The organism is Pseudogemmobacter bohemicus, from assembly GCF_003290025.1.
GTDB classification, from domain to species: Bacteria; Pseudomonadota; Alphaproteobacteria; order Rhodobacterales; family Rhodobacteraceae; genus Pseudogemmobacter; species Pseudogemmobacter bohemicus.
In genome coordinates, this window is the sequence record NZ_QNHG01000004.1 from 558,483 (window position 1) to 657,594 (window position 99,112).

The 99,112-nt window shown below is 64.5% G+C and carries 85 protein-coding genes and 2 pseudogenes (1 of these 87 running past the window's edge); 36 read left to right on the top strand and 51 right to left on the bottom strand.

Going from position 1 to position 99,112, the window contains the following annotated elements; all coding sequences use genetic code 11:
• The 5 genes from dhbA to DRF71_RS21790 form a co-directional block, all read right to left on the bottom strand.
• A protein-coding gene (gene dhbA, locus DRF71_RS21770; protein WP_112312607.1) for a 2,3-dihydro-2,3-dihydroxybenzoate dehydrogenase crosses the window boundary here: on the bottom strand, window positions 1-118 show its start. Its footprint begins 644 nt before the window's first position; only the first 118 of its 762 coding nucleotides appear in the window; its start codon is at window positions 116-118; its stop codon lies off the left edge, out of view.
• Window positions 119-121: 3 nt separating this feature from the next.
• Entirely contained in the window at window positions 122-763 is a 642-nt protein-coding gene (locus DRF71_RS21775) for an isochorismatase family protein (RefSeq protein WP_112312608.1), read from the bottom strand.
• A 2-nt stretch (window positions 764-765) separates the two neighbouring features.
• Window positions 766-1,968 carry an isochorismate synthase gene (locus DRF71_RS21780; RefSeq protein WP_112312748.1) on the bottom strand — a complete coding sequence of 401 codons (1,203 nt, stop codon included), beginning with the start codon at window positions 1,966-1,968 and terminating at the stop codon, window positions 766-768.
• A gap of 195 nt (window positions 1,969-2,163) precedes the next feature.
• Window positions 2,164-3,735, bottom strand: a complete 1,572-nt coding sequence (locus tag DRF71_RS21785; RefSeq protein ID WP_112312609.1) for a DHA2 family efflux MFS transporter permease subunit — start codon at window positions 3,733-3,735, stop codon at window positions 2,164-2,166.
• Window positions 3,735-4,880, bottom strand: a complete 1,146-nt coding sequence (locus tag DRF71_RS21790) for an HlyD family secretion protein (RefSeq protein WP_112312610.1) — start codon at window positions 4,878-4,880, stop codon at window positions 3,735-3,737. The genes DRF71_RS21785 and DRF71_RS21790 overlap by 1 nt, the downstream gene beginning before the upstream one ends.
• Window positions 4,881-4,996: 116 nt before the next feature.
• Between DRF71_RS21790 and DRF71_RS21795 the strand changes: the two genes are divergently transcribed.
• The 6 genes from DRF71_RS21795 (at window position 4,997) to DRF71_RS21820 (ending at window position 10,310) form a co-directional block, all read left to right on the top strand.
• On the top strand, window positions 4,997-5,716 hold the full coding sequence (locus DRF71_RS21795) for a TetR/AcrR family transcriptional regulator (protein WP_232831628.1): 720 nt from the start codon (window positions 4,997-4,999) through the stop codon (window positions 5,714-5,716).
• 173 nt (window positions 5,717-5,889) lie between these two features.
• Entirely contained in the window at window positions 5,890-6,726 is an 837-nt protein-coding gene (locus tag DRF71_RS21800; RefSeq protein ID WP_112312611.1) for an ABC transporter ATP-binding protein, read from the top strand.
• Window positions 6,723-7,709: a FecCD family ABC transporter permease gene (locus DRF71_RS21805; RefSeq protein WP_112312612.1), complete on the top strand. Its 987-nt coding sequence runs from the start codon at window positions 6,723-6,725 to the stop codon at window positions 7,707-7,709. The genes DRF71_RS21800 and DRF71_RS21805 overlap by 4 nt, the downstream gene beginning before the upstream one ends.
• Window positions 7,706-8,764, top strand: coding sequence for a FecCD family ABC transporter permease (locus DRF71_RS21810; RefSeq protein ID WP_112312613.1), 1,059 nt, complete (start codon window positions 7,706-7,708; stop codon window positions 8,762-8,764). The genes DRF71_RS21805 and DRF71_RS21810 overlap by 4 nt, the downstream gene beginning before the upstream one ends.
• Window positions 8,761-9,705, top strand: coding sequence for an ABC transporter substrate-binding protein (locus DRF71_RS21815; protein WP_112312614.1), 945 nt, complete (start codon window positions 8,761-8,763; stop codon window positions 9,703-9,705). Before DRF71_RS21810 ends, DRF71_RS21815 begins: the two co-directional genes overlap by 4 nt.
• Window positions 9,702-10,310 carry a hypothetical protein gene (locus DRF71_RS21820; protein ID WP_112312615.1) on the top strand — a complete coding sequence of 203 codons (609 nt, stop codon included), beginning with the start codon at window positions 9,702-9,704 and terminating at the stop codon, window positions 10,308-10,310. The genes DRF71_RS21815 and DRF71_RS21820 overlap by 4 nt, the downstream gene beginning before the upstream one ends.
• A 36-nt stretch (window positions 10,311-10,346) precedes the next feature.
• On the opposite strand, the gene DRF71_RS21825 is transcribed toward DRF71_RS21820, so the two are convergent.
• Together DRF71_RS21825 and DRF71_RS21830 are read right to left on the bottom strand one after the other, a co-directional pair.
• On the bottom strand, window positions 10,347-12,491 hold the full coding sequence (locus DRF71_RS21825) for a TonB-dependent siderophore receptor (protein ID WP_112312616.1): 2,145 nt from the start codon (window positions 12,489-12,491) through the stop codon (window positions 10,347-10,349).
• Window positions 12,492-12,638: 147 nt separating this feature from the next.
• Window positions 12,639-13,508 carry an AraC family transcriptional regulator gene (locus tag DRF71_RS21830; protein ID WP_157971238.1) on the bottom strand — a complete coding sequence of 290 codons (870 nt, stop codon included), beginning with the start codon at window positions 13,506-13,508 and terminating at the stop codon, window positions 12,639-12,641.
• 243 nt (window positions 13,509-13,751) lie between these two features.
• Here DRF71_RS21830 and DRF71_RS21835 point away from each other — a divergent pair, with 243 nt between their 5' ends.
• On the top strand, window positions 13,752-15,269 hold the full coding sequence (locus DRF71_RS21835) for an aldehyde dehydrogenase (NADP(+)) (RefSeq protein ID WP_112310709.1): 1,518 nt from the start codon (window positions 13,752-13,754) through the stop codon (window positions 15,267-15,269).
• Window positions 15,270-15,339: 70 nt separating this feature from the next.
• On the opposite strand, the gene DRF71_RS21840 is transcribed toward DRF71_RS21835, so the two are convergent.
• Together DRF71_RS21840 and DRF71_RS21845 are read right to left on the bottom strand one after the other, a co-directional pair.
• Entirely contained in the window at window positions 15,340-15,528 is a 189-nt protein-coding gene (locus DRF71_RS21840) for a hypothetical protein (protein WP_112312618.1), read from the bottom strand.
• Window positions 15,529-16,170: 642 nt separating this feature from the next.
• Window positions 16,171-17,277, bottom strand: a complete 1,107-nt coding sequence (locus tag DRF71_RS21845; protein ID WP_112312619.1) for an NADH:flavin oxidoreductase — start codon at window positions 17,275-17,277, stop codon at window positions 16,171-16,173.
• A 187-nt stretch (window positions 17,278-17,464) separates the two neighbouring features.
• Here DRF71_RS21845 and DRF71_RS21850 point away from each other — a divergent pair, with 187 nt between their 5' ends.
• The gene (locus tag DRF71_RS21850; protein WP_269814395.1) at window positions 17,465-18,001 is read left to right on the top strand and encodes a TetR/AcrR family transcriptional regulator; all 537 of its coding nucleotides are present in this window, start codon (window positions 17,465-17,467) and stop codon (window positions 17,999-18,001) included.
• Here the strand turns inward: DRF71_RS21850 and DRF71_RS21855 are convergent.
• Window positions 17,998-18,684, bottom strand: coding sequence for an alpha/beta fold hydrolase (locus tag DRF71_RS21855; RefSeq protein ID WP_112312621.1), 687 nt, complete (start codon window positions 18,682-18,684; stop codon window positions 17,998-18,000). The genes DRF71_RS21850 and DRF71_RS21855 overlap by 4 nt on opposite strands.
• Window positions 18,685-18,689: 5 nt before the next feature.
• Window positions 18,690-19,910, bottom strand: a complete 1,221-nt coding sequence (locus tag DRF71_RS21860) for an MFS transporter (protein WP_112312622.1) — start codon at window positions 19,908-19,910, stop codon at window positions 18,690-18,692.
• A gap of 98 nt (window positions 19,911-20,008) precedes the next feature.
• Between DRF71_RS21860 and DRF71_RS21865 the strand changes: the two genes are divergently transcribed.
• Window positions 20,009-20,908, top strand: a complete 900-nt coding sequence (locus tag DRF71_RS21865; RefSeq protein WP_112312623.1) for a LysR family transcriptional regulator — start codon at window positions 20,009-20,011, stop codon at window positions 20,906-20,908.
• Here DRF71_RS21865 and argE read toward each other — a convergent pair.
• The 17 genes from argE to DRF71_RS21950 all read right to left on the bottom strand — a co-directional run bounded on the left by argE (window position 20,901) and on the right by DRF71_RS21950 (window position 41,693).
• Window positions 20,901-22,118, bottom strand: a complete 1,218-nt coding sequence (gene argE, locus DRF71_RS21870) for an acetylornithine deacetylase (RefSeq protein ID WP_112312624.1) — start codon at window positions 22,116-22,118, stop codon at window positions 20,901-20,903. The two genes, DRF71_RS21865 and argE, sit on opposite strands and share 8 nt — an antisense overlap.
• Before the next feature lie 127 nt (window positions 22,119-22,245).
• Window positions 22,246-22,920 carry a DUF1028 domain-containing protein gene (locus tag DRF71_RS21875; RefSeq protein ID WP_112312625.1) on the bottom strand — a complete coding sequence of 225 codons (675 nt, stop codon included), beginning with the start codon at window positions 22,918-22,920 and terminating at the stop codon, window positions 22,246-22,248.
• Window positions 22,921-22,936: 16 nt separating this feature from the next.
• The gene (locus DRF71_RS21880; protein WP_112312626.1) at window positions 22,937-23,359 is read right to left on the bottom strand and encodes a RidA family protein; all 423 of its coding nucleotides are present in this window, start codon (window positions 23,357-23,359) and stop codon (window positions 22,937-22,939) included.
• Between the two features lie 175 nt (window positions 23,360-23,534).
• Window positions 23,535-25,133: a GMC family oxidoreductase gene (locus DRF71_RS21885; RefSeq protein ID WP_112312627.1), complete on the bottom strand. Its 1,599-nt coding sequence runs from the start codon at window positions 25,131-25,133 to the stop codon at window positions 23,535-23,537.
• Window positions 25,133-26,779 (bottom strand): amidohydrolase, encoded by a 1,647-nt coding sequence (locus DRF71_RS21890; protein WP_112312628.1) that lies wholly within the window; start codon window positions 26,777-26,779, stop codon window positions 25,133-25,135. The genes DRF71_RS21885 and DRF71_RS21890 overlap by 1 nt, the downstream gene beginning before the upstream one ends.
• Before the next feature lie 65 nt (window positions 26,780-26,844).
• Complete coding sequence (locus DRF71_RS21895) at window positions 26,845-27,873, bottom strand: extracellular solute-binding protein (RefSeq protein ID WP_112312629.1); 1,029 nt, start codon at window positions 27,871-27,873, stop codon at window positions 26,845-26,847.
• A 31-nt stretch (window positions 27,874-27,904) separates the two neighbouring features.
• The gene (locus tag DRF71_RS21900) at window positions 27,905-28,702 is read right to left on the bottom strand and encodes an ABC transporter permease (protein ID WP_112312630.1); all 798 of its coding nucleotides are present in this window, start codon (window positions 28,700-28,702) and stop codon (window positions 27,905-27,907) included.
• Window positions 28,699-29,592 (bottom strand): ABC transporter permease, encoded by an 894-nt coding sequence (locus tag DRF71_RS21905; RefSeq protein ID WP_112312631.1) that lies wholly within the window; start codon window positions 29,590-29,592, stop codon window positions 28,699-28,701. The genes DRF71_RS21900 and DRF71_RS21905 overlap by 4 nt, the downstream gene beginning before the upstream one ends.
• Entirely contained in the window at window positions 29,589-30,662 is a 1,074-nt protein-coding gene (locus DRF71_RS21910) for an ABC transporter ATP-binding protein (protein WP_112312751.1), read from the bottom strand. Before DRF71_RS21910 ends, DRF71_RS21905 begins: the two co-directional genes overlap by 4 nt.
• A gap of 8 nt (window positions 30,663-30,670) precedes the next feature.
• Window positions 30,671-32,752, bottom strand: coding sequence for an oxidoreductase (locus DRF71_RS21915; RefSeq protein ID WP_112312632.1), 2,082 nt, complete (start codon window positions 32,750-32,752; stop codon window positions 30,671-30,673).
• 321 nt (window positions 32,753-33,073) lie between these two features.
• Complete coding sequence (locus DRF71_RS21920; protein WP_112312633.1) at window positions 33,074-34,564, bottom strand: aldehyde dehydrogenase; 1,491 nt, start codon at window positions 34,562-34,564, stop codon at window positions 33,074-33,076.
• A 13-nt stretch (window positions 34,565-34,577) separates the two neighbouring features.
• Entirely contained in the window at window positions 34,578-35,537 is a 960-nt protein-coding gene (locus DRF71_RS21925; RefSeq protein WP_112312753.1) for a LysR family transcriptional regulator, read from the bottom strand.
• A 160-nt stretch (window positions 35,538-35,697) separates the two neighbouring features.
• Window positions 35,698-37,110 (bottom strand): aspartate ammonia-lyase, encoded by a 1,413-nt coding sequence (locus DRF71_RS21930; RefSeq protein WP_112312755.1) that lies wholly within the window; start codon window positions 37,108-37,110, stop codon window positions 35,698-35,700.
• A gap of 68 nt (window positions 37,111-37,178) precedes the next feature.
• Window positions 37,179-38,411 carry a flavin-containing monooxygenase gene (locus DRF71_RS21935; protein ID WP_112312634.1) on the bottom strand — a complete coding sequence of 411 codons (1,233 nt, stop codon included), beginning with the start codon at window positions 38,409-38,411 and terminating at the stop codon, window positions 37,179-37,181.
• Window positions 38,412-38,628: 217 nt separating this feature from the next.
• The gene (hemC, locus tag DRF71_RS21940) at window positions 38,629-39,579 is read right to left on the bottom strand and encodes a hydroxymethylbilane synthase (protein ID WP_112312635.1); all 951 of its coding nucleotides are present in this window, start codon (window positions 39,577-39,579) and stop codon (window positions 38,629-38,631) included.
• Window positions 39,580-39,695: 116 nt separating this feature from the next.
• Window positions 39,696-40,238 (bottom strand): hypothetical protein, encoded by a 543-nt coding sequence (locus tag DRF71_RS21945; protein WP_112312636.1) that lies wholly within the window; start codon window positions 40,236-40,238, stop codon window positions 39,696-39,698.
• 96 nt (window positions 40,239-40,334) lie between these two features.
• Entirely contained in the window at window positions 40,335-41,693 is a 1,359-nt protein-coding gene (locus DRF71_RS21950; RefSeq protein ID WP_112312637.1) for an NAD(P)-dependent oxidoreductase, read from the bottom strand.
• Between the two features lie 323 nt (window positions 41,694-42,016).
• On the opposite strand from DRF71_RS21950, the gene DRF71_RS21955 reads away from it, so the two are divergent.
• From DRF71_RS21955 to DRF71_RS21970, 4 genes are all read left to right on the top strand, one after another.
• A complete protein-coding gene (locus DRF71_RS21955) occupies window positions 42,017-42,577 on the top strand; it encodes an NAD(P)H-dependent oxidoreductase (RefSeq protein ID WP_112312757.1) in 561 nt (186 codons plus the stop codon).
• Window positions 42,578-42,595: 18 nt separating this feature from the next.
• Complete coding sequence (gene sfnG / locus DRF71_RS21960; protein WP_112312638.1) at window positions 42,596-43,687, top strand: dimethylsulfone monooxygenase SfnG; 1,092 nt, start codon at window positions 42,596-42,598, stop codon at window positions 43,685-43,687.
• 209 nt (window positions 43,688-43,896) lie between these two features.
• Window positions 43,897-44,340, top strand: a complete 444-nt coding sequence (locus DRF71_RS29545; RefSeq protein ID WP_198672310.1) for an ATP-binding cassette domain-containing protein — start codon at window positions 43,897-43,899, stop codon at window positions 44,338-44,340.
• The gene (locus tag DRF71_RS21970; RefSeq protein WP_198672321.1) at window positions 44,291-44,545 is read left to right on the top strand and encodes an ATP-binding cassette domain-containing protein; all 255 of its coding nucleotides are present in this window, start codon (window positions 44,291-44,293) and stop codon (window positions 44,543-44,545) included. The genes DRF71_RS29545 and DRF71_RS21970 overlap by 50 nt, the downstream gene beginning before the upstream one ends.
• A gap of 397 nt (window positions 44,546-44,942) precedes the next feature.
• Here DRF71_RS21970 and DRF71_RS21975 read toward each other — a convergent pair.
• The 14 genes and pseudogenes from DRF71_RS21975 to DRF71_RS22040 all read right to left on the bottom strand — a co-directional run.
• A pseudogene (locus DRF71_RS21975) lies at window positions 44,943-45,119 on the bottom strand (IS5/IS1182 family transposase); the annotation flags it as partial.
• 363 nt (window positions 45,120-45,482) lie between these two features.
• Window positions 45,483-46,139 (bottom strand): GntR family transcriptional regulator, encoded by a 657-nt coding sequence (locus DRF71_RS21980; RefSeq protein ID WP_198672311.1) that lies wholly within the window; start codon window positions 46,137-46,139, stop codon window positions 45,483-45,485.
• An 86-nt stretch (window positions 46,140-46,225) separates the two neighbouring features.
• Entirely contained in the window at window positions 46,226-47,554 is a 1,329-nt protein-coding gene (locus tag DRF71_RS21985; protein WP_112312642.1) for an aspartate aminotransferase family protein, read from the bottom strand.
• A gap of 6 nt (window positions 47,555-47,560) precedes the next feature.
• A complete protein-coding gene (locus DRF71_RS21990; RefSeq protein WP_157971239.1) occupies window positions 47,561-48,709 on the bottom strand; it encodes a phosphotransferase in 1,149 nt (382 codons plus the stop codon).
• 46 nt (window positions 48,710-48,755) lie between these two features.
• A complete protein-coding gene (locus DRF71_RS21995; RefSeq protein ID WP_332872074.1) occupies window positions 48,756-49,550 on the bottom strand; it encodes an SDR family NAD(P)-dependent oxidoreductase in 795 nt (264 codons plus the stop codon).
• Window positions 49,547-50,656: an ABC transporter ATP-binding protein gene (locus DRF71_RS22000; protein WP_112312644.1), complete on the bottom strand. Its 1,110-nt coding sequence runs from the start codon at window positions 50,654-50,656 to the stop codon at window positions 49,547-49,549. The genes DRF71_RS21995 and DRF71_RS22000 overlap by 4 nt, the downstream gene beginning before the upstream one ends.
• 13 nt (window positions 50,657-50,669) lie before the next feature.
• Window positions 50,670-51,092 carry a diol dehydratase small subunit gene (locus tag DRF71_RS22005; protein ID WP_112312645.1) on the bottom strand — a complete coding sequence of 141 codons (423 nt, stop codon included), beginning with the start codon at window positions 51,090-51,092 and terminating at the stop codon, window positions 50,670-50,672.
• Complete coding sequence (locus DRF71_RS22010) at window positions 51,089-53,362, bottom strand: propanediol/glycerol family dehydratase large subunit (protein WP_112312646.1); 2,274 nt, start codon at window positions 53,360-53,362, stop codon at window positions 51,089-51,091. The genes DRF71_RS22005 and DRF71_RS22010 overlap by 4 nt, the downstream gene beginning before the upstream one ends.
• Window positions 53,363-53,364: 2 nt before the next feature.
• Window positions 53,365-54,258: a carbohydrate ABC transporter permease gene (locus tag DRF71_RS22015; protein WP_157971240.1), complete on the bottom strand. Its 894-nt coding sequence runs from the start codon at window positions 54,256-54,258 to the stop codon at window positions 53,365-53,367.
• A gap of 70 nt (window positions 54,259-54,328) precedes the next feature.
• Window positions 54,329-55,630 (bottom strand): extracellular solute-binding protein, encoded by a 1,302-nt coding sequence (locus DRF71_RS22020; RefSeq protein WP_157971241.1) that lies wholly within the window; start codon window positions 55,628-55,630, stop codon window positions 54,329-54,331.
• Window positions 55,631-55,686: 56 nt separating this feature from the next.
• Window positions 55,687-56,508, bottom strand: coding sequence for a carbohydrate ABC transporter permease (locus DRF71_RS22025; protein ID WP_157971242.1), 822 nt, complete (start codon window positions 56,506-56,508; stop codon window positions 55,687-55,689).
• 225 nt (window positions 56,509-56,733) lie between these two features.
• Window positions 56,734-57,396: an HAD family hydrolase gene (locus tag DRF71_RS22030; protein WP_112312650.1), complete on the bottom strand. Its 663-nt coding sequence runs from the start codon at window positions 57,394-57,396 to the stop codon at window positions 56,734-56,736.
• Window positions 57,393-58,877, bottom strand: coding sequence for an FGGY-family carbohydrate kinase (locus tag DRF71_RS22035; RefSeq protein WP_112312651.1), 1,485 nt, complete (start codon window positions 58,875-58,877; stop codon window positions 57,393-57,395). Before DRF71_RS22035 ends, DRF71_RS22030 begins: the two co-directional genes overlap by 4 nt.
• A gap of 32 nt (window positions 58,878-58,909) precedes the next feature.
• Window positions 58,910-59,674 (bottom strand): DeoR/GlpR family DNA-binding transcription regulator, encoded by a 765-nt coding sequence (locus DRF71_RS22040; protein ID WP_232831629.1) that lies wholly within the window; start codon window positions 59,672-59,674, stop codon window positions 58,910-58,912.
• A 362-nt stretch (window positions 59,675-60,036) separates the two neighbouring features.
• Between DRF71_RS22040 and DRF71_RS22045 the strand changes: the two genes are divergently transcribed.
• The 6 genes from DRF71_RS22045 (at window position 60,037) to DRF71_RS22070 (ending at window position 66,006) form a co-directional block, all read left to right on the top strand.
• A complete protein-coding gene (locus DRF71_RS22045) occupies window positions 60,037-60,837 on the top strand; it encodes an SDR family NAD(P)-dependent oxidoreductase (RefSeq protein ID WP_112312652.1) in 801 nt (266 codons plus the stop codon).
• Between the two features lie 76 nt (window positions 60,838-60,913).
• Window positions 60,914-62,017, top strand: coding sequence for an ABC transporter ATP-binding protein (locus tag DRF71_RS22050; RefSeq protein ID WP_112312653.1), 1,104 nt, complete (start codon window positions 60,914-60,916; stop codon window positions 62,015-62,017).
• Between the two features lie 3 nt (window positions 62,018-62,020).
• Complete coding sequence (locus DRF71_RS22055; RefSeq protein WP_112312654.1) at window positions 62,021-62,821, top strand: carbohydrate ABC transporter permease; 801 nt, start codon at window positions 62,021-62,023, stop codon at window positions 62,819-62,821.
• A gap of 43 nt (window positions 62,822-62,864) precedes the next feature.
• A complete protein-coding gene (locus tag DRF71_RS22060; RefSeq protein ID WP_112312655.1) occupies window positions 62,865-64,136 on the top strand; it encodes an extracellular solute-binding protein in 1,272 nt (423 codons plus the stop codon).
• Between the two features lie 107 nt (window positions 64,137-64,243).
• Window positions 64,244-65,119 carry a carbohydrate ABC transporter permease gene (locus tag DRF71_RS22065; RefSeq protein ID WP_112312656.1) on the top strand — a complete coding sequence of 292 codons (876 nt, stop codon included), beginning with the start codon at window positions 64,244-64,246 and terminating at the stop codon, window positions 65,117-65,119.
• A gap of 80 nt (window positions 65,120-65,199) precedes the next feature.
• Window positions 65,200-66,006 carry a BtpA/SgcQ family protein gene (locus DRF71_RS22070; protein ID WP_112312657.1) on the top strand — a complete coding sequence of 269 codons (807 nt, stop codon included), beginning with the start codon at window positions 65,200-65,202 and terminating at the stop codon, window positions 66,004-66,006.
• A 762-nt stretch (window positions 66,007-66,768) separates the two neighbouring features.
• Here the strand turns inward: DRF71_RS22070 and DRF71_RS22080 are convergent.
• From DRF71_RS22080 to DRF71_RS22095, 4 genes are all read right to left on the bottom strand, one after another.
• Complete coding sequence (locus DRF71_RS22080; protein ID WP_157971243.1) at window positions 66,769-66,975, bottom strand: hypothetical protein; 207 nt, start codon at window positions 66,973-66,975, stop codon at window positions 66,769-66,771.
• A 290-nt stretch (window positions 66,976-67,265) separates the two neighbouring features.
• Window positions 67,266-67,847: a hypothetical protein gene (locus DRF71_RS22085; protein ID WP_112312660.1), complete on the bottom strand. Its 582-nt coding sequence runs from the start codon at window positions 67,845-67,847 to the stop codon at window positions 67,266-67,268.
• Window positions 67,848-68,010: 163 nt separating this feature from the next.
• A complete protein-coding gene (locus DRF71_RS22090) occupies window positions 68,011-68,382 on the bottom strand; it encodes a hypothetical protein (protein WP_112312661.1) in 372 nt (123 codons plus the stop codon).
• Between the two features lie 46 nt (window positions 68,383-68,428).
• Window positions 68,429-68,698, bottom strand: coding sequence for a hypothetical protein (locus DRF71_RS22095; RefSeq protein WP_112312662.1), 270 nt, complete (start codon window positions 68,696-68,698; stop codon window positions 68,429-68,431).
• A gap of 293 nt (window positions 68,699-68,991) precedes the next feature.
• Here DRF71_RS22095 and DRF71_RS27695 point away from each other — a divergent pair, with 293 nt between their 5' ends.
• The 6 genes from DRF71_RS27695 to DRF71_RS22125 all read left to right on the top strand — a co-directional run bounded on the left by DRF71_RS27695 (window position 68,992) and on the right by DRF71_RS22125 (window position 77,657).
• A complete protein-coding gene (locus DRF71_RS27695; RefSeq protein WP_157971244.1) occupies window positions 68,992-69,462 on the top strand; it encodes a hypothetical protein in 471 nt (156 codons plus the stop codon).
• A gap of 276 nt (window positions 69,463-69,738) precedes the next feature.
• Window positions 69,739-74,103 carry an ATP-binding protein gene (locus tag DRF71_RS22105; protein WP_157971245.1) on the top strand — a complete coding sequence of 1,455 codons (4,365 nt, stop codon included), beginning with the start codon at window positions 69,739-69,741 and terminating at the stop codon, window positions 74,101-74,103.
• Window positions 74,104-74,319: 216 nt separating this feature from the next.
• The gene (locus DRF71_RS22110; protein WP_112312665.1) at window positions 74,320-74,691 is read left to right on the top strand and encodes a hypothetical protein; all 372 of its coding nucleotides are present in this window, start codon (window positions 74,320-74,322) and stop codon (window positions 74,689-74,691) included.
• A gap of 23 nt (window positions 74,692-74,714) precedes the next feature.
• Window positions 74,715-75,095 (top strand): hypothetical protein, encoded by a 381-nt coding sequence (locus tag DRF71_RS22115; RefSeq protein ID WP_112312666.1) that lies wholly within the window; start codon window positions 74,715-74,717, stop codon window positions 75,093-75,095.
• 202 nt (window positions 75,096-75,297) lie between these two features.
• Window positions 75,298-75,714, top strand: a complete 417-nt coding sequence (locus DRF71_RS22120) for a hypothetical protein (RefSeq protein ID WP_112312667.1) — start codon at window positions 75,298-75,300, stop codon at window positions 75,712-75,714.
• A 173-nt stretch (window positions 75,715-75,887) separates the two neighbouring features.
• The gene (locus DRF71_RS22125) at window positions 75,888-77,657 is read left to right on the top strand and encodes a hypothetical protein (RefSeq protein ID WP_112312668.1); all 1,770 of its coding nucleotides are present in this window, start codon (window positions 75,888-75,890) and stop codon (window positions 77,655-77,657) included.
• A gap of 22 nt (window positions 77,658-77,679) precedes the next feature.
• On the opposite strand, the gene DRF71_RS22130 is transcribed toward DRF71_RS22125, so the two are convergent.
• The 4 genes from DRF71_RS22130 to DRF71_RS22145 all read right to left on the bottom strand — a co-directional run bounded on the left by DRF71_RS22130 (window position 77,680) and on the right by DRF71_RS22145 (window position 82,772).
• Window positions 77,680-78,006 (bottom strand): hypothetical protein, encoded by a 327-nt coding sequence (locus tag DRF71_RS22130; protein WP_157971246.1) that lies wholly within the window; start codon window positions 78,004-78,006, stop codon window positions 77,680-77,682.
• 668 nt (window positions 78,007-78,674) lie between these two features.
• The gene (locus DRF71_RS22135) at window positions 78,675-80,975 is read right to left on the bottom strand and encodes a molybdopterin-dependent oxidoreductase (RefSeq protein WP_112312670.1); all 2,301 of its coding nucleotides are present in this window, start codon (window positions 80,973-80,975) and stop codon (window positions 78,675-78,677) included.
• A 51-nt stretch (window positions 80,976-81,026) separates the two neighbouring features.
• Window positions 81,027-81,917, bottom strand: coding sequence for a PCC domain-containing protein (locus DRF71_RS22140; protein WP_112312762.1), 891 nt, complete (start codon window positions 81,915-81,917; stop codon window positions 81,027-81,029).
• A gap of 54 nt (window positions 81,918-81,971) precedes the next feature.
• Complete coding sequence (locus tag DRF71_RS22145) at window positions 81,972-82,772, bottom strand: IclR family transcriptional regulator (protein ID WP_112312671.1); 801 nt, start codon at window positions 82,770-82,772, stop codon at window positions 81,972-81,974.
• 224 nt (window positions 82,773-82,996) lie between these two features.
• Between DRF71_RS22145 and DRF71_RS22150 the strand changes: the two genes are divergently transcribed.
• The 8 genes from DRF71_RS22150 (at window position 82,997) to DRF71_RS22185 (ending at window position 92,290) form a co-directional block, all read left to right on the top strand.
• Window positions 82,997-84,013 carry a TRAP transporter substrate-binding protein gene (locus DRF71_RS22150; protein ID WP_112312672.1) on the top strand — a complete coding sequence of 339 codons (1,017 nt, stop codon included), beginning with the start codon at window positions 82,997-82,999 and terminating at the stop codon, window positions 84,011-84,013.
• A gap of 115 nt (window positions 84,014-84,128) precedes the next feature.
• A complete protein-coding gene (locus DRF71_RS22155; RefSeq protein ID WP_112312673.1) occupies window positions 84,129-85,994 on the top strand; it encodes a TRAP transporter large permease in 1,866 nt (621 codons plus the stop codon).
• Window positions 85,994-86,818: an SDR family NAD(P)-dependent oxidoreductase gene (locus DRF71_RS22160; RefSeq protein ID WP_112312674.1), complete on the top strand. Its 825-nt coding sequence runs from the start codon at window positions 85,994-85,996 to the stop codon at window positions 86,816-86,818. The genes DRF71_RS22155 and DRF71_RS22160 overlap by 1 nt, the downstream gene beginning before the upstream one ends.
• 67 nt (window positions 86,819-86,885) lie before the next feature.
• A complete protein-coding gene (locus tag DRF71_RS22165; protein WP_112312675.1) occupies window positions 86,886-87,731 on the top strand; it encodes a transketolase in 846 nt (281 codons plus the stop codon).
• Window positions 87,728-88,726 carry a transketolase family protein gene (locus DRF71_RS22170; RefSeq protein ID WP_112312676.1) on the top strand — a complete coding sequence of 333 codons (999 nt, stop codon included), beginning with the start codon at window positions 87,728-87,730 and terminating at the stop codon, window positions 88,724-88,726. The genes DRF71_RS22165 and DRF71_RS22170 overlap by 4 nt, the downstream gene beginning before the upstream one ends.
• A 74-nt stretch (window positions 88,727-88,800) precedes the next feature.
• The gene (locus DRF71_RS22175) at window positions 88,801-89,967 is read left to right on the top strand and encodes an acetyl-CoA acetyltransferase (protein ID WP_112312677.1); all 1,167 of its coding nucleotides are present in this window, start codon (window positions 88,801-88,803) and stop codon (window positions 89,965-89,967) included.
• Entirely contained in the window at window positions 89,964-91,535 is a 1,572-nt protein-coding gene (locus tag DRF71_RS22180) for an AMP-binding protein (protein ID WP_232831630.1), read from the top strand. The genes DRF71_RS22175 and DRF71_RS22180 overlap by 4 nt, the downstream gene beginning before the upstream one ends.
• An 11-nt stretch (window positions 91,536-91,546) precedes the next feature.
• Window positions 91,547-92,290 carry an SDR family NAD(P)-dependent oxidoreductase gene (locus DRF71_RS22185; protein WP_198672312.1) on the top strand — a complete coding sequence of 248 codons (744 nt, stop codon included), beginning with the start codon at window positions 91,547-91,549 and terminating at the stop codon, window positions 92,288-92,290.
• Between the two features lie 489 nt (window positions 92,291-92,779).
• Here the strand turns inward: DRF71_RS22185 and DRF71_RS22195 are convergent.
• Window positions 92,780-93,303 (bottom strand): annotated as a pseudogene (locus DRF71_RS22195) (DUF3016 domain-containing protein).
• Between the two features lie 1,112 nt (window positions 93,304-94,415).
• On the opposite strand from DRF71_RS22195, the gene cas9 reads away from it, so the two are divergent.
• The 3 genes from cas9 to cas2 are packed head-to-tail and all read left to right on the top strand — an operon-like array spanning window position 94,416 to window position 98,935.
• Window positions 94,416-97,646, top strand: coding sequence for a type II CRISPR RNA-guided endonuclease Cas9 (gene cas9, locus DRF71_RS22200; RefSeq protein WP_157971247.1), 3,231 nt, complete (start codon window positions 94,416-94,418; stop codon window positions 97,644-97,646).
• A gap of 12 nt (window positions 97,647-97,658) precedes the next feature.
• Window positions 97,659-98,591, top strand: coding sequence for a type II CRISPR-associated endonuclease Cas1 (gene cas1 / locus DRF71_RS22205; protein ID WP_112312681.1), 933 nt, complete (start codon window positions 97,659-97,661; stop codon window positions 98,589-98,591).
• Window positions 98,588-98,935, top strand: coding sequence for a CRISPR-associated endonuclease Cas2 (gene cas2 / locus DRF71_RS22210; protein ID WP_232831632.1), 348 nt, complete (start codon window positions 98,588-98,590; stop codon window positions 98,933-98,935). The genes cas1 and cas2 overlap by 4 nt, the downstream gene beginning before the upstream one ends.
• Window positions 98,936-99,112: the final 177 nt, after the last annotated feature.

The following is a 99,112-nucleotide window of genomic DNA, read 5'->3' on the forward strand; positions in this document are numbered from 1 at the left end:
GATCGGTCGCCACCACCCGCGCGCCCGCCTCCAGGAGCGCCGCCACCACCGCGCGACCGATACCACCGCCGGCCCCGGTCACCAGAGCCAGCCGGTTCTCAAACCCCGTCAGCCGCATCTCTTACCCCTCCAGCGCCGACAGCAGCGCATCGGTCAGTTGCACCACACCGCAGCGCCCGGCCACCCATTCCAGCGCCATATCATGCTCGGCCCGGCTGAAATCCGCGAGCGCATCGGCGGCCATGAAGGGTTCGATATCACGCTGGAAGGCCTCGCCTGCGGTCATCAGACAGCCGATATGGGCATAGACGCCGCAGATGATCAGCTGATCGCGCCCCCGGACCCGCATCAGGTGTTCCAGATTCGAGCGCTGAAAGGCGGAATAGCGGTGCTTGACCAGCACGAAATCGGAAGGCTCCGGCGCGAGTTCCGGAATGATCGCCTGGTGGTCGGGGTCTGCCGACATGCCCGGCCCCCAGAGATCGGCCTGGAGGCCCCGGTCGCGGCGGTCCTGGTCGCCCTCTTGCGCGGTGTAGAAGACCGGCAGGCCAGCGGCGCGGGCGGCTGCGGCCAGCGTTGCAATATTGGCGATGGCGGGCGCGATGGGGCTGGTCCCTGCCGCATAGGGGCGCAGGAAATAGCGCTGCATATCATGGATCAACAGCGCCGCGCGGGCGGGCTGCAAGCGCCACGGCCCGCGCGAGGGCGGGATTTCCGCAAGTATGGGCAGTGGATAGGGCTGGATCTGCGGCAGGCCGGCCATGGTTATTCCCCGATTTTCCCATCGCTGTCCTGCCCGAAAGCGGCCAGCATTGCCAGGAATTTGGCACCCGTCTCGGCCTCTTCCGCTTCGGGGTCGGACCCCAGGACGATCCCGGCCCCGGCATAAAGCCGCGCCTCGGTCCCCTCGATCTCGGCGCAGCGCAGCGCCAGATACCAGCAACCATCGCCATTGGCCTCAAGCCAGCCGACAGCGCCGGCATAAAAGTCGCGGGCATAGCCTTCAAGTTCGGGCAGCGCCGCCTCGGCCGCCGCGCGCGGCAGGCCGCAAACGGCAGGTGTCGGATGCAAGGCCGCGAGGAGATCCGCACAGGGCGTGGCAGGGTCGCGCAGCACGCCCTCGATCCGTGTCCCCAGATGCCACATCCGCGCGGTTGCGCTGAGCGTCACCCCATCGGGTGCGGCCAGCGTCGCGCAGAAGGGCACCAGCGTGTCCAGCACCATCTCGGCCGCCATCGCATGTTCGCGCCGGTCTTTGTCCGAGCGCAAAAGCGCCTCGCCCGCCGCACGATCAGACTGCGGGTCTGTTGCGCGCCGCGCCGATCCGGCCAGCGGATGCGAGGCAACCAGCGATCCGCGTTTCTCGACCAGCAGCTCCGGTGTGGCGCCGATCAGGCGGCGCGGCCGGCCCGGGGCGCGTGGCCTGAGTGGCACCGAGAACAGCGTCGCCAGCCCGTCACGCCGCATCATCGAGAACAGCGCCTCGGGATCATGCGGCGTATCGGCGCTGAGAACCAGGCTGCGCGACAGCACGATCTTGGAAAATTCCCCCGCAGCGATGCGGGCGACGGCAGCGGATACCGCATCACGATAATGGCGGGCGGGAGGCTCTGCCCGGATCCTGAGGGCGGCGCGCGGGGCGGCGGGGATAGCGCCGGAGCCGGGGGGCATCGCGACAAGGGTGCCGGGCTGGAACAGGCAATCCGCCGCCTCGCGGTGATAGGGGACCGCACCGGCCAGCAATTGCGGCCCGTCATGCCCGGCCGCAAAGAAAGCCGCCGCCCGGGCGGCAAGCCCGTCCAACGGGCCGGCAGGCAAATGCCGCCGCGCCGGGCCAAGCGCCAGCGCATGATGCGGGCCGCTGATCAGGAAGTCCGGCGCTTTCGCAGCCAGCGCCGCGTCAGAGGGCATCAGCGCCGCCGCAACAGTTGTGATACCAAGGGCGGTGGCACAGGCAGGGATGGTCATCAGGCGATCTCGCATCAGCATAGCCGCGTGGGCGCGGCGCTCCGGATCGCTTGGGCAGAGTTTCCACGCGGAAAGACTGCACCTGGCTGACGGCTACAACGTGCCCCGGCCCGCCTTCCGTCGCGCTAAAGTCACAAATTGTCAAGATTTTGCGCGCGACTGAGGGCGGGGGCCCCGCAAAGGTGACGGCGGCGGTCAGTGCCCGCCCCCTCCACCACTGGCACCCCTTCCGGCCCGGGCCGGCGGTCGCATTGCCAGCGCCATCACCGCAAGCCCCATGAAAAGAACGGTCAGCAGCGTGAAGATGTCGATGAAGGACATGATCGCCGCCTGCCCCGCCACTTTCCCCGCCATCTGCGCCAGCGCCGCATCCGGGTTCAGCCCGTTGGCCGCCAGGTTCTGGCGCATCATCTCAAGCTGCCGCAGCGCCTCGGGATTGGCCCAGTTCACCGCCTCATCCAGCCGGGCCGTGTGCAGCGCGCGGCGGTCGGTCAGGATGGTGTTGATCATTGCCAGCCCCACCGCGCCGCCCAGGTTGCGCATCAGGTTGTAAAGCCCCGAGGCCGATTTCATCTTTGCCGGCGGCAATGTGCCAAGCGCCAGGTTGTTGATCGGCACCATGCAGATCATCAGCGAGATGCCGCGCAGCACCTGGGGCCAGAACAGCTCGTTGAAATCCCAGTCAGCGGTCATATGGGTCAGCATCCAGGACGAGCTGCCAAAGCCGATAAAGCCAGCCAGCAGCATGACGCGCAGGTCGATCTTTGACGCCAGCATCCCCGCGAAAGGCGCAGTGAAGAACATGGCAAGGCCCGAGACAAACACCGTCTCGCCGATCATCAGGCTGTCATAGCCGCGCACCGCCGAGAGATAGAGCGGGTAGAGATATGTCATGCCGTAAAGGCCGATCCCCATCACGAAGGAGAACACCGATCCGACCGCAAAATTGGTGTTGGAGAAGGCCGAGAAATCCACCACCGGCTCTTCGCGGGTGAAAGCGCGCCAGAAGGTGAGGATGCCGCCCGCGACCATCACGACGAAAAGGGTCGCGACCACCTCATCCTGGAACCAGTCATTATTGGGGCCTTCCTCCAGCACATATTCCATCGCGCCGAGGAAAGCGGCCAGGGCGACAAGGCCGGTCCAGTCGAATTTCTGAAAGAGCGACCAGTCGGGCTCGTCGAAATCGACCAGAGCGAGGACGCCGATGGTCACCGCAATGCCGGCGGGGACGTTCACCAGAAACAGCCAGTGCCAGGACAGCGCATGGCTCAGATAGCCGCCGACCGTTGGCCCGACCGTCGGAGCCAGCGTCGCCACCAGCCCGATCATCGGCGAGACCACATTGCGCTTTGATGGCGGGAAGATGGTGAAGGCCGCCGCAAAGACCGAGGGGATCATGCCGCCGCCGAGGAACCCCTGGACGCCGCGCCACAGGATCATCTCATTGATCGAGGTCGAGGTGGCGCAAAGGAAGGAGGCCGCCGTAAACCCCGCCGCCGACAGCGCAAACAGGTATTTTGTCGACATCATCCGGCCCAGGAGGCCCGAAAGCGGGATCATCACCACTTCGGCGATCAGATAGGAAGTCTGCACCCATGAGATTTCATCCGACGAGGCCCCCAGCCCCGCCTGGATTTCCGGCAATGAGGCCGAGACGATCTGGATGTCGAGGATCGCCATGAACATCCCGAACACCATGACCAGAAACGCCGCGACCCGGCGCGGCGACATCTCCGGCTCTGCCAGGCTTGCGGCGACGGACATTACTCGGCTCCGCTTGCTGCGGCCTCTGGCCCGCCGGTGCGGGTGTCGATGGAAACCTCTACCGAGAGCCCGGCACGCAGGCCCTTTGTCGCTTCCGGCAGTTCGATCCTGACCGGCACCCGCTGCACGATCTTGGTGAAATTGCCGGTGGCATTCTCGGCCGGCAGCAGGGAAAACACGGCGCCCGTGGCGGGTGCCAGCGAGACGACGCGGCCCTTGACCTCATGCCCGTCCAGCGCGTCGATCCCCACGAGGGCGGTCTGGCCAACGCGGATTTCGGCGAGCTGGGTCTCTTTCAGATTGGCCTCGACATAAAGCCCATGGTCGGGGACCACCGCCGCCAGACGCGCGCCGGCGCTGACCAGTTCGCCCTGTTTTATGGCGATATTGGCGACCGTGCCGTCAAAGGGCGCCCGCATCACGGTGAATTCCAGATCGCGCTGCACCTGGGCGACGGCCAGCTCCAGTTCGCGCCGGGTCGCGGCGGTCTCGACCCGCTGCGCCTTCAGCACCTCGACCTGGGCCTTCGCGCCGGTAATCGCCGCCAGGGCTGCGGTGCGATTCGCCTCAGCGGTCGCCAGCGCTTCATTGGCGTTGTCGAGATCGGCCTGACTAGACACCCGCCGCTCGGCAAGGCCCCTCACCCGCCCGGCATTGCTTTTCGCCGCCGTCAGCACCGCATCCGAGGCCGCCAGCTGCGCCTCTGCCTGGGTGACGGCGCTTTCGGCCGCATCGACCTGGGCGTCGATCCGGGCAAGCGTTGCGGTCAGTTCGGTCAGTTTGACCTCGGACTGTTCCAGCGAGATGCGGTAATCGCCATCATCAATGCGAAAGAGCACATCGCCCATTGTCACATGCTGGTTGGCAGTGACAGCGATTTCAGAGACATAGCCGGTGATCTTGGACGAGATCAGCGACAGATCCGCCTGGACATAGGCATCATCGGTCGAGACCAGAAACCGCCCATTGGTCCACCAGGACCAGCCCTGATAGCCCCCCGCCAGCAAGACGGCCAAAGCAAGGCCACCCAGCACATATTTCCGGCGCCCCGATTTCGCGGGCGCGGCAGGCGGCACTGCGGCGGTGACGACGGGGCCGGTGGCAGTATCCGGCTGGCTGTTTTCGGGGCGTTCGTGACGGGACATGAGAGACTCACCCGGCTGAAAATAACTGAACCCAACGGTTCGATACCCCCAGATAATCCTGTATTTCGGGAGATTCAATATTCCATCGAACCACTCGGTTCGATTATATTGCCCCCATGACAAAGCCGCTGCCCAACCCCGTTCTGCCCAGCCCCGTTCTGCCCAGCCCTGCCATGCGCGCGAAACGCCATGCTGCCGGCACCGATCCGCGCAAGCGCGACCAGATCCTTGCCGGCGCCTGGGCAGAGTTCCGCGCGCATGGCTTTGACGCGACGACGATGAACGGCATCTGCCGCGCAGCCCTGGTGTCGAAAGGCACGCTCTATGTCTATTTCCAGGGCAAGGAGGACCTTTTCGTCGCCCTGGTCGAGCAGCAGCGCGACCGGCTGACCGGCCAGCTGGGCTTTGCGCTTTCCGGCCCGGGCGATGTGGCCGCAAAGCTGACCGCCTATGCGGTGGCCCTGGTGACCGTGCTGACTTCGGACGAGATGCTGCGCGCCCAGCGGATCGTCGTCGCCGTGGCCGAGCGGATGCCCGATCTCGCGCAGCGCTTTTACGATGCGGGCGGGCGCCATGTGCTGGGCCGGCTGGCGCGCTGGCTCGCCGAGGCGACCGAAGCCGGCGTTCTCGCAACCCCCGAGCCCATCCGCGCCGCGCAACAATTCACCGAACTCGCCATGGCCGGGGTCTGGCGCCAGCGCCTGTTCGGCGTGCTGCGCGAGCCGCCCGATGAGGCCGCCATTACCGCCCTCGCCGCCGATGCGGTGCGGATCTTCCTCGCCGCCTATGCCGGCAAGGCGCCGCCCGACAGCTGGCAAAGCACCGCAGGCTTCTGACCGCCCCTCTGGCCCGGCGCAGGCGGTTTTTGAACAGAACTGCTGTAAAACGCAGCAACCGGCGGCAACGCTTTCCCGGCCCGGCTTGCCACATCGGGGAAACTCTGACAGATCGACCCTATACCTGACAAACTTAGTTGGAAATCGGGCAAGTGGTGCAGAACGGAACAGCGATGCACAGCGGAACGAGTGCCGCATCCAACCCCGGATACGAAACCGGATCCGGGGCCGGTCTTATCGCGGTCCGCTCCCTCTCGGTTCTGCGTGGCGGGCGCCAGGTGCTGCATGATCTGACGCTTGAGATCCGGCCGGCGGCGCTGACCGTGCTGATCGGCCCCAATGGCTGCGGGAAATCGACGCTTCTGAAAACCATCGCCCGCCTGTTGCCACCGTCATCGGGCGGGGTCAGCATTGGCGGGCGGCCGCTGGACCGGCTGGGCGGGCGCGAGGCGGCGCGCGCCATGGCGTTGTTGCCGCAAAGCCCGGTCCTGCCCGAAGGGCTGCGGGTGCGCGACCTGATCGCGCTTGGCCGCCACCCCTGGCGCGGACTGTTGCGCAGCTGGTCGCCCGAGGATGACGCCGCGATCGCCCGCGCCATGGCGGAGACGGGCGTGACAACGCTGGCCGACCGCCCGGTCGAGGCGCTGTCGGGCGGCCAGCGCCAGCGCTGCTGGATCGCGATGGTGCTGGCGCAGGAGACCGGCATCCTGATGCTTGACGAGCCGACGACCTGGCTCGACCTCTCGGTGCAGATGGAGATCATGGCGATCCTTGCGCGGCGGGCAAAGGCCGGCGCGACGGTGCTGGTGGTGCTGCATGAGCTGAACCTGGCGGCGGCTTTCGCCGACCGGATGGTGATGATGAAGGACGGCCGCATCCTTGCGGATGGACCGCCGGACGCGGTGATGACGGCGGAGACCCTGGCGGCGATCTTCGGGCTGAGCGCCGATATCCTGCAAGATCCGCTGACCGGCCGCCCGGTCTGCCTGCCGCGCGGCACAAGGGTATGACGACAGGCCGGGCGAGACTGCCGCTGCTCCTTGCCGCCGCGCTGATCGCCGCACTGGCGCTGCATCTGACATTCGGCGCGGTTTCCATGCCGCTGTCGCAGGTCTGGCAGGGGTTGAGCGGCGGTGATGACCTCAGTTTCGAGGCGGCGGTGGTGCGTGAGCTGCGCCTGCCCCGCGCCATTGCTGCCGCACTGGCCGGGGCGGGGCTGGCAGCGGCAGGTGTGCTGATGCAGGCGGTGACCCGAAACCCGCTGGCCGAGCCGGGGCTGTTCGGTCTTTTGGCCGGGGCGGCGCTGGCGGTGCTTTTGGGCCGCACCATCCCCGCGCTCGCCTCGCCCGACTGGCTGGCGCCGCTGGCCGCACTTGGCAGCCTTGCGGGCGCCGGCCTCGTCTGGGCGCTGGTGCGCGCCGCAGGCGACGGGGGCGGGCTGTTGCTGCCCGCCCTGGCCGGTTCGGCGGTGACGGCCTTCCTCGTGGCGCTGACGACACTGATCTCGCTGATGGATGCACGGGCTTTCGAGGATATGCGGATCTGGCTTTCCGGATCACTCGCCGGGCTGCGGCTGCCGGTGCTGGCCTGGATCGCCCCCTGGGCGCTGGCGGGCCTCGCACTGGCGGCACTGGTGGGGCCACGTCTCACCATCCTCACCATGGGGGATGAGGCCGCAACCGGGCTGGGCCTGAACCCGGGGCGGCTGCGCGCGATGGCGCTGGCCTCGGTGGTGGTGATGACGGCGGCGGCGGTGGCGATGGCCGGCCCCCTTGGCTTTGTCGGGCTGACCGTGCCGCATCTTCTGCGCCTGACCGGGCCGATGGATCAAAGCCGCCTCCTGCGGCTTTCGATGCTGGCTGGCGCCGCCTATCTGGTGCTGGCCGATACGCTCGCGCGGGTGCTGATCGCCCCGGTCGAGGTCTCTGCCGGCATCCTGACCGCGCTGATCGGCGCGCCGGTTCTGGTGGCACTGGTGAGGATGCGGGCATGAGGCAGGTGCGGCTTTCGGCCTTTGGCGGGCGCCTCGCGCTGGAACCTTCGTGCCCCGGGCTGATCGCGCTGGCGCTGATGATCCTGGCGCTGGCGGCGCTGCTGGTGGCGAGTGTGGTGCTGGGATCGGACGGGCCTTCGCCCCGCGCGGCGCTGGCGGCGCTGTTCGGATCGGGCGACGCCCAGGCGCTGCTGGTGACGGGCGAGTTCCGCCTGCCCCGCGCGCTGGTCGCGTTGCTGGCCGGCGGGCTGTTGGGCCTTGCCGGAGCGCTGACCCAGGGTGCCACCCGCAACCCGCTGGCCGATCCGGCGCTGCTGGGGATCAGCCAGGGCGCTGCACTGACGGTGATCGCACTGGCGGTGCTGGCGCCGGGCCTTGGAGGCAACTGGGGCGACAGCTGGCGACCGGCGGCGGCCTTTGCGGGCGGGCTGGGCATTGCCGGGCTGATCCTCGCGCTGTCCATTGAGCGCGACGGCGCCGGGCCGGTGCGGCTTTTGCTGATCGGGATCGGGGTCGCGGCCTTCCTTGGCGCTATGACCACGGCGCTTTTGACCTATGGCGGCGTGAATGAGGCGCATTCGGCGCTGGCCTGGATCGCGGGCTCGGTGCGCAATGCCGGCTGGAGCGCGGTCTGGCTGCTGGCCTGGCTGACGCCGCTTGCCGGCCTGATCGCGCTGCTGGCGGTCCGGCCCCTGGCGGTGCTGCGGCTGGGGGATGAGCTGGCCACCACGCTGGGGCACCGCGCCGGGCAAAGCCGCATGGCCCTGATGGCGGGGGCGGCGGCACTGGCGGCGGCCTCGGTCTCGGTGGTGGGGCCGATTGCCTTTACCGGTCTTGTCGCGCCGCATCTGGCCGCAAGGCTGGCACCGGCCGGCCCCGGCCTGCATCTGGCGCTGTCCTGGGCGGCGGGCGCCGGGCTGACCGGGCTGGCCGATCTGGCGGGGCGCACCCTCTTTGCACCCGCGCAGGTGCCGGCGGGCCTTGTGACCGCGCTGGCCGGCGCGCCGCTGATGGCCTTCCTGATGATCCGCAGCTTTGGGAGAAAGCCGGAATGAAAGCCCTCGCTTTGCTTTTGTCCCTGACCGCCGCCCCGGCCCTGGCACAGGATTTCCCGCTGACCATCGCGCATAAATTCGGCGAGACCACCATCCCCGAACGGCCCGCAAGGGTGGCTTCCGTCGATTTCACCGGCGCCGATGACCTGCTGGCCCTTGGGGTGCAGCCGGTGGTGATCCGCGACTGGTATGGTGATTTTCCGGGCGCGCTCTGGCCCTGGGCTTCGGCCCTGTCGACCAGGGTGCCCTCGATCCTGCGCGGCGAGATCAATTACGAACAGATCGCGGCGCAGGATCCCGATGTGATCATCGCGCTCTGGTCGGGGATCGGCTCGGCCGATTACGCCCAGCTCAGCCGCATCGCGCCGGTGGTGGCGGTGCCGGCGGGCATGGGTGATTTCTCGCTGCCCTGGGAGGAGCGCGCTGTGATCGCCGGCCGCGCCATCGGGCGCGAGACCGAGGCGAAAGCCCAGGTCGCCGCGATCAATGCGCGGATCACGGCCCTGCGCAACGCCCATCCCGACTGGCAGCGGCGCAGCGCCAGCGTCGTGTGGTTCCTTGGGGGCGGTCTCGGCGCCTATACCGCCTCGGATGTGCGGGTGCAGATCATGGCGCGGCTGGGCTTTTCGATGCCCGAACGGCTGGCGGAGCAGCAGGGCGGCGACGGCTTTTCGCTGCCTTTGTCGGAAGAGGCCATCGGCATTCTTGAGGCCGATCTGATCCTCTGGACCATGGCCGATGGCGATATGTCGGCACCGGACCGTGTCGTCACCCGCCCCTTTTTGCGCACCGCCAAAGCCGGGCGCGAGATCTTTGCCGGCAAGCTGCTGACGGGCGCGATGTCGCATGCCTCGCTCTTGAGCCTGCCCTATGCGCTGGACCGGCTGGAGCCGGCAATCGGGGCCGCGCTTGAGGGCCAGGGGCCGGTCCGGATCGAATGAGACGCGCAATCGCCTTTGACCTCCAGGACAGCACCGCCGTGGCGGCGGCGCTTTTTGCGATGAATGCCGGGGTCAGGCCCGAGATGGGGCCGCGCGACCATGCGGCCTGGGTGATGAATGTGCTGGCGCATGTGCTGGGGCCATGGATTGCCGCGCGCGATTGCAGCGGCGCGGGGCTGCCGCCCGATACCGGGATGCGGCTTCTGGCCCGGGTGGCAGAGGGCGGCTGTCTGACCTTTGACCTGCCCGGGGAACCGCCCGGCGCGGCGCGGCTGGCCATGCTGCCCCCCGAGGCCGCCGCCGGGGCGGTCGCGAGGCTTTTCGCGCCGGCGGTCGGCGCTTTTGCCTTCACCGGCAATCTGGCGCCCTCGGCGCTGTGGCGGATCGTCGGGGACGGGCTGGCCTGGGGCTGGGTGGAGGCCGGCGCGCATCAGCGCGGCCAGGCGGTGTTGACCACCCCCGGCGCGCCCTTTGCCAATCGCCAGCTGCGGCTGGAACGCGGTGCGGTGCGCCGTCGCGGCGGCTGCTGCCGCTGGCTTTCGGTGAATGGCGAAACCTGCGCCAATTGCCCTTTGCGCAAGACCCCAAACAAAACGGGCGGCTGATTTCTCAGCCGCCCGCCCGGGATTATCGAGAGACAGTCAGAAGCGGCTGGTCACGCCCAGGCTCACCACCCGGCCCTCGCCCTGCCAGCAGGACGAGACCCCCCAGGAGGTCTGGCAGCTGGAGACATATTTCTCATCCGCGAGATTGGTGACGTTGAAATCCGCCGACCACTGATCGTTGATCGCCCAGCTGGCGCCGATATCAAGCAGCCAGGCATCGCCCACTTTCAGCGTATTGGCATTATCCGCCCAACTCGAGCCCAGGTAGCGGGTGCCGGCGCGCAGTTCCAGCCCCTCGACCGCAGCCGGGGTCCACAGGAGTTGCAGATTGCCAAAGCTCTCGGCCACCGATTGCGGCACCTTGCCGATGATGGAGGGATCGGCGCCGAATTCCTCGATCTCGACCGACATTTTCGTCGCCGCGAGCTTCATCCGCCATTCGTCGTTCAGCGCGTAATTCGCCTCGATCTCGATGCCTTTCGAGCGCAGCTTGCCCAGCGTACGCGAGTCGAAGACACCGCCATTCACATAGCTTTGCGACACATCCTTGCGGGTGATATCAAAGGCCGAGACGGTGATCAGCGAGCTTTCATTCGGCTGCCATTTCAGCCCGATCTCGGCCTGGTAGCCGGTCTCGGGGTCTGCCAGCAGCGAGCTGACCGACAGGGTCTGCGGGTTGAAATAGGTGCCGAAGGTGACATAGGGCGTCACATCACCCATCTTCTTCGCAAGCGCTACGCGGCCGGTAAAGGCAGTGTCGCGGCGCGACAGGTCGGTGCCGCCGGTGACCCGGTCCCCGACATCCGACCAGACGATGTCATAGCGCCCGTTCAGCGTCGCGATCCAGCCATCGCCCCATTCGATCTGGTCCTGCGCGTAAAGACCCAGCTGCTTTTGCGTGCTGATATTGTCGATATAGGGCGCGAAGAGGCCCGGGGGCTGCACCACCGAATAATCAGGATTGACCGGATCCAGCGGGATGCTCGATCCGACGGCCTGCCACTGATCCAGCCGGTACTGGCGCATATCCAGCCCGAACAGAAGCTTATGCCGCACCGCGCCATTGTCGAATTCGCGGGTGAAGCGCAGATCGTTTTGCAGGATCGTCGCTTTGCTTTGATGGGCAAAGTTGACCAGGTTCAGATCTGCGGTCGGGGTCGGGATCTGGCCCGTGGTATAGCCCCAGGGATAGAGGAAATGCTCTTTCAGATCGGAATAGCCGACGCGGAACGTATCGACCATCGCCCAGCCCGCCACATCGCGGCGATAGATGCCGGTCGCGATCAGCTGGTCACGCTTGTATTCATCAAGACCCGGGCTGCCGGCGTTGAAATAATCGGCCAGATAGCCGAAGGGGGCCGCTTCGACCGTGCCATAATAGGGCAGGAACTGACCGCCGACATGGTCCTCGTCCATTTTGGTATAAGAGAGGTGGAAGGTCAGCCGGCTGCCATCGTCAAAGCTCTTGGTGACGGCACCGTAAGCCACGCCCTCGAACCCGGCATCGAACATGCCATGGCCGTCCTGGCGGGTGGCCTGGATGCCATAGGTCCAGGCAAGGGTATCGCCATCGCTGCCCGAACCTTCGACCGAGGCGCGGGCCTGGCCCTCGCTGTCAACGCTGAACGAAAGCGCGGTTCCCGTCGATCCGTCGGGCAGCCGCGAGACGTAATTCACCACGCCGCCGGGGCTTGATGCGCCATAAAGCATCGAGGCCGGGCCTTTCAGCACCTCGACCCGCTCCAGCAGGAAAGGGTCGATATAGAAGGTGCCGAAGCTGTAAGAGAAGAGCGACAGCCCGTCCATGAAGGCGCCGGTGTCGAAAGAGTTGAAGCCGCGGATATAGAACCAGTTGGTATCGCTGTCATAACCGTAAAGCTGCGACTGTACCCCGGCGATGCCGTTCAGGATCTGGTCCACCTTGCGCGGCTGTTCTTTCGCGAAGAAATCACGCCCGACAACGCTGACCGATTGCGGCACCTCGGTCAGGCTGGTTGCGGTCTTCATCCCCGACAGCGTGTTCGGGTTGACCGCATTGCCCACCGCTTCGGCGCCCTCATATTCCAGCGTGATGGTGCCCAGTTCGACCGGCTCTTCCTGGGCCATGGCCGGCAAAGCAAAGGCGCAGCTCAGCGCGGTGGTGCCCGCCAGAAGCCGAAGGAAAGATGGTCTTGTTGTCATATGCCTGATCCCTGCGTGACAGTCCCGGGGCAGCGCCGGCGGCTCTGCCCTTTGCCTCGCGTCTAGAGCATGGCGGCGGCCCGGTATTGACTAAAACTGTCGGGAATTTTGCACCAGGTCGGCCGCCATTCCCGGGCAGCGGAAGGGTCAGGAGCGCCTGGCCCCCGTCTGGTCGCGCCGCCAATGGCCTGGCGTGGCCCCGGTCTGCTTGCGGAACGAGCGGGTGAAATGCGCCTGATCGGCAAAACCCGAATCCTGAGCGACCGAGGCGAGGCTCTGATCGCTTTGCACGAGCAGCTCTTTGGCGCGCTCGATCCTCAGGCGCTGCAGGGCGCGATGCGGAGGCTCTCCCCGGCTCTGGCTCCAGGCATGGTCGAACCAGCTTTCCGAGAGATCTACCGCCGCCGCCATTTCCGCAACCGTCACCGGGCGGTGCAGCTCCTCGCGCATCAGCCGGTCAACCCGCGCCAGCTGCCCGGGCGTCAACCCGCCCCGGTAGAGTGGCGCCTGCGGCAGGCGGGCCTCTCCGAACAGCGCCATAAGCAATTTATCCAGAATACCGTCCAGGGCTGCGGCGCTGAAACTCGCGGCCCGGATCTCCTCGGCCATCGCCGCCGCCAGCGCCTCGGCCGGCGCCAGCGCGGCCAGCATCAAGGGCGTATGGATCAGCGCCGCCGGGTCGATACCGGCCGAAACCAGCCGCCCGGCAAGTGTCGCCTCATGCAGATGGATATCGAGATGCGCCAGCAGCCCTGGCCTGCGAAAACTGGATCGCATCGCCAGCCCGGCAGGGACAAAACCGATCCGCACCGGCTGCGCCCGCCGCCCGCGCCCATTGGCCAGCCGCATCTCGCTGTCACCCTCTCCCAGCACCGCGACGATCCTCGGATCCGGCGCCAGGTAGCTGCCCTGACCATTGCGGCCCACCGCCACCTGCCAGACATCGGTGACCACCCCCGGCAATTCGCGCCAGGTCAAAGGCGCAAGCAGGTCGATGCCGGTCGTCTCACTGGTCATTGCGGGGCGAAAATTCATGCCTCCAATATACCTTAATATTTTTGTCAGGAAACAGGGCAATCACTTCCCAGGCAGGATTCCGGCCAGGTGTTCCATTTGTGCCCTGACAGAGAAGCGCAAGGCCCGGGCAAGGCTGCTTGTCATTGCGCCCCGCAGTTCTGTATACATACTGTCGGCAACTACCGGCAAATGCTGCCCCGGCCCGATCCGGCCGCAGCCGCCGCGACCAGGAAAGAGGCTGACATGATATTCACCCCGCATGGCAAACATCTGATCGCAGGCGCCTGGGTTTCGGGCGCGGGCAGGTTCCGCTCGGAGCCTGCGCAGGGCGCGGGGTTTGAGTTTTCGACCGGCACGGTTGCGCAGGTTGACCTTGCGGCGCAGGCAGCCGAGGAGGCCTTCTGGTCCTTCGGCTGGTCGACCCGCGACGAGCGCGCCGTCTTTCTTGAGACCATCGCCGATGAGATCGAGGCCCGCGCAGAGGCGATCACCGAAATCGGGTCCTCGGAAACCGGCCTGCCCGCCGCGCGCCTCCAGGGCGAGCGCGGCCGCACCACCGGCCAGCTGCGCCTTTTCGCGAGCCATATCCGCAAGGGCGATTATCTCGACCGCCGCCATGACGCGGCGCTGCCCGAGCGCCAGCCGCTGCCGCGCCCCGATCTGAAACTGGTCGAGCGGCCGATCGGCCCGGTTGCGGTGTTCGGGGCCTCGAACTTCCCGCTGGCCTTCTCGACCGCCGGCGGCGACACCGCTGCCGCGCTGGCTGCGGGCTGCCCGGTCGTCGTCAAGGGCCACTCTGCCCATCCCGGCACCGGCGAGATCATCGCCGAGGCGGTCCATGCAGCAATCACCAGATGTGGTATCCATCCGGGCGTCTTCAGCCTGATCCAGGGCGGCAATCGCGAGGTCGGCGCCGCCCTTGTGCAGCATCCGCTGATCAAGGCGGTCGGCTTCACCGGCTCGCTGGCCGGCGGCCGCGCGCTTTTTGACCTCTGCGCGGCGCGCCCCGAACCGATCCCCTTCTTCGGCGAGCTGGGCTCGGTCAACCCGATGTTCATCCTGCCCGAGGCCGCCCGCGCCCGCGCCGAGGCGCTTGGCACCGGCTGGGCCGCCTCGCTGACCATGGGCGCCGGCCAGTTCTGCACCAATCCGGGCATCGCCGTGGTGGTGGACGGGGCTGATGCCGACCGGCTGGTTGGCGCGATGAAAGAGGCGCTGGCGAAAACCGGGCCGCAGACCATGCTGACCGATGGCATCGCAAAGGCCTACCGCGACGGCCAGGCCCGTTTTCAGGTGCGCAACAGCGTGAAACCGCTTTACGAGACAGAGTCCGGCGGCCGCCAGGCCTCGCCCAACCTTTACGAGACCACGGGCGATCAGTTCCTCGCCGATCACACGCTGTCGGAAGAGGTGTTCGGCCCGCTGGCGCTGGTGGTGCGGGTGGAGTCGCTGGCCGCGATGCAGCGCCTCGCGCGCGGCTTCGAGGGCCAGCTGACCGCGACGATCCATATGGACGAAGGCGATACCGAAGCGGCGAAAGCCCTCTTGCCGGTGCTGGAGCGCAAGGCCGGCCGGGTGCTGGTCAACGGCTTCCCGACCGGCGTGGAAGTCGCCGATGCCATGGTCCATGGCGGCCCTTACCCCGCCAGTACCAATTTCGGCGCAACATCGGTCGGAACCCTCTCCATCCGCCGCTTCCTGCGACCCGTTTCCTACCAGAACCTCCCCGATGCCCTCATACCAGCCGATTTCAAAGCCTGAGGGAAGGAGAAACAAGAAAAGGCGCCTCCGGTCGGGGGCGCCTTTTCCTTTGCGGGAGTGTGGCAAAGGTTCAGAACATCTGGGTCTTGCGGACCTGGCTCAGGTAGCGCTTCATCCGCAGCAGGCGCTGGCTTTCCACCCGGTCATGCCGTCGCGCCACCAGGGTCGAGAGGATATCCACCGCCACCAGCGCCGCGATGCGCGAGGTGGTCGGCGTGAAGAGATCGGTGTTCTCCAGCGTCTCGACATTGATCAGCACATCGGAATAATTCGCCAGCGCCGTATTCGAGGCGCCGGTGATCGAGATGACTTTCGCCCCCGGGCCGCAGCCCGCCTGCCCTGCCCGCCGCCCCGTTCCGCGATCCGGGGCTCGTCCGGTCCTGTGCCGACCTCATACCGGGCCGGGTGCCGGGCTTTAACGACCTGCACCGGATCGCGCAGATACTCCTGCCGGAAGCCGCGCCGGATTCTGCGAGAATGCCGGTCCCCGGCGCCGGTGGCGGGCTGGAGTTGCGGGCCTTTCCCACGGCCCGCCCAGCCCGGACCGTCCTCGGGATCGCCCCGTCCGGGCCGATGCCGGACGAGGCCGCCCGGCTTCCTGGCAGGCTTGCGGCGCGGGTTACGGTGCGGCAGGGGCTGATCGGGGATGCAGAACCTGGCCCCTTTGACGGCGCCACCTGCTTTCCGGGGCTGCAGTTCCTGGGCGGCGCCGGGTGTCTCGCGACGCTGACCGCGCGAGTCGTGGCCGAAAACCGATGCGGCCTTCCCAGGTCGAAGAGGAAATGCAGTTGCGCGAGGCCGGCTTTGCCGATCCCGCGCTGTTTTATACCGTTCTGTCCTGCCGGGGCCGGGTTGCCCGCGCGCGCCCCGGCCCCCCCCGGAACAGCCTCCAGGATCAGGCTCAGACCAGAGCGGCCAGCGCCTCGGGGGTAAAGCCCTTCAGATCATCAAGCCGCCCCGCCTCGACCTTGGCCGCCCAGTCCGGATCGGCCAACAACACCCGCCCGACCGCGATCAGGTCGAACTCGTCGCGTGCCATCCGCTCCAGCAGATTGCCGATCGGCGCCGCGCCGGAGCCCTGCCCTTTGAACGCGCCGAAAAACTCGCTGTCCAGCCCGACCGAGCCGACCGAGATCGTTGCTGCCCCGGTCAGCTTCTTGGCCCAGCCGGCGAAATTCAGCCCGTTCTCGCCGTCGAGCTCGGGGAATTCCGGCACCCAGACCCGGCGTTGCGAGCAATGGAGGATATCCACCCCTGCCTCGACCAGCGGCGCGAGCCAGGCGGTCATCTCGTCAGGCGTCGCGGCAAGACGCGCATCGTAATTCTGCTGTTTCCACTGGCTCACGCGCAGGATCAGCGGGAAATCCGGGCCGACGGCCGCGCGCACAGCCCGGACCGCCTCGGCCGCGAAACGGGCGCGTTCGGCGATGGTGGCGCCCCCATAGACATCGGTGCGGGTATTCGAGCCTTCCCAGAAGAACTGGTCGATCAGATAGCCATGGGCGCCATGCAGCTCGACCGTGTCAAAGCCCAGCCGTTTCGCATCCGCCGCAGCGCGGGCAAAAGCCGCAACCGTATCGGCAATATCCTCTTCGGTCATGGCGACGCCCCGCGGCTGATCCGGCCCGATCACGCCCGAGGGGCTTTCGACCGGCGCCTCCGGCTCCCATTTGCCGGCGCGGGTCGAGCCGGTATGCCAGAGCTGCGGCCCGATCCTGCCGCCCGCCGCATGCACGGCATCGGCAACACCCTTCCAGCCCGCAAGCGCCGCCTCGCCATGGAAAAACGGGATCCCCGGCAGATTGCGCGAGGCCGGACGGTCGATCACCGTGCCCTCGGTCAGGATCAGCCCGACATCACCAGCGGCACGTTTGCGGTAATATTCGGCATTGGCGGCGCCCGGAATGCCATCCGGCGCCATGCCCCGCGTCATCGGCGCCATGACGATGCGGTTCTTCAGCGCAAGGGTTTTCAGCGTAAAGGGGCGAAACAGGGTCTCGGTCGACATCTGGGGCAATCCGGTTCTGAGGCGCCGGCCCCGGGAGGGAGGTGACCGGCGGAGGAGGTTGTTTTGCCCGCGGGCGCGGGCTATAAACATGACAGCCATCACGTTTGCCGCATTCATTACGGCTGTCATGTTAAATGTCAACAAAGGAAACGGGCAAGGTCAGGCGATGAAGGTCTCTCGCGCACAAATGGCTGAAAACAGGGAGAAAATCCTGGAGGAAGCCTGCCATATGTTTCAGCAGAAGGGCTTTGACGGCGTGACCGTGGCCGAGGTGATGCGCGCCGCAGGCCTGACTCATGGCGCGTTTTACGGCCATTTCCGCTCGAAAGAGGATCTGATCGCGCAGATTCTCCGCCATCGCTGCGAGAAGATGCGCGAGGCGAAACCCGATCTGGAAAGCTTCCTCGACGCCTATCTCTCGCCCGGGCTTTGCGATGATCCCTCGAAGGGCTGCCATATCCCGGCGCTGGCCCCGGCGCTTGGCCCCGATATGGTGCATCACTCGCCCGAGGCCCGCGCGGCGCTGACTGAAAGCATCCGCGTCCAGATCGACCGGCTGGGGGTGCTGGCGCCCGGGGCCGCGTCTGACGAGCAGCGCCGCATCGCGATCCGGACCTGGGCCGCGATGGTGGGGGCGGTGGTGCTGGCGAAAGCCTGCGACGATCCGGCGCTGGCCGGGGAAATCCTCGCCGAGGTGCGCGCGGGGATCACGGTCGGGCCTTAGCGCAGGATCAGCCGCTTCAGCGCCTCGCTTACCAGAAGCGGCGCCTCAAGCGGCAGCATATGGCCGGCATGGTTTGCGATGGCGATCCGTGCCCCAGGGATCAGGCGGGCCATTTCGCGGCTGATTTCAGGGGGCGTGATCTGGTCATGCGCGCCGCACAAAACCAGGGACGGCACCGTGATCCGGGGCAAGAGATCGCGGCTATCGGGTCGCTGGATCAGGCTTTGGCGGATAAAGACCCCGGGCCCCAGCCGGCGGGTCATCTCACGGATCCGGGCCGCAATCGCCGCATTGCCGAGGTTTTCCGGCGCCAGATAGCGCGCCAGCAGCTTTTCACCAAAGCCGTGGAATGTGCCGGGATCGGCGGCCAGCGCCATCAGACAGCGCCGTTCTGCCGCGCGGTCTGCGCCATCGGGCAGCATGGTGGTGTCGATCAGTGCGAGATGGCTGACGCGCTCCGGCGCGCGGCGCATCACCTCTTGCGCGACGATACCGCCCAGCGAGAACCCCGCCAGCGCGAAACGCGGGCCGCCCGCCGTAAGCACTGCCCGTGCAAGCTCCTCCAGGGTCTCGCCTTGCGTGATATCGGCCACCACCGGCTCGCAGACCGCAGCCAGCGGGGCAAGCTGGTCATGCCACAGCGCCGCATCGTTCAGAAGACCAGGCACCAGGACCAGCCGCATCGCCCTCACCCCCTGTAGCTGCCGACCCGGGCGCCGAAGGCGGCAAGAAGCCCGCCCGCCACCGTCATCACCAGCGCCAGCCCGACCACTGCCGGCCAGCCGCCCTGCTGCCACAGCCAGCCCGCCGCCGAGCCGGTCACGCTGACCCCGGCATAATAGAATAAAAGATACAGCGAAGCCGCATGCCCCTTTGCCCCAATCGCCGCCTGGCCTACCGCGCTGCTTGCCACCGAATGGGCGATGAAAAAGCCGATGGTTGTCAAAGCGATACCGGTGATGATCACCCAGAGATCGCCTGACAGCGTCACCAGCGCGCCCGCCCCCGACAACAGGAAGGCGAGGATCAGCAAAGGCCTTCGCCCCAGCCGGTCCAGCAGATTGCCCGCCACCTGGGAGGAGATCATGCCGAAACCGAAAGTCAGGAAGATCAGGCTCACCTGCAGCTGCGACAGGCCGAATTCCGGCGCGCGCAGGCGGAAGGTGGCATAGTTGAACAGGGTGACAAAGATGCTCGTCAGGCAAAAGCCGATGCCGTAAAGCCGGCGCAAAGCGGGGTTCCTCAGATGCCCGGCCCAGGCGGCAAGGTGGAAGCGCAGCCCCGCCCCGCGCGCGGCCTGGAAATTCCGCGAGGGCGGCAGCAGCCAGGCGAAGCCAAGGGCGGAAACCAGGCACAGCCCGCCCAGCACCGCCATGGCAAGCCGCCAGTCGCCCAGATCCGCGAGTATCCCCATGCCCACCCGGCCACACATGGCGCCAAAACCGGTGCCGGCGATATAGATCCCCATGGCGCGGCCCAGATCCTCGGGCGCGATCTCTTCGGCAAGCCAGGCCATCGCCACCGCCGGCACGCCGCCCAGCAAAAGCCCCTCTGCCGCCCGCGCGACCAGCAACAGATGCCAGCCCTCCAGCGCCCCGATGCCCAGGTTGATCAGCGCCGCCCCCAGCATCGAGACCACCATGACCCCTTTGCGGCCAAGGCTTTGCGACCAGGCGCCCATCACCATGATAGACAGCGCGAGGCAGCCGGTGGTCAGCGACAGCGCCAGCGAGCTGACCGCAGGCGAGACATCGAAAGCAGTGGCAAAGGCCGGCAACAGCGGCTGCACGCTATAGATCAGCGCGAAACTGGCAAAACCGGCCAGAAACAGCGCCAGCCGCACCCGCGTGAATTCCGGGCTGCCACGATGGATATGGCTGTCTCCGGCGGGATTGGGATTCTGGCTCATGGCGCTTTCGGGGCTTTGACTTTGCCCAGAGCTATTGCCCGCCAGCCCATTCGTCCAATATATAATTCAGCGCAGTCCGATATGAAAAAGGTATTGCAATGGAGCTGCGCCATATCCGCTATTTCCTCGCCATCGCCGCCGAGGGAAACTTCACCCGCGCGGCGCAGCGGCTGGGGATCGCGCAGCCGCCGCTGAGCCAGCAGATCCGCGATCTTGAGGCCGAGATCGGCACCGCTTTGTTTCGCCGGGTGCCGCATGGGGCCGAGCTGACCGAGGCCGGCCGCGCCTTTCGCGACCGGGTTCAGGCGCTGCCCGATGCTGCCGCCGGGGCTGCCGCTGCCGCGCGTCTTGCGGCCGAGGGGCGCACCGGGCTTTTGCGTCTGGGGATCACCGGCACGGCGGCGCTGAACCCGCTGGTGCCGCAATTGATCCGCGAATTCCGCACCGAGCGGCCTGGCATCGCGCTGATGCTGACGGAATCAAATTCGGTGCGGTTGCGCGAAGATGTGCTGGAGGGACGGCTTGATGCCGCGATCCTGCGGCCCTCGCGCTCGGATCCACCGGGGCTCGAATGCCTGACTTTCGCTTCTGAACGGCTGGTGCTGGCGCGGTCCGGGGCCAGCGACCCCTTTCCCCGCGAACCCGCCGCCCGGCTGCAGGACATGGCGGAAGAGCCGTTGATCCTGACCCCGCGCGAGGTGGGCATCAGTCTGCATGACGCCGCCATCCTCGCCTGTCGCGAGGCCGGGTTCGAGCCGCGCATGGGCCAGCTCGCGCCGCAGATCGTCACAGTCCTGTCGCTGATTTCTGCGGGCCTGGGCTTTTCACTGATGCCGGCGGCGATGCGGCGGCTGAGGCTGGAGGGCGTGGTCTATAAGGAGCTCGCCGGTCCCTCGCCTCAGGTCTCGATCGCATTGGCGACGCGGCGCCCCGCGCCCCATGCCGCGCGCGCTTTGCCGGTCCAGGCCTTCATGGCAAAGGTGCAGGCGCTCAGCTGAGCCCGCCCAAGCCCGGGTTCCCGGATCTGAGCCGTTCCACCAGCGAGGCCAGCATCGTGTCACAGGCGGCCAGCTGCGCAAGGCTGACATATTCGTCCGGCTTATGCCCCTGATCCATCGAGCCCGGGCCGCAGATCAGCACCGGCAGGCCAAGCGTCTGGTCGAAAAGCCCGCCCTCGGTGCCAAAAGCGACCTTGATCAGCCCGGCATCGGGGCCCAGGAGGCTACGCAGCCAGGCCACCGCCGCGCTGTCCTTCGGCGTGTCGAGACCGGGATAGCCCGAGACCTCCTCCACCCCGATCCGCGCCGTGGGAAAGCGGTTCCCGTGCCGCGCGGTGATCCCGGCCGCCGCGCCCCGGATATCCGCAAGGATCCGCGCCGGATCATCGGCCGCGACATTGCGGATCTCGAAGTCGATTTCGCACAGGTTGGGCACGATGTTCAGCGCGGTGCCGCCCTGCATCACGCCGGCATGGATGGTGGAATAGGGAATATCGTAATCCGGATCCTGCGCGCCGCTCTCGCGCAGACGCGCCTGTTCGGCCTCCAGCGCCAGGATGAATTCGGCACCCAGATGCAGCGCGTTCAGCGCTTTTGGCGCCAGCGCGGAATGGCCCTCGACCCCGTGGCAGCAGGCTTTCAGCGCGCGCTTGCCCTTATGGCCGGTGGCGATCTGCATCGCGGTCGGCTCGCCGATGATACACAGAGCCGGGCGGTCCACCCGCCCCGCCAGCGCCCCGATCAGCGCGCGCACGCCGATACAGCCGATTTCCTCGTCATAGGACAGCGCGAGATGCAGCGGCACCGCGAGCCCCCCTTGCGCAGCCAGCAGCGCGGCGCGGATGGCGCTTGCGACGAAGCCCTTCATATCCGCCGTGCCGCGCCCATAAAGCCGCCCGTCCTTTTCCGTCAGCGTGAACGGATCAGAGCTCCAGGCCTGGCCCGTCACCGGCACCACGTCACTATGGCCCGACAGGATGACGCCGCCGGGGCCATCGGGCCCGATTGTGGCCCAAAGATTGGCACGGCTGCCATCGGGAGCGGCAAAACGCTCGATCCTGGCGCCGGCGGGGACCAGCAGCCCCTCGACATAATCCAGCAGCGCGAGGTTCGGCTGGCGCGACAGCGTCGGCTCGGCGATCAGCCGGGCGAGAATCTCGGTCGTCCCGGGGATCTCGGTGGCCTCGGGGATCTCGGTCGTCTCAGGCATCGCGTCAGGCCTCTGGCAGGGTCCGGCAGAGTGGAAATTGGCGGCCGGGGAAGCGGGAGCCATTGCCCCCGACCGCCCTCAGGGGAGGCAGGTAACCACCCCGAAAGCAAGCATTGCGGATCGCGCTTCAGGGATCTCCGGGCACGCCGTAACCCGGCGCCTGAGACGGGTTCAGGGCGCGGGTGACATAGGCCGCCATCTCGGGCTGCCAGCGGGTCCAGAGTGCGGCGCATTCCGCAATCGGATCGCCCTCGGTCCAGTCGATGCGCAGATCGGCGACATTCCACGAGACCTTGTCAACCATCACAAGACCCATCGAATGGACCGGGCCTTCCTCGCCGCCCGCCCCGATCGCGGCACGCATCGCCGTCAGCAGACGGTCGCCGAGATGGCCCGGTGCCGCCTGAAAGGCCGCGACCATGGTGGCGGGGATGGTGTCGGAGGACAGCATATTCCCCGCCGCCACCACACCCGTGCCTTGCGCCGAAGCGTGACGGCCCAGTGTCCGGGCGCCGGAATGGCTGGCCGTGCCGCCATTGCGGTCCACCAGCGCCAGCTGGCGGTATTCGATATGCGGCGCCCCGGCCACCAGCCGCGCCAGCGCCGCCCCGGCCGACAGACCCGATGCCATCAGATCAAGCCCTTTCGGCCCCAGCGACGGGTCGGTGATATTTTGCGTCGAGACCGCGCCCACCCCGGCCCTGACATGCGCACAGCGCGCCGCGACCGCAGGCGAGGACGAACTGACCGCGATCCCGAACATGCCGGTATCGGCACAACGGGCCGAGATGGAGAAGGTCATCGCTTATGCTCCCCGATCAGACCGTATCCGGGATGACGGCGGTGGCCTCGATCTCGACCAGCCATTCGGGGCGGGCAAGCGCGGAGACAACAAGGCCGGTCGAGACCGGGAACACGCCCTTCAGATATTCTCCCATCACATTATAGACCGCCTCGCGGTAGCGGATGTCGATCAGATAGATCACCACGCGGCAGATATGGGTCAGGTCGGAACCCGATTCCTCCAGCAGCATTTTGATGTTTTCCATCGCCTTGCGCGCCTGGCCCGCCACATCGCCGATCGCGACGCTTTCGCGGGTGTCGAGATCCTGGCCGATCTGGCCGCGCACGAATACGGTCGCCCCACGCGCCACAACGGCCTGGCAGAGGTCATTGTTCAGCTTTTGCTCGGGATAGGTTTCTTTGGTGTTGAAGGGGCGGATCCGCTTGTGGACGGGCATGTCATGCTCCTGAAGGGTATAAAGGCCTCGGGGGATTTGTAACCGCTTCGCCCGGGGCTTGGGATGAGTATTTGTTGAGCCTGTGTTTCAGCGAAACCTATGCCGCGAGGATGGCCCGCCGCGTCATGCGGCAGGGACTGGGCACCGCGCCATGCGGCGGGGACTGGGCAGCGCCTCACGCGGCAAGGATCGCCCTTGCCGCCTTTTCGCCGATCATCTGGCTCGGCGCATTGGTGTTGCCGCCGATCAGCGTCGGCATCACCGAGGCATCGGCCACGCGCAACCCGTCGATGCCATGCACCTTCATCGTCACCGGATCGACCACTGCCATCGCGTCAGTACCCATCTTCGCGGTGCCCACCGGGTGATAGACGGTCAGCGCCTCGGCCCTAAGGTAAGCGAGGATCTCGTCATCGGTCTGAACCGCAGGCCCGGGCAGGACCTCGCGCCCCCTGAGGCCGGCCATCGGTGCTGCGGCAAAGATGCGGCGGGAGAGTTTGATCCCCTCGACCAGCACATGCGCATCGCGGGGGTCGCTGAAAAAGCGGTGGTCGATCTCATGGGTGACGCCCGCGCCGTCGCGCCGCAGCCGGATCTCGCCGACCGAGCGCGGCCGCAAGACGCAGGTATGCACCGCGAAACCATGGCCCCATTCGACCAGCCTGCCGCGATGGCTGCGATAGCCGGGGACGAAATGGAACTGCACATCCGGCAAATCGTTTTCCGCCAGGGCTGTGCGGGCAAACCCACCGGCGACGACGTAATTCGTCGACAGCATCCCCTTTCGGCTTGCGGCGAAGCGGAAGGGCGCGGCCAGCAGGCTTGCCGCATTGCGGACCGAAAAGCCGAGCGTCCGGGTCGAATCCGACCTGACCGTGATCATGCCGTCGACATGGTCGCGCAGGTTCTGGCCGACGCCGGGCAGGTCATGGACCACCTGGAGCCCCTGCCCCGCAAGCGCCGCCCCCGGCCCGATCCCCGACGCCATCAGCGCCATGGGCGTGCCGATTGCGCCCGTCGAAAGCACCACCTCGCCCCGGCACCGGATGGTCTGTACCACACCACCCCGCAAAACCTCGACCCCGGTGACGCGGCGCCCCTGCAGGATCAGCCGCCTGAGGTCAGTGCCGGTCATAATGGTAAGGTTCGCCCGGCCCTGCACCGGCTCCAGATACGCATTATAGGCGGAAAAGCGGATGCCGTTCTTCTGCGTCACATCATAGACGCCAAGGCCCAGCTGGCTGTCGCCGTTGAAATCGGTGTTCCTTGGCAGGCCGAGCGTCTCGCCCGCGCGGATGTAATCCTCGCAAACCGGGTTCGGGTCTTTCGGACGCGCCACGATCAGCTCGCCCTTGGCGCCATGGAGCCGCGGGTCCTGGCCGACCTGGTTCTGCTCGAGGTCTTTGAACAATGGCAGCACATCCGACCAGGCCCAGCCCTGACAGCCAAGCGCCGCCCATTCGTCGTAATCCGCCGCTGCGCCGCGAATATAAAGCATCGAGTTCAGCGAGGACGAGCCCCCGAGCATCCGCCCCCGATTGACCGGGATCTCACGGTTGTTCAGTTCGGGCTGTTTCACCCCGGTATAGCCGTAATCAAAGCGTTTGCGGCCATACATAGCCAGAATTCCCGCCGGCACTTTCACACGGATATCGCGATCCGAGCCGCCGGATTCGATCACCAGCACACGCGATTTCGGATTGGCGGAAAGCCGGTTCGCCAGCACGCAGCCCGCCGCCCCGGCGCCGATGATGATATAGTCAAAGCTGTCCATCAGAATGTTCCATATGTGATTTTGCCGGCGCAGATGGTCAGCGCGACTGTGGCCGCGCGCGCATCTGTCGCAAGGTTTTCGAGGCTGCCATCAATCAACACCAGATCGGCGTCATAGCCCGGGGCCAGGCGCCCGGCCCGGGTCTCATTGAAATCGGCAAAGGCGCCGCCGGTCGTATAGGCGGCCAGGCATTCATCAAGACTGATGCGCTGGTCGGGCATGTCATCCGCCCAAAGGCGGCGCGTCAGGGCGCAATGGATCGCGTAGAGCGGCGACAGCGGCGAGACCGGCCAGTCGGTGCCGAAAGCCAGCGGCACATCGCGGGCCAGGATCATCGCCCAGGGGAAGGCGGTGGGCCAGCGGGCGCGGCCCATGATGGTGGTCGTCGGCTCCAGTGGCAGCCCGGCGGACCCCGGCGGATGCACCGGCTGCATCGAGGCGGTGATGCCAAGGGGTTTCAGCCGGTCAAGGTCATCGGGCGTGATGGTGTCGATATGTTCGATCCGGTGGCGGGCATCGCGCTTACCATTGGCAAGGGCCGCCGCCTCATAGCCGTCGATCACCGCGCGCACCGCGCCATCCCCCACCGCATGGGTGGTGATCTGAAGGCCCCTGCGGTCGGCCTCGACACAGATCCGGTTGAACAGATCCGGCGGGATCAGGGGGTCCGATCGGAAACCGGGCCGGTCGGGATAATCGGTGACGGTCAGCGCGGTCCAGGTGTCGAATACCCCGTCCATGAACAGTTTGATGCGGCCAAAGGACAGCCAGCCGGGCACTTCCGCGCCGAAATCACCGATCCGGGCAACGCCTTCGACGCCGTCTTTCGCCTCAAGCATCAAAGGCAGGCTGACCCTGACCGGCATCTCACCCGCGAGCGCCAGATCGCGCATCAGCCCGGCCTGCCAGGCATTGCCGTCCATATTCACCGCGCGGGTGATGCCAAGGCTCGCGCAATAATCGCCCGCAGCCCGGATCACTGCGCGGTCATGGTCGCGCGCGCCGGCGGTCTCCTGCCCGGTCATGCGGTAATCCATCGCGTCACGGCCCTGCAGGGGCGAGAGCATCTTAACCCTGTTCATCGCCGCAAACTCGCGCAATTCACCACTGGCGAGACCATCCGCCCCCATCACCACCTCAGACCCGGGGCCAGGATCGGCGCCATGGAGGATCCCGGCCAGTTCCAGCGCGCTTGTATTGGCCCAGGCACAATGGAGATCGGTCGCGATCAGGCAAAGCGGGCGATCCGGGATGATGCGGTCAAGGATGTGGCGGTCGGGGCGCGTCCCCTCGCCAAAGATCACATAATTCACCGCATAGCCGAACAGGATGCCGTCGCCGGGTTGCGTGGCGGCGAAATCCGTCAGCGCCGCACGGACCGGATCAAAGCCGAACAGCGCGCCCATATTCAGCATCGAAAGTGCTGCGCCGCCCATCATCAGATGCAGATGACTCTCGATAAAGCCGGGCATCAGCGCGCGCCCTCCGGCGTCGATCACCCGGGTCTCCGCCCCGATATGGGTGCGGATCGCCGCATCATCGCCGGTTGCAAGGATGCGCCCCGCCGCCACCGCAATCGCAGTGGAGCCGGGGGCGGCGAAAAGCGGGCGCATATGTGCGTTCAGGATCACCAGATCGGCGGACATCTTCCCCTCCGGCCAAAACGGGAAAGGGGCCGGGATCGCTCCCGGCCCCGGTCAGGCAAGGCGGCTTATTGCAGCAGCTGGGTCCAGACCCGGTTCACCAGATCCTGAGCCGCAGGCGAGCAGGTGCGCGAGAATTCAATCGGCACTTCGATGAACAGCTCCGGCGCGTTTTCCGGCGTGTAGATGATATCCTCGGCATTGACCTTCATCGGCGAGGAATAGGCGTAGTAATTCATCTGCGCGGTGGCATTTTCCGGACGCGACATGAACTCGATGAACTTCACCGCATTCTCCTGGTTTGGCGCGCCTTTCGGGATCACCATGGAATCGATCCAGCCCACCAGCCCCTCTTTCGGGAAGGCAAAGGCAAAGGGCGCCCCGCCCTTGCGGGCTTTCAGAACCTCACCCTGCCACCAGAAATGCGACAGCACCTCACCCGAGCCCAGACGGCTGGCGATATTGTCCGAGGAATAGGCGGCAACTGCGGGCTTTTGCGCCATCAGAAGATCCAGCACGCGCTTCATCTCATCGGGGTCTTCCGAACAGAAAGGCACGCCAAGATAAAGCTGCGCCGCGCCGACCACCTCATCGGGATAAGACAGCATGGCGATCTTGCCAAAGAGCTCTCCCTCGGGCTCGAAGAACACTTTCATCGAGTCGGTCGGGCCTTTGTAGAGATCGGAATTGATCGCGAAACCGGCCGTGCCATAGGCGATCGGGATCGAATATTCCTGGGTCTCATCCCACCACTGATTGCGCCATTTTTCTTCGATATTGTTGAAGGCCTCGAGCTTGTTTGCCCCGTAATTCTCGATCAGCCCCTCATCGATCATCACACGCAGGAAATGCTGCGAGGGGGTCGAGAGGTCATAGCCCGAAGACCCCGCCTGCAGCTTGGTCAACAGATCCTCGTTCGAGGTATAGCTGTCGACATTGACCTTGACATCGTACTCTTTCGAAAACGTCGCGATCAGTTCGGGATTGATGGAATCCGCCCAGACATAAAGGTTCAGATTGCCCTCAGCCTGAGCGGCGGTGCCAGTGGCGGTGGCGGTGATCAGCGCAAGGGCCGATGCGGAAAGCAGGGTTTTCATAGTCACATCCTCTGTTGGTTTCTTTGGTTTTTCAGGGTTTTGTGCCGCGCCGCGCGACCAGAAGTGCTGCGGTGGCAAGGATCAGCGAGGCCAGGATCATCAGCGTGCCGATGGCGTTCAGCTCGGGCGTGGTGCCGGACCGGATCAGCGAGAAGATATAGACCGGCAATGTGGTGGTGCCGCCCGAGGCCAGCATGTTCGAGGTGATGAAGTCATCCATCGAGATCAGGAAGGCGAGCATCGCGCCGGAGAACACGCCCGGGAAGATCAGCGGCAGCGTCACCCGGCGGAAGGTGGTCCAGCGGCCGGCATAGAGATCGGCGCTGGCCTCTTCGAAATCGAGGCTCATGCCCTGCAGCCGCGCCCGGATCGGCAGGAAGGCAAAGGGCGTGCAAAAGGCGGAATGGGCAAGGATCAGCTTCAGGAGCCCGTTTTGCAGCCCGACCAGCGAGAAGAGGATCAGGCTCGCCACTGCCAGCACGATCTCGGGCAGTAAAAGCGGCAGGTTCACAACCGTCTCGGACAGGCGCCGAAACCGCACATTCTTGCCCCGGATGATCGCCAGCGCCGCCATCAGCGCCACGCTCGTCGCCACCGCCGTCGCGATCAGCGCCACCGTGACCGAAGTTTTCAGCGCATTCATCAGCGCCTGGTTCTTCAGCGCCGAAGCATACCAGTCGAGGGAAAATCCGGTCCAGACCCCGGCGATGCGGTTCGCGTTGAAGGAATAGACCACCACCACCATCAGCGGCAGATAGAGCCAGACGAAGAATACCAGCGTCAGCCAGCCAAAGCCCGGATAACGTTTCACATCATGGCTACGGCTCATGCGCGTGCCTCCATCCCGGCGGTCCGGCGTGCGGCACGCAGCGCGGTGACGATCAGGAACAGCATCACCAGCCCCATCAGCACCATGGCAATCGCGGCACCAAACGGCCAGTTGCGCCCGCCGCCGAATTGCAGCTGAATGAGCGAGCCCATCATCATCTGCTTGCCGCCGCCCATCAGCACAGGCTCCAGCACCGCGCCCAAAGCGGGAACGAAGACGAGAATGGCGCCCGAGACGATCCCCGGCGCGGTCAGCGGCAGGATCACCCGGCGGAAGGTGGTGAAACGGTTTCCATGCAGGTCATGCGAGGCCTCGATCAGCGTCAGATCCAGCTTTTCGATCGAGGCATAGATCGGCAGCACCATCAGCGGCATGCAGGTATAGACCATTGCCACCAGTGTCGCGCCATCGTTGAACATAAAGCTCGTCCCCGGCGCGAGGCCGAAAGTCTCCAGAAACCGTGGCAGGGGGCCGTCTTTGCCGAGGATGATCATCCAGGCATAGACCCTGAGGATCATCGAGACCCAGAAGGGCAGCGTCACCAGATAGACCAGGATCGCGCGCATCCCCGGCGTCTGGCGCGAGATATACCAGGCCACCGGCAGCGCGAAAATCAGGCAAAGCGCCGTCGTGGCACCCGCCAGCAGGAAGGTGCGGCCAATGATGATCAGATATTGCGGGGTGAATTCCAGTTCCCCCGACCAGCCCTCGTTGAAGAGGATCTGGGCATAGCCCGCCGGGTTGAAATCCCAGGTGAAACCACCATGCGAGCCGCGCGTCGCGACCGAAACGGCGGCGATGATCAGGATCGGCAGGATCAGCGCGAACCCCATCAGCGCCCAGGCCGGCAACAGTCCCCAGAAGGGCAGATTGTTCGCAAGCCGCCTCATGATGCCAGCACCCGCGCGGATCCCGGCAGGAAACCGATGGTGACATCCGCCCCCGTCGCCACCAGATCGCCCTGGCGCGACGCATTGCGGCGCGAGGCGCGTAAGGTCACCCCTCCGGTCTCCAGCGTATAATGGGTGAAGCCGCCCATGTAATTCTGGTTCACGACACGCGCGGCCAGCGTGATGCCTCCGGCGGCCTGATCACCGAGATTGATCTTTTCCGGCCGGATCGACAGCGTCGCGCGGCCCTTTTGCGCCGCGCCGGTCGCGGGCACCCCGAAGGTGCCAAGGGGCGTGCGGATCGTGGCCTGACCCTCACGCGAGTCCAGCACCTCGACATCGAGGAAATTGGTCTCGCCCACGAAATCCGCGACGAAACGGTTCACGGGTTCTTCGTAGATCTGCGCCGGGGTGCCGATCTGCTGCACCTCACCCGCGCCCAGGACCGCGATGCGGTCCGACATGTCGAGCGCCTCTTCCTGGTCATGGGTGACGAAGACAAAAGTGATGCCGGTATCGCGCTGCAGATTGCGCAATTCATCGCGCATCGCCTGGCGCAGCTTCAGATCCAGCGCCGAAAGCGGCTCATCCAGCAGCAGGATCTCCGGCTCGGGCGCCAGCGCGCGGGCCAGCGCCACCCGCTGCCGCTGCCCGCCCGAAAGCTGGCCGGGCTTGCGGGTGGCCATTGCCGACATATGCACGCGCTCCAGCATCTCGCCGGTGCGGGCGCGGATCTTTGCCCGCTCCCAGCCAAGGTTTTCAAGGCCGTAAGCGACATTCTGTTCCAGCGTCATATGCGGAAACAGCGCGTAGGACTGGAAGACCGTATTCACGCGGCGCTTATGCGGCGGGATCTGCGTCACCTCGCGCCCATGCAAGAGGATCGAGCCCTGATCGGGGGACTCGAACCCCGCCAGCATCCGCAAAAGCGTGGTCTTGCCGCAGCCCGAAGGCCCCAGCATGGTGAAAAACTCATTCTCGCCAATGTCGAAGCTGACCGATTTCAGCGCCTGATAGGTGCCGAAATGTTTGGAAACGCTTTTGACCTCGACGGCCTTATCCCTGTCCATGGCCATCCTCACAGCGGTTCAAGTTCGGTGACTTCGCGGCGGAACGGCAGCGCGTCGCCGATATCGGGCATGTCCAGTTCGCGCGCATAGCGGTGCCCGGCATAGGTGGCCCAGGCGATGGGCGCAGGGGCTGCGGCATCACCGATCAGTTTGACGGAACGGATACCGGCATCGGCCCAGTCTGCCTCTCTCGCGACCAGATCATTGTAAAGTGCATCATCGCCAAGGCGCGAGGCGACCATCACCACGGCATCCGCCTCGATCTGCTGGCGGCGGTCGGTATAGGTGCAATTCACCTCAACCGACGCGCCACGCACCGCCGTCATGCCGGTGTTCAGACGGATATCGACGCCCAGCTCCGCCAGCCGCAGATGGATCGCGCCCTGCTCCAGCGTGTTTCTGGTCCAGTCCGAGACATAGGCCGAGGGCGTCACCAGGGTCACCGTCGCGCCCGCCTTCGCCATCACCTCGGCCATGACGCCGCCCATGTAATAATGGTCATCATCATAGACCACGACGGTCTTGCCGCTCAGGTCCTGGCGGTGTTTCCCGGCCATCACATCATCGGGCGTCCAGAGGGCCATGGCACCGTCGATCTCCATCGGCACCACATGCTGACGCGCCACGCCATCGCGGCGCCAATGCGCACCCGTGGCGATACAGACATTCTGGAAGCCGAATTCCAGGATCTCTTCGGCGCCAAGGCGGCTGTCGAAATAGGTCTCGACATTGGGGCGCTGGCTGATCTGGTATTGCCGGTAATCAACGACGCGCCCCCAGGCGCTCAGCCCCGGCAGCAGGCGTTCACGCGCCACGCGGCCACCGAGAATCGTCGTCGCCTCGGCCAGCGCGACGTCATAGCCGCGCAAGGACAGCGCGCGCGCGGCCTCAAGGCCCGCAGGGCCGGAGCCGACGATCAGCACATTCTGGCTGTCGCCTTTGGCGTTCATCTTCTCGGGATGCCAGCCCTTCCTCCACTCCTCCATAAAGGTCGGGTTCTGGGTACAGCGGCTGATCGACATCGTCATATCGCCGGTGATGCAGATATTGCAGCCAATGCATTCGCGGATGTCTTCCACCCGCCCCTCGTCAATCTTTTTCGGAATGAACGGGTCGGCGATCGAGGGCCGCGCGCAGCCGATGAAATCGAGCACCCCCTGACGGATCATCCGCGCCATCACATCGGGGGAGGTGAAACGGCCCACGCCGACAACCGGCTTCGACGACAGCTCGCGAATGCCGGAAACCAGCACCTCCTGCGCGGCTTCCTCTTTGAACCGCGACGGGCCCGAGCAATCCTCCCAGGCGCCCTGGGCCAGATCCCAGAGATCGGGCAGATCGGCATTCATCTCGACAAACTCACGCACCTCGGCATTGGAAAAGCCGAGATTGCCGATATTCTCGTCAAGGCTGACCCGCATGGTGATCGCCATCGTATCGCCCACCGCATCGCGGATATCGGCGACGACCTCGCGGGCAAACCGCGAGCGGTTCTCCAGGCTGCCGCCATATTCGTCGGTCCGGTGATTGGTGGCGCGCGACAGGAAATGCTGGAAGATCCCGAAACCATGCGCGCCGTACAGGCAGATCAGGTCAAACCCGGCGATTTTCGAGCGTTTCGCGGCATTGACGAACCAGCGCCGCAGGTCGGTGATATCGGATTTCGTCATTGCCCGCGCCGAGACCGGGTCATTGGTGAAGGTCCGGATCGGCAGCGCCGAGGGTGCCAGCGGCACCTCTTTCGTGTAGAAATTCGGGCCGTTGATGCCGGAATAGGCCAGCTGGATACCGGCCAGCGCGCCATGGGTCTTCATCGCATCCGACATGCGGCGCAGCCCCGGAATATCCTTGTCCTCCCAGAGCCTCAGCTCGATGAAAGGGGTGATTTCCGAGGTATGGTGCATCTCGGTCTGCTCGGTGAAGATGACACCCCAGCCGCCTTCCGACTTGATCCCGCGCATCGCGGCGGCGGCCGAGGGATCGCGGTAGCCGCCCCCGTTGCAATGCGGCACCTGGTAGAAACGGTTCTTCGCCACCAGCGGGCCAATGGCCAGCGGCTCGAACAGGATGTCATATTTCGGGTCGCGCATCTGGGGACGTCCTTGATGCCTGAAGGGGATAAAAGCGGGATCTGTCCCATAGGATTGCCCGCGCAGGGTCTGGTAAATGATGGGTTTCGGAAGCCTTGGTTAGACTGTGCCTAATCAATGTCGCGAAGACGCCAGGCCGAGACGCGGACCGGAGGACCGGACCGCGAACAAAGTGTAAAACATTGTAATAACTAACATTTCAACCGGGCGCCATTAAAGGCATCGCCCGGCACCCGCTACCCCGCCGCAAGGCAGGGCAATCACCGGTTTCTGGCCGGGGCAGACCGCCCCGGCCTGTGCCTCAGGAAGAGGCGGATTTGCTCAGTATTTGATCCAGATTGTTTTCAGCGCCGAGTATTTGTCAAAGCTGTGCAGCGACAGATCGCGGCCGAATCCCGATTGTTTCATCCCGCCAAAGGGCGTCATCGCCGACAGCGCATCCACCGTATTCACCGATACCGTGCCGGCATGAAGGCGGTCGGATACCGACAGAGCCCGGCTCAGATCCCGCGTCCAGACCGAAGCGGCAAGGCCGTATTCGCTGGCATTGGCGATCTGCAGCGCCTCCTCCTCGCTGTCGAAAGGCGTCACCGCCAGCACCGGGCCAAAGACCTCCTCGCGGGCAATCCGCGCCGTGGGCGCCACATCGGCAAAGATGGTGGCACCGATATAACAGTCTGATCCGTCGCGGGTCTCGCGCGTGCCTCCATGAACCAGCCGCGCCTCGGCTTTGCCGATCCCGATATACTGCGCCACCTTGTCGGCATGCGCCTTTTCGACCAGCGGCCCCATGCGGGTGGCCAGATCCATCGGGTCTCCCAAAGGCCAGGCGGCGGTAGCCGCGATCAGCTTTTCGGTGAACTCCTCCTGCACCGCGCGCGCGATGAGGATGCGGGAATTGGCGGAGCAGACCTCGCCCGAGTTGAAGAGGATGCCGAAAGCCGCCATCTGCGCCGCCTGGTCAAGATCGGCATCGGCGAAGATCAGGTTCGGCGATTTGCCTCCGGTCTCAAGCCAGACCTGCTTCATATTGCTTTGGGCAGCATAATTCATAAACCGCTTGCCGGTCGCAGTCGAGCCGGTGAAGACCAGCGCATCGACATCCGGGTGCAGCCCAAGCGCCTGGCCCGCCTCGGCCCCGTAACCCGGCACCACGTTCAACACGCCATCGGGCAGCCCGGCCCGGGAGGCCAGCTCCGCCAGAAACAAGGCCGACAGGGGCGATTGCTCGGCCGGTTTCAGCACCACCGAATTCCCCATCGCCAGCGCCGGCGCCAGTTTCCAGGTCGCCATGTCGAGCGGGAAGTTCCACGGCACCACCGCGCCCACCACCCCCAGAGGGGCGCGCCGGATCAGCGCCAGGTCGCGGCCCCCGGTCGGCGCAACCTCGTCATAAAGCTTGTCGATGGCCTCGGCATGCCACTGAAAGAAATGCGCCGAGCCCGGCGCGTCGATGGTCGAGCTGTCGCCGATGGGTTTCCCCATATCCAGCGTCTCCAGCAGCGCAAGCTCAGCGATATTCTCGCGGATAAGGCCCGCCAGTTTCAGCAGCACCTCTTTGCGGGCCGAGGGCGTCTGGCGCGACCAGCGCCCGTCCTCAAAGGCCCGCCGCGCCGCCGCGACTGCCAGGTCGATATCCGCCGCCATGCCGCGCGACACTTCGGTCAGAACCGCGCCATTCGCCGGGTTCACCGTGGCAAAACACCCGCCCCCCACCGCATCGCGAAACGCCCCGTCGATATAAAGCTGGTTGCGAAAGCGCAGGCTGCCTGCGCGGGCGCGCCATTCGGCGGAGGTGGCGGGAAGGGTCATGGTCTTGCTCCTGTCAGGTCTCGGGTGGCGTCTCGGGAGGCATCGAGAGGCGGCGGATCCCGGGATGCACCCCGTCCTTCAGCTTCTCGCTGCAAAATTCGATGAAGCGGCGCACGGTCAGCGATTTCGCAGCCTCGCGCATGGTGATGATCCCCAGCCGCATCGGGCGCAGATCGCCGCTGATCGGGATGTCGATCAGCCGGCTGCCATCCAGCGCCAGTTCAATCGCGGGGCGGATATTGGCGATGGAATAGCCGAAGCGATTGGCAACCAGCGCGCGCATCACCCAGATATCGCGGGTGCGTTCGACGATATTCGGGCTGCATCCGGCATCGCGGAACAGTGAGATGAAATAGCTGGCGCTATAGGGCAGATCGAGGAGGATCATCGGGTGGCTGGCCAGATCCGCCATGCTGACACTGTCATTGCCCGCCAGCGGATGACCCTCGTGCAAGACGGCATGGGGCGGCAGGGCGCCCAGCTCATGGAATTCCATATCCGATGGAATATCAAGATCATAACTGAGCGCGAGATCGAAACGTGCCAGCCGCAGCCCCTCGATAATACCCGCGTGATCCAGCTCGTTTTGCGCGAACTCCACTTCCGGGTAGCTTTCACAGAAGGTGCGGCGCAGCGCCGGGATCACAACCTGGGCAAAGGTCATCAGGCAGGCGACATGCAAAGGGCCGCGCACCTGACCCGTCACCTCATTCGAAAGCGCATTCAGCTGCGCGGCCTCGGTCAGGATGCGTCGCGCCTGCTCGACAAAGCTGCGCCCGGCCTGGGTCAGCGACAACCCATGCGCGTGGCGGCGCACAAACAGCGTGATGCGGAATTCGCGCTCCAGCTGCGAGATCGCCGCCGAAACCGAAGGGGCCGAGACATTCACCCGCTCGGCTGCTTCGGTGACCGAGCCGAAATCCCCCACCGCCACCAGATATTCCAGCTGCCTGAGCGTGAACCTGAGCGCCATGCCTGCCCCTTTCCGATCCCCTGTTGCCGCCCGATCATAGACCAGACCGCCCGCCGGCTGCGAGACTTGCGCGGGGCCGGCGACAGAATTCTGGGCAGGTACAGCGGCGGTGATCATCGCGCTGGCCTCTTGCGGCAGGAAATGGGCATCGGGGCACCCCTCACAGCGACGGCACGCGGGCCAGGGGGCGGGTCAGGTTTTCGGGGCTGAGAATAGTGCGCAACAACGCCTCGGGCAAAAGCCCGCGCTCCAGCGCCAGGTCGCAGATGCCACGGCCAGAGGCAAAGGCCTCGCGGGCGAGATCGGTCGCGTTCTGGTAGCCGATATAGGGGTTCAGCGCGGTGACAATGCCGATCGACTGCGCGAAAACGCGGTCCAGCACCGCGCGATTGGCGGTGATGCCGGTGACGCAATTGGCCCGCAAAGTCTCGCATCCCGCCGTCAGATGCCGGATCGAGCGCGAGACCGACCAGGCGATCACCGGTTCAAACGCATTCAGCTGCAACTGCCCCGCCTCGGCGGCCATGGTGATGGTGATGTCATTGCCGATCACCTCGAAAGCGATCTGGTTCACCACTTCGGGGATCACCGGATTGACCTTGCCCGGCATGATCGAAGACCCCGCCTGGCGGGCAGGCAGGGTGATCTCGTTGAACCCGGCGCGCGGGCCGGAGGACAAGAGCCGCAGATCGTTGCAGATCTTCGAGAGCTTGACCGCAACCCGTTTCAACACACCCGAGACCTGGACAAAGACGCCGCAATCCTGGGTGGCTTCGATCAGATCCGGCGCGGTGATCAGCGGGATGCCGGTCAGTGCCTCCAGATGCGCGCGGGCGCGGGCGGCATAGTCGGGATGGGCGGTGATGCCGGTGCCGATGGCGGTGGCGCCGAGATTGATCTCGCATAGCAGCGCCCGCGCCTCGGTCAGCCGCGCCACATCCTCGCCCAGCATGGTGGCAAAGGCGCCGAATTCCTGGCCGAGCGTCATCGGCACCGCCTCTTGCAGCTGGGTGCGCCCGATCTTGAGGATATCCGCGAAGTCCAGCGCTTTGGCGGCGAAGGCGCCTTGCAGCGTCGCCAAAGCCGGGATCAGCCGGCCGATCCCCATCCAGGTCGCCAGCCGCAACGCGGTCGGGTAGACGTCATTGGTGCTCTGGCCGAGATTGACATGTTCATTCGGATGCAGCGTTGCGTAATCGCCTTTGGCGCGCCCCATGATCTCCAGCGCGCGATTGGCGATCACCTCATTGGCGTTCATATTGGTCGAGGTGCCGGCGCCGCCCTGGATCTGATCGACGACGAACTGGTCATGCAGCGCACCGGCCATGATCTCACGGGCAGCGGCGATGATCGCCCCGGCCCGTACCGTATCCAGCAGGCCAAGGTCGCGATTGGCCTCTGCCGCAGCCAGCTTGATCGCCGCCAGCGCCCGGATCAGATCGCCCTCTTCGCCGATCACCCGGCCGGAAATCGGGAAATTCTCCTGTGCGCGCAGGGTATGGATGCCCCAATAGGCAGCCCCGGGCACCTCGCGCGGGCCAAGAAGGTCATGCTCGATTCGAATGTCGGACATCATGGCTCCGGCCGGCAGAGGGATCCCCCCGGGGGGCTGCCCCCGGGTGGCGGTTCGCGAAATGGGGGTCAGGCCGGCGTCACCCGGGCCGCAGCGATATGGCCGGCAAGGCTGTCGGCATCATGCCAGACCCCCCAGATGAAGGAGGACCCGCGCCGGGACAGCCAGGGCAGGCCGAGGAAATACAGCCCCGGCACCGGCGAGACACCGTTTTTATGCTGCGGGCGGCCGCGCTCGTCGAAGATATCGGCCTTGATCCAGCTGAAATCCAGCGCATAGCCGGTGGCCCAGAGGATGGTGGTGATCCCCTCTTTCGCCAGATCCAGCGCCAGCACCGGATCGGTCAGGCAGCCAGGGTCCGCCCCGATCAGATGGGCACCGGGTTCAGGCGGCAGGTCGAGGCCATGCTTTGCCACATGGGCATCGGCCTGTTGCAGAAGGCCCAGGTAATTCGCATCGCCCATGGCGACATTTTTCGCCAGATCGGCGGCGAAATGCATCACGCCATTCTCAAAGCGCGCGGTCATGCCGACCAGCCCCATCCCCGCGCCCGCGAGGCGGCGGAAATCGACGGTCTGGCCGCCATGGGCACCGCTGACCGCGATGGTCACATGTTCGGTGCCGGGCGCCGGGGTGGTGGTGTCCCAGATGCCAAGCGCACCCAGCCACCAGACGAAATCCTTGCCGCGGTAGCGCCTCGGCGGGCGGTCATGCGGCCCGACCGAAAGCCAGACCTTGCGGCCGGCGCGGCGCAGCTCATCCGCGATCTGCACGCCGGAAGATCCCGCGCCCACCACCAGAACGCCGCCTTCGGGCAGCTGGCCGGGGGTCTTGTAGCCATGCGAATGCAGCTGATGAATGCCGGAGGAGGCCGGCACCACCGGCGGGATGATCGGCTTCTGAAAGGGGCCGGTGGCGGCGACGACGTTCTTCGCCTCGATCACGCCCTGCGAGGTCTCGACCCGGAAGCCGCCCGGCTGCGGCGTAAGCGACGTCACCGTCACGCCGCAGCGCACCGGGGATTTGTTCTGCGCCACGCAATCCTCAAAATATTGCGCCACCCGGTCGTGATGGGCAAAGGCATCCGGGTCCAGATCGTCGAAATTCAGCGAGGGAAAACGGTCATGCCAGGCCGGGCCATTCGCCACCAGGGAATCCCACCGTGCCGTGCGCCAGCTTTCCGCGATGCGGTTCTTTTCCACCACCAGATGCGACAGGCCGCGCCGGCCCAGATGCTCGCTCATCGCGACACCGGCCTGGCCGGCCCCGATGACGAGAGTATCGACTTTTTCGACGGACATTACGGCTTCCTCAAGCGGATTGGGTTCAGTGTGACCGCCGGAACGGCCGGTCGCCTGAGGAAATGATGCCGCTGAAAAACCTGATTTGCCTATGAGCCTTTCTTGCAGCCCTGATTAGGGAGGGTCTAAGCCGCAGCCCGGCGCCGAAGCAGCAAACGCGCTGCCCGCAGAACGGGCAATGCTTACGGCGAAGGCCGGCAGCCTTGCCATCACCCCCTCAGCCGCAGGGACGTTTCCAGTCGAAAAAGTCAGGGCCGGCGCGGCCCAGCAGATCGCGCGCAAGGCTTGCGCCAAGCGCGGCTGCGTCCGGGGCGGGGCATGTCCCCCCGACCGTCAGACGCCCGGCCCCATTGGTGCGCAGGATCTCGCCCCGGAAATGGATCACGCCATCGGTCAGCCGCGCAAGGCCGGCAATCGGCGTCTGGCAATTCCCTTCCAGCGTGGCAAGAAAGGTCCTCTCGCAGGCCATTTCCCGCTCGCAAACCGGGTCATGCAGCGGCATCAGCAGATCGCGCACCCAGAGGTCGCCCTTGCGGCGCTGGATCGCCAGCGCGGCCTGACCGACAGCGGGCAGCATCTCTTCGGTCTCGATGATCTTCCAGCCGTGATCCTTCATCCCCAGCCGGTTCAGCCCGGCCAGCGCAAGGAAGGTGCAATCGGCCAGCCCCTGTTCCAGTTTCGCCAGCCGCGACTGCACATTGCCACGGAAATTCACGATGCGCAGATCGGGGCGGGCGAACAGCGTCTGCGCGCCGCGCCGCATGCTCGACGTGCCGACCGTCGCGCCCGGAGGCAGATCGTCAAGGCTGCGATATTTATGGGAAACCAGCACGTCGCGCGGGTCTTCGCGGGGCAGGAAAATATCCGAGACGAGGCCATCGGGCTCGGCCACGGCCATATCCTTGACGCAATGCACGGCAAGGTCGATGCGACCATCCAGCAGCGCCTCTTCCAGCTCTTTGGTGAACAGCCCCTTGCCACCGATCTCTTTCAGAAGCTTGTCAAGCACCCGGTCGGCCGTGGTCTTGATCACCACGATCTCGAAAGCCTCGACCGGCAGATTATGCCTTGCGCGAAGCCAGTCGCGGGTCTGGAACGCCTGCACCAGCGCCAGCGGCGATCCGCGCGTACCGATACGAAGAGGAGTGCTGGCGTCAGGCTGTCTCATGGCGCTTCCGATAGGCTGGCAAAGCTGCGCTGGCAACTGGAATCATTCTCAAACGGACGGATTGCCGCGACGCGATTTGTCGCAGCGAAGGGTCCGTCAGGCCCCGGCTGTCGGGATCAGCCGCCGGCAGCCGCCCGCATCCGGCCAGCCTCGCTGTCATGGTCGATCAGATTGCGCATCAGCATGACGCCGCCCATGAATTCGACGCCGCCGGCCATGGAATCCATGATCACCTTCACCGTCTCATCGGCGCCGATCGCATTGCCATCCAGCGCGATTTCCGACGGCAGCTCCACCACGCCAAGCGTCGTCATGGTCTTATAGGCCTGGCTCAGATGCGGGCAGGACCATTCCATATGCATGGTCAGCGGGCATTTGATGAAGAGCCCGGGTTTTGTGTGCCAGAGCTTCAGCTCATTGCGGTCCTCCAGCGCGAAGGACAGCTCCACCGCGCTGTTGAGACGGAATTCCTGCTGGAAGATGCGGCGCGCCACCTGTTCGCAGCCCTGAAGCAGCGTGTCGAAATCGGTCGATGCCAGCGGCACCACCACCTCGCCGCTGCCATTGCCACTGTAGCGGACGCGGAGTTCACGCGCCCCTTCCGGAGTCGTCCCGATCTTCGCCGAAGCAATCGAAAGGCTGTAAGTCTGCACTGACATGACGGGATTCCTGATATACGCCCGATATACGCGCGCCCAATATAGGCCGCGCAGCGCCCGGTCACAACGGTTTCCCCAGGGATTTCCCGCCGCGGTTCAGCCTTTCCAGGGACCGGCCAGCCCCGCCTCGCGCATCAGCGTCGAAAGCCGGTTCGCGGCCAGAACCAGCGCCTCGCCCTGCGAGACATTCCCTGCCTCAAGCCGTGCCATCCCCGCCGCGAAATCGGCGGCGGCGGCCCCTAGCCCGCTGCCGGCGACACGCGCCAGATCCGGCTTTGCGACGCCGCCAAGGCCTGCCGGCGTCAACGGGCCGCCATCGCTATAGCCCTCGGGCAGGTCGCCTTTCAGATTGCGCACCACCCGGTTCCGGATCGCCTCCAGCAGCTGATCCGCCGCCTGGATCGCGCCGGCCACCCGGGTCGGGTGATCGGTATCGGCCGCCGCATGCGGCAACAGCGAAAGCCGCGCGCCATGGCGCGCGACCAGGGCCAGATAAGGTTGCATCGGCCCGGACAGCGCGCCCGCCGCGTCGCTGAACAGATCCGCATCAATCGCCGCGAAACCAACCTGGCCCGCGCTCAGCGCCCGGTCCAGCGCCGGGATATCCACCAGCTCGCCCCGGTCATAGTTCAGCAGCACCGCGCCCGGCGCGAGCGCGGCCAGCACCGCCTCATTGATCAGCCCGGCATTGGCAAAACCCTCGGGCCCCTTCGGCCCCAGCCCCAGATGGACCGAGAGTGCATCCGCCCCGATTGCTGCCTCCTCGGGGCTGGCGGCCCAGCGAAACCCCTCGCTCTGGATCCAGAGCCGGTGACGCGGGCGGGCATGGATCACCACCTCCATCCCGAAGGCGCGGGCCAACAGCGCCACCTCGCGCCCGATATTGCCGTAACCGATCACCGCGAGCCGCTGCCCCTCCAGCTTGCGCGTCGGATATTGCGCCAGGTCGCGGCCGGTATCGAAGCGCCCCGCCACCACCAGCGCATGCAGCGCCTCGACCGGCAGATCGGGCCGCTGCCGGATCAGCGCCTTCATCACCATCTGCGCCGTTGCCCGCGCATTGATCCCGGGCGTGTTCATCAAAGGCGCTGCGCCCCCCAGCCCGTCACCGCCGCCCCAGCTGGCCGATCCCATATTGCCGGTGCCGGTGCCGATCCGCACCCCGCCCAGATCGAACCGCGTCCCGGCGGGCAGAAAGGTCGCCGCCGCGATCACCGCGTCGTAAAGCCCATCCCCCGCCTCGGCGATCAGCGCGTCGCTGGTCGAGAGATGCGGCATATAGAAGAAACCCGCCCTGCCTTCTTCCGCCCGCACCGCCCTGGCCGAGCCGATATGGAACCGCCCTCCGCCGCTTTCGACATGGGCGCGAAAGCCCGAGCAATCCGGCTCTCCCGCCGCATCAAAGGCAAGGCCAACAAGGTCGGCCACCAGAATCTTCGGGCTGTTGCGGGTCATCCGGCGCTCCTTTTCGGGCAGTCTCCATCACAGAGCCGGGCCAGGGATCCTCTGCAAGCGATTTTCACCGCCCATCCGAGGATGACACGAAAAAATTCCCCTTCTGCGATGCAGCATTTCCCCCCTTCGATGCGACGACAGCGCAGATCCTTCCCCCGGTACGGCCAGATCCGGTTGATCGAGGCGCCGGATCCGCTGCCCCTGACGGGCGCATTTTTGTATATTGCGGAAGAAACTGTCTGCGTTTTGGTTGAATTTGGAATGGCTTGTTCCGGGCATCGGGTTTTATCACGACGGGACTGGTCGGGATTGAGGAAAGCCGGATGTCTGAACTTCATATCGTGGGCCTTGCCGGCAATATCACCGCGCCGTCGAAGACGCGGGCGCTTGTCGGGCAGGCGCTTGGGCTGGCGGGGGATGCGCTTCATGCCCGCACCACCCTCTTTGACATCGCCGATTTCGGCGAGGATCTTGGCCGGGCGCGCCGGGCCGGCGATCTGGCTCCGGGGGCGCAGCGCAATCTCGAGACGCTTTTGCGCGCCGATGCGCTGATTGTGGCGACGCCGGTTTACAAGGGCTCTTACCCCGGGCTTTTCAAACATCTGATCGACCTGATCGACCCTGCTGCGCTGATCCGCAAACCGGTGCTGATCGCGGCCACCGGCGGCGGTGAGAAACACGCGCTGGCGGTCGAACACCAGCTGCGCCCGCTCTTCGCCTTTTTCGAGGCCCGGCTCCTGTCGACCGCCGTGCATGTCTCGGATCGCGACTTCTCGGAAGGGCGGCTGGGCGACGGCCCCGCGCTCGACCGGCTGGCCCGCGCCATCGAGGAATTCACCACGATTTTCCCCGGCGCCGCCCGCATCCGCGCCGCCGCCGAATAGATATTCAGGAGCCCCCCCATGACCGCCGATCCCGTCAGATTCGCCTATTGGGTGCCCAATGTTTCGGGCGGCCTCGTGATCTCGACTGTCGAACAGCGCACCAGCTGGACCCCCGAATACAACCGCAAACTGGCGCAGATCGCCGAGGCCGCCGGCTTTGACTACGCGCTGAGCCAGATCCGCTTTACCGCCGGCTATGGTGCTGACAATCAACATGAATCCGTCTCGTTCAGCCAGGATCTTCTGGCCCATACCCAGCGTCTGAAGGTGATTGCGGCGCTGCTGCCAGGCCCCTGGAACCCGGCGCTGGCGGCCAAGCAGATCGCCACCATCAACCATCTTTCCGGCGGGCGGATCGCGGTCAATGTGGTCTCGGGCTGGTTTCGGGGCGAGTTCGCCGCGATCGGCGAGCACTGGCTGGACCATGATGAGCGCTACCGCAGATCCGAGGAATTCATCCGGGCGCTGCGCGGCATCTGGGCCGAGGAAAGCTTTACCTTCCGCGGCGATTTCTACCGCTTCAACGACTATAGCCTCAAGCCCAAACCTCTTGATCCGCAACCGGAAATCTTCCAGGGTGGCTCGTCGCGCGCGGCGCGGGACATGGCGGCGCGCGTCTCGGACTGGTATTTCACCAACGGCAATACCCCCGAGGGGCTCCGTGCCCAGGTCGATGACATCCGCGAGAAAGCCGCCGCAAACGGGCACAAGGTGAAGGTCGGCATCAACGCCTTCGCCATCATCCGCGAGACCGAGGCCGAGGCCCGGGCGGTCTTGCAAGAGATCATCGCGAAGGCGAACCCCGAAGCCGTGGCCGGCTTTGCCGGCCAGGTGAAAAACGCCGGAAAGGCCAGCCCCGAAGGCGAGGGAAACTGGGCGAAATCCTCCTTCGAGGACCTGGTGCAGTATAATGACGGCTTCCGGTCAAACCTGATCGGAACCCCCCGCCAGGTGGCCGAACGCATCGTCGGCCTCAAACAGGCAGGCGCCGATCTCGTGCTGCTGGGCTTCCTCCATTTCCAGGAAGAGGTCGAATATTTCGGGAAACACGTCATCCCAATCGTCCGCGAAATCGAAACAAAACAAAAACAAAACATCGCCGCCGAATAAACGCGATACCCAAACCCCATGGTCGGCCCGATATGCCGGCGGCCCGCTGCCGCCGCGCGCCAAGGGTTGCCCGCTGCCGGAGCGGCGCCCTTTTGCATCCCGGACCGACGCCGCGGGGCCGCTGACGGCCAGCGTCGCGCCGGCCTTGCAGCTCGGTGGCCTCTCGCTGGGTTTTGGCGGCAGCCGGGCGCTGAAAGATGGGTCTTTCGATGTCCGCCCCGGCGAGATGGGCGGTGATCGGGCCGAATGGCGCCCGGAAATCCTCGCTGATCAATGGGATCAGCGGGCTTTGTCGCACCGATCAGGGCCAGAGCGCTCTTGGCGGCCATAGCTTTGCCCATGTGCCGCCCGGCCGGCTGCCCGGGCCTCGCGTGGCGCGGACCTTCCAGAATCTCGCCCGGTTTCCCGGGCTGACGATCGCCGAAAACATCGCCTGTGGCCTCGTCTTCCGCCACCGCGCCTTTGCCAGGCCCCCGTCCTGCCCGCCACCCGGCGCGAGGCGCGCGGAACCGATGCAAGGCTGCGCGAGATCGCCGACCTTCCCGGCCTTGGCCCGCATCTGCCGCGCCTTGTCCCGACCCAGCCTTTCGGCTGCAACAACAGGTGGGCTGGCGCGCCCTGATCGCGGATCCACGCCTTCTCTTGCCGGATGAGCCGATGGCCGGGCTGACCGGCACCGAAAAAGCCGCCATGGCCAGCCATATCCGCATCATCCGCGACCGGCTGGGCCTGCCGGTGATCCTGATCGAGCATGATATCGGCGTTGTGATGGGGCTTTCAGACCGCATCGTCGTGCTCAACCATGGCGAGATGATCGCCGATGGCAGCCCCACCGGCACCGCCGCGACCCCGAGGTGACCGCCCCTGCCGAATTTTCGGGCAACTGCCGCGCTACAGTGATCAGGTTGACAGCTTCAAGCTCTCTATGCCGGATCAGGCTACATTGACCTGTCGGTACGGGATGAGCAAAATATCCGGATCCAAGCCGCCAGGCATCGGAGCCGTGCCACCTTCGATTACAGCAAGGATCTGCCGCTGACATCGGTGCCCATGACCGCCAGCGATGCCGATCTGGGGGCTGCCGTTCTGAAGGCACTGACAAGCTGTCAGGCTGCCATCTGAAACAGTCTTCATGCAGAACAGGCACGGCGGGCTTTCTTCCCTTTGCTGGTGACCCAAGAGGGTGCAGAGCCTCTGGCCCATGGCAATTAGCGTAGCGGCCAGAAGGCGCAGCCGGAAAGAATTGCCCAGGATGTGTTGACAAATGGCGAAGCGAGAGCCTGATGCAGGCGATGTCGATGAAGCCGAGGAAACTGTCTGCGGTTTTGTCGTAGCGGGTTGCCAAGCGGCGACTGTTCTTGAGTTTGTTGAAGCACCGCCCGACCATGTTGCGCAGGGTATAGATCGTCATGTCGACCACCTTGCGCACCCTGCCGCAGAATTCGGAAGCACCGGACAGCGATTTCACATAGTCGCGGAGAGTTGAGTGGCGGCAGATCGTCGGGTTGCTGGCATCGAACCCGGGAGAGGATTTCGGGGGTTTTTGCCGGGATCTCTCGGGGCTTTGCGCATTTTCACCGCCGGCGGTCGTCCTTCGCTTCGGTGCGGTGGGCGTTGGGGTGATCCGGTCGGGGAAAGCACCGGCGCTGGCAGGGCCTTGGCGGCCGCGAGAAGATCCTCGGGCTGCGATCCCTGGACTGCTCAGGGCCGCCGTCACGCCGCCTCTCGGACCAGGCGGAGGCCCGGGGCTGGTGCCCCCCCGGTTACAGATATCCCGGGGGAAGAAGGCAGACCCTCAGCTCTCCAGATGGATTGCCAGCACCTCTGCAGCGTCGCGTATGTCTTTCGCCAGCGCCACCGAGACCGCCCCACGGTCCCGATTGCGCAACGCCTGGATCATCTGGCCATGCTCTTCATTCGCGATCACATGAAAGCGCCCCTCATCGGCGAGCCGGTTCAGCCAGGGGCCGGTCCGCAGCCAGCAAAGCCCGATCATTTGCTGCAAAAAGGGCTGGTTCGCGCTTTCATAGATCAGGAAATGGAAGCTCTGATTGTCGGCAAGGTAATCTGAAAATCTGCCCTCGGCCATCGAGGCAAACATGCGATTATTCAGTTCTTCGAGCCTTGCACAAAGGGCGGCATCGGCATTGGGCAGCGCCTCTTCTCCCGCAAACGGCTCCAGCCGCAGGCGGATGGCGGTGATCTCGGCAAAGCGGGCACGCGTCATGATCGGCACCTGCACCGTCCGGTTGGCGGCCAGCTCAAGCGCCCCTTCGGCGATCAGACGCTGCAAGGCCTCGCGGACGGGCGTGGCGGAAATGCCGAGACTTGCCCCCAGACCGCGAATGGTCACGGATTGCCCCGGGGCGAACCGCCCCATGAGAAGCGCCTTGCGCAAAGAAGAATAGGCCTTCTCATGCAAGGGTTCGGCGGTCAGCGGAGCAAAATCCATCATACTATCTTTCCAGCACTTTGACCGAAGCTATCAGCTTCCCCGGTAAGGCGCGAGCCTGCACCTGACCGCAACACCGCTGCAGCTCAGGCGGATGCGATCGCCGCGTTTATTGCCTCAAGGAGGCGGGTGGCTTCGGGCTTTTGCAAAACGAGCGGCGGGCGGATCTTGAGGATATTGGCCCCGGGCCCGGTGGCGCTGATCAGGACGCCATTGCGCCGCAGATGATTGACGATATGGCCCGCAAGCCGCGCATTCGGCGCATTCGTGCTGCGGCTTTCCACACATTCCACCGCGAGAAACAGCCCCGCGCCCCTGACATCGCCGATACCGTCGCGCCGGGCTGTGATCCCTCGCAACCCTTCTTTCAGGAAAACGCCGATCTCGCGGGCATTTTGTTGCAGGCCTTCTTCCCTGATCACATCCAGCACCGTCATCCCTGCGGCTGCGGCCACCGGATTGCCGCCGAATGTGTTGAAATATCTTGCCTTTGCCCCGAACTCGCTGACCAGTTCCGGGCGGAGCGCCGCACCCGCCACCGGAAAGCCATTGCCCATCGGCTTACCCATGGTGACAATATCGGGGATGATGCCATGCCGCTGGAAGCCCCAGAACGTATCGCCGGTGCGGGCAAAGCCGGGTTGCACCTCATCGGCGATGAACAGCCCGCCTTCGGCGCGGATCAGATCAGCGGCCGGTTTGAGAAACCCCGCAGGATCGGGACAGAGCCCGTCGCTTGAAAAGATCGTGTCGACGATGAAAGCGGCCGGCTCGATCCCGTCGGCACGCATTTCCGCGATGGCGGCGGCAAGATCGGCGGCCAGTTTCGCGCCCTGACCGGCGGGCGGCACGAAAAGCGCGTTCGGGGCATCAATCAACCGCACCCGGGCGCCTCTTTGCACGAAATCGCCCAGCGAGGGCGAAATCTCGGACACGGCCTCGGTCAGCCCGTGATAGGCAAGGCGGGTGACGATGACCCCCTGGCGTCCGGTGAAGGACCGCGCGATCCGCAACGCAAGATCATTTGCCTCGGACCCGGTGCAGGTGAACATCATATGGCCGAGTGCGCCGGGCAATGTCGCCAGCAGTCTCTCGGCATAGGTGACCACGCCATCATGGAGATAGCGGGTATGGGTGTTCAGGGTCGCAAGCTGGCGGCTGACGGCCTCGACCACTTTCGGATGGCAATGCCCAAGCGAGGCCACATTGTTATAGGCGTCAAGCCAGGCGCGCCCATGGGCATCGTAAAGCCAGACGCCCTCCCCGCGCACCAGATGCAGGGGTTCCTCATAAAACAGGCGGTAAGCCGGGCCAAGCGCCTTGCCGCGCCGTTCGATCAGGGCGAGATCCCCGGCATCAAGCCCGGCGGTCCGGCCGGGATCGAAAGCGTTAACCATGGTCGCATCGCGTGTCATGGCTGTTTACTCCGTTGCTTTGAGGGGCAAAGCCGCGCGCAGGACACACGCGGTCGCTTCGGGGCCGATCCGGTCGATCACATCAAGGCCTCGCAGCGAGGCTGCGGCATTCCTGAGGATATAAGGCGCATTTTCGGGATAGCGGGCGGCACGCCAGGAGGTGACGGCCAGCGTGGTGATATGGCGAAGACGGATCAGATCGGGCAAGAGCGCGACCTCCTCCTCTTCCGGCATCAGAACCGAGGCATAGCCCGCAACCATATCGGCGATCCGTGCCAGCGGCGCGGGCCCGTCGGTGATGTGGTATGAACAGGCCACTGCAAGATCACAGGCAAGCGCGGTATGCACCATATCGCCGAAATCAATGATCCCGGTCGGAATATTGGCCACTGCCCCCTCGACCACCAGGTTGTGCGGATTGAAGTCGTTATGGACCACCCAGGCCCGCAGATGCGGCAGACGCGGCGCGATTTCCGCCTCGAACCGGTCGAGATGCGCCGTCAGCCGGTCGTGCAAAGCCCGGTCGCTGACAGAATCCAGCATCGGGCGCAGGCTGGAGGCCTGCTTGATGTCCCATTGCAGCACATGACCCGCAGCCGGGTGGAAGAAACCACGCATCCCTTTGGTCAGCCGCCCCAGCAGAACGCCGATCCGGCGATGCAGATCCGGGCCGGGCGTTGCGGCATGAAGCATGGTGCCCTCAAGCCAGGTCAGAAGCCGCACCACATGCTGTTGCCCCGAAGGTCCGGTGATGATGTCCCAGGGCGCGCCTGCCAGCGTCTGGCAGATCCGTTGCACCGGCAGCTCCGGGTCAACCACCGCCAGATGCATCAGCGCCGACGTCTGCATCGCGGTGACACCCCGATCCTCGCCGGCATTGGTGATCTTCAAAAGCGCCTGGGAACCGCAAGGCAGGGTGACATGATAGTTCGAATCCCGTTCCGACGACAGGGCGCGAAACCGGCCGGAGATGCCGAAAACCCGCATGGCGATGTCTTCTGCTCCGGCGGGGCAGATGCCGGGCGGTTCCTTTGACAGCACCATATTGGCATCCCCCGGGCGGGCATCGGGCGCCAGGGCGGGGTCGGTGGTCATCCTGAAGGGCGGCAAGCCGCCATGCGCCGTGGCGGCGCCGGGGTCAGGCGGGGTCTGCACGTCTTTATCCTTGTTCCTGTCTTCGGTGGCAGTCCGCAATGGCGGCTCAGACCGAGGAATTGCTGCCACCGGCAAGGCATTCTCCGCCATCGACCACAAGGGCATGGCCGGTGATGAAGGAAGAGCGGTCCGAACACAGGAAGAGGATCGCTTCGGCGATTTCTTCGGGACGCCCGAAACGGCCCATCGGCACCAGCGAACCGACCACCTTCTCAAGTGCGGCACGCCCGCCAAGCTGCGCCTCATAGGGGCCGTTGAAGGGGGTATCGACCCAGCCCGGGCAAAGCGCATTCACCCGGATCCCGTCTTTGGCGTAATCCAGCGCGATCTGCTTCGTCATCGTGATGACGGCGGATTTGGTGGTGATATAGGCCAGCATCCCCTTGTCGAGAAACACCCCCGCATTCGAGGCCGTGTTGAGGATCACACCGCCACCCTGCGCCCGCATATGCGGCAGCGCCGCCTTGCAGGCCGCGAATTGTGCGACGACATTGATTTCATAGCTTTTGCGCATCTCGTCAGAGCCGATCTCTTCCATCGCACCGGCAATCTGAATCCCGGCATGGTTGTGGAGGATGTTCAGCGCGCCACGCTCTGCAACCAGCGCGGCAAACACCGCGATGACGGCGCTTTCATCCGCCACATCAAGCGCGGCAGAGCCCGCCTCATCCCCGGCGGCCCGGATCCGTGCGGCGGTCTCGGCTGCCGCCGTCGCGTCGCGGTCGGTCACCATGACAAAGGCACCGTTTGCCGCAAGGATTTCAGCCGAGGCACGCCCGATTCCCGATCCCGCAGCGGTCACAAGCGCGGTCTTGCCGCGCAGAAGCGTCTGCATGGTCATGGCTTTTGTCCTTGATTGTCGTCGTCATCGCGCAGGCTGCGTTCGGTCACCGCATCGAACAGATGGAGTGCCGCAGTATCGGCAAAGAAACTGCGGCTTTCGCCCCGGGCGGGGGCGGTGCCGGGGGCAAGGCGCAGGGTCACTTCCTGACCCGCCAGATCGCCGATCACATAGACCTCGGCCCCGCAGGGCTCGATAAGCGAGGCGGTGACTTCGAAAGCGGGCCAGCCCGCCTGGGCAGGCGACAGATGGAAGGCTTCGGGGCGGATCCCCAGCAGGACCTTGCGGCCGGTCTCTGCGCGCAGATGAGCGAAGGCCGGGGGAAGCGCGAAAACCGGCCCATCGGTGACGCGGATCTCGCCGCCCGCCAGTTCAGCGGGCAGCAGGTTCATCGCCGGAGAGCCGATGAATTTCGCAACAAAGGTGCTGGCCGGGCGGTTGTAAAGGTCGTCGGGTGAGCCGATCTGCTCGATCTTGCCCGCCCGCATCGCGACGATGCGGTCGGCAAGCGTCATCGCCTCGATCTGGTCATGGGTGACGTAAATAACCGTTTGCTTCTCTTCGAGATGCATCCGCTTGATCTCGGCCCGCATCGATGTGCGCAGCTGCGCATCCAGATTGGAAAGCGGCTCGTCGAAGAGATAGACCGCCGGTTCGCGCACCATGGCGCGACCCATCGCCACGCGCTGTCGCTGCCCCCCCGACAGCTCTCGCGGCTTGCGGCTCAACAGATGGTCGATATGCAAAAGCTTTGCCGCACGCGCCACCTGATCGGCGATCTTCGCCGCCGGGATCTTTGCCAGTTTCAGGCTGAATCCCATATTTTCTGCTGCGGTCATATGCGGGTAAAGCGCATAAGACTGGAAGACCATCGCGATATCCCGGTTCTTCGGCGAAAGATGCGTCACATCCCGCGCACCGATATGGATCTCGCCCGCCGTTGTCGGCTCCAGCCCCGCAATCATGCGCAAAAGCGTGGTCTTGCCGCAGCCTGACGGGCCGACAAGGACAACGAATTCCCCGTCTTCGATCTTCAGATCGAGATCGCGGATGATGTCATGGGTGCCGAAACTCTTGGCAAGCCGGATGACTTCTACCTCTGCCATTATCCTGTCCTTCCTAGAATCTCTTCGTGAAAAGGCCGCGCTTCTCACCGATTTCGGCGGCCTCCTCGATCAGCGCCGCAATCAGCGGAGCGTTGAAACGCGCGCGCATCAGTTGCGCACGGGCGCGCAATTCGGCAGCCGCACCGGCCCTGCCCGGGCGCAACAGCTCATAGGTATCAAGCAGCATCTCCTGCGGCACGGCCGTCAGCTCGGCTGCGCGTTCGAAATTCGCGGCCAGCGTGTCGCGTCCGGCGGCACGGGCGATATCGGCCTGAAGCCGCAGCACCTCGGGGGTGATGGCAAGGTCCTGCGGGCCGATCCGCCCTTCCAGCGCGGCATCGACGGTGAAATCCTCAAGTCCAAGCCCGCCTGGCGTGCGCACAAGCGCGGAGGCCTTTTCGGAGAGCGGATAGAGGTCAAGCGGGGACCGGCTCATGCATTGCGCTCCGCACTGGCGAAAAACATCTCTTCGGGGGTGGCGGCGGGGTCAGTCATCTCGGTCTCGATGGCGTAAAGCAGTGCCACCCGCGGGTGGAAGCGCGCGCCAAGCGCCTGGCCGTCATTCGTCACGATGATCGGCTCGGGCAGTTCGCCCCAGGTCATGCGGCCGGCATTGCGCCCCATGGCGCGATACTGGTCGAGACTTACCAGCGGCGCGTTCGAGAAGAGCTCAAGGTTCATATGCGGCAACCGGTCTTTCTGGTGAATGATCGCGGTGCCCTTGGCCTGGATGCCGATCCCGAAGCCCGACCCCGCCAGCCGCGCCGCCGTCAGCCCCAGAAAGGATGTATCGGCGGTATGGCGGATGCGGACGACACGCGGCAATGCACCGCCTTCGAGAATGCCCTTCGTCAGCGCATCCAGCACATCGGTGACGGCATGGCCCGCCGTGGTCCGATGCAGCCTTTCGCCAAATGCCGGAGAGATGCCGATCACCACCTCATGCGGGTCGCGACCCGGGCCGGCCTCGCCGATCGGATAGAACTGTGCCGCGCCCGCCGGCGCCTGGTGATTGCCCTCGCCCGCAAGAATGTGGTTGCGGCTGATCGTGCCACGCACCGCTTTTACACGCGCCCAGCGGTCCTCGTCCATCTGGTAGCCGGTGCCGGGTCCGCTGTAGCGGTTCGGATCATTCACCGCTGAAACCACACGCCCGTCGCGCAAAATGGCCGAGGTTTGCAGATAGTCGCCGCTGACCCGCTGGCGCAGCATCGCCATCACATTCCCGGCCATGTCACGATGCCCGCGCCGGGCAAGCGCCCGCACAACATCCAGCGCGGTCAGCCCGCGCGCGGCAATGTCCTGGCTGATCTGCAGCGTCCTGAGCGGCGAGAAGGTCTCGGTCTCATTCGAGCCGGAGGCGTGGATCACGCTTTCGATCATTCCGGCTTCTGTATCCGCCAGACCCAGTTCTTCAAGCACATCGGCCAAAGCCGTGACCGCCTGGCGGCGCAGCGCAAGCGCCGCGCTCTCGCCCACCGGGGCAAGCCCGCCATCGGCCTGAAAGTCGCGTTGCAGCACCAGGTAATCCTCCATCTCTTCGGCATTGAACAAAGAGGGATTGAAGGAATTGTCATAGGCGCGGATCGAGCCGAAACCCGAGGTGATGAGGTCAGATCCCGCCAGCAGATAGGGCGTGATCTTCGCCCCGATCCTGACCTCGGATTCCGACGTCCTGGTGTCATTCCCCGAGGCACATTCCAGCCCGAGCCAGACCGCGATCAGGTTCTCGGCCATCAGCTCGCGCACGCCACCCGGCATGGAAGCAGTCAGGGGCGCGCCATCGACACCGCCATTTTGCGTGCCCTGTACCCCCATGCCGCGTTGCAGGCAAAGGCAGCGCGCCTCAAGGTAAAGGACCGAGCATTTCTCATGGAACCCCATCAGCAGCTCGGACCCCGCACCCGAGGTACAGCGCGCCTTGATGCCCCTTGAGGCATAGGCGGCGGTCAGGAAGGTCTTGGACCAGGGCGTGTCATCGCCATCGACAAAGCTGCGCTCTGACCCGTAGACCGAAACCGTCTCGGCATAGGTGGCAAGGCCCGCCAACCCGATCTTCAGCTCTTCGGCCTCTTCGATGGAACATTGAAACAAGGTAGAGCCGCGCCCGGCTGCCGCCCCCACCGTGCAGGCCAGCGCATTGGCCCAGGCATTGCCCGCGACCCGCATCGTGGTCTCGATCTCGTCAAAGCCAAGACCGACGGCAATCGCGCTGTCTGCCGCAAGCTGCAACGGATCGTCCTTGGCATTGGTCACATGCGCCTGATTGCCCGGGCTGTGACGCTGGCGCATCTTGGAATAGGCGAAGGTCGCCTCAAGCATCGAAAGCCGCCCGACCACCTCGGCCAGTTTCGCAGGCGTCATGCCCCGCGCCAGCCGCTCCAGCTCTTCGCGCGGCACGTTCACATCGACCAGCATCCGCGCGACCAGGGTGCTGTCGAGCGCCATCGCCTCGGGGGCAACAGCCACATCCAGGTGATGCGCCGCGATGAAAGCGTCGAGAATGTCGAAATCCGCCGCCTTGCGGCCATCCATCTCAACGATCTCCCCCCCGGAACCCAGAACAAGCCCGGGGGCCGGATCCCAGGGAGAGTGGAAGACGGCAAAGCCATGTTCGGGATTCTCTTCCGAGAAGCTGTCAAGCCGCAGGGGCCGCAGGTCCCATTCCTCGACACGCTTCCAGCGCGGGGTCGGATCGGCCGCCATTTTCAGTTCTCTTTCATAATGCGCAAAAGCAGCACGGTCAGCGCCACCACTGCCGCCAGCAGGATAAAGGACACCGCCGCCGCCTGGCCGATATCAAGGAAACGAAAACCGAGGCGGTAGGCGTAGAAGCTGATCGTCTCGGTCACCTTGCCGGGACCGCCCTGGGTCAGCATATAGATCAGGTCATAGCTTTTCAGTGCAGTGATCATGCGGATCAGCAGGGTGACAAGGATCACCGGCTTCAGCATCGGAAGCGTCACGTGCCACAGGATTTGCCATGAGCTGGCACCGTCGATCCTGGCCGCCTCGACCGGGTCCTGGGGCAGGGATTTCAGCCCGGCATAAAGCATGATCAGCATGAGCGAGGTCTCGTTCCAGATATCGACGAAGACCACCGTCGCCAGCGCCAGATCGGGATCGCCGAACCAGCCCTGTTCAGGGATGCCGACCTGCGCCAGCACCCAGTTGATGATGCCCAGATTGGGGTTGAACATCAGCCGGAACATCAGCGCCACCGCAACGGGCGTCATCAGGATCGGCAGCATGAGCACGACAAGATAGAAATTGCGCATCTTCAGCCAGGGCTGGTTCAGCAAAAGCGCAAGGCCAAAGGCGATCAGGAATTCCAGCACGACAACGATCACGGTGAGTTTCATCGTCACCCAGGAGACGCCGGCGAATTCATCGCTCATCATCAGGGTGTAATTCTCGAACCAGATCAGATCACCCATGCCATAGGTGATGATATATTCATGCAGGCTGAGCCAGAGCGAGTAGAGCAACGGCCCCGCCACCACCAGCGCCAGCACGAGGATCGTGGGGGCCATGAAGAGCAGCTTGTAAAAGCCGACAGAAAAGCCGTCGCGGCGGGAACTGGGCGGGGTGGCGCGTGTCATGTCTTCGGGCATCCGTCACTGGGATCGGGTGCCACGGCCCTGCGGGGGCCGTGGCAGATCGGATTTGCGCTTATTTCAGCAGCGGATCGCCACGGGTCAGACGCGCGAGCTTGTCCTCGGCATTGGCGATAGCGGTGGCCGGATCGGTGCCATTTGCCAGCACATCTCCCATCACCTCGGCAAAGACCTCGACAAGCTGGGTGGCGCGCGACATTACCGGCAGGCCTTTTGCATGGGCCAGCGCGCCACCGACAGCCGACATGGCCGGCCAGCGCTCCAGATAGGCGGCATCCTCATAGATCCAGGCCTGGGTCGGCTGACCGCCTGCCATCGCGCGCTTCATCGCGACATCCTTCGATTCCGCCCATTTGATGAACTCCCACGAGCAGTCGGGATTCGCCGCATTGGTCGGGATAGCCCAGCCCCAGGCACCAAGCAGGCTGTCCTGGCCCGGCATCCGGGCAAAGGCCATCTTGTCGACGACCTGGCTTTCCTTGGGGTCCTGAAGCGTCGGCATCAGGAACAGGAACTGGATCGCCATGACGGCCTTGTCCTGTTTCAGCGCATTGGCCACATCGTCGAAATTGGCGCCAAGCGCGCCCGGCTGGGCAGCGTTCTTCATCAGATCGGCATAGATCGTGATAGCCTCGATGGCCTCGGGCGTATTCAGTGAGGGCTCCCAGGTTTCGCGGTTGTAGAAATCACCGCCCAGCGAGAAGAGGTAATTGGTCGCCTCCATCACCACCGGATCGGCGCGCTGCCCCGACATGGCAACGCCCGCCTTGCCGGTGAATTCGCCCGCCCATTTCGCCAGTTCCGCATATTCCTGCAGCGTTTCCGGCAGGCGCCAGTCGCGGCCGAACTTCTCTTTATAAGCGGCCTGGAATTCGGCGCTGTCGGTGATGTCCTTGCGGTAAAGCATCCCCATCGCATATTGCCAGAAGGGCAACATATAGGTCGTGCCCTTGACCTTGCCGTTCACGTCCATCAGCGCCGGATAATAGACCGAGGTATCGACCCCATCCGCCGCGATCCGCTCATCAAGCGGCAGGATCCAGTTCGCGGTGACGAATTCGCCCGCCCAGTAGCTGTCGACCACCAGCACGTCATAAGAGCCGGACGAGGCGGTAAGGCTCGGCACCAGCTTTTCATGCATCAGCGAATAGTTCACCGCCTCCATGTTCAGCTTTGCGCCGGAAAGCGCCTCGAATTCGGGGGCAACCTCGAAAAGCGCGGTGCTGTCGGGCACTGTCTCCAGCAAAAGGTTCAGCGTCTTGCCCTGGCAGACGGCTGCGGCATCGGCCAGCGCCCCCGAGGCGGTCATAAGAAGCGCGGCAGTCACGCCGAGCCCGGTTTTCTTCAGGCGGGTCATTCCTATCTCCTTGTTGGTTGGGTGCAGGGCTTTGCCCCTGTTCTTCATTTGGATCTTCAGCCCTTCACCGCGCCCATATTGAGCCCCGAGACGAGGAAACGGCGCATGGCGAAATAGAGAACGGCCATCGGCAGCATGGCGAGGATCGTGGCCGCGCTGACCGCGCCGATCGCCGTACCCTGCTGGGTCACAAGGCTGGAAATGGCGACGGGAAGGGTTTTCGATTCATTGCCCGAGAGCATCAGCGCGAAGAGGAACTCGTTCCAGCTGAGCACGAAGCTCAGGATGGTTGCAGCCCCGATCCCGGGCAGAAGCGCAGGCACGATGATACGGATAAAGGCGGAGAAGGGTGTGCAGCCATCAATCAGCGCAGCCTCGTCCAGCTCGCGAGGGACACGCTTCATAAAGCTCATCAAGAGCCAGACCACATAGGGCAGGTTGAAGGCCAGATAGGTGATGATCAGCCCGAGATGGGAATCGGTCAGGCCGATATCCTTGAAGATCAGGAAGAAGGGGATCACCAGCACGATGGGCGGCATCATCTGGGTCGCAAGGATGATGACGGGCATCGCCTTGCCACCAGCCTGATAGCGGTCGATCGCATAGGCGGCCAGCGCGCCGATCACCACTGCGAGCAGCGTCGAGACCAGCGAGATCACCAGGCTGTTGAGGAAGAAGGTGCCGAAATTCATCTCGGACAGGATCACCCGGTAATTTTCCAGCGTGGGCGTGAAGAAAATCTCGGGAGGCAGCTGATAGGCCACCACCTTATCGGCAAAGGACGTCCTGAGCACCCAAAGCAGCGGCAAAAGCACCACCAGACTGCAAAACCCGAGGATGAAATGGGTCAGAAGACGCAGGGCGAGGGAGGGTTGCATCCTGGATGCCTGTAATTTGTTATAACAGATAACAAGCATGCGAAAATGGCAAAGCCGTTGTCAACAAATTTTCGCAACAGGCCCGCAGGCTCAGGAGGCATGCCTGAAAATGTCGCAATCTGCGGCACAGAACGGCAAACGCCCCCCGCTCCTGCGGGGGGCGCGCGGATCTGATCGGAGCAGGGCTTTTCGCTCAGAGATGCGCCCGTTTCCCCCCTGCCCGGATCAGCGTGTCAGGGCGGGGATCTGTTCCAGGGCAGTGATGCGGTAATCCGGGCGCACTTCTCCCACAGGCTCCGGCTGATCGGGCGAAACCAGCAGCGCCACGCGCATCCCGGCCGCCAGCGCGGCTTTCGTGCCCGTCAGACTGTCCTCGACCACGAGGACATCGGAGGGTGCAACGCCGGCCAGCACGGCCGCGCGCAGATAGGGTTCGGGGGCCGGCTTTCCCTCGCGCACATCGTCAAGCGAAACGCTGCCCCGCATGATGCCCGCGATCCCCAGCACTGCGAGATTGGTGTCCACCACCTCACGATCAGAGTTTGAGGCACAGACCTGGATCACGCCCAGCGCCTCCAGCGCATGCACCACGCGCCGCGCGCCGGCAATCTCGGCCAGGCTGTCCGCCCCTGCCGCATAGTGCCGGTTGATCTGCCGGTAAAAGGCGGCCTCACTCCGTTCTGCATCCGGATTGCTGCCCAGATCGGCCCGCAGGGCCGTCCAGACATCGCGCAGATGGGTGCCGACAAATGTGCTCTCCGGCAAAGCGGAAAGGTCCAGCCCCCAGGCGGCACAGGTTGCCAGCAGCGCCCGGTGATGCAGCGGTTCACTGTCGATCAGGGTGCCGTCAATATCCCAGGCGACCGCTTTCCAGGGAAAGCCCGTCACGCCCCTGCCCCCTCAAGACGGCGATAGAGATCACGGAAGACGGCATAGCCTTTGTCATAGACCGCGCGATTGGCCGGGTCCGGAGTGAAAAGCCGGTCCTGGCTGGTAAAGGCGGTGATGCCGCCCCATTCCGCCGCCCCCAGCCCCACCGCCGCCGTCCAGGCCGCGCCCAGGCAGGAGCCGGGATGCCCGCTGAGCCTTTGCAGCGGCTCTCCCAGCACATCGGCGACAATACCCATCCAGACCGAGGATTTCGCCCCACCATCCGAGACCATGAAGCGTCGCGTCGGATGCCCGATCTCCTGAAAGGTCTCGATATGGTGGCGGATCGCATAGGCATAGGATTCAAGTACGGCCCGCCAGATATGGCCCAGATCATGCGACAGCGTCAGCCCGTTCAGCGCCCCGCGCGCCGCAGGATCATGCAGCGGTGTCTTTTCCCCCAGCAGATAGGGCAGGAAGGTCAGCCCCATTGCCCCGGCAGGGCGCTCTGCCGCCAGTGCATCCAGCGCGGCATGGCGCGAGCCGTCCAGCGGCGCGATCCCCGAAGCAAAGGTCTCGACGAACCAGTTCAGCACCGAGCCGCCGGTCGACATGCAGCCATTGGGCATCCAGAGACCGGGGATCAGATGGTAATCAAGGAACAGGCGGGGATCGGGGTTCAGCACTTCAGTTGCTGTCAGGATATCAACCGCGCCGCCGAATTTCAAAAGCACGTCGCCGCCCCTGACCACCCCTGCCCCGAGACAGGAGGCGATCATATCCGCAGCACCGCCGATCACGGGGGTGCCTTCGGCAAGGCCGGTGGCAGAGGCTGCCGCGGCCGTGACATGCCCCAGTATCGCCGAAGACGCGATCAGCGGCGGCAGCAGACCTGCCGGTATGCCGGTCAGCTCAGCCTGGGCGAGGTCGATCCTGCCCGAGGCGACATTGACGATCCCGGCCTCCAGCGCCCAGTTCTGTTCAACCGCAACCACGCCCGTAAGACGGTAATTGATATAGTCATATGAGCCGAGCAAGGTCTTTGCCCGCGCCAGGATCCCGGGCTCATGCCGGGCCAGCCAGCGGATCTTGGCACCGACAAGCTGCTGGTTCACCCCGCATCCGGCGGCTTTCAGGAAAGCGGGCTCATCAATCTCGCGCCTCATCGCCTCGACCTCTGCGCCGGCGCGGCCATCGCTTTGCTGGATCGAGCGCCGCAGCACCCCGCCCGCCTCGTCCAGCAGCACCGTCGCCGGCAGCATCCCGGCCACACCGATCCCGGCAATATCCGTGGCGGCAATGCCCGAAAGGCGCAGCAGTTCGGGGATCAGATCGCAGCAATTCCTCCACCACTCCGCCGGATCCTCCTCGGCCCAGCCCGGATGTTCGGCATAAAGCGTGACCGGGCGCGAGGCGAGCGCCAGCACTTTGCCCGCAGTATCCGTAAGGATGCCGATGGTCGAGGTTGTACCGATATCAAGGCCAAGGAAGACAGTCATTCGGGAGGGTCCGTTGCAGGAGGAGGATGAGGTCAGGCGATGATCACCCGCACCCCCGCCCCTTCCAGCACAGTGGCCAGATCCGGAGGGGGAGCCGCATCGGTGATCAGGGTGGAAATCTCTGCCAGCGAGGCGATCAGGACGGTCGAGACGCGGCGGAACTTGGTGCTGTCCATAAGCAGCACGCGCTCGGCCGAGCGTTGCAGGAAGACCGTCTTCACGGCGACTTCTTCCGGGGAATAGTCAAAGACCCCCTCGGAGGTCATCCCCGAGGCGCCAAGCAAGGCAACATCGAAGTAATAGCGCGAAAAGCCGTCAACGGCGTCCTGGCCGGTCAGGGACATTTCCTCGGCACGGATCAGCCCGCCGCTCATATAGACCGGGATCCCTGCCCTCGCCATCACCTGGCCCGCCCGCAGGCTGTTGGTGAAGGCCCTCATCTGCGGCTGCACCCCAGCGGCAACGATCGACCGCGCCGTGGCAAGAACCGTGGTGCCGAGATCGAAGGCAATCGCATTGCGCCCGGCAACATGGCGGGCGGCGGCGGCGGCGATCCGCTCCTTGCGGTCGGCATTCTGTCGCGATCGGGCCTCGAAAATCGGCTCGATATCGTCGATCACCGTCAGGGGCCCGCGGCTCAGGCCGACAGCCCCTCCATGAACGCGCTCCAGCAGCCCGTCCCGTTCCAGCTCCGCAAGGTCGCGGCGCACCGTCATATCCGAGACACCGAATTCACGGGCCAGATCGGTGACGGTGACCGAGCCCCCCTCGTTCAGCCTTTCAAGGATACGGGTCATGCGCGCCTGTGCGGGGGCGCGGGCGCTTGCGTGCGACGCCGGCGACACTCCGGCAGTTGCGGTCCTGGCGGGTCCCGTTTCGGGAGGTTCGGTCGCGATCATCTGTTCGGGCTGTATCATATCCTGGCCTGATCCTGTTCCGGAGGGTGGGAAACATAGCTCTCCGGCCCGTATCACATCGCGCCGGGGATCTCCCGGCCTTTCTGTCCATTCGCCTGCGCAAAACCGTCCGGCCGACGGCCTGCAAGCTGCAATATCGATCAGATCAAACATATAATCCGCAAATATCAAACATATCCAAACATTATTCTTGTGCAACTCCGAAAATTTTGTTTGGTTTCTTTCAGCAAGGGGGAATCCATATGCGCGCAGATCAACTGGCCGAACAGCAACATCCGGGCCTCACAGGCAAGCGGGCCTTCGTCACCGGGGCCGCAACCGGGATCGGCTTTGCCATCGCGAGGGCACTGGCAGCACAGGGAATATCGGTGGTGATCGCCGATCTGAACCCTGACGCCGCCGAAGCTGCGGCGGCCTCGCTCGGGGCGGGACATCACGCGGTCAGGATTGATGTGCGCGAGCGCGAATCGGTGCAAACCGCCTTCGATCAGGCCATTGCACTGACCGGCGGGATCGAGATCTGCATCGCCAATGCCGGGGTTTCGACCATGCGCGCGGCCACCGATCTCAGCGATGAGGACTGGGATTTCAACATGGATGTGAACGCCCGCGGCGTCTTCCTGACAAACCAGATCGCCGCTCGATATTTTATTCAGGAAAACAAAGGTGTAATCGTCAACACCGCCTCGCTGGCCGCCAAGATCGGCGCCCCCCTTCTGGCGCATTACTCGGCCTCGAAATTCGCGGTGGTCGGCTGGACCCAGGGCCTTGCCCGCGAACTGGCCCCGAAAGGCATCCGCGTGAATGCCGTCTGCCCGGGCTTTGTCCGCACCTCGATGCAGGAGCGCGAGATCCTCTGGGAGGCCGAACTGCGCGGCATGACGCCCGATGAGGTGCAGCAGGACTACATCCGCCAGACCCCGCTGGGCCGAATCGAAACGCCGGAGGATGTCGCCGGAGTCGTCGTCTTCCTTTGCTCTGATGCGGCGCGCTTTATGACCGGACAGGCGATCAACGTCACCGGCGGGGTCTATACGACCTGACCCCCGAGTATCCGATCATGTTCGATTATGTTCGAACACGCCATATCTTATATCAACGCCTGCGCATGAGGCTCCTTTGACCGCGATCACACTCGACAGTATCAGCCGCGATTATGGCAGTGGCCTGTACGGGGTCAGGGATGTCTCCCTCACCATTGACGAGGGCGAGTTCATGGTGCTCCTCGGCCCCTCCGGATGCGGCAAATCCACCACGCTCAGGATGATCGCAGGGCTGGAGGAAATCACCGCAGGCCGCATCCGGATCGGCGCGCGGGACGTAACCGAACTGCCACCAAGGGACCGCAATGTCGCGGTTGTTTTCCAAAGCTACGCCCTCTATCCGCATATGTCCGTGCGCGAGAATATGCGCTTTGGCATGAAGATGCGCGGCACGCCGGTCGCCGAGCAGGACAGGCGGATCGCAGAGGCGGCATCCATCCTCGGCCTCGAGCCCTATCTTGACCGCAAGCCGGGCGCTTTGTCGGGCGGACAACGGCAGCGCGTGGCGCTTGGGCGGGCGATGGTGCGCGAACCGGATGTCTTCCTTATGGATGAGCCGCTGTCCAATCTTGACGCGAAGCTTCGCGGCGAAATGCGTCAGGAGCTGGTCAAGCTGCATCGCCGCCTTGGCAAGACCATGGTTTTCGTCACCCATGACCATGTCGAGGCCATGACCATGGGCGACCGCATCTGCATCATGCGGGACGGCCATATCGAACAGGTCGGCCCACCTCTTGAGGTCTATGCCAACCCCGCCAATACTTTTGTGGCACAGTTCCTCGCGTCGCCCGCGATGAACCTGATCCCTGCCAGTCTGGCAGGGGATGCCACACGGCTGACGCTGAAAGCCGGGCCGATCAGCGGGGATCTGCCACCGGCACAGGCCGCGCTTTACACAAAAGCCGCACAAGAACCCGCCATTCTGGGCCTGCGGGCCGAAGATGTATTGTCGGAGCCCACGGCCAGCACCCTGCCGGTTGCCGGCAAGGTGATCGTGCGCGAAGCGCTCGGGGCAGAAAACCTGATCGGGATCGAGACGGCAGAAGGCATCGCGCTCTCTGCCCGCACCGGGCGCGATTTCCTGCCCGCCTTCGGCGATCAGGTCACGCTGCACGCCGATATGGCCCGGATGCACCTGTTCCGCGCCTCGGATGGCAAAGCCTGGTCAAGGCAGGGTTGAGCCATGACCCGCCCTGTGCTCTCCCATCTGGGACTGATCCTCGCCTGCCTTGTGGTCCTTTTGCCGATCCTGTGGGTCTTGCGCACATCGCTGGTGCCGGAACATGCCTCTTATGCGAAAGAGATCTTCCCCTCGATCACGCTCGACAATTACCAGGCGCTGTTCGCCGACAAGAATTTCGGCCGCAACTATCTGAATTCCCTGATCGTCGCCGTGCTGTCGGTGGTGCTGACAATGCCGCTGGCCGCGATGACCGGCTATGCCTTTGCGCGGTTCCGCACCGGCGGGCGTCTCGCACGGTTCGCGACGCTGGCCAGCCAGATGCTGCCGCCGGTGGCGCTGGCGCTGCCGGTCTTCATGCTCTACCGCGTGACCGGACTGACCAATTCGCTGACCGGCATTGTATTGGTCTATTCCGCGATCAACCTGCCCTTCCTGACCTGGATCCTGATGGGGTTCTTCGAGTCGATCCCCGAGGATCTGGAAGGCGCTGCCATGACCGATGGGGCCACCCGCTGGGGCGCGTTCTGGCGCGTGGTGCTGCCGGTCGCCGCCCCCGGGATCATGGCTGCGGCCGTGCTGGGCTTCATCCTGTCCTGGAATGAATTCCTCTTCGCGCTGATCCTTGGCGGCTCGAAAACCGCCACGGTGCCGGTGGCGCTGGCAGCGCTTCAGACCTCGAACGGCGTGCAGATCAGCCAGGTTTCAGCCGGGGTCTCGCTGGCAATCCTGCCGCTGCTGATCGCGGTGCGTTTTATCCAGAAATACCTGGTGCAGGGCCTGTCTTTCGGGTCGGTGAAGTAAGTCCATTCAAGAAGACCATAACCAAAAACAGAGAGGAAGACCCATGAAATCCAATGCTTTCCTTGTTGCCGGCAGCCTCGTTGCCGCGTTCTGGGCCAGCACCGCGCTGGCCGATGGGGTGACGCTTCGTGCCCTGATGGAAGACGTGCCGGAGACGAAAATCATCGAGGCACTGCTGCCCGAATTCGAGGCCGAGACCGGGATCAGGGTCGAATTCGAGAAGGTCGGCTATGGCGATATGCATGACAAGCTGGTGGCGCAGCTTGTCGGCGGCGAAAGCTATTACAACCTCCTCTCGGTCGATTTCCTCTGGGCGGGCGAGTTCCCGGCCGGCGGCTGGCTGGAAGATCTGACCCCCTATGCGGCAAAGACCGGCTTTGATATGGCGCCGGTGATCCCGGCCATGCTGGATCTCCTGGGCCGCACCGACGAGGCCATGCCGATCCTGCCGATGTACAACTATTCGATGGGGCTGATCTATCGCACGGATCTGCTGGAAAACGCCGATCTTGCCGCGAAATATCAGGCAGCAACCGGAAAGGCGCTCGCCGCGCCCGCAACGCTGGAAGACTATGTCGCCATCGCGAAATTTATGAAGGCCGAGGGCGGTGTGAACGGTGCGGCGATGCAGGGCCAGCGCGGCGATCCCAATTCGATGGAATTCTCGAACTACCTCTTCGCGGCAGGCGGCGACTATCTGGCCTCCGATGGTTCGGTGGTTTTGAATTCCGATCAGGGCAGGCAGGCGCTTGGCTTCTATACCGATATGATCGCGAACGCCGCCCAGACCGGCGCGCTTTCGGCCACCCTTGACGACACCATGCGTCTGATGTGCGCGGGCGAGAGCTTCTCGATGGTCACCTATTGGTGGATGCTGCCACAGATCGACAATGCAGAGACCTGCCCGAATGTGGCGGGCAAAGTGGCGATTTCGGTGATGCCGGGCGGCCATGGCGAAAGCGGCGGCTGGGGCTGGGGCATTCCGAAAAACATTCCCGATGACCAGAAAGAGGCCGCCTGGACCTTCATCTCCTGGGTGCAGTCGAAAGACATCTCGGTGAAACGTGCGCTTGAGGGCCATGCCCCGGTGCGCTCGGATGTGTTCGCGGACGCTTCGGTTCTCGCGAAATACCCGTTCTATGCCCAGGCGGGCGAGATCGTGGCGGCCGGCAAAAGCTTCCCCATCTTCACCTATACGCCGCAATACCAGGATGTGATCGGCACCCAGCTTTCGCTGGCCGCCAGCGGCGATGCCACGGTCGAGGCCGCGCTGGAGGCTTCGGCAAAAGGCCTTGAGGAACTGCTCGAAAAGTAACCTCTCTCCCTCTTCGCCTCCGGGCCAGTCCCGGCCCGGAGGCCCAGTCCAACCATCCCGGCCATGTGCTTACCCCGGCCATTTGTCTCCCCCGGAAGGAGCGCTCCATGAGCGTGATTGCAAGAAACAGGATCCGTGCCGGCTGGGGCTTTGCCGCTCCGGGCCTTGCCATGCTGGCGCTGGTGATGGGGATCCCGCTGTTCTACGCGCTGGCGATCTCGCTTTCGACGATGACGATGATCCGTCCCGAGCTGAACCTTGCGGGGCTGGCGAATTTCGCGAAGATCATGTCCGAGCCGCTGTTCTGGCATTCGCTCTTGCTGACGCTGCGCTATTCGGTGGCGGCGGTGATCGGCGAGTTCATCATCGGCCTCGGGATCGCGCTGATGCTGCGCCAGGTGATCGCGATGCGGGGGTTCTATTTCGCGGTCCTCACGCTGCCGATGGCGATGTCGCCGGTGGCGGTGGCGCTGATCTGGCGGATGCTCTTGCAGCCCAATCTCGGCATCATCAACCAGAGCCTTGCCGCAATGGGCCTGCCGATGGTCGACTGGCTGGGCGACAGTTCCATCGCGCTTTCCACGCTGATCTCGATCGACATCTGGCAGCAGACCTCTTTCGTCGTCTTGCTGCTGTCCGCCGGTCTCGCCTCTTTGCCGCGTGAGCCCTACGAGGCCGCCGAAGTCGACGGCGCCGGCCCCTTCGCGCAGTTCTGGTATATCACGCTGCCGCTTTTGCGCCCGGTCTCGGCCATTGCCATCGTGATCCAGCTGATCAACGAATTCCGCACCTATGACCTGATCTATGTGCTGACCAAGGGCGGCCCCGGCGTCTCGACCGAGCTTTTGTCCTTCTTTGCCTATAAGCGCGCCTTTCAGGGCCTTCAGATCAATGAGGGCAGCGCCGCCGCCTTCCTCCTGTTGCTGATCATCCTGGTGATCACCGTCTTCTTCTTCTGGCTGCTTGAGCGCCGGAAGGCCTGATCCCCTGATCCCCTTTCCTCACCCCTCTAACCCATTTCCGCCAGATCGCCGCTTGCGGCAGGCGGAGCAAGGAGACTGACATGACCAAATTCGCCGAGCTGTTCCCGGGGATCAAACCCGTGATTGCGATGGTTCACCTGAACCCGATGCCCGGCACGCCCCTTTACGATGCCGATGCCGGGATCGAAGGGATCTATCAGGGCGCTTTGAAGGATCTGGAGGCGCTTCAGGCCGCCGGGGTCGATGCGGTGATGTTCGGCAATGAAAACGACCGCCCCTATGAGCTGAAGGTCGATATCGCCACCACTTCGGCCATGGGTTTCGTCATCGGGCGCCTGCGCGGGAAGATCCAGAAACCCTTCGGCGTCAATGTGCTGTGGGATCCTGACAGCACCGTGTCCCTGGCGGCCGCGACCGGCGCCTCTTTCGTGCGCGAGATCTTCACCGGCACCTATGCCTCGGATATGGGGCCCTGGACGCCGAATGCGGGCCGCGCCATGCGTCGGGCGCGCCAGCTTGACCGCAAGGATCTTGTGATCCTGAACAATGTCTCCGCAGAATTCGCCGCCTCGCTCGACAGCCGCCCGCTGGCGGATCGCGCACGTTCGGCAGTCTTTTCCTCGATCCCCGATGCGGTGCTGGTCTCCGGCGCGATCACCGGAGAATCCGCAAAGATGATAGATCTCGAAGCGGTGAAAAAAGCACTGCCCGATACACCTGTTCTCGCCAATACCGGCGTGAAACATGCCACGGTCGGGGATGTGCTGAAGATCGCCGATGGCTGCGTCGTCGGATCCTCGCTCAAAGTCGACGGGCATACCTGGAATGCCGTCGATCCGCAACGCGCGCGGGACTTCATGGATATCGTGCGCAAGATGCGGGGCTGAGTCCCACGGAAATACCGGGGCCGCCCGTTGCGGCCCCGCTTTCTTTTCAGTCGCCCCCGGAACGACCGACCGGGGCCCTGCTGCGCGCCCCGGCAACAGGACCCGGCATCATCTCCCTCACCATCCCGAGGAAAGCCCGTTCCGCAAGCCTCAGCGAATTGCGCTTGCCAGCCATGATCCCGGTATCCCACACACCACATATTGTCCTTCAGACGACAATCCCCATCCACCATTCACGACAACCCGACGCGCGGGACCCTGGTTCTGAACAATGGACTCCGCATCGGCAAACTGGTCTGGAACCGGCTGCGTTGCATCAAAGACCCTGATCCGGCCGGCGGTGTCACGCCTGAACCTGGAGGGTGAATGGGCCACACTGGGCGCCCCGGAAAACTGCGCCTCGTGGATAAGAAGGCCAGAGAGGCTGCAAGGGAACGGCAGAGCCGGCTCTTCTGTGAACCTGCCGGGGAGACCGGCACCAACGTCCTGAATGACCGCCGGCGCTTCCGGCACCTCTTCGTCGGCCTGATCAGATGTGGCTGTCCCAATCATGGCAGCCTTGCCGCAAAGGGAGCGAAGAAGGCCTCCGCGAAACAGGGGGCCATTCAGAGATCTGCTTGCATCGCTGACGGAAAGTGACAGGACTGCCCGCCCTTGCAAGATCAGGGGCGACGCTCATTCATCCGGAGGGCGCCAATGACAAGCTGATACGATACGCCCATTCGGGAAAGACGTGCAGATCGCAGCGACCGGCAGCTTCTGTCAGACCATCAGGACGCGGTAGCGCGCCTGGCGAAAACCCTGATCTATGCGCTGCCGATCCGCCATGCGGCGATGCGGTCGGCCAGCAAGGCGGTGCTTTTGCCGGACGCGCGCCGCCCCGGCGGGGATGAGCTGGAACTGGCGGAACTGGTCGTGGTCGATCTCCACCCGAAGGCAGATCCGGGCCGCCAGCGACAGCCTGGACATGCGCTGCCCGAGCCTGATCGCTTCTGTCGGCATGGCGCGCCCGGCCCGATCTGGCGGCGCGCGGCGCGCATGGGCTGTCCGAACCCGGCTGCCGGGGAACCGCAATCCTGTTGGCACCGTAAGGGCTGCCGCCCGGCGGCCCTTACGGCTTCGCTTCCACCGTGGCGCCGGGTCTCTGGCGGCGCCTTTCATCGCCAAAGCCTTCAGCCGTCCTTGCGACAGTGCAAGGCCCGGTTCCATTCGGAAAACCGGGCCGGGAGCCGTCGCCTCAATTCCCTGCTCGGCAGGTGTCAGCCTTCGAATGCGGGATCCTCCGGCTCCTCCACGCTCTGCGGCAGGATATGGCCTTTGCTGCGCGGCTCGCGGATTGCGGCGACCAGGTCTTCATGCCCCGGGATGCGGGTGTTCAGCAACTCATGGATGGTGCCATCGGCATTGGCAGGCGGCAGGGCCAGCCGCATCAGCGGTCGCCCGTCCAGCGTCAGGTGCAGCACGAGCGAGGGCGCCGGCGTCGCACCGGCATCCCAGGTCAGAACAAGGTGGAAGACACCGGGATAGACCGCAGGTCTGAGCGACAGCGTGCCGCCCTCGAAATAGCGGATCACCGGGCCGGTGGTTTCTTCGGTATCGGCGGCGGCGGCAAGCATGGGGATCTCGGTCAGCGAGAGCCCGGCCGAGAGCCGCCCAACGGCGGCGCTGAGGCGTGGATCGTCGCGCAGCTGTGCCATCTGCCCGGGGCTGAGGCTGAAATCCGGATCGACCAGATAGCGCATCACCTCCATCAGGCCGATCTGCCCGGACGACGGGACAGGCATCGCCGCAACCGATGCGCCGGCATAGATCTCATCTGCCCGGTCGAAAATATCGTCCATCACGGATCTCCGGCATTGATGGTGGCCCGGCCCTGGCAGCGACCGGAAGGGAGAGCGGCAGAGCCGGGGCGGGGTCCGGCCTGCGCCGAGTATGTACTGCTCTGACGAGACCTGTCGAGCCACTGCATACCATGCTCATGCCCCCGTTTCGGAAGGGCCTGCATCATTTCTTCTCCGTGCAGAACAGATTGCCCGCGCTGTCCTCCAGTTCCACCGTGATCGCTATGCCGGCGCCGGTTTCTTCGGTGTTGACGCGGCTCTGGATCGACAGCAGCGTGACGGTCTCCCCGGCGCCGAGTGTAAACTGGCCCTGATTGATCACGGTCATCGACCCTTCGCCGTCAAGCGTATAGCGGTAGGAATAGCGGCCGGTGAAACCGGCATCGGGCGCGGCGGTCACCGAGAAGCGAAGCGACTCGGTGCCGCCCCTTGTGTCGATCTCATGTTTGCATTGCACCGCTCCGGCGGCGAGAGCGCCATGGCCCAAAAGCGGTGTGATCAGGGCAAAAAGCGCGGCGGCGATACGAAGGGTCATCTGGGTTTCCTTTCGGTGAAGGGGGACAGGCAGGGAGGGGCCGCGCTCAGCGGATGATGATGCGCAGCGACTGGTCGGAAGAATTCGGGAAGCCCGGAACATCCTCGTCAGGCCAGGGCGTGAGGGGCCGGTTTTCGGGCGCGCCATACGGCGGATGGGCATTGGGATTGGGGATCACAGCTTTGCCCTCACATCCGGGCGGGACGAATTTCGTCTCGATGGAGTCGCGGGTGGTGGCGGAGGCGGCATGGATGCCGGGAGCGGCAAAAACCCCGGTGAGTATGGCGGCCGCAAAGATCATGCGTTTCAGGGTCATATGTGTTCAGTCCTTTTATCGGCACGGGCGATTCCGTGCGGCTGAAACTGCACAAAGGGGGGAAGCGCGGGTTTTTCCCCGCGCGGCGGTTCTGTGCGGGATTTTCGTCGCAGCCAGTGCGGTATCCCGCCGCACAGCGCGCGCTTTGTGATGCGGGCCGCTTCGGGGCGCCCGGAAGGTTTTTTCATTTTCCGGAACGGCGCGGCGGGAAAATTCCGCAGACCCCTCTTCTGGGCAATCGGGAGAGAAACCCCCGGCAGCATCAGGAGCCGGGCCATCCAGGAGAAACAGAAATGCAGACCTTCCGCTTCGCCACCGTCACCCGCCGCGTCTTCCTCGCTTTCGGGCTGGCGCTTCTTCCGATCACCTCGCTCGCTTCGGCAGAGGTGACCGGCTTCAGGCCCGAAGTGGTCGTCGCGAATGCCACCGATGGCGTGATCTACATCGTCAAGGTGTCGCCTTCGGAGAGCAGCGTCTGGGGGGAAAACCTGATCGAGTTCGACGAGCTCAGCCCGGGCGATGTGCGGCGGCTGATGATTGAGGACCATGAGATCAGCCCGAGCGGCAAGTATGACATCGCCATCCTTCTTGAAGACAGCGCCGGAGAGATCGTGGTGCATGAGGATTCCGGGATCGAGCTGGGCGATATCACCGGCCTGTTGATCGACTATGACGGAATGAGCTTCCTGAACCGCGTGGCGGATGAGGATGAGCCGGGTCAGCTGCTGCCCAGCGCGTATCGTGGCAAGGGCCCGCTGATCTGATCGGCCCGATCCACCGGTCCCGACAGGGGGACATGGGATGCGATCCGTCGGGCGGGCTGGTGGGCGGGCGGGCGGGCGCGGAAGCAGGAGATCCCGCCAGCGCCAGGAGGCAACCCGGAACCGGGCTGCCTCCTCGCCGCTTACGCAGGTCGCCCGTCTTTTCTGTCCCTCTGTCGCGCCCGACCCTCCCGCTGGACTACGGGCGGAGGCCGGTGTTTCATTGCGGCAGACGACAGCCGGATTTTCGATGGATTCCCTTTTCTCACGAGCCAGTTCATGTCCCGGATGCTGACCCAGCTGATGATCCCGACCTCAAGCGACCACGCCATTGTGCTTGGTCTCGACGAGGACCCCCATGCCCCCGAAGCCTGTGTGATGGGCGAAGGGTTCGAGCGGATGCCGATCTCGACCACCTACAACAATTTCGTGCGCCGCCCCGCCGGGGTGATCGAGCGCGATTTCGGGGGGCGCTTTTATATCCTGCGCGTTTCCGGCCGGATCGACGACGGGCCGAGCTGGCAGCTGGGGGTCTATCTCGCCCATGCGCATCTTGCGCAAAGCAGCCTCTGGACGCAAAAACCGCCGGGTCCGGGCGACGGCGAAGATGTGGCCCCCGGGCGGCTGGCGGTGGTGACGGGCGCGATCCATCCGATCGGGATGGTTGTCGGCAAGGTCGGCCATGTCGCGGCGAAAATCGCCCATGCGCTGCCCGGCCTGCGCGCGGCGCGCGCGGCGGGCCAGGACGCATTCGTCATCGTGCCGCAGGCCAATCTGGTGGATATTCCTGCGGAAAGCGCCGCCGAACTTGCGGAACTGGGCGTGGCGCTGCACGGGGTTGCAACGGTCAGCGAGGCGGTGTCGATCCTTGGAATGTCCGCCCTCGCAGCGCCTGGCGCGACGGCGGACAAGTCCGCGGGAATATCCGGGGGGCCATCCGCTGGCTGGCAGGGCAGCCCCTGGCCCGGGCTGAGCGCCTATCAGCCCGGCCAGCGCACGATCTTTTTCGGGCGCGAGCGCGACCGGGCCGCGATCCTCGAACGGCTCGCCCGGCTGGAGGCGCGCAGCATCGGCGGGCGGCGGCGTGGGTTTCTGGTGGTGCATGGCCGCTCGGGGGTGGGGAAATCCTCGCTGGTGCTGGCCGGTGTCGCGGGCGACATCATCCGGCCCGGGATGGAGGGGGCCGCGCCCTGGGTTTTGCTGGCCGAAAGCTTTGATGGCAGACAGGGCGAAGACCTGGTGCCGGATCTGTGCCGGATGATCACGGCGGCGCTGACTGCGGATGGCGCAGAGGATCTGGCCGATGCAACTGCGCTGGCGCGCGATCCGGCCCGGATCGCCGGGATGCTGGACAAGGCGGGCAAGGGCAATCTCCTGCTGGTGCTCGACCAGCTTGAACAGGCGCTTTCCGGTCTGTCGCACAAGGCGGCCACGGATTTTGCGACCCTCCTTGACGGGATGGGCGCCACGGGGCGGCTCCGGGTGCTGGCGACATTGCGCTCGAACCAGATCGAATTGCTGGGCATGGTGCCGGAACTGGCGGATCTCTTCCCCGATGAGCGGCTCTACCGGCTGGGTCCGCCCGATCTGAGCGATCTGACCCGGATGATCGCCGCCCCGGCGGCGCTGGCCGGGCTGCGTTTCGTGACGCCTCCGGGCGAGGCGGCGCTGCCCGAACGCCTGGCCGCCGAGGCGCTGGATTCCCCCGACAGCCTGCCGCTTTTGCAGCTGACGCTGACCCGGCTTTATGGCTATGCCCGCAACGGCGAGATCCACGCGGCGGAATATGACCTCATGGGGGGGCTTGCCGGGGCAGCGGCCTCCTGGGCGGATGAGGCGACGGGCTATCTGGAAAGCGCCGGGGTGGAGCCGCAGGCCATCGACCGGCTCTTGTCCGAGCTGGTGCGGATCGACCCTGAAAACGGCCAGACCCTTGCACGCAGCCCCCGCCTGCCTGCGCTGCGCGACGACAGTTCCGCAGCGGAGCAGCTTCGCCATCGCATCGCCCGCCATCTCATTGAAATGCGCCTGCTGGCGGATTCCGAGGGCGGAAGCGACGGCGAGGGGCGGCTGCGGCTGGCACATGAGGCGCTGATCCGCACCTGGCCCCGGCTGGAGGGGATCGTGTCGCGGCTGCGCGCCGAGTTGCAGCTGCGCGACGAGATCGAGGCCGAGGCCGAAGCCTGGCAGCGCAAGGGGCGCAGCCGTGACCTGCTGCGCCGTGGCCGGCTGCAGATCACGGCTGCGCAGCAACTGGCGCAATCGGGGCTGATACCGCTCTCGGACGGCGCCGGAGCCTATATCCATGCCGCCCGCCAGCTGCGCCGCAGAAACGGGGTTCTGAAATGGACGGCGGCGGCGGCGGTGATGCTGGCCGTGATCGGGGCCTTGTCGCTCGATCTGTTGCGGCGGGCGCAGATCGCGCGCAGTGAGGTCCATCTGGCCGAGACGCGCGAGGCTTCGGCGCGCGACCTGGCGCGCAGCCTTGCCGTCTCGCAGGCGGTCACCCTCAGCGATGCGGGGCGCCCGGATGAGGCGCTTGTCCTGCTGCTGGATGCGGCCGGCGGGCCCGATGCCGCGCGCGCGGCACCGCAGCTCAGGGCCTCCTTCGAGCGTGTCCTGCAACGCGCGCGCACCGAGACCCGCTTTGAGATGCCCGAAAATGTGCGCGCGTTGCTGCTCGACCAGGAGATGTGGCTGCATGATCCGGAGTCGGGGCAGCTCTGGCGTGTTGCCGATGCGCAGGGCCCTGTCCCGGTCGCGCGGCTGCCCGGTCGCGCCCAGGCCATAGGGCGGATCGACGGGTTTGCCGGTGTGGTCCTGACCCTGCTGACAGACAGCGAGATCACCTTTGAAGGCGTGGCTGACGACGGCACGATGCGGACTCTGGCGCGGGTGCAGCTTGCCGAAATCTACGGATCGCAGGGCAGCCGCGGGCAAAGCGATATCCCGGACGGAACCGGACGGGAGCTGTGGGTCCAGATGCTCCGGGACGGAACCGCTGTCGTGCGCACAACGCAGCTCTCCCAACTGGGGGATTTCGGCTTCCTGCTTGTCAATCTTGTAACCGGGGAACAGGTCATTTCCCGGATGAGCGGCTCGGTCGAGCTGCATGTCGATGCGCAGATGAAGCCCTATCTCAGCATCCGCCGATATGACGACGATCCCGGCCTGGCCCTCACCTCATGGCTGGAGGTGAGGGAATTCGACGAGAACACGGAATTCAACGCCTATCTGGAAGGCAGGCTGCGCGGCTGTTTCCGGGATTTTCTTGATGATGAGGATCTTCTTCAGATCATCGGGAAATTTGTGAATGACGATGAAAGCAGCTGGCCCGGCGACGTCCCCCAATATGACAGCTGCGCGATTTATGCCAGCAATGTGGTGATCAGTGGTGTCCATTCGACCTCGGCCGGGCCTCAAAGAAATTCCATAATTTTCAACCCAACAGATTACATGAGCGAGGAGCCGATTTCCGACCCATATCATGTAAGTGCTTTCTTCGGCCTGCAATCGCCTGTCGTTGTCTGGTGGATTAATCTTTTCAATGAAAAGGACGAAATATTCGACGCCGATCTGCGCAGCATCCGCCACATCGCCATCGACAGCGCGACGGGTCAGGAGCGATTGATGACCGAGCGGGTCATGAGCGGCGAGATCCTGTCTATGGCCGCGATCGACTATTCGAACCTCGCGGTGCTGGTGTCATCGCCCCATGGCGGCGCGGGCGGCGACAATGCCCATCTTGTGATGATCAGTGCGCCGCTTGATCAAGGCAATCACTTCGTCGATTCCGATGCCGAGCCAGCGCAATTCGCCGATGATCCCTACGAAATGAAATGGGAGGACTATCCACAGCTCTGGCCCAGAGTCCGTCTGATCGAGATCGGTGACCGTGAAACGGTCAGGGCGGCAAACGAGGTGACCGTCACGGTTTCAGCGATGAGCGAAACCCGCACCGAGCTTACTCTGGACGGTGGCATATATGCGCAGCCTCTGGTTCTCTCACTGCCGCTCAATGCGGTCGATGCGGAAATTGTCGTGGATACAGCCACCGGACGGGTCCTGTGGTCCAGAGACAGGGAAATCATCCTGACCGCGCCGGACGGATCGACCCTGCCCCCAATTCTGCTTTCCAGCCGCGCGACCAGCGTTTCCTTTGCCAGTGGCGGATCGGGCTTGCTGGTCACCGATGTCAGCCCGACAATCTGGCAATGGGATTTTATCGACGGCGAATGGCGCCGGAGCGCCAGGGCAGCCATGAACGGCTCGGTCGTTTTTGCCGAGGATGATGGTCGCGGAGAGCTTGCGATTGTCTGGCTTCTGATCGGTTCTGGCGACAAGGAAGTCTGGCTTGTCGATCTGGCGAATGGCATTCCGATCCGGAAGCTTGGCCAGAACGAGATGAAATCCGAGGGATGGCCCAGCTCCGATATCAAGGCGTGGTTCAGCGCCCCGGACCGGGTGGATATCGCGTTCGGCATCAGGATCATCATGCGCTACCCGATCCCGGTCTTCGGGGATTATCCCGATATGGCACAAAAGGCGCTGCGGCCTGAATGCCGGGTGGCGGACGGGAACTGGAAAGGCTCCCCCTGCTGGCCCTATCCGACTGGTGAAAGGGTGAAGGAAACCGGGGGCTGATGCCCCGCCTGAGCTGGCGTTACCGCTGATATTTTGCTGGGCATCCGCGTTTTCCGGATGCCCATATTTTTTCTTAATTATCTGTATTTAAAAGTATATTTATGGACAGGGATTTTTTCTGAATTTTTCCCGCCCTGCCACGGGGAATTTTCCCCCGACCCCTCCGCTGAACATGAGTGTCGGAAGGCATGAAGCCTCCCAAACGCGGAGAAAACCATGAAACGCCTTTATGAACTTACGGCCCCGGTGCTGCTTATGACCGCTCTCTTCGGCGGTGCGGCCAGCGCGGGGAACTCGGTGCGGCTCGACCGCCAGGGCAATGGCGGCGACGTCACGGTCTGGCAGGAAAACGGTGGCGACACCACCATTGGCAGCTATGGCGACGATCAATGGCTTGATGTCGATCTGGTCGGAACCGGCGACTTCGGAGTGCTCGCGCTTGGTGACGGGGTCACCGGCAAGGTGATCGGTCGCGGCAGCGACGGTGCGCTCATCGTGATGGGCATGTGCCCCGAAGGAATGCGCAACGAAACGGTCCTGGCGGGGCCGCGCAGCTCCGGGCTGAGGATCCCGCGCTGCGTCTGGTAAGAGGAATGAAAGGAGCTAAACCAATGTCTGCCACCACGATTATCGCCGTGATCAGCTGCCTCCTGACCGGTTGCGCCGAGAGCAAAGCACCCACCCCGCCGAGCGAGGCCGCCGAGGCCCGGATCAGCCCCATCAGCTGCGCGCTTGAACTGCGCCCGGCTGGCGGCTCCCAGGCTTTCGTGGCCCGGGTCAGCAGCAATGGCCCCGAAGGGCTGGTGGGCAAGGCCAGCCTGACCGTTCGCAGCCCCGGGATCGAGGTTGACGACCGCCGCCGGATCTCGGTCACGGCGCATGGCGAAGAAGAAGTGCAGTTCTCGCCGCTGCCGCTGACGAATGCCAGGCTGCAAGCCAGCCTGACCATCGAAGGCAGCAATGGCGAGATCCGCTGCGAAACCGGCCTCTGATTTCAGGCCTCCTGCCTATGGCCGTCATGCCTGGACCCGGACAGAGGGGCCCGCAATCCCCAGACTGACTGATCCGGGCCGGACATCTGCAAGCCGGAACCGGCCCGGCCCACCACCACACCTTTTCTGAAACCAGCTCTGCCCCCTGAAACACTTCCTGCACGAGGCGAGAGGCCCGGCAGGCAACCAAAGGACCTGACCCATGAAACCCTTCAAAACCCTTGCTGTCGTCACCGGCTTTGTCCTGGCTGCTGGTCAGGCCTCCGCCTGCACCGTCTATGTCGGCAAAGTGCTCGGCAATGGCAACTTCGTCGATGTGGATGTGAGCGGCTGCTCGCAGACCAGCAACTTCCTGGCCGGCGAACGGACCTTCGGTGAGATCATCAACCGTGCCGGCCGTCTGGTGAACTACTTCCGCAGCAATGACGGCGTCTACAAGATTAACAATGACGGCGACAATCAGGCCTCCATCGTGGTCCATGGCCGCCGCCAGACCACGCTTGTCAGCACGGTGGGTGATTACAACGATACCATCATCAACCAGGGCGGGCGCGGTGGCTCGACGGCCGATATCCGGACCGAGGGCACCGGGAACAGGACCAGCGTAACCATCCGCTGACCGCCGGAACGGCCTTCATCATCTGAACGGGAGTTCATCACAAAACACATCGGCAAACCGTCCCTTCGGGGGCGGTTTTGTCATTTCCGCAACAAGGGGATGGGGTGCATGGAAGGCCTTCCCACAGGGGGTGCGATATCGCTAGGCTGCACAGGCAGCAGCAGGAGTGCAGAATGGCTGGCATGCCGGATATGTCGCAAGAGGCGCAGATCGCAATCGGGCTGACCGCCGAGCGGATCATCGACGGTCAGGGCCAGGCCTGGTTTCCCTATCGCCATCCGAAGGACAGCCGGATCAGCCTGCGGGCGGTGCTATCGGCGCTGTTCCTGGGGCGCAATCGCAAGCTGCATGGGGTGATCGCGCAGAGCGTGCGGCTGGCCGCGCTGATGGACCGGGCCGATGCCAGAGGCTATGTCGGATTCCTCTATTCCCGGCTGCGGGATCTGCGCGGGGCCGCGTTCCGCCGGGCGCTGCATGAGCCGCTGATGCGCGGGCGGCTGGCGGATCTCGTGACGGCGGATGCCGATGCCATCCACTTCACCGACGGCCGGATGAATGCGGGTGAGCGGTCTTTCGGCCTCGGCTATGGCCAGATGCCGATGGCGGCGGCAGTGCTCGATGTGATCCATAATATGCTCGGCTATGTCGAGGTGGCCGAGCTGCTTGCGCCGGTGCTGCGTGGCGGCACCGGGACGGCCGATGCGGTTGCGGCGGCGCTGTCGGCTGCGACCAATGCCTGGCTTGAACCCCGGCTGGAGCGCGATCACCTGATGCGCAAGGCGCGCGTGCTGCGCTCCTATCTGAAATGGGCGGAATGCGGCGGCAGCACCGGGATCGACAGCGACAGGGTGCTCGCCTTCTGGCTCGATCTCGGCTCGCGTATCGGCGGGGCGGCCGGGGAAAACGGCGGGCCAGTGCCCGATCTCGCGCAGAAATGGCGCGGGGTGGAGGGGTTCCGGCGCTTTGGCAATTCCGCCGGCGAGGTGCTGCGCTACAAAGCGGCGCTGGCCGCTGCCGAGGCCGAGATGGAGATGTCCCGCGCTGCCTCGCTGGTCACAAGCCAGGAGGGCGAAAGCCCGACCCCCGGCGAGGTGAGCATCGAAATGCTGGATCCCGAAGAGGCGGGGCTCTTTGCGACGGATGGTGCGGGGGTGCTTGAGACTTTGGCCAGCCCACCCGCCAATCGTCTGAAATGGCTGGGGAAAGAGCAGTTTGGCTTTCTGAACCACGGTTTCGGCAAAGCGGGCGGTGATGAGGACGGGCCTGAGGAAGAGGTCCAGGCCGCAACCCGTCAGGCCCGCCAGGCTCCGGCGCTGTTCACCGGCGGCGTGCCGCGCAGTGATTTTGCGCGCACCGTCTTTCAGGTGGGCTGCTTCCACCCGCTACAGGCCATTGCCGCCGGTCGCGGCGGCGGCGATCTGAGCGGGCGCGAGGTGGATTATCCCCAGCAGCTCCAGGAATATGAGAAGATCCTGAGCCAGCTGCGCCGGACGATGGCGGCGGCGGCCTGGATGCTTTTGCGCCATGGCGAAATATCGGGTTTCTCGCTTGCGGTGGCGCTGGATCCGTCGCTGCTGGACGAGGCGTCGGTCCATCCCGACAGCTACCGCGCGATGGACCCTCTGGCAGAGTTCGAGGCGGGAAAGGGGCCCGATGCCCTGCTGACATGGGCCCGGGACGCGCTGGATCGCCCGCGCAGCAAGCTTGGCCTGCTGCTTTACACCAATGGGTTCAGCAAGGTCGACCGCGAGGGGTTCAGCGCCGTCGATCCGCAAGACAGCTCCCAGGGCGATGCCCTGCGCGCTGCGGCGGCGGTTCTGCTGCGGCTCCATGACGGGCTTGTCGCCCTTGTTGGACGTTTCCGGCCAGAGGATCTGCAGGCGATGTTCGAGGCGGATCTGGAGCCGGTGAGGCGGCGGCTGGCTGAGATGTACCCGTCCTGACCGCCGCCTTTGGCAGAAGATCTTACACGGTATATCCGTGGAAGCGCCACCATTGCCCGCCCCACTGCATATCGGCATAGCAGGGCGTATAGGCTGCCGGCCGGTAGTAATAGGAGAAGGTCACGAAATCCACCGGGGCGCCAGGCAGGTAGCAGCCGACCAATTGCAGGATACCACCCGGCATGACCGGGGCCTGACCGTAGCCGGCATTCTCGTTGATGGTCACCTCCACGGTGACATTGTTGCCGTCGCCATTCACGTCGACATCGACCGCGACTTGCGCATGGGTGGCGGCGGTGCTGGCCAGCATGACAGCGGTGGCAACCATGGAAAGGAACTTCGCTTTCATTTGTTTCTCCGGTTCTGGTTTGGTCGCCGCTATCGGCACCCTTCCCAGACACCCAGAGGGGGGATCTGCGGAAAATTCCCCGGGTGTGGCGAATATTTCCGACTGCCGGAAACGGCGGCCAGGGGAACCGCCCTATGCCCTTGGTGACCGGATGATGAGCCGGGGCATCGGGATCACGCGCAATCACCCCGGCATCGGCGCCACTCACTCCAGCGCGATCCGGCTCGATAAGGCCGTTGAGCTGTTGCGCCCAGACGCGCCTGCCCATCGGCCATGTTGCCTGTGCCGCAGGCTGTTCCAGCCAGTCGAATTTTGCCCGCGCCTTTCAGCGCCGCTTTGACGTCAACCCGAGCGCGAGGCGGAATGTGGACATTGTAGCCAGGTAACGGTGACAGGCCTACGAAAGGGAACCGGAACAAGTGCTGCGGCACAGAAGCAACGAGCCGCCCCTCGGGGCGGACCTGACTGTAATCTTGCGGCGGTTCGCCCAAGCGGCCGCTCGCACGACGCTGCGGCTGCAAGGCGCACCGCCTTCAGGCCACTTTTCGTACATCGTAAAGCTCGAATGCTGATGCGGCCCGGGGCGCTGCCGGTCGCCTGTCAGGCTATGCAAGCTATTCGACAGCAGGTTGCTTTTGATGCATGGCTGGTGCCGGAGTATTGGTGCCTCATGCATTCTCAGCCAGAATGAGCGGAGGTATAAATGCAGTTACGGGTGGATAGTTTAAGACTGGCCCGGAAATCTCGACCAGGCAGGTCTGTGCGGCGCAGCCCTGCGAGAGGGGGGATGCCGCGATGTCGAGCGTGAGGACATTCGGATTGCCATGCTTTTCCAGCCCGTCCTCGGCCTGCCCGTCATACCAGGCGCCCGTAGAAAGCCGCGCGACTCCCGGCAGAAGGTCATCGGTTGGAACGGCCGCGGCAAGGCAACGGCCGCGCGCATTGAAGACCTCGACAATATCACCGGCAGAGATACCCCGCGCTCTGGCATCGGCGGGGTTCATATAGACCGGCTCGCGGCCGTTGATTTTGCCGCGCGCCGAATGCACGCTCGGGTCAAGCTGGCTGTGCAGCTTGCGCGCGGGCTGATCCGACAGCAAATGCAGCGGATAGCGCTGCGCCTTTGGCGATCCAAGCCACTCCACCGGCTCGCGCCAGACCGGATATGGGGTGAAGCCGGGCAGCGCGTAACCCTCGATCCGGTCACTGCTGATCTCGAACCTGCCGGTCGGCGTGGTCAGGGGATGCGCCCCGGGATCCTCGCGGAACCGCGAGAACATGGTCTGGCTCCGGGCGACGAATTCCAGATCGACCAGGCCTTCCTCCCAGAAGCTGTCGAAATCCGGCAAAGGCACATCGCGGGTGGCCCATTTTTCGCGGCAATCTTCCCACATATGGCGCAGCCATTGCATCTCGTCCCGCCCCTCGGTGAAGCGCTCGCCCAGCGAGAGCCGCTCGGCCAGACCGGAAAAGATGTCATAATCGTCCCGCGCGCCCTCGAACCGTTCCGTCACCTTGCGCATGGCGACGAAATAGCCCTCCTGCGTGGCATAGCCGATATCGTTGCGCTCCATCGCGGTGGTGACGGGCAGGACCACATCGGCGAAACGGGCGGTCGCGGTCCAGTAGGGTTCATGCACCACGATGCTGGCCGGTTTCTGCCAGGCGCGGATCAGGCGGTTCAGATCCTGATGGTGGTGGAAGGGATTGCCGCCCGCCCAATAGATCATGTGGATATCGGGATAGGTCAGATGCCGCCCGGAATGCGTGAACGGCGCGCCTGGGTTCAGCAGCATATCCGCGATGCGGGCGCAGGGGATATAGGCCTCGACCGGATTGCGGAACTGATCGAGCGAAGGCCCCGAGAGCCTGCGGTGACGCGACCCCATCGTGTTTGCAGGTCCATAGCCCACACCAAAGCCGCCGCCTGGCAAGCCGATCTGGCCCAGCATCGCCGCCAGCGTCACCAGCATCCAGAACGGCTGCTCGCCGTGATGGGCGCGTTGCAGGGACCATTGGATATTGAGCATGGTGCGGGTGCCGGCCATCTCGCGCGCCAAAGCCGTGATGCGCTCCGCCGGGACACCGCAGATTGCGGCGGCCCAGTCCGGCGTCTTGGCCACCCCGTCGCTTTCGCCGGTCAGATAGGCCGCGAAACGATCATATCCCACGGTGTAGCGGTCAAGGAAGGCGCGGTTATGCAGCCCGTCGGCCTGAAGCTGCCAGGCCAGCCCCAGCATCAGCGCGGTGTCGGTATGGGGCGGGATCGCCAGCCATTCGACCTCGGTCCCGGTATCGAGATTGTCGCGGCAGGGGCCGACATTGACAAAGCGCGTGCCGGCGCGGCCCATTTCCTGCAGTCCGACATGCACGCGGTGCTTGCCCGCCAGCCCCGGCGAGGATTGTGAATTCTTGCGCGGCACACCGCCGAAGGTGACGAAAAGCCGGGTCTCTTCGGCCATCACATCCCAGGAGGTGTGATCGGCCATCAGATCCGCCATCGTCCCTGCGATCAGCGGCATGATCACATGCGCCGCGCCCAGCGAGTAGCTTTCAGTATGGCGCACATAACCGCCCGCCGCGTTCAGAAAGCGGTGGATCTGACTTTGCGCATGGTTGAACCGCCCCGCCGAGGCCCAGCCGTAAGAGCCGCCGAAAATCGCCTCATTGCCATGGGTCTTGCGCACCCGGTCCACCTCGGCGGCGACCAGATCCAGCGCCCGCTCCCAGCTGACCTCGACAAAGGGTTCGCGCCCGCGCAGATGCGGCGCGGCGCCCGGCCCGTGCTCCAGCCAGCTTTTGCGCACCGAGGGCTGACGCACCCGGCATTTCAGCAACCCGGGGTCCAGCTGGTGCAACCCGATTTCCGACGGATCGGGATCGCCCTTCAGCGGGTGGATCGTGGGGTTCCCTGCGCTGTCCGGGCTGATTTCATAGATGCCCCAATGCGATGCGGTGTAACGTGCCATGCGTGCCTCGGTGCCGGTCAGGCGATGTTGGTGTGACGACAGGCCCGGGGATCAGTGATCCGTCAGGTCTTCGATGAAAAGCTCCGCGCAGATCAGCACGGGGTTTAGGTTGCGCGCCGGGCGACCACTCAGCAAGCGCCCCTGTGCGTCGATCAGGATCATGGTCACATCGGCGCGTGGGGTGCCATCGGCGGTCGTGATCTGACCTTCGGTGATCAGAAGTTCTGTGGGGATTTCCTCGACCACCGTGCCATCCTCGAAGACAACCCCCACCGTGCTGCCGATACCGCTGAGGATGCGGCCTTGCCGGATGCCATGGCGCAGGGCGATCCGTTCAATCGCGGTGATGAAATCCTCATTCGGGCGGATATGCGCGGTGATGAAACGGCCCTGCGCCTGGGAGGTGGCGAAGGGACGAAACAGCGTGAACCGGGTCTCCGGGTCAAATTCGGCCCGCATTACCGCCGCGCCGGTGCCGGTCAGTTCGGCCTCCAGCGGTTCGGCCAGGGTCGTGTCGAGCGGCAGGATATGGCCGCCGCACAACACCCCCGCCGCATCCCGCCACAGCGCATGGCAATGCAGGAACGGCCCATTATCGCGGAAGCCAAAGGTCGCAGTGGCGAATTCCAGCGTGAAGCCTTCGGCGGGCGCATAGGTGTCGCTGTAATAGGCGACATGCTCGGGCGTGCGGGCATAGGTCGGCATCACATAGCGCACCGGATCCAGCCGCGCGCCGGTCAGGGTGATTGCCCCCGCCGTGATGTCCAGTTCTGCCGCCGCCGTCCCGACCGCCGCCGCCAGGCTCTGACCCGGCACCAGACGGACTTTGGCCCGGATCAGCGGCCCGGCAAAACTTTCGATCCGCTCACCGCCAGACGGCCCCGCATGGGTCAGCCGCCGCGCCAGCGCCTCGGGCAAGAGCCCCTCATCGCTCAGTTGCATCCTCATCCTCCCCCCTGGCCAGTCCCCCTCCTCCGGGCGAATGGCCGTTCCCGCTCAGCCCCGCAGTGCAGAGGCCCCCATCGTGGCAAAGGCCGCTTCAAGCTTCCGCGCCTCGGCCTGTAAAAGTTTGACAATCTGCGGCTGGCGCGCCTCACCCAGCCGGTTTTCCATCGCCCCGATCGACAAAGCGCCCAGCACCTCGCCCTGCATCCCGCGCACCGCCACGCTGATCGCCCAGGCGGCGGAATGGAAAATCCCGCGATTGATCGCCCAGCCCCGGCGGCGCGTCTCGGCGATCAGCTCTCGCAGCAGGGGTTCCGTCAGCATCGGATAATGGTCGCGGTAAAGCTCAAGATTGCCGGCGATGATCGCATCTGTCTCGGCTGGCGGCAGGGCGGCCAGAATGGCGATGCCATGCGCGGCCACCCCCAGCGGATGCTGCTGACCCACGTTCAGCACATGCGAGCGGAAGGGATGCACCCCCTCGACACGCCGCAGGCAGATCGAATTCATCCCCTGGCGCAGCGAGAAGAAGGCGGTATCCTCGCTGCCCTCGGCCAGGCGGCGCACCGCTGCATCGGCCATCGGATAGCGCCCGAACCGCTCCGCCGCGATCACCCCGAAGACATAGGCCGAAACTCCCAGGAAGTAGCGCCGCGAGCTTTCCTCCTGCTCGACCAGCCCCGCACGGATCAGGGCGACCAGCAGCCTGCGGGTCGTCGCCTGGTTGAGGCCGCTTTGCGCGACGATCTGCGCCAGACTGGCGCCCGCGCCCTGCGCTTCGGCCACAAGGCCCAGCACTTTTGTGGCGCGATCAATCGCCTGACTTCCGGTGGATTCGGCAGGATTCTTCATATCTTCCCCGAGGGATACAAACTATATACTCCACATTATGAAGTATAATAAAATATAACATCATGTTTTTCAATATTTATTTTTATAACTGTATCGTTGATGGAATCCATTACTCCATGTTATGAATTTATACCGTCCATCGCCAGCCAGGTGCGGAGGGGCACCTGGCACGCAGCAAAAACGGACGGACCGCGACATCTCGCATTTTCCGCTGGGAGGAAACCATGCCTAAATCTAGCCGTCGCCAGTTTCTGGCGACCACCGGCGGCGTCATGCTTGCCGCTCCGTTCATCATGTCGGGCCGCGCCAATGCGGCGGAGTTCAACTATAAATTCGCCCATAACTTCCCGCTGGGCCACCCGCTTGCCAATCGGGTCCAGGAAGGCTGCGACCGCATCGCCGAACAATCCGACGGCCGCGTTCAGATCGCCGTTTTCCCCAGCAACCAGCTTGGATCGGACACCGATACGCTGAACCAGCTGCGTTCGGGCGCGGTCGAGTTCTTTACCCTCTCGGGCATCATCCTGTCGGCCCTTGTGCCGGTCGCGGCGATCAACGGTGTCGGCTTTGCCTTCGCCGATCACGACAAGGTCTGGGAGGCGATGGATGGCGAGGTTGGCGCCGCAGTCCGCAAGGCGATTGCGGATGCCCGCCTCTATGCGCTGCCGCGCATGTTCGACAATGGCTTCCGTCAGATCACCACCTCGACCAAAGCGATCGAGACGCCGGATGATCTGAAGGGCCTGAAAATCCGCGTGCCGGTCAGCCCGCTCTGGACTTCGATGTTCCAGGCGCTTGGCACCGCACCCGCGAGCATCAACTGGAACGAGACCTATACCGCATTGCAGACCGGCGTGGTCGATGCCCAGGAAAACCCGCTTTCGACCATTGATGTCGGCAAGCTTTATGAAGTGCAGAGCCATTGCTCGCTGACCAACCATATGTGGGACGGCTTCTGGCTCCTGTCGAATGCGCGGTCCTGGGGCGCGCTGCCCGAGGATCTGCAACAGATCATCGAGACCAATTTCAGCCAGTCCGCCATGGATGAGCGCGCCGACCTTTCCGTGCTGAACGCCAATCTGCGCACCAGCCTTGAAGAATATGGCCTTGCCTTCAACCAGCCCGACCCGGCGCCGATCCGCGAGGTTCTGCGCAATGCCGGCTTCTACAACGAATGGCATGGCAAATTCGGCGATGAAGCCTGGGGCGCACTGGAAAATGTCGTCGGCCAGCTGACCTGATCAGCCGCCGGATATCACAGGCCTGATGCCGGCCCAAGGGCTGGATGAGACCGGGCCGGGGCATGGCGCCCCGGGCCCACCTGTCCCCTTTTGACCGGGACACGGGGAGGAAAGAATGACTGCAACAGATCAGAATACCGCCGAAGTGATCGCCAGCATGAGCGAGGACATCCGGGGCGGATCACCGCTGATGCGACCCATCGAGATCGTCGCATCGCTGCTGCTTGTTACCGTTGTCGGGCTTTTGTTCGGCGGCGTGGTCTCGCGCTATGTCTTTGCCTATCCGGTGATCTGGATCGAAGAGGCGGCCTCGATCAGTTTTCTGTGGCTGGCGATGCTGGGATCGGCCATCGCGCTTGACCGCAATGAACATCTGCGCCTGACCATCATGCTGAAAAAGCTGACGCCCTTATGGCGTGACCGGCTTGAGGCGACATCGCTGGTCGCGGTGGCCGCCTTCCTGATCGCCCTGCTGCCCTCGGCCATCGAATACGCGATGGAGGAATGGTATATCACCTCGGCCGCGCTGCATATTCCGAACACCTGGCGCGTTTCGGCGATCCCCTTCGGTTTTCTGCTGATGACGCTGCTGGTGCTGCAATATCTGCTGCGCAATCACCGGCTGGCCGATATCGGCTTTGGCATCGCCATTGTGGGCGGCATCGGGGCCGCGATGTGGCTGGCAAGCCCGCTCCTGATCTCGATGGGCGCGGGATCCTTGCTGATCTTCCTCTTGCTGCTGGTGCCGGCCTGCCTGCTCGGCGGGGTTCCGATTGCCTTTTGCTTCGGCCTTGGCACGCTGACCTATCTGCTCTTTGGCAGCCATGTGCCGGTCTATGTGATGATGGGCCGCATGGATGAGGGCATGTCCTCGATCATCCTCCTGTCGGTGCCGATCTTCGTGCTGCTCGGCTGTGTGCTGGATGCGACCGGCATGGGCAAGGCCATTGTCGATTTCCTCGGCTCGCTGATCGGCCATGTGAAGGCAGGCATGTCCTATGTGCTGCTGGGATCGCTGTTCATCGTTTCGGGGATTTCCGGCTCAAAGGTCTCGGATATGGCGACCGTCGCCCCGGCGCTGTTCCCCGAGATGAAACGGCGCGGCAACAAGCCGCCCGAGATGATCGCTCTGCTGGCCACCGGGGCCGCGATGGCCGATACCGTGCCGCCCTCGATCGTGCTGATCGTGCTGGGCTCGGTCGCGGGTGTTTCCATCGCGGGGCTCTTCACCAGCGGTATCGTGGTCGCGGCCGTGCTGCTGGCCGTGCTGATTGGCCTCGCGCGCTGGAAGGCCCGCAACGAGGTGGCCGGCAGTTTCCGCCGCGCGCCTTTTGCGATGATGATGAAGCTTCTGGTGATCGCCGCTCCGGCGCTGGTGCTCCCGTTCCTGATCCGCTCATCCGTGGCCAGTGGCATCGCCACCGCGACCGAGGTTTCGACCATCGCCGTCCTCTATGCCATGGCCATCGGTATGGTGCTTTACGGCGGCATCAGCTGGAAGAAGTTCTGCGACATGCTACTGGAAACGGCGGCGCTGACCGGGGCGATCCTGATGATCCTCGGCACCGCGCTGGCGATGGCCTGGGTGATTACGCAAGCCGGTGTCGCGCAGTCGCTGGCGCAGATGATGCAGTCGCTGCCCGGTGGCTGGATCGGCTTCATGCTGGTCACCATCGTGATCTTCCTGATCCTCGGCTGTGTGCTTGAAGGTCTGCCCGCCATCGTGCTGATGGCCCCGCTGATGTTCCCCATCGCCCGTTCCCTGGGCATCCATGAAATCCATTATGCGATGGTGGTCGTGGTCGCGATGAATATCGGCCTGATGGCCCCCCCTATCGGGGTCGGCTTCTACCTCGCCTGCAAGATCGGTGACGTGCCGCCGGATGAGGCCTTCCGCGCGATCTGGCCCTATATCTTCGCGCTGATCGGTGGGCTTCTGGTGATCGCGGCGGTTCCGGCCATCTCCATCGGGTTCCTGTGATGAGCACGGGTTTCCCCCAGGCAGGCGCACGCTTTACCGGTAAACACGTCCTCGTCTTCGGGGCCGGTGCCTCGGGCGAGGGCTGGAGCAACGGCAAGGCCGCCGCCTTCGCCTATGGCCGCGAAGGCGCGCGGGTCGTCTGCATCGACCTGTCGCCCGAGGCTGCCGGGACCACAGCCGAAGCCATCCGCGAGGCCGGAGGCGAGGCGCTGGCCCTGACCGCCGATGTGACCGACAGCGCCTCGGTCAAAGCTGCGGTGGAACAGGCAGTGGCGGCTTACGGCCCGCCTGCAGTCTTGCACAATAATGTCGGCGTCACCCATATGGGTGGCCCGGTCGAGCTGAGCGAAAAGGATTTCGAGGCTTCGGTCGCGCTGAACCTTGGCTCGGTCTATCGCACCTGTAAAGCGGTGATCCCGCATTTCGTGACCGCAGGGCGCGGGGTCATCATCAACATCTCGTCGCTGGCCGCGATCCGGTGGTCGGGCTACCCCTATTTCGCCTATTACGCCACCAAAGCGGCGGTCAATCAGGCCACCGTGGCGCTGGCGATGCAATATGCGCGCCAGGGCATCCGCGCCAATTGCGTGCTGCCCGGTGCCATCGACACACCGCTGATCTACCGCCAGATCGCCGGGCAATATGCCTCGGTCGAAGAGATGCAGGCCGCCCGCGCCCGCATGGTGCCGCTTGGCCGCATGGGCACCGCCTGGGACATTGCCGAGGCGGCGCTCTTCCTGGCTTCGGATCAGGCGCAATTCATCACCGGGGTCTCTCTGCCCGTCGATGGCGGCCAGAGCTGCGCCATGCAGCCCCTGCCCTGACCGCAGCCCCCCCTTTCCATTCCGCCCCTCACCGTATGACGGGCACAGACGATCTGAAGAGGAACCGATGTCACAGACCAACAGACTGCATAATTCCGATCTGGCCGAGCGCGCCTACCGCGTGCGCCGCAATGCGCTGATCATGGCCGAGGTGCAGGGCCAGGGCTATATCGCACAGGCGCTTGGCGTCTCGGATGTGCTGGCCGTCACCTATCTGCACGCCATGACCCACCGCCCCGAACAGCCCGAATGGGAAGATCGCGACCGCTTTCTCCTGTCGGTCGGCCATTATGGCATCGCCCATTACGCCATCCTGACCGAAGCAGGCTACCTGCCCGAAGAAGAGCTGGTGACTTACGGCATGGATGACAGCCGTCTGCCGATGTCGGGCATGTATCACTACACCCCCGGCGCAGAAATGTCGGGCGGATCGATCGGGCTTGGTCTGCCGATGGCCGTCGGCATGGGTCTGGGCCTCAAGCGCAAAGAAAACCCGGCTTTCGTCTATGCCTTCATGGGGGATGGCGAGCTGGCCGAGGGCCCGACCTGGGAGGCGGCGATTTCCGCCGCGCATTACAAGCTCGACAACATCATCGCGATTGTCGATTTCAACCGCATCCAGGCCGATGGCCCCTCGATGTCGGTGATGTCCACCGAGCCGCTGATCGAGAAATTCCAGGCCTTCGGCTTCCATGTCCAGCGGGTGAACGGCAATGACCTGCCCGCGCTGGTCGAGGCGTTCGATACCGCGCGCAACCATACCGGCGCGCAGCCGCGCATCATCATCTGCGACACCAAACTGGGCAGCGGGGTCGATTTCCTCGAGAACCGCGAGAAAAGCCACTTCGTCCGGATGGATGGCGATGACTGGAAACGTGCCCATGCGGCGCTGGATGCCTGGAGGGCAGCATGAACGTCCCGACCAACAAAGCCCCGGTTGCCGCCGCAACCATCATGTCCTCTTCGGTGGATGAGGGCTATCCGACCCGCATGGCCCCCTTCGGTCACAAGCTGGTCGAACTGGCCCGCCACCGCCCCGAAATTCTGGGCATGAGCGCGGATCTGGCGAAATATACCGATATCCATATCTTCGCCCAGGCCTATCCTGACCGCTTCTACCAGATGGGCATGTCGGAACAGCTGATGGCGACCGCAGCGGGCGGGCTGGCGAAAGAAGGCTTCATCCCCTTCGCCACCACCTATGCGACATTCGCCGCCCGTCGCTGCTATGACTTCATCAGCCAGGGCGTGGCCGAACAGGATGCCAACGTCAAATTCATCGGTGGCCTGCCGGGTCTGACAACGGGCTATGGCCCCAGCCACCAGGCGACCGATGACCTCGCGATCTTCCGCGCCATGCCGAACCTCACGGTAATCGACCCCTGCGACGCGGTGGATGTGGAACAGATGACCGAGGCCGTCGCCGATCACAAAGGCCCGGTCTATATGCGGATCCTGCGCGGCGCAGTGCCGGTGGTGCTGGACGAATACAATTACCGTTTCCAGATCGGCAAAGCGGCGCTGTTGCGCGGCGGGCGCGATGTGCTGGTGATCTCGACCGGGTTTATGACGATGCGGGCGCTGGATGCGGCAAAGGATCTGCAAAAGGACAGCGTGGATGTGGCGGTGCTGCATGTGCCGACGCTGAAACCGCTGGACGAGGTGGCGATCATCCGCGAGGCGCAGCGCCCGGGCCGTCTGGTCGTGGTGGCCGAAAACCATTCCGAGATCGGTGGTTTGGGCGAGGCCGTCGCAGGCAGCCTGATGCGCGCGGGTGTGCATCCCGCAGGCTTCCGCCAGATCGCGCTGCCCGATGCCTTCCTTGACGCGGGCAGCCTGCCGGTCCTGCAGGACCGCTACGGCATCTCGCGCCGCGTGATGGGTGACAGCATCCGGCGCTGGCTCTGATGCGGATCCGCTTTCCCGCTTGCCTTGCGCGGCCCCCGGCTGCGAAGGCATTTACGGGAAGAGGAGGCTGAACCATGTCCGCACAGATCATCGGCTGGGCGCATACGCGCTTTGGCAAAAGCGAGGCCCCCGACACCACTGCCCTGATGGCGGAGGTGATCGGGCCAGCCCTGCACCATGCCGGGATCGGCGCAGAGGATGTCGACGGCATCTTCTGCGGTGTGTGGAACAACGGCTTTCAGGCGCAGGATTTTCAGGCGGCGCTGGTCGGCATGGCTTACCCCGCGCTGGCACAGGTGCCTGCGGTGCGGCTGGAAAACGCTTGCGCCACCGGCTCGGCGGCACTGTTCGCCGCGCTCGACTTCATCGCGGCCGGGCGCGGGCGTATTGCGCTCGTGCTAGGGTCTGAGAAGATGACAGCCATCCCCGGCACCCGCGCCGGGGATATCCTGCTCGCTGCCTCCTGGATGCGCGAAGAGGCTGGCCCTGCGGGGTTTGCGGGCGTGTTTTCCCGGATCACACAAGAGTATTTCCACCGCAACGGCGATCACAGCAGCGAGATGGCAATGATCGCCGCCAAGAACCACCACAACGCCATGGCCAACCCCCTGGCGCATCTGCACAAAGATCTTGGCATAGACTTCTGTGATGCGGTTTCCGATCTGAACCCGCTTGTCGCCGCGTCCCTGCGCCGCAGCGATTGCGCGCCGCTCTCGGACGGGGCGGCGGCGCTGGTGATCGCTGACGCCGGGACCGCCGCCACCATGCAACGCGCCATCGCCTTTCGCGCCCGCGTCCAGACCAATGACGTTCTGGCCCTGTCGCAGCGCGATCCCATCGCCTTTGACGGCCCCCGCCGCGCCTGGGCCGGGGCGCTGAAAACCGCCGGGCTGACGGCGGTTACCGACCTCGATCTGGTCGAGACCCATGACTGTTTCACCATCGCCGAGATGATCCAATATGAGGCGATGGGCCTGACCCCGCCCGGCCAGGGCTGGAGCGCGATCAGCGAAGGCCGGGTTCTGATGGGGGCCGAGCTGCCGGTCAATCCCTCGGGCGGACTGAAGGCGCGCGGCCATCCGATCGGGGCCACCGGGATTTCGATGCAGGTGATGGCGGCGCAGCAACTGATGGGCGAGGCCGGCGGCATGCAGGTGCCGGGCGCCGCTCTGGCGGGGGTGATGAACATGGGGGGTGCCGCCGTCGCCAGCTATGTCTCGGTGCTGGAGCGCGTGAAATGAGCGTGACCCTTGCCAGCGAGCGGGTGATGAACCTTGCCGAATTCCTCAGCCAGACAAGCCGCCGTGACCCCGATGGTCTCGCACTGGTCTGGGGCGAACTGCGGCTGAGCTGGGCGGTGCTCGACGCGCGCGTCTCGGCGATGGCGCTGCATCTGGCGCGGGATCACGGTGTGCAGCCGGGTGACCGCCTGTTGGTGCAATCCCCGAACTGCAACCAGCTTTTCGAGCTGATGTTCGCCTGTTTCCGCCTCGGCGCGGTCTATGTGCCGGTGAACTTCCGCCTGATGCCGCAGGATGTGGCAAAGCTCGCGAAAAGCTCAGGCGCGGTGGGCTTTGTCCATCACAGCGATTTCGCGGACCATGCCACCGCCTGCCGCGAGGCCTCCGCGGGCCTTAGGTTCTGCACTGAAATCAACATTCTCGAAGCCGGGATCGCCGCATATCAGGATCAGCCCTGCCCGAATGCGCCGGTGCTGCGCGACACACCCTGCTGGCTCTTTTACACCTCAGGCACCACCGGACTGCCGAAAGGGGCGATCCTGACGCATGGCCAGATGGCCTTTGTGATCAACAACCATCTGTGCGACCTGATGCCGGGCCTGATGCATGGCGAAACCGCGCTGGTGGTCGCCCCCCTCAGCCACGGCGCCGGGGTGCATCATCTGGCGATGGTGGCGCGGGGCGTGACCTCGGTGCTGTCTGACAGCCCGCGCTTTGATGCGGCAGAGATCTGGCGGCTGATCGCCCAATGGCGCGTCGTCACGATGTTCACCGTGCCGACCATCCTGAAGATGATCGTCGAGGCCGACCCCGACCGCACCTTTGACAGCAGCGCGCTGCGCTTTGTGATCTATGCCGGCGCGCCCATGTACCGCGCCGACCAGATCCGCGCGCTCAATCGTCTGGGCCCGGTATTGGTGCAATATTATGGCCTCGGCGAAGTCACCGGGGCGATCACCGTACTGCCGCCGCATCTCCATTCCACCGGCCCTGATTTCCGCACCGGCACCTGCGGCCTGCCCCGCACCGGCATGCTGATCGAGGTGCAGGATGCCTCGGGCCAGGCGCTGCCCCCGGGTGAGACCGGCGAGATCTGCGTGATCGGCCCCGCCGTGGTTGCAGGCTATCACGACAACCCCACCGCCACGGCTGCGGCCTTCCGGGGTGGCTGGTTCCGCACCGGCGATCTGGGGCATATGGATGCCGGGGGCTATCTTTACCTGACCGACCGTGCCTCGGATATGTTCATCTCGGGCGGCTCCAACATCTATCCGCGCGAGATCGAGGAGAAGATCCTCGCCCTCGATCATGTCGCGGAATGCGCTGTTCTGGGCGTGCCGGATGCGCGATGGGGTGAGGCGGGCTTTGCCATCGTGGTGCTGCGCCCCGGCGTGGTGCCGGATGAGGCGGCCCTGCGCGCGTCCCTCGCGGGCAGTCTCGCCAGTTACAAACTCCCCCGCCATATCCGGTTCTTCGAGGCTTTGCCCAAGACCGGCTATGGCAAGATTTCCAAAAAAGACCTGCGGCAGGAGCTGCGGCGACGCGGGTTCCTGCCCGAAGATCAGTGAAAGGAATGCCCATGCAGGGAAAAGTTGTCATCGTGACCGGAGGGGCCTCCGGCATCGGGCGTGCAGTGGTTGACCGCCTCTGCGCCGAGGGCGCAGTGGCCGCCGTCTTTGACCTGCCCGGCGCAGCGATGGACGCATTGGCCGCCGAAGGCCGGGCCGGGGTCGAAATCTTCCCCCTCGACATCACCGATGAGGCGGCGGTGACAGCGGCGGCGGCGGATCTGCGGCAGCGTCACGGCGCGGTCCATGGCGTCGTGAATTCCGCCGGGATCGCGACCGTCTGCCCGGCGATGGAAGTCGACACCCAGACCTTTCGCCGCATCCTCGATGTCAATGTGATCGGCTGTTTCATCGTCACCCGCGCGGCTGTGGCGCAGATGGAGGGCGAAGGCGCGGTGGTCAATATCGCCTCGGTCTCGGGCATCCGCGGCAATGAGGGGCGGATGGCCTATGGCGCCTCGAAAGGCGCGGTGATCATGATGGGGAATTCGCTCTCGGTCGAGCTGGCCCCGCTGGGGATCAGGGTCAACACAGTCGCGCCCGGGCCGGTCGATACGCCGATGGTTCTCGCCCATCACTCGCAGGAGATGCGGGAAGGCTGGCTCAATGCATTGTCGATAAAGCGCTATGCCCTGCCAGAAGAGATTGCCGAAGCGACGATCTTCCTTCTCGATAGCCGCAGATCCGGCTTCATCACCGGACATACGCTTGCTGTCGACGGGGGATTCTTGTCGCGTGGAACAGTCAATCCATGAGGGTTCCGTACGGACAGCCTGACACAAATTGGATATTCACTGATTGATGGTGCGATCCTTTCTCTAGAGTAGCAGGATGCGCTATGGGTAAATTCGCATCACAGCGACATGAGCACGCGCGCTGATCGAGAAAAGGCCAAGCGTCATCGTGCAGGGCGATCTCACCCGAACCGAAGGCGCCTCCCTGGCGCGACCATCGGCATTCCCCCGGATAAGCCGGAGCTTATCGCTGGCGCCGGCCAAGACTTCGATGCCGCAAGCTTCGCGGCCGGCTTTCGACACGCCTCCCTCACACCGCACGTCGTGCAGAGATCGAGATTCGGCGATCGACGGGCAAACAGACCAGGCATCAGGGCGACGCGTGGCCCCAGGGGCATCGCAAACGCATCCGGTAGCCTTCGGTTGGATCAGAACGGTTGGTGGCATTACCCAGTGTTCATCGCGGACCAACGGTGTGTGCCTTCAGGATTGCTGACGAACGGCAGGGCTTCAAACTGTCACCTTGAATGTCTTCCCGAACCAGTCTTCAAGCAGCTGCTTGTCATAAGCGAAGCGCTCGGTGTCATTTATGGCGCCCGGGCGGGACAGGTAGTTCATGTCGGAGAGGCGAACTTCGTCCTGCCTGATGACTTTCCCGGCTTCGGTGAGCGTATAGCGGAAGCGGATCCTCGGGGCGTGGTATCGCGCATGATGCGGACATCGCGACAGTCGAAGTTCCAGGACTCTAACTCGCCGGCGAGATCAATGTCGAGGACTTCGATCGTCAGGTCCTGCCCCACCGGGAGGTAGCGATGCGCCAGGTTCCCGAACTCCGTGTCGAACTCCGTGTCGAACTCGGCCAGCACCGAGGCACGGGTACGCTCCTGCCGGAACTCGCGGTCGCGGAACTTTTCCGCGGCGATATAGGTGACGGTGGCATCGGCCGCCGCCGTGCCGGTCGCGCCGATCAACACAGGCAGCGCAAGAACTGCGAAGAGGAATAGAGCCCTGAGCATGGGAACCCTTGGCATCATGGGTCTGCGGGTTCAGTATGGGGAGGGCAAGTGCCGGATGCCCAGGCGGGCGGTGGGCGGTTTCAGGGTCGTCCGGGCCAACGGCGGACGACATCAGGGCAATGTGGCCTTGCCGATTTTGCGCTATGGTTTCCGCGCAAGTGCTTCCGATATGCTTCCGGGCTTCGGGAAGCCCAATGCAGAGCGCCTCCCAAATCAGGCTTAAAACTTTGTAATATAAAGTATAATCTGGTTTCGGGGATGCAGTTCCAGAAATTCTTACTTTTGCATCAAGCCGAATGGCACGATCCGGAACCCCGTGCTGCATAAGGGATTTCCCTTTGGATGCAAACCGCGCGGAACGCTGTTCATCGACACGAAGGGGCCTCGGCGCAGTCGGAGACCTCGTCCATATCTCCACCCACAACGCGACACGGCTGGCCTATACCGAGGTGCAGGCCAACCATCGCTGGTGGCCTTCTGCGCGCTCCACTGGTTCCGCAATCATGGCGACGGAGGCCGACGGACGATGACCGGCTCAGCCTGCCGCTCTCACCGCTGCGCCAAGGCCAGCCCGATACCGCCCGCATTCAGGCCCTGCCGATCCCCCGATCAGACATGACCGCAGAAATGAAAAAGACAGGGCCGTAGCCCTGCCCTTATTTGGTGCAGTCAAACTGCTTGTTAACAGCCAGCCTGCGGTTTCTGAGCCTTCAGTTTCACAGCAGAAAACCTGACAGTCAATCCTTATTTCCGGGGGGAGGCACAGCGCGATGGCGAGACAGACCTGCCACCGGGAAGCAGTGCAATCCGGTGGAAGGCTTCAGAACCGCAGGCAGACCGCAACCAGACGCCAACAAACTCTCGCTTCATGCGAAACGCTCAAGAACGGTCGGTCTAAGTCACACCACGGTTGTGGACGCCGGGTGCTGCCGCTAGGTTAGCTTTTGCGAAGTGGCCACTTCGCTAGCCTGCTCGTATCCGGGTGTGGACCCCGGTCGAGCAGGCAACCGTCTGCGATAGCTATTGCGCGCATTTGTAGCGACACGATTAGAGTATTTCGTTGGCGTCTGAGGGACTAAAAATCCGCACGCCCTGAAATGTTTCATTATTATAACATCAAGGACCGCGTCATGCCCACCACACTTGGAATTGATCTCGGGACGGCCTCCCTGGGCTGGAGCCTTCTGGACGACGACCGGCGCATCATCGACCTCGGGGTGATCATTTTCAGCGCAGCGGCCGGCGCGGGGCGGGATCCGCAATCGGGGGCGCCCCTGGCCGAAGGACGGCGCGAGGCGCGCTCGGCCAGACGCAGGCGCGACAGGTATATCGGTCGTCGCTCGGCCCTGCTGGGCAAGCTGATCGCCCTTGGCCTGTTGCCGGGCGCCCCACCGCCAAAGGATCGCGACCGCCGCCGCAACGCGCCGGTCGTGAATGACGAAACCCGGGCGCTGGCGGGGCTTGACCCATATGATCTCCGGCGGCGGGCGCTGTCGGAACCGCTTGCCCCGCATGAAATCGGTCGTGTGATCTTTGCCCTCAACACGCGGCGGGGCTTCAAATCGAACCGTAAGGCGGATCGCGGCCGCAACGAGGCCGACAGCGGCAAGATCGCGCTTGCCGGCCAGGCCCTGAATGCCGCCCTCGACGGACGGACGCTGGGCCAGTTTCTGGCCGAACGGATCGACGCCGGGCAACCGGCCCGTGTCCGCATGGGGGGCGAGAACCAGGCCTATGATTTCTACCCGCAGCGCGACCATCTCGAAGACGAATTTGCCCGCATCTGGGAGGCACAGGCAGCCTTCAACCCTGCCCTTCTGACCGAGGCCGCGCGGGCGGAAATCCATCGCGTCCTTTTCTTTCAGCGCCCGCTGAAGGAGCCTGTGATCGGGCCTTGCACCTTCGCCGGCATGAACGGTGTGCCGCAGGACGAAAAGCGGCTGGCCAGGGCGCATCCGCTGTTTCAGGAACGGCGCCTTTATGAAGAGGTCAACCAGTTGCGCGTTGTCTCGGCCGGAGCAGCGGGGCGCGAACTGACACTGGATGAGCGCAACGCACTGATCATGGCCTTGCGCGAAAAGAAGAAGATCAGCTTTGCGACATTGGGCGGCAAAGTCCTGAAACTGGCCGAGGGCGAGCGGTTCAACAAGGAAAGCGAGACCCGCAAGGAGCTGACCGGGGACGAGGTCAGGGCCGAGATGTCGGACAAGAAGCGGTTCGGCAATCGCTGGCTGCATTTCCCGCTGGAGCGGCAGTTGCAGATCCTCGACCGGGTGCAGAACGAGGAAAACCCCGAAACGCTGCTGTCATGGCTGCAAGCGGAGTGCGGGCTGGATGCGGCTGCGGCGCAGGCGGTGGCAAAAGCGAACCTGCCCGAAGGCCATGGCCGCTTTGGCGAAACGGCAACGCGCGCGCTGATCGCTGCATTGAAGGCCGAAGTCATCACCTATGACAAGGCAGCTGCCGTGGCGGGCTTTCACCACAGCGACCATCGCAGCGGCGAAGTGTTCGGCACCCTGCCCTATTATGGCCAGATCCTCACCCGCGAGATTGCCCCCGGCAAGCCGGAATATGGCGATGACCTCGAACGCCAGTTCGGCAAGGTGACCAACCCGACCGTGCATATCGGCCTGCGCCAGTTGCAGAAGCTCGTGAATGCGGTGATCGCCCGCCATGGCAAGCCGGACCGGATCGTCATCGAACTCGCGCGCGAACTGAAACTGAACGACAAGCAGAAGAAAGAGCATCAGGATCGCATCCGCAAAGACACCGCCGCCGCGCAAAGGCGCAGCGAAGCGCTGATCGAAGCCGACCGTCCCGATACCGGCGCCAACCGCGCGCTGCTGAAGCAATGGGAAGAACTGAACCCTGCCAATATGCTCGACCGGCGTTGCCCTTATTGCGGCGAGCCGATCGGCATGGGGCAGGTCTTTAATGGTGAGGTCGATATCGACCATATCATTCCCTACTCCATATCGCTGGATGACAGCCCCTCGAACAAGGTGCTGGCGCATCGCGCCTGCAACCGCAGGAAGGGCAATATGACGCCCTGGCGCAGATGGGGCCATATCCCGGAGGACTGGGAAAAGGTCTCGACACAGGTTGCGCGGATGCATCGGTCAAAACAATGGCGCTTTGGCCCCGATGCCGAAGAACGGATGGAGCGTGATGGCGGTTTCGCGGCGCGGCAACTGACCGATACGCAGTATCTCGCACGGATTGCCGGAAAATATCTGCGCGCCCTTTACCCCACCGCCGAGGATGGCCGCGTCGATGTCATCCCCGGCCGCATGACCGCGATGCTGCGCCGGGTCTGGGGGCTGGACAGCCTGCTGCCCGACCATAACTTTGTGGAAAACAAGCATTCCAACGCCCCGAAAAACCGGCTCGACCATCGCCACCATGCGATTGACGCCGCGGTTGCCGCCGTCACCAGCCTGTCCCTGATGCAGGGCATCGCCACAGCGGCCGCAAGGGCCGAGGCGCAGGAGCTGGATCGGATTTTCGAGGATCTGCCACAACCCTGGCATGGGTTTCGCGAAGACCTCGGCGAAAGGCTTGCCCGCACCGTTGCCATGCACAAGCCCGACCATGGGCGCAGCGCCACGCCTTCACGCCACCGCGATGTCACGGCCGGCAAGCTGCACAATGATACCGCCTATGGGCTGACGGGCCTGACCACAGCCGATGGCAAGACGCCCATCGTCGTGCATCGCGTCCCGCTGACCTCGCTCAAGCCTGCGCAGATCGCGGATCCGGCCAGCATCCCGGACGAGGCTCTGCGCATGGCGCTTTGGCTGGCAACGCGGGACTGCTCCGGCAAGGCCTTCGACCAGGCGCTGGCGAAATTTGCGGCGGAACATCCGGTCTTCAGGGGCATCCGCCGTGTGCGCCTGCGCGAGCCGCTGAATGTGATCCCGATCCGTGCTGCCTCCGGGCGCATCTACAAGGCCTATAAGGGGGACGCCAACGCCCGCTATGATGTCTGGCGACTGCCGGATGGCAAATGGCAGGCAGATGTGGTGCCGATGTTCGATGCGCATTCCCGCGACACAACCGACCGGCGCCCGCATCCTGCAGCAAAAAAGGTGCTCAGTCTGAAACAGGGCGATGTAATCGCGGTCGAGCGGGACTCCGGGGCTGCAGACCTCCTGCTGATCAAGGGCTTCAACCAGAACGGCCGCCTGACGCTCGCTGCGCCGAACGAGGCAGGCACATTGAAGGCGCGTGATGCCCTGGCCAATGAAATCGACCCATTCAAATATGTATATCTCTCGCCCGGATCCCTGAAAAAAGCGCGCGCCCGACAGGTCCGCATTGATCCCCTTGGTCGGGTCTTCGACCCCGGCCCCCGCGAATAGGGAAGCAGAGAGATGGATCGCATCGTCGATATCGCCACCGATGGCCTCCATCTTTCCCTTCATCGCGGTTTTCTGTTGGTGGAAAAGGACCGTAGCGAGGTTGGCCGCGTCGCCCTTGACGACATTCACGCGCTGATCATCCATGCTCACGGGGTCACCTGGAGCGGCACCATCGTCGCGGCCCTGGCCGAGCGGGGCGCCCCCATCGTCTGGTGCAACGCAGCCCACAGCCCCGTGGCCGTGACCCTGCCCCTCCAGGGCCATCATGCACAGAATGCGCGGATGCAGGCGCAGATCACCGCCTCGACGCCCCTGATGAAGCAGATCTGGCGCCGGATCGTTTCGGCTAAAATCACGATGCAGGGCGCGCTGCTGACAGCCCGCGGGATCAGCGGGGCAGAAGCCTTTCCCTTCATGGCAAAGCGGGTCACCTCGGGCGACAAGGAAAACCTGGAGGCCCAGGCGGCACGGCGCTACTGGCCCTTGCTGATGGGACCAGATTTCCGGCGCAACCGCGATGCGGGTGATGTGAATGCGCTGTTGAATTACGGCTATGCGGTGATGCGCGCGACCTGTGCCCGCGCCATTACAGCCGCAGGCCTGCATCCGACCCTGGGCGTGCAGCACTCGAACCGTGGCAATGCTTTCGCGCTTGCGGACGACCTGATCGAACCCTTTCGCCCGTTGGTGGATGCCCTGGCCGAAAGCATGATGCGCGAAGGCATCACCCGGCTGGACCCGCAGCAAAAACGCCGCTTCGCCCGGCTGATCGCCTTTGATCTGCGCATCGCCGGCGAGACTTCTCCAGTTGCCATTGCCGCCACCCGGCTGGCGCAATCCCTGGCAAAGGCCTTTGAGACCGGGCGCCCCGACCTGATCCTCTTCGACCCGCCATCCTCCCTGGACTGGGCGGCGATCAGTCGTGCCCCCGAGGCGGATACATGAAGAAACCCCAATCCTCGCACCTGAGCGGATACCGTCTGATGTGGATTTTCGTGATGTTCGACCTGCCGGTTGGCAGCAAGAAGGAGATGCGGGACGCGACGAAGTTTCGGGAATTCCTGCTGGATCAGGGCTTCGAGATGAGCCAGTTCTCAATCTATGCCCGTTTCTGCAATGGCAAGGACAGTTACGAATCGCATCTGAAACGGATCGAGGGTAATCTGCCCGAGAAAGGCGAGATCCATGTGCTCACATTCACCGACAAACAATATGAGGGAATCGTCCGTTTCTCGAGCCAGCGCCGACGCCGCCCCCGAGAAAACCCGGACCAACTGGCGTTGTTCTAGTTATGTCCCGAGTTTGGCATCAGCCAGATGTGTTGTTTTTTCATTTTATGACAACGAGATATCAACACATCCAGCTTAGCCGTTCAGAAACCGCAGGCCAACCGCAACAATATCAATGCGAACGATCCAGACGTTATGAGCTTAGCCGTTCAGAAACCGCAGGCCAACCGCAACTTT

What these genes read in the sequence shown, in the direction of transcription:
- DRF71_RS21775 (WP_112312608.1), bottom strand. Translation starts at nt 763, where the DNA reads ATGGCCGGCCTGCCGCAGATCCAGCCCTATCCACTGCCCATACTTGCG.
- DRF71_RS21780 (WP_112312748.1), bottom strand. Translation starts at nt 1,968, where the DNA reads ATGACCATCCCTGCCTGTGCCACCGCCCTTGGTATCACAACTGTTGCG.
- DRF71_RS21785 (WP_112312609.1), bottom strand. Translation starts at nt 3,735, where the DNA reads ATGTCCGTCGCCGCAAGCCTGGCAGAGCCGGAGATGTCGCCGCGCCGG.
- DRF71_RS21790 (WP_112312610.1), bottom strand. Translation starts at nt 4,880, where the DNA reads ATGTCCCGTCACGAACGCCCCGAAAACAGCCAGCCGGATACTGCCACC.
- DRF71_RS21795 (WP_232831628.1), top strand. Translation starts at nt 4,997, where the DNA reads ATGACAAAGCCGCTGCCCAACCCCGTTCTGCCCAGCCCCGTTCTGCCC.
- DRF71_RS21800 (WP_112312611.1), top strand. Translation starts at nt 5,890, where the DNA reads ATGCACAGCGGAACGAGTGCCGCATCCAACCCCGGATACGAAACCGGA.
- DRF71_RS21805 (WP_112312612.1), top strand. Translation starts at nt 6,723, where the DNA reads ATGACGACAGGCCGGGCGAGACTGCCGCTGCTCCTTGCCGCCGCGCTG.
- DRF71_RS21810 (WP_112312613.1), top strand. Translation starts at nt 7,706, where the DNA reads ATGAGGCAGGTGCGGCTTTCGGCCTTTGGCGGGCGCCTCGCGCTGGAA.
- DRF71_RS21815 (WP_112312614.1), top strand. Translation starts at nt 8,761, where the DNA reads ATGAAAGCCCTCGCTTTGCTTTTGTCCCTGACCGCCGCCCCGGCCCTG.
- DRF71_RS21820 (WP_112312615.1), top strand. Translation starts at nt 9,702, where the DNA reads ATGAGACGCGCAATCGCCTTTGACCTCCAGGACAGCACCGCCGTGGCG.
- DRF71_RS21825 (WP_112312616.1), bottom strand. Translation starts at nt 12,491, where the DNA reads ATGACAACAAGACCATCTTTCCTTCGGCTTCTGGCGGGCACCACCGCG.
- DRF71_RS21830 (WP_157971238.1), bottom strand. Translation starts at nt 13,508, where the DNA reads ATGACCAGTGAGACGACCGGCATCGACCTGCTTGCGCCTTTGACCTGG.
- DRF71_RS21835 (WP_112310709.1), top strand. Translation starts at nt 13,752, where the DNA reads ATGATATTCACCCCGCATGGCAAACATCTGATCGCAGGCGCCTGGGTT.
- DRF71_RS21845 (WP_112312619.1), bottom strand. Translation starts at nt 17,277, where the DNA reads ATGTCGACCGAGACCCTGTTTCGCCCCTTTACGCTGAAAACCCTTGCG.
- DRF71_RS21850 (WP_269814395.1), top strand. Translation starts at nt 17,465, where the DNA reads ATGGCTGAAAACAGGGAGAAAATCCTGGAGGAAGCCTGCCATATGTTT.
- DRF71_RS21855 (WP_112312621.1), bottom strand. Translation starts at nt 18,684, where the DNA reads ATGCGGCTGGTCCTGGTGCCTGGTCTTCTGAACGATGCGGCGCTGTGG.
- DRF71_RS21860 (WP_112312622.1), bottom strand. Translation starts at nt 19,910, where the DNA reads ATGAGCCAGAATCCCAATCCCGCCGGAGACAGCCATATCCATCGTGGC.
- DRF71_RS21865 (WP_112312623.1), top strand. Translation starts at nt 20,009, where the DNA reads ATGGAGCTGCGCCATATCCGCTATTTCCTCGCCATCGCCGCCGAGGGA.
- argE (WP_112312624.1), bottom strand. Translation starts at nt 22,118, where the DNA reads ATGCCTGAGACGACCGAGATCCCCGAGGCCACCGAGATCCCCGGGACG.
- DRF71_RS21875 (WP_112312625.1), bottom strand. Translation starts at nt 22,920, where the DNA reads ATGACCTTCTCCATCTCGGCCCGTTGTGCCGATACCGGCATGTTCGGG.
- DRF71_RS21880 (WP_112312626.1), bottom strand. Translation starts at nt 23,359, where the DNA reads ATGCCCGTCCACAAGCGGATCCGCCCCTTCAACACCAAAGAAACCTAT.
- DRF71_RS21885 (WP_112312627.1), bottom strand. Translation starts at nt 25,133, where the DNA reads ATGGACAGCTTTGACTATATCATCATCGGCGCCGGGGCGGCGGGCTGC.
- DRF71_RS21890 (WP_112312628.1), bottom strand. Translation starts at nt 26,779, where the DNA reads ATGTCCGCCGATCTGGTGATCCTGAACGCACATATGCGCCCGCTTTTC.
- DRF71_RS21895 (WP_112312629.1), bottom strand. Translation starts at nt 27,873, where the DNA reads ATGAAAACCCTGCTTTCCGCATCGGCCCTTGCGCTGATCACCGCCACC.
- DRF71_RS21900 (WP_112312630.1), bottom strand. Translation starts at nt 28,702, where the DNA reads ATGAGCCGTAGCCATGATGTGAAACGTTATCCGGGCTTTGGCTGGCTG.
- DRF71_RS21905 (WP_112312631.1), bottom strand. Translation starts at nt 29,592, where the DNA reads ATGAGGCGGCTTGCGAACAATCTGCCCTTCTGGGGACTGTTGCCGGCC.
- DRF71_RS21910 (WP_112312751.1), bottom strand. Translation starts at nt 30,662, where the DNA reads ATGGACAGGGATAAGGCCGTCGAGGTCAAAAGCGTTTCCAAACATTTC.
- DRF71_RS21915 (WP_112312632.1), bottom strand. Translation starts at nt 32,752, where the DNA reads ATGCGCGACCCGAAATATGACATCCTGTTCGAGCCGCTGGCCATTGGC.
- DRF71_RS21920 (WP_112312633.1), bottom strand. Translation starts at nt 34,564, where the DNA reads ATGACCCTTCCCGCCACCTCCGCCGAATGGCGCGCCCGCGCAGGCAGC.
- DRF71_RS21925 (WP_112312753.1), bottom strand. Translation starts at nt 35,537, where the DNA reads ATGGCGCTCAGGTTCACGCTCAGGCAGCTGGAATATCTGGTGGCGGTG.
- DRF71_RS21930 (WP_112312755.1), bottom strand. Translation starts at nt 37,110, where the DNA reads ATGTCCGACATTCGAATCGAGCATGACCTTCTTGGCCCGCGCGAGGTG.
- DRF71_RS21935 (WP_112312634.1), bottom strand. Translation starts at nt 38,411, where the DNA reads ATGTCCGTCGAAAAAGTCGATACTCTCGTCATCGGGGCCGGCCAGGCC.
- hemC (WP_112312635.1), bottom strand. Translation starts at nt 39,579, where the DNA reads ATGAGACAGCCTGACGCCAGCACTCCTCTTCGTATCGGTACGCGCGGA.
- DRF71_RS21945 (WP_112312636.1), bottom strand. Translation starts at nt 40,238, where the DNA reads ATGTCAGTGCAGACTTACAGCCTTTCGATTGCTTCGGCGAAGATCGGG.
- DRF71_RS21950 (WP_112312637.1), bottom strand. Translation starts at nt 41,693, where the DNA reads ATGACCCGCAACAGCCCGAAGATTCTGGTGGCCGACCTTGTTGGCCTT.
- DRF71_RS21955 (WP_112312757.1), top strand. Translation starts at nt 42,017, where the DNA reads ATGTCTGAACTTCATATCGTGGGCCTTGCCGGCAATATCACCGCGCCG.
- sfnG (WP_112312638.1), top strand. Translation starts at nt 42,596, where the DNA reads ATGACCGCCGATCCCGTCAGATTCGCCTATTGGGTGCCCAATGTTTCG.
- DRF71_RS29545 (WP_198672310.1), top strand. Translation starts at nt 43,897, where the DNA reads ATGTCCGCCCCGGCGAGATGGGCGGTGATCGGGCCGAATGGCGCCCGG.
- DRF71_RS21980 (WP_198672311.1), bottom strand. Translation starts at nt 46,139, where the DNA reads ATGGATTTTGCTCCGCTGACCGCCGAACCCTTGCATGAGAAGGCCTAT.
- DRF71_RS21985 (WP_112312642.1), bottom strand. Translation starts at nt 47,554, where the DNA reads ATGACACGCGATGCGACCATGGTTAACGCTTTCGATCCCGGCCGGACC.
- DRF71_RS21995 (WP_332872074.1), bottom strand. Translation starts at nt 49,550, where the DNA reads ATGACCATGCAGACGCTTCTGCGCGGCAAGACCGCGCTTGTGACCGCT.
- DRF71_RS22000 (WP_112312644.1), bottom strand. Translation starts at nt 50,656, where the DNA reads ATGGCAGAGGTAGAAGTCATCCGGCTTGCCAAGAGTTTCGGCACCCAT.
- DRF71_RS22005 (WP_112312645.1), bottom strand. Translation starts at nt 51,092, where the DNA reads ATGAGCCGGTCCCCGCTTGACCTCTATCCGCTCTCCGAAAAGGCCTCC.
- DRF71_RS22010 (WP_112312646.1), bottom strand. Translation starts at nt 53,362, where the DNA reads ATGGCGGCCGATCCGACCCCGCGCTGGAAGCGTGTCGAGGAATGGGAC.
- DRF71_RS22015 (WP_157971240.1), bottom strand. Translation starts at nt 54,258, where the DNA reads ATGACACGCGCCACCCCGCCCAGTTCCCGCCGCGACGGCTTTTCTGTC.
- DRF71_RS22020 (WP_157971241.1), bottom strand. Translation starts at nt 55,630, where the DNA reads ATGACCCGCCTGAAGAAAACCGGGCTCGGCGTGACTGCCGCGCTTCTT.
- DRF71_RS22025 (WP_157971242.1), bottom strand. Translation starts at nt 56,508, where the DNA reads ATGCAACCCTCCCTCGCCCTGCGTCTTCTGACCCATTTCATCCTCGGG.
- DRF71_RS22035 (WP_112312651.1), bottom strand. Translation starts at nt 58,877, where the DNA reads ATGACTGTCTTCCTTGGCCTTGATATCGGTACAACCTCGACCATCGGC.
- DRF71_RS22040 (WP_232831629.1), bottom strand. Translation starts at nt 59,674, where the DNA reads ATGACCCGTATCCTTGAAAGGCTGAACGAGGGGGGCTCGGTCACCGTC.
- DRF71_RS22045 (WP_112312652.1), top strand. Translation starts at nt 60,037, where the DNA reads ATGCGCGCAGATCAACTGGCCGAACAGCAACATCCGGGCCTCACAGGC.
- DRF71_RS22055 (WP_112312654.1), top strand. Translation starts at nt 62,021, where the DNA reads ATGACCCGCCCTGTGCTCTCCCATCTGGGACTGATCCTCGCCTGCCTT.
- DRF71_RS22060 (WP_112312655.1), top strand. Translation starts at nt 62,865, where the DNA reads ATGAAATCCAATGCTTTCCTTGTTGCCGGCAGCCTCGTTGCCGCGTTC.
- DRF71_RS22065 (WP_112312656.1), top strand. Translation starts at nt 64,244, where the DNA reads ATGAGCGTGATTGCAAGAAACAGGATCCGTGCCGGCTGGGGCTTTGCC.
- DRF71_RS22070 (WP_112312657.1), top strand. Translation starts at nt 65,200, where the DNA reads ATGACCAAATTCGCCGAGCTGTTCCCGGGGATCAAACCCGTGATTGCG.
- DRF71_RS22080 (WP_157971243.1), bottom strand. Translation starts at nt 66,975, where the DNA reads ATGTCCAGGCTGTCGCTGGCGGCCCGGATCTGCCTTCGGGTGGAGATC.
- DRF71_RS22085 (WP_112312660.1), bottom strand. Translation starts at nt 67,847, where the DNA reads ATGGACGATATTTTCGACCGGGCAGATGAGATCTATGCCGGCGCATCG.
- DRF71_RS22090 (WP_112312661.1), bottom strand. Translation starts at nt 68,382, where the DNA reads ATGACCCTTCGTATCGCCGCCGCGCTTTTTGCCCTGATCACACCGCTT.
- DRF71_RS22095 (WP_112312662.1), bottom strand. Translation starts at nt 68,698, where the DNA reads ATGACCCTGAAACGCATGATCTTTGCGGCCGCCATACTCACCGGGGTT.
- DRF71_RS27695 (WP_157971244.1), top strand. Translation starts at nt 68,992, where the DNA reads ATGCAGACCTTCCGCTTCGCCACCGTCACCCGCCGCGTCTTCCTCGCT.
- DRF71_RS22105 (WP_157971245.1), top strand. Translation starts at nt 69,739, where the DNA reads ATGTCCCGGATGCTGACCCAGCTGATGATCCCGACCTCAAGCGACCAC.
- DRF71_RS22110 (WP_112312665.1), top strand. Translation starts at nt 74,320, where the DNA reads ATGAAACGCCTTTATGAACTTACGGCCCCGGTGCTGCTTATGACCGCT.
- DRF71_RS22115 (WP_112312666.1), top strand. Translation starts at nt 74,715, where the DNA reads ATGTCTGCCACCACGATTATCGCCGTGATCAGCTGCCTCCTGACCGGT.
- DRF71_RS22120 (WP_112312667.1), top strand. Translation starts at nt 75,298, where the DNA reads ATGAAACCCTTCAAAACCCTTGCTGTCGTCACCGGCTTTGTCCTGGCT.
- DRF71_RS22125 (WP_112312668.1), top strand. Translation starts at nt 75,888, where the DNA reads ATGGCTGGCATGCCGGATATGTCGCAAGAGGCGCAGATCGCAATCGGG.
- DRF71_RS22130 (WP_157971246.1), bottom strand. Translation starts at nt 78,006, where the DNA reads ATGAAAGCGAAGTTCCTTTCCATGGTTGCCACCGCTGTCATGCTGGCC.
- DRF71_RS22135 (WP_112312670.1), bottom strand. Translation starts at nt 80,975, where the DNA reads ATGGCACGTTACACCGCATCGCATTGGGGCATCTATGAAATCAGCCCG.
- DRF71_RS22140 (WP_112312762.1), bottom strand. Translation starts at nt 81,917, where the DNA reads ATGCAACTGAGCGATGAGGGGCTCTTGCCCGAGGCGCTGGCGCGGCGG.
- DRF71_RS22145 (WP_112312671.1), bottom strand. Translation starts at nt 82,772, where the DNA reads ATGAAGAATCCTGCCGAATCCACCGGAAGTCAGGCGATTGATCGCGCC.
- DRF71_RS22150 (WP_112312672.1), top strand. Translation starts at nt 82,997, where the DNA reads ATGCCTAAATCTAGCCGTCGCCAGTTTCTGGCGACCACCGGCGGCGTC.
- DRF71_RS22155 (WP_112312673.1), top strand. Translation starts at nt 84,129, where the DNA reads ATGACTGCAACAGATCAGAATACCGCCGAAGTGATCGCCAGCATGAGC.
- DRF71_RS22160 (WP_112312674.1), top strand. Translation starts at nt 85,994, where the DNA reads ATGAGCACGGGTTTCCCCCAGGCAGGCGCACGCTTTACCGGTAAACAC.
- DRF71_RS22165 (WP_112312675.1), top strand. Translation starts at nt 86,886, where the DNA reads ATGTCACAGACCAACAGACTGCATAATTCCGATCTGGCCGAGCGCGCC.
- DRF71_RS22170 (WP_112312676.1), top strand. Translation starts at nt 87,728, where the DNA reads ATGAACGTCCCGACCAACAAAGCCCCGGTTGCCGCCGCAACCATCATG.
- DRF71_RS22175 (WP_112312677.1), top strand. Translation starts at nt 88,801, where the DNA reads ATGTCCGCACAGATCATCGGCTGGGCGCATACGCGCTTTGGCAAAAGC.
- DRF71_RS22180 (WP_232831630.1), top strand. Translation starts at nt 89,964, where the DNA reads ATGAGCGTGACCCTTGCCAGCGAGCGGGTGATGAACCTTGCCGAATTC.
- DRF71_RS22185 (WP_198672312.1), top strand. Translation starts at nt 91,547, where the DNA reads ATGCAGGGAAAAGTTGTCATCGTGACCGGAGGGGCCTCCGGCATCGGG.
- cas9 (WP_157971247.1), top strand. Translation starts at nt 94,416, where the DNA reads ATGCCCACCACACTTGGAATTGATCTCGGGACGGCCTCCCTGGGCTGG.
- cas1 (WP_112312681.1), top strand. Translation starts at nt 97,659, where the DNA reads ATGGATCGCATCGTCGATATCGCCACCGATGGCCTCCATCTTTCCCTT.
- cas2 (WP_232831632.1), top strand. Translation starts at nt 98,588, where the DNA reads ATGAAGAAACCCCAATCCTCGCACCTGAGCGGATACCGTCTGATGTGG.